Origin of the sequence: Streptomyces sp. NPDC059897, assembly GCF_042730865.1 — a bacterium.
In the GTDB taxonomy this organism is placed as follows: Bacteria; Actinomycetota; Actinomycetes; order Streptomycetales; family Streptomycetaceae; genus Streptomyces.
The window spans coordinates 1-113,628 of the sequence record NZ_JBHWKQ010000006.1; the positions used below are offsets into that span (position 1 = coordinate 1).

The 113,628-nt window shown below is 71.8% G+C and carries 101 protein-coding genes and 2 pseudogenes (1 of these 103 only partly in view); 65 read left to right on the forward strand and 38 right to left on the reverse strand.

All coding sequences use genetic code 11. From position 1 onward, the window contains the following. Positions 1-54: 54 nt before the first annotated feature. Both ACFV9W_RS08955 and ACFV9W_RS08960 read right to left on the reverse strand, forming a co-directional pair. Complete coding sequence (locus tag ACFV9W_RS08955; protein ID WP_385757073.1) at positions 55-2,427, reverse strand: DHA2 family efflux MFS transporter permease subunit; 2,373 nt, start codon at positions 2,425-2,427, stop codon at positions 55-57. Positions 2,428-2,481: 54 nt separating this feature from the next. Then, entirely contained in the window at positions 2,482-3,081 is a 600-nt protein-coding gene (locus tag ACFV9W_RS08960; protein WP_385757075.1) for a TetR/AcrR family transcriptional regulator C-terminal ligand-binding domain-containing protein, read from the reverse strand. Between the two features lie 311 nt (positions 3,082-3,392). On the opposite strand from ACFV9W_RS08960, the gene kdgD reads away from it, so the two are divergent. The 8 genes from kdgD to ACFV9W_RS09000 all read left to right on the forward strand — a co-directional run bounded on the left by kdgD (position 3,393) and on the right by ACFV9W_RS09000 (position 14,573). Continuing rightward, complete coding sequence (gene kdgD, locus ACFV9W_RS08965; protein ID WP_385757078.1) at positions 3,393-4,325, forward strand: 5-dehydro-4-deoxyglucarate dehydratase; 933 nt, start codon at positions 3,393-3,395, stop codon at positions 4,323-4,325. Between the two features lie 95 nt (positions 4,326-4,420). Beyond that, a complete protein-coding gene (gudD, locus tag ACFV9W_RS08970; RefSeq protein ID WP_385757080.1) occupies positions 4,421-5,770 on the forward strand; it encodes a glucarate dehydratase in 1,350 nt (449 codons plus the stop codon). A 120-nt stretch (positions 5,771-5,890) separates the two neighbouring features. Next, a complete protein-coding gene (locus ACFV9W_RS08975) occupies positions 5,891-7,213 on the forward strand; it encodes a gluconate:H+ symporter (protein WP_385757082.1) in 1,323 nt (440 codons plus the stop codon). Between the two features lie 180 nt (positions 7,214-7,393). After that, positions 7,394-8,767, forward strand: a complete 1,374-nt coding sequence (locus ACFV9W_RS08980) for a sodium/glutamate symporter (RefSeq protein ID WP_385757084.1) — start codon at positions 7,394-7,396, stop codon at positions 8,765-8,767. 147 nt (positions 8,768-8,914) lie between these two features. Then, positions 8,915-10,360: an Nramp family divalent metal transporter gene (locus tag ACFV9W_RS08985; protein ID WP_385757086.1), complete on the forward strand. Its 1,446-nt coding sequence runs from the start codon at positions 8,915-8,917 to the stop codon at positions 10,358-10,360. 31 nt (positions 10,361-10,391) lie between these two features. Continuing rightward, on the forward strand, positions 10,392-12,125 hold the full coding sequence (locus ACFV9W_RS08990; protein ID WP_385757088.1) for an IlvD/Edd family dehydratase: 1,734 nt from the start codon (positions 10,392-10,394) through the stop codon (positions 12,123-12,125). Between the two features lie 25 nt (positions 12,126-12,150). Next, entirely contained in the window at positions 12,151-13,050 is a 900-nt protein-coding gene (locus tag ACFV9W_RS08995; protein ID WP_385757090.1) for an LLM class F420-dependent oxidoreductase, read from the forward strand. A 41-nt stretch (positions 13,051-13,091) separates the two neighbouring features. Beyond that, the gene (locus tag ACFV9W_RS09000) at positions 13,092-14,573 is read left to right on the forward strand and encodes an FGGY-family carbohydrate kinase (RefSeq protein WP_385757092.1); all 1,482 of its coding nucleotides are present in this window, start codon (positions 13,092-13,094) and stop codon (positions 14,571-14,573) included. 4 nt (positions 14,574-14,577) lie between these two features. Here the strand turns inward: ACFV9W_RS09000 and ACFV9W_RS09005 are convergent, their stop codons facing one another. Further along, positions 14,578-16,038 carry an APC family permease gene (locus ACFV9W_RS09005; RefSeq protein ID WP_385757094.1) on the reverse strand — a complete coding sequence of 487 codons (1,461 nt, stop codon included), beginning with the start codon at positions 16,036-16,038 and terminating at the stop codon, positions 14,578-14,580. Between the two features lie 195 nt (positions 16,039-16,233). Here ACFV9W_RS09005 and dapE point away from each other — a divergent pair, with 195 nt between their 5' ends. Further along, positions 16,234-17,319, forward strand: a complete 1,086-nt coding sequence (gene dapE, locus ACFV9W_RS09010; RefSeq protein WP_385757096.1) for a succinyl-diaminopimelate desuccinylase — start codon at positions 16,234-16,236, stop codon at positions 17,317-17,319. Here the strand turns inward: dapE and ACFV9W_RS09015 are convergent. Beyond that, positions 17,308-18,885 carry a PucR family transcriptional regulator gene (locus tag ACFV9W_RS09015; protein ID WP_385757098.1) on the reverse strand — a complete coding sequence of 526 codons (1,578 nt, stop codon included), beginning with the start codon at positions 18,883-18,885 and terminating at the stop codon, positions 17,308-17,310. The two genes, dapE and ACFV9W_RS09015, sit on opposite strands and share 12 nt — an antisense overlap. Positions 18,886-19,001: 116 nt before the next feature. Here ACFV9W_RS09015 and ACFV9W_RS09020 point away from each other — a divergent pair, with 116 nt between their 5' ends. The 6 genes from ACFV9W_RS09020 to ACFV9W_RS09045 all read left to right on the forward strand — a co-directional run bounded on the left by ACFV9W_RS09020 (position 19,002) and on the right by ACFV9W_RS09045 (position 25,208). After that, positions 19,002-19,790 carry a chorismate synthase gene (locus ACFV9W_RS09020; RefSeq protein ID WP_385757100.1) on the forward strand — a complete coding sequence of 263 codons (789 nt, stop codon included), beginning with the start codon at positions 19,002-19,004 and terminating at the stop codon, positions 19,788-19,790. Continuing rightward, complete coding sequence (menC, locus tag ACFV9W_RS09025; RefSeq protein WP_385757102.1) at positions 19,787-20,893, forward strand: o-succinylbenzoate synthase; 1,107 nt, start codon at positions 19,787-19,789, stop codon at positions 20,891-20,893. The genes ACFV9W_RS09020 and menC overlap by 4 nt, the downstream gene beginning before the upstream one ends. Before the next feature lie 126 nt (positions 20,894-21,019). Continuing rightward, on the forward strand, positions 21,020-21,667 hold the full coding sequence (locus ACFV9W_RS09030) for a class I SAM-dependent DNA methyltransferase (RefSeq protein WP_385757104.1): 648 nt from the start codon (positions 21,020-21,022) through the stop codon (positions 21,665-21,667). A 174-nt stretch (positions 21,668-21,841) separates the two neighbouring features. Beyond that, a complete protein-coding gene (locus ACFV9W_RS09035; protein ID WP_385757106.1) occupies positions 21,842-22,999 on the forward strand; it encodes an FAD-dependent oxidoreductase in 1,158 nt (385 codons plus the stop codon). Positions 23,000-23,074: 75 nt separating this feature from the next. After that, positions 23,075-23,488 (forward strand): VOC family protein, encoded by a 414-nt coding sequence (locus ACFV9W_RS09040; protein ID WP_385757108.1) that lies wholly within the window; start codon positions 23,075-23,077, stop codon positions 23,486-23,488. Positions 23,489-24,041: 553 nt separating this feature from the next. After that, positions 24,042-25,208 carry a TetR/AcrR family transcriptional regulator gene (locus tag ACFV9W_RS09045; protein ID WP_385757110.1) on the forward strand — a complete coding sequence of 389 codons (1,167 nt, stop codon included), beginning with the start codon at positions 24,042-24,044 and terminating at the stop codon, positions 25,206-25,208. Between the two features lie 35 nt (positions 25,209-25,243). Here ACFV9W_RS09045 and ACFV9W_RS09050 read toward each other — a convergent pair whose 3' ends face one another. Next, on the reverse strand, positions 25,244-26,452 hold the full coding sequence (locus ACFV9W_RS09050; RefSeq protein ID WP_385757112.1) for an oxygenase MpaB family protein: 1,209 nt from the start codon (positions 26,450-26,452) through the stop codon (positions 25,244-25,246). Positions 26,453-26,672: 220 nt separating this feature from the next. On the opposite strand from ACFV9W_RS09050, the gene ACFV9W_RS09055 reads away from it, so the two are divergent. From ACFV9W_RS09055 to ACFV9W_RS09065, 3 genes are read left to right on the forward strand one after another with little or no spacing between them, the layout of a single operon-like run. Then, positions 26,673-28,265 carry a succinic semialdehyde dehydrogenase gene (locus tag ACFV9W_RS09055; RefSeq protein WP_385757114.1) on the forward strand — a complete coding sequence of 531 codons (1,593 nt, stop codon included), beginning with the start codon at positions 26,673-26,675 and terminating at the stop codon, positions 28,263-28,265. Further along, positions 28,262-28,744, forward strand: a complete 483-nt coding sequence (locus tag ACFV9W_RS09060) for a DUF4334 domain-containing protein (protein ID WP_385757116.1) — start codon at positions 28,262-28,264, stop codon at positions 28,742-28,744. Before ACFV9W_RS09055 ends, ACFV9W_RS09060 begins: the two co-directional genes overlap by 4 nt. Positions 28,745-28,760: 16 nt before the next feature. Further along, a complete protein-coding gene (locus ACFV9W_RS09065) occupies positions 28,761-29,807 on the forward strand; it encodes an alcohol dehydrogenase catalytic domain-containing protein (RefSeq protein WP_385757118.1) in 1,047 nt (348 codons plus the stop codon). Between the two features lie 29 nt (positions 29,808-29,836). Here ACFV9W_RS09065 and ACFV9W_RS09070 read toward each other — a convergent pair whose 3' ends face one another. Next, on the reverse strand, positions 29,837-30,913 hold the full coding sequence (locus tag ACFV9W_RS09070) for an Lrp/AsnC family transcriptional regulator (protein WP_385757120.1): 1,077 nt from the start codon (positions 30,911-30,913) through the stop codon (positions 29,837-29,839). A 237-nt stretch (positions 30,914-31,150) separates the two neighbouring features. Here ACFV9W_RS09070 and ACFV9W_RS09075 point away from each other — a divergent pair, with 237 nt between their 5' ends. Together ACFV9W_RS09075 and ACFV9W_RS09080 are read left to right on the forward strand one after the other, a co-directional pair. After that, positions 31,151-32,425 carry an MFS transporter gene (locus ACFV9W_RS09075; RefSeq protein ID WP_385757122.1) on the forward strand — a complete coding sequence of 425 codons (1,275 nt, stop codon included), beginning with the start codon at positions 31,151-31,153 and terminating at the stop codon, positions 32,423-32,425. A 39-nt stretch (positions 32,426-32,464) separates the two neighbouring features. Continuing rightward, entirely contained in the window at positions 32,465-33,778 is a 1,314-nt protein-coding gene (locus ACFV9W_RS09080; protein ID WP_385757125.1) for an amidohydrolase, read from the forward strand. A gap of 21 nt (positions 33,779-33,799) precedes the next feature. Here the strand turns inward: ACFV9W_RS09080 and ACFV9W_RS09085 are convergent, their stop codons facing one another. Further along, a complete protein-coding gene (locus ACFV9W_RS09085) occupies positions 33,800-34,681 on the reverse strand; it encodes an SDR family oxidoreductase (protein WP_385757127.1) in 882 nt (293 codons plus the stop codon). Between the two features lie 63 nt (positions 34,682-34,744). Here ACFV9W_RS09085 and ACFV9W_RS09090 point away from each other — a divergent pair, with 63 nt between their 5' ends. Beyond that, positions 34,745-35,326: a TetR/AcrR family transcriptional regulator gene (locus tag ACFV9W_RS09090; protein WP_385757129.1), complete on the forward strand. Its 582-nt coding sequence runs from the start codon at positions 34,745-34,747 to the stop codon at positions 35,324-35,326. Positions 35,327-35,375: 49 nt separating this feature from the next. Here ACFV9W_RS09090 and ACFV9W_RS09095 read toward each other — a convergent pair whose 3' ends face one another. After that, positions 35,376-35,792 (reverse strand): hypothetical protein, encoded by a 417-nt coding sequence (locus ACFV9W_RS09095; protein ID WP_385757513.1) that lies wholly within the window; start codon positions 35,790-35,792, stop codon positions 35,376-35,378. A 130-nt stretch (positions 35,793-35,922) separates the two neighbouring features. Continuing rightward, positions 35,923-39,069 carry an alpha-N-acetylglucosaminidase TIM-barrel domain-containing protein gene (locus tag ACFV9W_RS09100; protein ID WP_385757131.1) on the reverse strand — a complete coding sequence of 1,049 codons (3,147 nt, stop codon included), beginning with the start codon at positions 39,067-39,069 and terminating at the stop codon, positions 35,923-35,925. A 190-nt stretch (positions 39,070-39,259) separates the two neighbouring features. On the opposite strand from ACFV9W_RS09100, the gene ACFV9W_RS09105 reads away from it, so the two are divergent. Both ACFV9W_RS09105 and ACFV9W_RS09110 read left to right on the forward strand, forming a co-directional pair. After that, the gene (locus tag ACFV9W_RS09105) at positions 39,260-40,354 is read left to right on the forward strand and encodes a diaminopropionate ammonia-lyase (protein ID WP_385757133.1); all 1,095 of its coding nucleotides are present in this window, start codon (positions 39,260-39,262) and stop codon (positions 40,352-40,354) included. 123 nt (positions 40,355-40,477) lie between these two features. Then, positions 40,478-41,308 (forward strand): aldo/keto reductase, encoded by an 831-nt coding sequence (locus ACFV9W_RS09110; protein ID WP_385757135.1) that lies wholly within the window; start codon positions 40,478-40,480, stop codon positions 41,306-41,308. A 24-nt stretch (positions 41,309-41,332) separates the two neighbouring features. On the opposite strand, the gene ACFV9W_RS09115 is transcribed toward ACFV9W_RS09110, so the two are convergent. Both ACFV9W_RS09115 and ACFV9W_RS09120 read right to left on the reverse strand, forming a co-directional pair. Then, a complete protein-coding gene (locus tag ACFV9W_RS09115; RefSeq protein ID WP_385757137.1) occupies positions 41,333-41,941 on the reverse strand; it encodes a histidine phosphatase family protein in 609 nt (202 codons plus the stop codon). Between the two features lie 70 nt (positions 41,942-42,011). Then, entirely contained in the window at positions 42,012-42,707 is a 696-nt protein-coding gene (locus ACFV9W_RS09120) for a type 1 glutamine amidotransferase domain-containing protein (RefSeq protein WP_385757139.1), read from the reverse strand. Positions 42,708-42,811: 104 nt separating this feature from the next. Between ACFV9W_RS09120 and ACFV9W_RS09125 the strand changes: the two genes are divergently transcribed. Next, a complete protein-coding gene (locus ACFV9W_RS09125; RefSeq protein ID WP_385757141.1) occupies positions 42,812-43,558 on the forward strand; it encodes an IclR family transcriptional regulator in 747 nt (248 codons plus the stop codon). A 16-nt stretch (positions 43,559-43,574) separates the two neighbouring features. On the opposite strand, the gene ACFV9W_RS09130 is transcribed toward ACFV9W_RS09125, so the two are convergent. Next, positions 43,575-44,537 carry a zinc-dependent alcohol dehydrogenase family protein gene (locus ACFV9W_RS09130; protein WP_385757142.1) on the reverse strand — a complete coding sequence of 321 codons (963 nt, stop codon included), beginning with the start codon at positions 44,535-44,537 and terminating at the stop codon, positions 43,575-43,577. Between the two features lie 101 nt (positions 44,538-44,638). Here ACFV9W_RS09130 and ACFV9W_RS09135 point away from each other — a divergent pair, with 101 nt between their 5' ends. Continuing rightward, positions 44,639-45,268: a TetR/AcrR family transcriptional regulator gene (locus ACFV9W_RS09135; RefSeq protein ID WP_385757144.1), complete on the forward strand. Its 630-nt coding sequence runs from the start codon at positions 44,639-44,641 to the stop codon at positions 45,266-45,268. 109 nt (positions 45,269-45,377) lie between these two features. Then, entirely contained in the window at positions 45,378-46,175 is a 798-nt protein-coding gene (locus ACFV9W_RS09140) for a hypothetical protein (protein ID WP_385757145.1), read from the forward strand. A gap of 8 nt (positions 46,176-46,183) precedes the next feature. On the opposite strand, the gene ACFV9W_RS09145 is transcribed toward ACFV9W_RS09140, so the two are convergent. Beyond that, on the reverse strand, positions 46,184-46,555 hold the full coding sequence (locus tag ACFV9W_RS09145) for a YybH family protein (protein WP_385757147.1): 372 nt from the start codon (positions 46,553-46,555) through the stop codon (positions 46,184-46,186). Between the two features lie 90 nt (positions 46,556-46,645). Here ACFV9W_RS09145 and ACFV9W_RS09150 point away from each other — a divergent pair, with 90 nt between their 5' ends. Then, on the forward strand, positions 46,646-47,527 hold the full coding sequence (locus tag ACFV9W_RS09150; RefSeq protein WP_385757149.1) for a LysR family transcriptional regulator: 882 nt from the start codon (positions 46,646-46,648) through the stop codon (positions 47,525-47,527). Between the two features lie 12 nt (positions 47,528-47,539). Here the strand turns inward: ACFV9W_RS09150 and ACFV9W_RS09155 are convergent, their stop codons facing one another. Beyond that, the gene (locus tag ACFV9W_RS09155; RefSeq protein ID WP_385757151.1) at positions 47,540-49,246 is read right to left on the reverse strand and encodes an amidohydrolase; all 1,707 of its coding nucleotides are present in this window, start codon (positions 49,244-49,246) and stop codon (positions 47,540-47,542) included. A gap of 218 nt (positions 49,247-49,464) precedes the next feature. Here ACFV9W_RS09155 and ACFV9W_RS09160 point away from each other — a divergent pair, with 218 nt between their 5' ends. Beyond that, positions 49,465-49,902: a YdeI/OmpD-associated family protein gene (locus ACFV9W_RS09160; RefSeq protein ID WP_385757153.1), complete on the forward strand. Its 438-nt coding sequence runs from the start codon at positions 49,465-49,467 to the stop codon at positions 49,900-49,902. A 43-nt stretch (positions 49,903-49,945) separates the two neighbouring features. On the opposite strand, the gene ACFV9W_RS09165 is transcribed toward ACFV9W_RS09160, so the two are convergent. Continuing rightward, positions 49,946-50,965 carry an Lrp/AsnC family transcriptional regulator gene (locus ACFV9W_RS09165; RefSeq protein ID WP_385757155.1) on the reverse strand — a complete coding sequence of 340 codons (1,020 nt, stop codon included), beginning with the start codon at positions 50,963-50,965 and terminating at the stop codon, positions 49,946-49,948. Between the two features lie 104 nt (positions 50,966-51,069). On the opposite strand from ACFV9W_RS09165, the gene ACFV9W_RS09170 reads away from it, so the two are divergent. The 11 genes and pseudogenes from ACFV9W_RS09170 (at position 51,070) to ACFV9W_RS09220 (ending at position 63,303) form a co-directional block, all read left to right on the forward strand. After that, positions 51,070-52,551 (forward strand): MFS transporter, encoded by a 1,482-nt coding sequence (locus ACFV9W_RS09170; RefSeq protein WP_385757157.1) that lies wholly within the window; start codon positions 51,070-51,072, stop codon positions 52,549-52,551. Further along, a complete protein-coding gene (locus ACFV9W_RS09175; RefSeq protein WP_385757159.1) occupies positions 52,548-53,738 on the forward strand; it encodes an amidohydrolase in 1,191 nt (396 codons plus the stop codon). Before ACFV9W_RS09170 ends, ACFV9W_RS09175 begins: the two co-directional genes overlap by 4 nt. Before the next feature lie 498 nt (positions 53,739-54,236). Continuing rightward, a complete protein-coding gene (locus ACFV9W_RS09180) occupies positions 54,237-55,388 on the forward strand; it encodes an LLM class flavin-dependent oxidoreductase (RefSeq protein WP_385757161.1) in 1,152 nt (383 codons plus the stop codon). Beyond that, positions 55,385-55,804 (forward strand): annotated as a pseudogene (locus tag ACFV9W_RS09185) (GNAT family N-acetyltransferase); the annotation flags it as partial. The gene ACFV9W_RS09180 and the pseudogene ACFV9W_RS09185, both read left to right, overlap by 4 nt. A gap of 57 nt (positions 55,805-55,861) precedes the next feature. After that, a complete protein-coding gene (locus tag ACFV9W_RS09190) occupies positions 55,862-56,773 on the forward strand; it encodes an amino acid ABC transporter permease (protein WP_385757515.1) in 912 nt (303 codons plus the stop codon). Continuing rightward, positions 56,770-57,543 carry an amino acid ABC transporter ATP-binding protein gene (locus tag ACFV9W_RS09195; protein WP_385757162.1) on the forward strand — a complete coding sequence of 258 codons (774 nt, stop codon included), beginning with the start codon at positions 56,770-56,772 and terminating at the stop codon, positions 57,541-57,543. Before ACFV9W_RS09190 ends, ACFV9W_RS09195 begins: the two co-directional genes overlap by 4 nt. 41 nt (positions 57,544-57,584) lie before the next feature. Then, the gene (locus tag ACFV9W_RS09200; protein WP_385757163.1) at positions 57,585-58,574 is read left to right on the forward strand and encodes an ABC transporter substrate-binding protein; all 990 of its coding nucleotides are present in this window, start codon (positions 57,585-57,587) and stop codon (positions 58,572-58,574) included. A gap of 46 nt (positions 58,575-58,620) precedes the next feature. Next, on the forward strand, positions 58,621-59,823 hold the full coding sequence (locus ACFV9W_RS09205) for an LLM class flavin-dependent oxidoreductase (protein ID WP_385757164.1): 1,203 nt from the start codon (positions 58,621-58,623) through the stop codon (positions 59,821-59,823). Between the two features lie 16 nt (positions 59,824-59,839). After that, positions 59,840-61,222, forward strand: coding sequence for an NtaA/DmoA family FMN-dependent monooxygenase (locus tag ACFV9W_RS09210; protein WP_385757166.1), 1,383 nt, complete (start codon positions 59,840-59,842; stop codon positions 61,220-61,222). Next, the gene (locus ACFV9W_RS09215) at positions 61,215-62,342 is read left to right on the forward strand and encodes an LLM class flavin-dependent oxidoreductase (RefSeq protein ID WP_385757168.1); all 1,128 of its coding nucleotides are present in this window, start codon (positions 61,215-61,217) and stop codon (positions 62,340-62,342) included. Before ACFV9W_RS09210 ends, ACFV9W_RS09215 begins: the two co-directional genes overlap by 8 nt. 271 nt (positions 62,343-62,613) lie before the next feature. Next, a complete protein-coding gene (locus tag ACFV9W_RS09220; protein ID WP_385757170.1) occupies positions 62,614-63,303 on the forward strand; it encodes a glutathione S-transferase C-terminal domain-containing protein in 690 nt (229 codons plus the stop codon). Here ACFV9W_RS09220 and mltG read toward each other — a convergent pair. Further along, positions 63,282-64,115: an endolytic transglycosylase MltG gene (gene mltG, locus ACFV9W_RS09225; RefSeq protein ID WP_385757171.1), complete on the reverse strand. Its 834-nt coding sequence runs from the start codon at positions 64,113-64,115 to the stop codon at positions 63,282-63,284. The two genes, ACFV9W_RS09220 and mltG, sit on opposite strands and share 22 nt — an antisense overlap. 18 nt (positions 64,116-64,133) lie before the next feature. Then, positions 64,134-65,318, reverse strand: coding sequence for a PucR family transcriptional regulator (locus ACFV9W_RS09230; protein WP_385757173.1), 1,185 nt, complete (start codon positions 65,316-65,318; stop codon positions 64,134-64,136). A 124-nt stretch (positions 65,319-65,442) separates the two neighbouring features. On the opposite strand from ACFV9W_RS09230, the gene ureA reads away from it, so the two are divergent. From ureA to ACFV9W_RS09255, 5 genes are read left to right on the forward strand one after another with little or no spacing between them, the layout of a single operon-like run. Then, positions 65,443-66,045, forward strand: a complete 603-nt coding sequence (gene ureA / locus ACFV9W_RS09235) for an urease subunit gamma (RefSeq protein ID WP_385757175.1) — start codon at positions 65,443-65,445, stop codon at positions 66,043-66,045. After that, positions 66,042-67,727, forward strand: a complete 1,686-nt coding sequence (locus ACFV9W_RS09240) for an urease subunit alpha (RefSeq protein WP_385757177.1) — start codon at positions 66,042-66,044, stop codon at positions 67,725-67,727. Before ureA ends, ACFV9W_RS09240 begins: the two co-directional genes overlap by 4 nt. 14 nt (positions 67,728-67,741) lie before the next feature. Then, entirely contained in the window at positions 67,742-69,460 is a 1,719-nt protein-coding gene (locus tag ACFV9W_RS09245; protein ID WP_385757178.1) for an amidohydrolase, read from the forward strand. Further along, the gene (locus ACFV9W_RS09250; protein WP_385757180.1) at positions 69,457-70,791 is read left to right on the forward strand and encodes an MFS transporter; all 1,335 of its coding nucleotides are present in this window, start codon (positions 69,457-69,459) and stop codon (positions 70,789-70,791) included. Before ACFV9W_RS09245 ends, ACFV9W_RS09250 begins: the two co-directional genes overlap by 4 nt. Further along, complete coding sequence (locus tag ACFV9W_RS09255) at positions 70,788-72,473, forward strand: thiamine pyrophosphate-dependent enzyme (protein WP_385757181.1); 1,686 nt, start codon at positions 70,788-70,790, stop codon at positions 72,471-72,473. The genes ACFV9W_RS09250 and ACFV9W_RS09255 overlap by 4 nt, the downstream gene beginning before the upstream one ends. 12 nt (positions 72,474-72,485) lie before the next feature. Here the strand turns inward: ACFV9W_RS09255 and ACFV9W_RS09260 are convergent, their stop codons facing one another. After that, positions 72,486-72,890: a GNAT family N-acetyltransferase gene (locus ACFV9W_RS09260; RefSeq protein WP_385757183.1), complete on the reverse strand. Its 405-nt coding sequence runs from the start codon at positions 72,888-72,890 to the stop codon at positions 72,486-72,488. Positions 72,891-73,055: 165 nt separating this feature from the next. Between ACFV9W_RS09260 and ACFV9W_RS09265 the strand changes: the two genes are divergently transcribed. The 4 genes and pseudogenes from ACFV9W_RS09265 (at position 73,056) to ACFV9W_RS09280 (ending at position 78,284) form a co-directional block, all read left to right on the forward strand. Then, on the forward strand, positions 73,056-73,613 hold the full coding sequence (locus ACFV9W_RS09265) for a TetR/AcrR family transcriptional regulator (RefSeq protein WP_385757518.1): 558 nt from the start codon (positions 73,056-73,058) through the stop codon (positions 73,611-73,613). Positions 73,614-73,729: 116 nt separating this feature from the next. Further along, positions 73,730-75,937: pseudogene (locus ACFV9W_RS09270) on the forward strand (MMPL family transporter); the annotation flags it as partial. Positions 75,938-76,063: 126 nt separating this feature from the next. After that, positions 76,064-76,876 carry a collagen binding domain-containing protein gene (locus ACFV9W_RS09275; RefSeq protein WP_385757520.1) on the forward strand — a complete coding sequence of 271 codons (813 nt, stop codon included), beginning with the start codon at positions 76,064-76,066 and terminating at the stop codon, positions 76,874-76,876. A 178-nt stretch (positions 76,877-77,054) separates the two neighbouring features. Beyond that, on the forward strand, positions 77,055-78,284 hold the full coding sequence (locus ACFV9W_RS09280; protein WP_385757185.1) for an MFS transporter: 1,230 nt from the start codon (positions 77,055-77,057) through the stop codon (positions 78,282-78,284). A 42-nt stretch (positions 78,285-78,326) separates the two neighbouring features. Here the strand turns inward: ACFV9W_RS09280 and ACFV9W_RS09285 are convergent, their stop codons facing one another. After that, positions 78,327-79,256, reverse strand: coding sequence for an aldo/keto reductase family oxidoreductase (locus tag ACFV9W_RS09285; protein ID WP_385757187.1), 930 nt, complete (start codon positions 79,254-79,256; stop codon positions 78,327-78,329). Between the two features lie 22 nt (positions 79,257-79,278). Beyond that, complete coding sequence (locus tag ACFV9W_RS09290) at positions 79,279-79,788, reverse strand: cupin domain-containing protein (protein WP_385757189.1); 510 nt, start codon at positions 79,786-79,788, stop codon at positions 79,279-79,281. Positions 79,789-79,924: 136 nt separating this feature from the next. On the opposite strand from ACFV9W_RS09290, the gene ACFV9W_RS09295 reads away from it, so the two are divergent. From ACFV9W_RS09295 to ACFV9W_RS09345, 11 genes are all read left to right on the forward strand, one after another. Continuing rightward, entirely contained in the window at positions 79,925-80,365 is a 441-nt protein-coding gene (locus ACFV9W_RS09295) for an RrF2 family transcriptional regulator (RefSeq protein WP_385757191.1), read from the forward strand. Continuing rightward, entirely contained in the window at positions 80,362-81,300 is a 939-nt protein-coding gene (locus ACFV9W_RS09300) for a DsbA family protein (RefSeq protein WP_385757192.1), read from the forward strand. Before ACFV9W_RS09295 ends, ACFV9W_RS09300 begins: the two co-directional genes overlap by 4 nt. A gap of 427 nt (positions 81,301-81,727) precedes the next feature. Next, a complete protein-coding gene (locus tag ACFV9W_RS09305) occupies positions 81,728-83,263 on the forward strand; it encodes an ABC transporter substrate-binding protein (RefSeq protein WP_385757193.1) in 1,536 nt (511 codons plus the stop codon). Positions 83,264-83,268: 5 nt separating this feature from the next. Next, a complete protein-coding gene (locus tag ACFV9W_RS09310) occupies positions 83,269-84,258 on the forward strand; it encodes an ABC transporter permease (protein ID WP_385757195.1) in 990 nt (329 codons plus the stop codon). Between the two features lie 6 nt (positions 84,259-84,264). After that, positions 84,265-85,140: an ABC transporter permease gene (locus tag ACFV9W_RS09315; protein WP_385757197.1), complete on the forward strand. Its 876-nt coding sequence runs from the start codon at positions 84,265-84,267 to the stop codon at positions 85,138-85,140. Beyond that, a complete protein-coding gene (locus tag ACFV9W_RS09320) occupies positions 85,137-86,027 on the forward strand; it encodes an ABC transporter ATP-binding protein (RefSeq protein ID WP_385757199.1) in 891 nt (296 codons plus the stop codon). The genes ACFV9W_RS09315 and ACFV9W_RS09320 overlap by 4 nt, the downstream gene beginning before the upstream one ends. Further along, positions 86,024-86,860, forward strand: a complete 837-nt coding sequence (locus tag ACFV9W_RS09325; protein ID WP_385757200.1) for an ABC transporter ATP-binding protein — start codon at positions 86,024-86,026, stop codon at positions 86,858-86,860. Before ACFV9W_RS09320 ends, ACFV9W_RS09325 begins: the two co-directional genes overlap by 4 nt. A gap of 29 nt (positions 86,861-86,889) precedes the next feature. Continuing rightward, positions 86,890-88,239, forward strand: a complete 1,350-nt coding sequence (locus tag ACFV9W_RS09330) for an LLM class flavin-dependent oxidoreductase (RefSeq protein WP_385757202.1) — start codon at positions 86,890-86,892, stop codon at positions 88,237-88,239. Then, entirely contained in the window at positions 88,236-88,991 is a 756-nt protein-coding gene (locus ACFV9W_RS09335; RefSeq protein WP_385757204.1) for an alpha/beta hydrolase, read from the forward strand. Before ACFV9W_RS09330 ends, ACFV9W_RS09335 begins: the two co-directional genes overlap by 4 nt. 59 nt (positions 88,992-89,050) lie before the next feature. Next, on the forward strand, positions 89,051-89,608 hold the full coding sequence (gene ssuE, locus ACFV9W_RS09340) for an NADPH-dependent FMN reductase (RefSeq protein WP_385757205.1): 558 nt from the start codon (positions 89,051-89,053) through the stop codon (positions 89,606-89,608). Between the two features lie 26 nt (positions 89,609-89,634). After that, positions 89,635-90,450 (forward strand): SAM-dependent methyltransferase, encoded by an 816-nt coding sequence (locus ACFV9W_RS09345; RefSeq protein ID WP_385757206.1) that lies wholly within the window; start codon positions 89,635-89,637, stop codon positions 90,448-90,450. Between the two features lie 9 nt (positions 90,451-90,459). On the opposite strand, the gene ACFV9W_RS09350 is transcribed toward ACFV9W_RS09345, so the two are convergent. The 6 genes from ACFV9W_RS09350 to ACFV9W_RS09375 form a co-directional block, all read right to left on the reverse strand. Beyond that, positions 90,460-91,455, reverse strand: a complete 996-nt coding sequence (locus ACFV9W_RS09350; protein ID WP_385757208.1) for an ABC transporter substrate-binding protein — start codon at positions 91,453-91,455, stop codon at positions 90,460-90,462. Beyond that, on the reverse strand, positions 91,446-92,243 hold the full coding sequence (locus tag ACFV9W_RS09355) for an ABC transporter ATP-binding protein (protein ID WP_385757210.1): 798 nt from the start codon (positions 92,241-92,243) through the stop codon (positions 91,446-91,448). Before ACFV9W_RS09355 ends, ACFV9W_RS09350 begins: the two co-directional genes overlap by 10 nt. 1 nt (position 92,244) lies before the next feature. After that, the gene (locus ACFV9W_RS09360; RefSeq protein ID WP_385757212.1) at positions 92,245-93,294 is read right to left on the reverse strand and encodes a FecCD family ABC transporter permease; all 1,050 of its coding nucleotides are present in this window, start codon (positions 93,292-93,294) and stop codon (positions 92,245-92,247) included. Further along, positions 93,294-94,559 carry an MFS transporter gene (locus ACFV9W_RS09365; protein WP_385757214.1) on the reverse strand — a complete coding sequence of 422 codons (1,266 nt, stop codon included), beginning with the start codon at positions 94,557-94,559 and terminating at the stop codon, positions 93,294-93,296. The genes ACFV9W_RS09360 and ACFV9W_RS09365 overlap by 1 nt, the downstream gene beginning before the upstream one ends. Then, positions 94,556-95,377: a Rossmann-like domain-containing protein gene (locus ACFV9W_RS09370; protein WP_385757215.1), complete on the reverse strand. Its 822-nt coding sequence runs from the start codon at positions 95,375-95,377 to the stop codon at positions 94,556-94,558. Before ACFV9W_RS09370 ends, ACFV9W_RS09365 begins: the two co-directional genes overlap by 4 nt. A 97-nt stretch (positions 95,378-95,474) precedes the next feature. Beyond that, entirely contained in the window at positions 95,475-96,506 is a 1,032-nt protein-coding gene (locus ACFV9W_RS09375) for a pyridoxal-phosphate dependent enzyme (RefSeq protein WP_385757217.1), read from the reverse strand. Between the two features lie 170 nt (positions 96,507-96,676). On the opposite strand from ACFV9W_RS09375, the gene ACFV9W_RS09380 reads away from it, so the two are divergent. Beyond that, positions 96,677-97,636, forward strand: coding sequence for a kinase (locus tag ACFV9W_RS09380; RefSeq protein ID WP_385757523.1), 960 nt, complete (start codon positions 96,677-96,679; stop codon positions 97,634-97,636). A gap of 37 nt (positions 97,637-97,673) precedes the next feature. Here ACFV9W_RS09380 and ACFV9W_RS09385 read toward each other — a convergent pair whose 3' ends face one another. The 4 genes from ACFV9W_RS09385 to ACFV9W_RS09400 are packed head-to-tail and all read right to left on the reverse strand — an operon-like array spanning position 97,674 to position 100,277. Then, positions 97,674-98,513 (reverse strand): ABC transporter permease, encoded by an 840-nt coding sequence (locus tag ACFV9W_RS09385; protein ID WP_385757219.1) that lies wholly within the window; start codon positions 98,511-98,513, stop codon positions 97,674-97,676. Positions 98,514-98,524: 11 nt separating this feature from the next. Further along, positions 98,525-99,448, reverse strand: a complete 924-nt coding sequence (locus tag ACFV9W_RS09390; protein WP_385757220.1) for an ABC transporter ATP-binding protein — start codon at positions 99,446-99,448, stop codon at positions 98,525-98,527. Further along, a complete protein-coding gene (locus tag ACFV9W_RS09395) occupies positions 99,445-99,774 on the reverse strand; it encodes a transcriptional regulator (RefSeq protein ID WP_385757221.1) in 330 nt (109 codons plus the stop codon). The genes ACFV9W_RS09390 and ACFV9W_RS09395 overlap by 4 nt, the downstream gene beginning before the upstream one ends. After that, positions 99,771-100,277, reverse strand: coding sequence for a hypothetical protein (locus ACFV9W_RS09400; protein WP_385757223.1), 507 nt, complete (start codon positions 100,275-100,277; stop codon positions 99,771-99,773). The genes ACFV9W_RS09395 and ACFV9W_RS09400 overlap by 4 nt, the downstream gene beginning before the upstream one ends. Positions 100,278-100,428: 151 nt before the next feature. Here ACFV9W_RS09400 and ACFV9W_RS09405 point away from each other — a divergent pair, with 151 nt between their 5' ends. Genes ACFV9W_RS09405 through ACFV9W_RS09415 form a run of 3 tightly spaced genes read left to right on the forward strand, consistent with a single transcriptional unit; the run spans position 100,429 to position 103,966 of the window. Further along, a complete protein-coding gene (locus ACFV9W_RS09405) occupies positions 100,429-101,001 on the forward strand; it encodes a helix-turn-helix domain-containing protein (protein ID WP_385757224.1) in 573 nt (190 codons plus the stop codon). 29 nt (positions 101,002-101,030) lie between these two features. Further along, positions 101,031-102,470: an NAD(P)/FAD-dependent oxidoreductase gene (locus ACFV9W_RS09410; RefSeq protein WP_385757225.1), complete on the forward strand. Its 1,440-nt coding sequence runs from the start codon at positions 101,031-101,033 to the stop codon at positions 102,468-102,470. Further along, the gene (locus ACFV9W_RS09415) at positions 102,467-103,966 is read left to right on the forward strand and encodes a peptide MFS transporter (protein WP_385757227.1); all 1,500 of its coding nucleotides are present in this window, start codon (positions 102,467-102,469) and stop codon (positions 103,964-103,966) included. Before ACFV9W_RS09410 ends, ACFV9W_RS09415 begins: the two co-directional genes overlap by 4 nt. Positions 103,967-103,982: 16 nt before the next feature. Here the strand turns inward: ACFV9W_RS09415 and ACFV9W_RS09420 are convergent, their stop codons facing one another. The 4 genes from ACFV9W_RS09420 to ACFV9W_RS09435 all read right to left on the reverse strand — a co-directional run bounded on the left by ACFV9W_RS09420 (position 103,983) and on the right by ACFV9W_RS09435 (position 107,574). Beyond that, the gene (locus ACFV9W_RS09420) at positions 103,983-104,723 is read right to left on the reverse strand and encodes a sulfite exporter TauE/SafE family protein (RefSeq protein ID WP_385757228.1); all 741 of its coding nucleotides are present in this window, start codon (positions 104,721-104,723) and stop codon (positions 103,983-103,985) included. Further along, complete coding sequence (locus ACFV9W_RS09425) at positions 104,720-105,085, reverse strand: rhodanese-like domain-containing protein (protein ID WP_385757230.1); 366 nt, start codon at positions 105,083-105,085, stop codon at positions 104,720-104,722. The genes ACFV9W_RS09420 and ACFV9W_RS09425 overlap by 4 nt, the downstream gene beginning before the upstream one ends. Positions 105,086-105,114: 29 nt before the next feature. After that, on the reverse strand, positions 105,115-106,473 hold the full coding sequence (locus ACFV9W_RS09430) for a rhodanese-like domain-containing protein (protein ID WP_385757231.1): 1,359 nt from the start codon (positions 106,471-106,473) through the stop codon (positions 105,115-105,117). A gap of 153 nt (positions 106,474-106,626) precedes the next feature. Beyond that, positions 106,627-107,574, reverse strand: coding sequence for a 2-hydroxyacid dehydrogenase (locus ACFV9W_RS09435; protein WP_385757526.1), 948 nt, complete (start codon positions 107,572-107,574; stop codon positions 106,627-106,629). 204 nt (positions 107,575-107,778) lie between these two features. Here ACFV9W_RS09435 and ACFV9W_RS09440 point away from each other — a divergent pair, with 204 nt between their 5' ends. Together ACFV9W_RS09440 and ACFV9W_RS09445 are read left to right on the forward strand one after the other, a co-directional pair. Then, positions 107,779-109,095: an MFS transporter gene (locus ACFV9W_RS09440; protein WP_385757232.1), complete on the forward strand. Its 1,317-nt coding sequence runs from the start codon at positions 107,779-107,781 to the stop codon at positions 109,093-109,095. A gap of 63 nt (positions 109,096-109,158) precedes the next feature. Continuing rightward, a complete protein-coding gene (locus ACFV9W_RS09445; protein ID WP_385757234.1) occupies positions 109,159-109,911 on the forward strand; it encodes an IclR family transcriptional regulator in 753 nt (250 codons plus the stop codon). A gap of 13 nt (positions 109,912-109,924) precedes the next feature. Here ACFV9W_RS09445 and ACFV9W_RS09450 read toward each other — a convergent pair whose 3' ends face one another. The 4 genes in view from ACFV9W_RS09450 to ACFV9W_RS09465 are tightly spaced (each overlapping or abutting the next) and all read right to left on the reverse strand, a layout consistent with a single transcriptional unit that may run on beyond the window. Next, positions 109,925-110,602, reverse strand: a complete 678-nt coding sequence (locus ACFV9W_RS09450) for an SRPBCC family protein (protein ID WP_385757235.1) — start codon at positions 110,600-110,602, stop codon at positions 109,925-109,927. Then, positions 110,593-111,132: a (2Fe-2S)-binding protein gene (locus ACFV9W_RS09455; RefSeq protein ID WP_385757237.1), complete on the reverse strand. Its 540-nt coding sequence runs from the start codon at positions 111,130-111,132 to the stop codon at positions 110,593-110,595. The genes ACFV9W_RS09450 and ACFV9W_RS09455 overlap by 10 nt, the downstream gene beginning before the upstream one ends. Then, positions 111,129-113,528, reverse strand: coding sequence for a xanthine dehydrogenase family protein molybdopterin-binding subunit (locus ACFV9W_RS09460; protein WP_385757239.1), 2,400 nt, complete (start codon positions 113,526-113,528; stop codon positions 111,129-111,131). Before ACFV9W_RS09460 ends, ACFV9W_RS09455 begins: the two co-directional genes overlap by 4 nt. Beyond that, on the reverse strand, positions 113,525-113,628 hold the end of the coding sequence (locus ACFV9W_RS09465) for an FAD binding domain-containing protein (RefSeq protein WP_385757240.1). Its footprint extends 745 nt past the window's final position; the window shows 104 of its 849 coding nt (coding positions 746-849); its start codon lies beyond the right edge, outside the window; its stop codon occupies positions 113,525-113,527. Before ACFV9W_RS09465 ends, ACFV9W_RS09460 begins: the two co-directional genes overlap by 4 nt.

The window sequence follows — 113,628 nt, forward strand, 5'->3', positions numbered from 1 at the left end:
GGGCAGCGAAGTGCCCCGCCCGCGGCGGTGTGTGCCGTCGACCGGTGGGAGCCGTCAGTCCCCGTGGCCGAGCGCGACGTCGAGGTCGCCCGGGTTGCCGCTGCCCGCCACCGTGACCGGCTTCGACACCGGCGGGTAGCCGCTGGCGATCACCGTGTACGTGGCGCCGGACAGGCCGGCGAAGGCGTACGCGCCGTCGTCGCCGGTGGTGTGCACCGCGACCACGTTGCCAGCCTGGTCGAGGAGGGTGACGCGGGCGTCGTTGACCGGGGCGCCGTCGGTGCCCCGGACCGTGCCGGTCAGGGTCGCGGCGGAGCGCAGCACCGCGTCCTGCCGGGTGGCGGTGCCGCCGGCGACCTGGGCCTGGCCCGCGTACGGCTGGAAGCCCTCCGCGCTGGCGGTGAACGTGTACGCGCCGGGCGGCAGCTGCGGCAGCGAGTAGCCGCCGTCCGTGTCGGTGAGCGCCGAGCCGACGGTCTCGCCGCGCTCGTCGGTCGTGATGACGAGCGCGCCGATCACGGGCGCCGAGTCGGCCTCGGAGCGCACGGTGCCGTAGAGGCCGCCGTCGCCGCTGAGGACGAGGTCGAAGCTGACCGGACCGTCCGCGCGCAGCGCCAGAGTGGCGACCCGCGGGTCACGGCCGGGCGCCGAGCCGACGAGGACGTAGCCCTCGCCGTCGCCGGATGGGGCCGACACCGCGTAGCTGCCGTCGGAAGCCGCGGCGCCGCGCCCGATCTGGGCGCCGCCCCGGTCGATGAGGGTGACGACGGCGCCGGACAGGGGAGCACCCTGCCCGTCGAGGATCCGGCCGTGCACGCCCGGACCCTCCACCGCCGGAGCGGTGGCGACGGGAGTGACGGGCGCGGCTGCGGCCACCGCCTCGCCCGCGGCCTCGACGGTCTCGGCCGCCTCGGACGTGGACTCGACCTTCTGCTGAGAGTGCGCCAGCGGACGGCCCGCGCGGTACAGCAGCACCGAGACGACGAGACCGGCCACGAAGAACCCGGCGGCCCACCAGTACGCGGTCGCGTAGCTGTGCACGGCGGCCTCGGCCTGGGCGGCCTTCGAGGCACCGTGGTCGGCGATGTAGTTCGACGCGGCCGTCGCGGCCATGGTGCTGAACAGCGCGGTACCGATCGAACCGCCGACCTGCTGCATGGTGTTCACGGTCGCGGCGGCGACGCCCTGGTCCTTCGGGTCGACGCCGAGGGTGGCGAGGCTCATCGCGGGCGGCATCACGAGACCGATACCGACACCGATCATGATCAGCGGCGGCAGCACGTGCGAGGCGTAGCTGCTGGTCACGTCGAGCGCGGTGAGCCAGACGAGGCCACCGGCGGTGAGACCCATGCCGACCGGGACGACCGGCTTGGGGCCGAGCTTCGGCACCAGCGCCACGGTGGCGATCTGCGCCGTCACCATCAGCGACAGGATCATCGGCAGGAACGCGACGCCCGTCTCCATCGGGCTCTTGCCGAGGATGAGCTGCAGGTAGTACGTCAGGAACAGGAAGATCCCGAACATGCCGGCGCCGGTGATGAACACGCTCACGTAGGACGCGGCGCGGTTGCGGTCGGCCAGGACGCGCAGCGGCAGCAGCGGGTGCTTGGCCCGCGTCTGCCAGAAGATGAAGAGCGCGAGCAGGACGACACCGGCGGCCAGGAAGACCCAGCACATCCAGTTGCCCCAGCTGTGCGTCTCGGCGTTGGAGAAGCCGAAGACGATGCTGAACAGGCCCGCCGCGACGAGCAGCGTGCCCAGCAGGTCGAGCTTGGGGCGCGGGCCGGGCGCGGGCTTGCGGACGAAGATCACCGCGCCGACGACCGCGACCGCGGCGATGACGAGGTTGACGTAGAGCGTCCAGCGCCAGTCGAGGTGCTCGGTGAGGAAGCCGCCGAGCAGCATGCCGATGGCACCGCCGGAACCGGCGATCGCACCGAAGATGCCGAACGCGCGTGCGCGCTCCTTCGGCTCGGTGAAGGTCGTCGTCAGCAGCGCCATCGCGGTCGGCGCGAGGAGCGCACCGAACACACCTTGCAGGGCGCGGCCCACGACGAGCATGGAGAAGCCGGTGGCGGCACCGGCGAGGGCGGACGAGCCCGCGAACCCTATGAGGCCGATGATCAGCGTCGTCTTGCGCCCGAAGAGGTCGGACAGCTTGCCGCCGAGCAGCAGGAGGCTGCCGAAGGCGAGCGAGTACGCGGTGACGACCCACTGGCGGCCGTCGTCGGAGAAGCCGAGGTCCGCCTGGGCGGACGGCAGGGCGATGTTCACGATGGTGGCGTCGAGCACCACCATCAGCTGGGCGAGGCCGATGACGGCCAGGACCCACCAGCGGTGGGGCACGTGGTGCGCGGCCGGGGCGCCCGGCGGCTGTGCGGACGAGGCCGCGGCCGGACGCTCGCGCGCGTCGAGCGGGGTGGGCATTGCGTGGTCCTTCGAGGTCTGTCGGAGCCGGAGGCCGGGAGGGGCCGGAGGCGGTCAGGCGTGCAGCAGCAAGGGGAGGACGACGGTGTCCACGTAGCGCTGGAGATATTCGGTGTCGGCCGCCCGCCGCTCGAGGAGCGGCCGGGAGAAGACGGAGCCGAGGAACATGTGCGGAAGGAATCCGCAGGCGGGTGCGGAGCGGTCGATCTCGCCGCGCTCCGCGGCCCGCGCCAGGATCGTCTCGAACAGGTCGAGCTCGGGCTGGACGAGCGCCTCGTGCACGGCGTCCGCGAGCTCCGCGTCCTTGCGGATGGCCAGCGAGATGCCGCGGACGAGGTCGAGGTCCTTGCGGGCCTCGCCGATCCGCTCCGCGAGCGCGTGCAGATCGCCCCTCAGGGACCCGGTGTCGAGGTCGTCGAGGGAGAACGGCCGCATCTCGCGCAGTGCCTCGGACACCAGGCGCGGCTTGCTGCCCCACTGCCGGTAGAGCGTGGCCTTGCTGCACCGCGACTGCGCGGCGACGGCGTCGAGCGTCATCGTCTCGTAGCCGACGTCGCGCACGAGGTCGAGGGTGCGTCCGAAGAGCTCGCGCTCCCGCTCGGGGGTGAGCCGGGTGCGCCGCTTTCTGCGCGTGAGGGGTTCGGGCAGCCCCATGGGTTCCTTGCCTGACGGTGGTGCGCGGATCCGCTCGCGGTGTGTCGTGCGCGGATAAGCGAACCGAAACGGTTTCGTACCGTTAGAAGGTACGCCCTCCCATCATCGAAACGCAAACGTTTCGCTCCCTGTGTGTCCCCGGTGAAGATCGCCTGACGATGCTCAACGCGCATCGCAAGATGCGAAATCGGTGTTGGACGTGCATGAGCGGCAGCTCATAGCGTCACGCCAGACCAGTGACGCGGGCCATACGGGAGTTGGCCCGCCTCCGGTATGTCTGTCGCACACCTCAGTTCGGGAGCACCACCGCTATGACCGCCTACACGCCTGCCGACCTCGGCCGACGACTCGGCTCGGGCCTGTTGTCCTTCCCCGTGACCCACTTCCGGGACGCGGACCACCCCTCGTCCTTCGACTTCGACGAGGAGGCCTACCGGGAACACGTCGGCCGCCTCGGGGCGTACGAGGTCGCCGGGCTCTTCGCGGCCGGCGGCACCGGCGAGTTCTTCTCGCTGACCGTCGCCGAGGTCGAGCGTGTCGTCGCCGCCGCCGTGGCCGCCGCGCCCGAGGGCACCCCGATCCTGGCCCCGGCCGGCTACGGCACCGCCACCGCCGTCGAGATGGCCAGGGCGGCCGAGCGCGCGGGAGCCGACGGCATCCTGCTCTTCCCGCCCTACCTCACCGAGGCCCCGCAGGACGGACTCGCCGCACACGTCGAGGCGGTCTGCCGGGCGACGAACCTCGGTGTCATCATCTACAGCCGCGCCAACGCCGTGTACAGCGCCGACACCGTGGCCCGCGTCGCCGAACGCTGCCCGAACCTGATCGGCTACAAGGACGGCGTCGGAGACATCGACGCCATGACCCGCATCTACACCAAGCTCGGCGACCGGCTCACCTACATCGGCGGCCTGCCGACCGCCGAGATGTTCGCCCTGCCGTACCTCGAACTCGGTGTCACCACCTACTCGTCGGCCATCTTCAACTTCGTCCCCGAGTTCGCGCTCTCCTTCTACGCGGACGTCCGCGCCCGCCGCCACGACGAAGTACTGCGCAGGCTCGACGAGTTCGTCCTGCCGTACACCGAGATCCGCAACCGCAAGAGCGGCTACGCGGTCAGCATCGTCAAGGCGGGACTCGCCGCCACCGGCCACCCCGCGGGCCCGGTCCGGCCGCCGCTGACCGACCTCGAACCGGCGGAGCTGGACGCACTCAGCGCCCTGATCAAGGGCATCAGCCTCTGAAGCCTCTGAGCACGCTCATCGCACGACCCATGCACCACCCCCTTCCGTAGGTCCCTCATCCGCCTGCGAGCCGCACGCGAAAGGTGTCACCGTCCATGAGCACCAAGGCCGTTCCCCCCGCCGCCACCCCCGTCGTCGCCTCGATGCGGGTCGTCCCGGTCGCAGGCCAGGACAGCATGCTGCTGAACCTGAGCGGCGCCCATGCCCCGTACTTCACCCGCAACCTGGTGATCCTCACCGACTCCGACGGCCGCACCGGCGTCGGCGAGGTGCCCGGCGGCGAGCCCATCCGCGGCACCCTCGAGGAGGCCGCCGACCTGGTCGTCGGGCAGCCCGTCGGCGACCCGCAGGCGGTGCTGCGCGCGATACGTGAGCGCTTCGGCGACCGGGACGCGGGCGGGCGCGGCGCGCAGACCTTCGACCTGCGGATCACCGTGCACGCGGTCACCGCCGTCGAGGCCGCGCTGCTCGACCTGCTCGGCCAGTACCTGAACGTGCCGGTCGCGGCGCTCCTCGGCGAGGGCGTGCAGCGCACCTCCGTGCCCGTGCTCGGCTATCTCTTCTATGTCGGCGACCGCCGCCGCACCGACCTCCCGTACCGTGACGAGTCCGACGCCAAGGACGCCTGGGAGCGGCTGCGCAGCGAGGAGGCGCTCACCCCCGAGGCGGTCGTCGCGCTCGCCGAGGCGGCCCAGGAGCGGTACGGGTTCCAGGACTTCAAGCTCAAGGGCGGTGTGCTCGACGGGCGCGCCGAGGCCGAGGCCGTCACCGCCCTCGCCGAGCGGTTCCCCGAGGCCCGCATCACCCTCGACCCCAACGGCGGCTGGCTGCTCGACGACGCCATCGACATCGGCCGCTCGCTTCGCGACGTCCTCGCGTACGCCGAGGACCCCTGCGGCGCCGAGGGCGGCTACTCCGGCCGTGAGGTGATGGCCGAGTTCCGCCGCGCCACCGGCCTCAAGACCGCCACCAACATGATCGCCACCGACTGGCGGCAGCTGGGGCACGCCATCAAGGCCGACGCCGTCGACATCCCCCTTGCGGACCCGCACTTCTGGACCATGAACGGTTCGGTGCGCGTCGCCCAGCTTTGCGACGCCTGGGGCCTGACCTGGGGATCGCACTCCAACAACCACTTCGATGTGTCGCTCGCGATGTTCACGCACGTCGCCGCCGCGGCGCCCGGTGACATCACCGCCATCGACACCCACTGGATCTGGCAGGACGGCCAGCGCCTCACCCACGAGCCGCTGCCCATCAAGGGCGGCGCCATCGCGCTTCCGGAACGGCCGGGACTGGGCGTCGAGCTGGACATGGAACAGGTCGAGGCGGCCCACCAGCGCTACCTCTCCCTCGGCCTCGGCAGCCGCGACGACGCCGCCGGCATGCAGTACCTGGTCCCCGGCTGGACCTTCGACGCCAAGCGCCCCGCGCTGGTGCGCTGACCCCCTTCCCCTTCCGACCGCCGTTGCGGCGTCGTGTCCCGCTCGGACGACGCCGCACCGAGCCCTCGCATGCCCTGACTTCCGAACGTGCACCTCCGTCACTTCGAAGGAGAAGTGATCATGCCAATGCTCGTCGTCGCGCTCAGTGTTGTGGCGCTGCTGTTCCTGATGACCAAGGTGAGGCTCAACGGCTTCATCGCCCTGCTGCTCGTCGCGGTCGTCGTCGCGATCGTCCAGGGCATCAGCCTGCCGGAGATCTCCGATGTCCTGGAGACCGGCATCGGTGACCAACTCTCCGGCACCCTGCCGGTGATCGGCCTGGGAGCCATGGTCGGCCGTGTGATGGGCGACGCGGGAGCCGCCCAGCGCATCGCCACCAAGCTGACCAAGGCCTTCGGCGACCGCTGGGTGCAGGTGGCGATGGTCGTCACCGCCATGCTCATCGGTGTCACCATGTTCTACGAGGTGGCTTTCGTCATCATCGTCCCGGTGGCCTTCACCCTGGTCCGTGTCACCCGGCAGAACCTGCTGTGGATCGGCCTGCCGATGTCCATCGCGCTCTCCACGATGCACAGCTTCCTGCCGCCGCACCCCGGCCCGACGGCCGTGGCCGAGATGTTCGACGCCTCCGTCGGCCAGACACTCTTCGTCGGCCTGTTCATCGCCGTCCCGGCCGGCGCCCTCATCGCCCTGGTCTGGCCCCGGCTGCCGTTCGTCCGCCGGATGAACCCCTCGATACCCACCGGCCTCGTCACCGAGCGCGTCTTCGACGAGGACGAGATGCCGGCCCTCGGCTGGTCGCTCGCGGTCGCCCTGCTCCCGGTCGTCCTCATCGCCGGCGCGGCCATCGCCGAGATGTCCCTCGACGACCACGCCCCGGGCATGGGTGTCATCAAGTTCGTCGGTTCCCCCGAGTTCGCGCTGCTGCTGACCCTGCTGCTCGCCATCTACGTCTTCGGGCCGCGCGTCGGCCGCTCCCTGAAGGACATCGCCACCTCCTGCGGCGACGCCGCCAAGTCCATGGCCATGATCATGCTGGTGATCGCGGCGGGCGGCGCGTACAAGAACGTCCTCGTCGAGGGCGGCATCTCGGACTACATCAAGGACACCACCGAGCACTGGTCGATCTCCCCGCTGCTCCTCGCCTGGCTGATCGCGGCGATCCTGCGCATCGCCCTCGGCTCGGCCACGGTCGCGGTGTCCACGGCCGCGGGCATCGTGGCGCCGATGGTGGCCGGCAGCGGTTCGTCCCCGGAGCTGATGGTGCTCGCCGTGTCCTGCGGCTCGATCGCGTTCTCGCACGTCAACGACCCGGGCTTCTGGATGTTCAAGGAGTACTTCAACCTGTCGGTCCTCGACGCGATCAAGGCGCGGACCAGCTATACGACGGTGCTGGCGGTGCTGGGCCTCGGTGGGGTCATGGTGCTCAACGCCGTGATGTAGCACGGCGGTTGACGGCTGCGGGCGGTGTCACTGGAGGTCAGGGGCACCGCCCTCGGGTGTGCGGGGGGTGAGGGGCCACCGGGCACGGGTTTCCCTTTGCTGTTTCTTTACTGATAGAAAGCTCCGGATCACCCGCACGTCACGCACTGACAGAGGTGCCTGCCCCACCCCGGAGTCTCTGTGTCCTACTCACCCTGGTCGCTGCTCAGCGACGCCGGTCTCATAGCCGCGCTGCTCCTCGTCGGCACGCTGCTGCGGGCCCACGTCCGGCTGTTCCAGCGGCTGATGCTGCCGTCCAGTGTCATGGCGGGCTTCCTCGGCCTCGCGCTGGGTCCCGAAGGGGCGGGCCTGCTGCCGTTCTCCGACCAGCTCGGCACCTACGCGTCCGTACTCATCGTCGTCGTGTTCGCCTGCCTCGCCCTCACCGACGGCCTCGGCCTCAAGGGCTTCGGCAAGGCGGCCGGCTCCTTCGGTTCGTACGGTGTCGCCGCGTACGCGCTTCAGGTGGGCATCGGGGTGGTGCTCGGCCTGGTGCTGCTCCAGCCGGTGTGGGACGTGCCCGACGCGTTCGGCGCGCTGCTCTTCGCGGGCTGGGCCGGCGGCTTCGGCACGGCGGCCGCGCTCGGCACGGCCTTCGAGGCGAACGGCTGGGAGGGCGCCAGCTCGCTCGGCTTCACCTCGGCCACCGTGGGCATGCTCGTCGGCGTCGTCGGCGGCATCATCCTGTGCAACTGGGGCGCGCGGCGCGGACACACCAGCAGCGTCGGCCGCTTCGAGACGCTCCCCGAGGAGCTGCGCACCGGCCTCGTGAGCAAGGACGAGGAGCGCCACCCCACGGGCCGTGCCACCACCTCGCCGGCGTCCATCGAACCGCTCGGCTTCCAGATCGCGGTGATCGCGGCGCTCGCCGCCGCCGCGTACGGTGTCTCCGAGTGGATCACCGGGATGTTCCCCTCGCTGATGCTCCCGGTCTTCGCGCTGGCCTTCATCCTCGGCCTCATCCTGCGCGCCGTCGTGGCCCGCACCAAGGCCTGGAACTACGTCGACGGCGAATCGCTCAAGTCGCTCTCGGGCACCGCCACCGACGTCCTCATCACCTGCGGCATCGCCTCCATCGTGCCCAGCTTCGTCGCCGACTTCTGGCTGCCGCTGGCGCTGATGTTCGCCGTCGGCCTCGCCCTCGTGCTCTTCCTGTTCCTGGTCGTCGCGCCGCGCCTCTTCGAGGGCAACTGGTTCGAGAAGGGCCTCGTGACCTGGGGCTGGACGACCGGCGCCGCCGCGACCGCGATCGCCCTGCTGCGCATGGTCGACCCGAAGCTCAAGAGCGGCACGCTGGAGGAGTTCGGCGTCGCGTACATTCCCGTCGCGCCCGTCGAGACGGCCACCGTGACCTTCGTGCCCGTCCTGCTGTCGGCCGGTGCCGCCTGGGCCGTCGGCGGCGCGTGGGCCGCCCTCGGTGTGCTCGCGCTCGTCCTGCCGTGGCTGGCCGGGTGGGCGCCGCGCGGCAAGGCGAAGGCGGGCGCGGCGCAGGCCAAGGAGAACGCCGGAGTCTGAGAAGCACACCGCCACAACGCCCCGGGCCACCAGGCCCGGGGCGTTCTTCGTGCGCACCCTCTGGACGATCTCCGTGAATCATCCGATGATTGCGGGGCCTCGCAAAGCGCTCCACTTCCGCCCCAACGGCCCCCGGAGACGCACCAGATGACCGAGACCGGAAACTCCCCCTCCCCGACGCCCGCCCCCTTCCCCCTGCGCACCAAGCTCCTCCCGCCACCCGCCGTACGGGAACTGCCCGCACCGCCCGCGAAGACCTGGCGCATCATCGGGCCCGGCGTCGTGGCCGCCGGGGTCGGGGTGTCCTCGGGCGAGTTCATCCTCTGGCCCTACATCGCCACACAGGCCGGCCTGGTGTTCCTCTGGGGCGCCGTGGTGGGTGTCGTCACCCAGTGGTTCCTCAACATGGAGATCGAGCGGTACACCCTCGCCACCGGCGAGACCGCCGTGACCGGCTTCAACCGCTACTGGCGGCACTGGGGCCTGGTCATGGTGGTGTTCACCTACGCGGCCAACCTCTGGCCCGGCTGGGCCACCAGCTCGGCGACCATGCTCAGCTACGTCTTCGGCGGGAAACCCGCCTACATCGGCATCGGACTCCTCGTCCTCATCGGCCTGATCCTCACCCTCGCGCCCGTCGTCTACAACGCGCTGGAGAAGCTGCTGGGCGTCAAGATCCTCGTCATCGGCGGCTTCTTCGTCCTCGCCCTGATCCTCGCGGTCACCGCCACCACGGTGGGCGACCTGCCGAAGGCCGTCACCGACGCGACGTTCCCCTCCGAGCTCGGCGTTGCCGTCCTCATGGGCGCCCTCGCCTACGCGGGCGCGGGCGGCGGCCAGAACCTCGTGCAGAGCAACTGGATCCGCGACAAGGGCTTCGGCATGGGCCACTACGTGCCCCGCCTGGTCAGCCCGGTCACCGGCAAGGAGGAGGCCGCGGGCCCCGTCGTCGGCTACGTCTTCGAGCTCAACGAGACGAACATGGCCCGCTGGCGCCGCTGGTGGCGCTTCGCCAACGTCGAGCAGGCCCTCACCTTCGTCCTCGTCACCGTCGTGACGATCGTGATGTCTTCGCTGCTGGCGCACTCGACGCTGTTCGGTACCGGCGGCCTGGAGAACAACGTCGCGTTCATCGAGAAGGAGGGGCAGGTCCTCCAGGAGCGCGTCGGCGACTGGTTCGGCGTCTTCTTCTGGCTGGTCGGCGCGTTCTCCCTGTTCAGCGCCGCCACCGGCATCATCGACTACACCAGCAGGATGGCGGCCGACGTCCTCAAGTCGACCTATCTGCGCGGGAGCCGGGTCAGCGAGTCACGCATGTACGCGCGCCTGGTGTGGGCCGTCGTCGCCATCGGCGCGATCGTGCTGCTCTCCGGCCTCGACCAGCCGCTCGTACTGCTCGTCATCTCGGCGTGCGTGTCGGGGCTGATGATGTTCGTGTACTCGATCCTGCTCCTCGTCATGAACCGCACCGCGCTGCCCAGCCCCCTGAAGGTGCGCGGCATTCGCGTGGCCGCCCTGGTGTGGGCGGTGGTGCTCTTCGGTGTGCTGTCCGTGCTGACGGTGCGGCAGCAGCTCACGGACCTGTTCGGCTGAATACCCCAACGTACGTACAGGAGTGGAATACATGACGGATGGTCACGCGGCCCGGCGCAGCCAGGCCTGGTTCGGTGCCGCAGGACGCGGCGGCATGCTGTACCGGTCGTGGATGCGCAACCAGGGCTTCGGGCCCGAGGTGTTCGACGGGCGGCCGGTCATCGGCATCGCCGTGTCCGCCTCCGAACTCGCCCCCTGCAACGCCCACTTGACCCGTGTCGCCGAGGCGGTGAAGCGCGGGGTGTGGCAGGCCGGCGGCTTCCCGCTGGAATTCCCCACCATGGCCACCGGCGAGACACTGATGCGGCCCACGGCCATGCTGTACCGCAACCTCATGGCCATGGAGGTCGAGGAGCTGATCCGCGCCAACCCGCTCGACGGCGTGGTCCTTCTCTCCGGCTGCGACAAGACGACCCCCGCCATGCTGATGGGCGCCGCGAGTGTCGACCTGCCGGCCGTGATGGTGACCGGCGGGCCGATGCTCAACGGCAAGTTCCAGGGCCGGGACGTCGGTTCGGGCACGGCGGTCTGGCAGATGGAGGCCGAGGTCAAGGCCGGGCGGATGACCGAGGAGGAGTGCTTCTTCGCCGAGGGGTGCATGGCCCGCTCGAACGGCCACTGCATGACCATGGGCACGGCGTCCACCATGGCGTGCATGGCGGAGACCCTCGGCATGCAGCTGCCGGGCTCCGCGACCTGGCCCGCGGTCGACATGCGCCGCTACGAGACCGGGCAGGCGGCGGGCCGCCGCATCGTGGACATGGTGGAGGAGGACCTGCGCCCCTCCCGCATCCTCACCCGCGAGGCCTTCGAGAACGCGATCCGCACGAACGCGGCGATCGGCGGCTCCACCAACGCCATCATCCACCTGACGGCACTCGCGGGCCGGGTCGGCGTCCGCCTCGACACCGAGGACTTCGACCAACTCGCCCGCGACGTACCGACGTTGCTCAACCTCATGCCGTCCGGAAAGTACCTCATGGAGGACTTCTGCTACGCGGGCGGGCTCCCGGCCGTCCACCACGAGCTGGTACGCGCCGGACTCCTGGACGGCGAGCAGCTCACCGTCACCGGGCGCAGCATCGCCGAGAACGTGGCGGACGCGGAGCGCATCGGCGACGAGGTGATCACGGGAGTGGTCGACCCGTTCCAGCCCGCCGGCACCGGGACGGCGGTCCTGCGCGGCAATCTCTGCCCCGACGGCGCGGTCATCAAGCAGTCCGCGGCCTCGCCGCACCTCCTCACACACACCGGCGTCGCCCGCGTCTTCGACTCCCCGGAGGTCTACCACGCGGTGTGCGACGACCCGGACCTGGACGTCGACGAGAACACCGTGCTCGTCATCCGGGGCGCGGGCCCGAAGGGCTACCCCGGCATGCCCGAGGTCTCGAACGTCCCGCTGCCCACCAAGCTCCTGAAGGCCGGCGTCACCGACATGGTGCGTGTCTGCGACGGCCGGATGAGCGGCACGGGATACGGCACGGTCGTCCTCCACGTGGCACCGGAAGCGGCGGTCGGCGGCCCGCTCGCCCTCGTACGCGACGGGGACACCATCACCCTGGACGTCCCGAAGCGCTCGCTGCACCTGGAGGTCGACGAGGCGGAACTGGCACGCCGCCGCGCGGCCTGGCAGGCACCCGAGCTGCGCCACACCAGCGGCTACGCGTGGCTCTACACGCAGCACGTCGAGGGCGCCGACCGGGGCGCCGACTTCGACTTCCTGCGCGGGTGCCGCGGCAGCGCCGTGCCGCGCGACTCGCACTGAGGGAGGTGTGGGTAGCCTCGGAGGCATGGCCAACATCAATTTCAGTTCTCGTGTCGGCGTCTGGTGGACCAGTGACCGGTGGCCGATCAACGACGTCGTCGCCCGAGCCCGTGAGATCGAGAACCTCGGCTATGCCTCGCTGTTCTACGGCGAGGCCGGAGGCAAGGAGACCTTCACGCAGGCCGCCGCCCTGCTCGGCGGCACCGAACGCCTGGTGGTCGGCACCGGCATCGCCAACATCCACGCCCGCAGCGCCCCGGCGAGCGAGGCGGGCGCCCGTACGCTCGGCGCGCTGCACCCGGGCCGGTTCGTGCTCGGCCTCGGCGTCAGCCACGCCCCACTGGTCGAGCACAGCTACGCCGGTTCCTACAGCAAGCCGCTGGCGACCATGCGGGAGTACCTGCGGACCATGGACGCGGTACCGGACGCGGTCGAGCCGGACGGGCAGCGCCCGGCACGGCTCCTCGCCGCCCTGGGCCCGAAGATGATCGACCTGTCCGGCAAGGCCGCCGACGGGGCGCACCCGTACCTGGTGACACCGGAACAGACCGCGTACACCCGCGACCAGTTGGGCCCCGACAAGTGGGTGGTCAGCGAGCAGGGCGTCGCGCTCACCACGGACCGGGAGACCGCCCTGCGGCGTGCGCACCAGCACCTGCACATGTACTCGCAGCTGCCCAACTACCGCAATTCCTGGCTGCGTCAGGGCTTCGACGAGTCCGACGTGGTCGTCGGAGGCTCGGACAAGCTGGCCGAGGCCATGGTGGCCATGGGTGACGCGGAGACGGTCGCCGCGCGCGTACAGGCACACCTGGACGCGGGCGCCGACCAGGTCGTCGTGCAGGTCCTCGGCGACGACCCCTCCGCCGACCCCCTGCCCGCGCTGCGGGAACTCGCCCCGGCCCTCGGCCTGCGGTCCGCCTGAGGGGCGGGGGTCGGTTCCGGTTCCAGAAAGGGAGGCTCCCCATGCCCCAGTCCGCGGTCATCGGCGTCGACATCGGCACGTCCAGCAGCAAGGGCATCCTCGTCGCCCTCGACGGCACCGTCCTGCACACCGCCGTCCGCGAGCACGCCGTCGACCGCCCGGCCCCGGGGCACGTGGAGATGCCGGGGGAAGTGTGGTGGGACGAGTTCGTCTCCCTCGCCCATGAGCTGACGTCGGCGCTCGACACGGATCTCGTCGCCGTCGGCGTCAGCGGCATGGGCCCCTGCGTGCTGCTCGCCGACGCCGCCGACACACCACTGCGGCCCGCCATCCTGTACGGCGTCGACACCCGCCCCGTCGCCCAGATCGAGTGCCTGGAGCGGGAGTTGGGGGCTGACGAGATCACCCGCCGGTGCGGCTCGCGGCTCACATCCCAGGCGGCCGGTGCCAAGGTGGCGTGGGTCGCCGACGAGGAACCGGAACTGTTCGCCCGCGCCCGCCGCCTCTACATGCCCAGTTCGTGGCTGGCCCGCAAGCTCACCGGCGCCTATGTCCTCGACCACCACTCCGCAAGCCAGTGCACCCCGCTCTACGACACCCTGGCCCGCGACTGGTACGCGCCGTGGGCCGAGCGGATCGCGCCCGGCATCGAACTCCCGCCGCTGCGCTGGTCCGGCGAGGCCGCCGGCACCGTCACCGCCGAGGCCGCCCGCGCCACCGGCCTGCCCGAAGGCATCCCGGTCACCACCGGCACCGTCGACGCCTGGGCCGAGGCGCTCAGCGTCGGGGCGCACGGCGTCGGTGACCTGATGCTCATGTACGGCACGACCATGTTCCTCGTGCACACCGTGCCCGACCTGCTGCGCGACCCCGCGCTGTGGAGCACGGTCGGCGCCCTGCCCGACACCCGCAACCTCGCGGGCGGCATGGCCACCTCCGGAGCCGTCACCGGCTGGCTGCGCGACCTGTTCGGCGACGTCGACTACCCCGAACTCCTCGGCCTCGCCGAGAAGTCGGGGCCCGGCGCCAACGGCCTGCTGATGCTGCCGTACTTCGCCGGGGAGCGCACCCCCGTCGACGACCCGCGAGCCCGTGGTGTCATCGCGGGCCTGACCCTCGGCCACACCCGCGGCGACCTGTACCGGGCCGCCCTGGAGGCCACCGCCTTCGGCGTGCGGCACAACATCGAGGCACTGGAGGCGGCCGGGGGAGACATCCGCCGCGTCGTCGCCGTCGGCGGCGGCACGCAGGGGCGGCTGTGGACCCAGATCGTCTCCGACGTCACCGGCCGCACGCAGGAGGTACGGACGACGTCCGTCGGTGCCTCCTACGGGGGCGCGCTGCTGGCCGCACAGCTCGTCACGGACGACGCCCGCATCGACGACTGGAACCCCGTCGCCGAACGCCTCGACCCGCGCCCCGAGGTGACCGCCCGCTACGACGAGCTGTACGCGTTGTACCGCGAGCTCTACCCGGCGTCGGCGGACGTGGCACACGCGCTGGCCGACCTCCAGACCCGCTGACCGGTCAGCTCACCCCCGCCGTCTCCGCCTCCCGCCCGCCGTCCTCCCGCAACGCCGACCTCCGCCGCCCGAACCCCAGGTACAGCGCCGCCGCCAGAACCAGCCATCCCAGGAACAACGTCCAGGTCAAGCCCGGCAGTTGGTACGCCAGGTAGAAGCAGGCGGCGGCGGTGAGGATCGGGATCGCCGGGTAGAGGGGGACGCGGAAGGGGCGGGGTGCGTCGGGGGCGATGCGGCGCAGCACCATCACCGCCGCGGCCACCGCCACGAAGGCGATCAGCGTGCCCATGCTGGTCAGGTCGGCCAGCTCCTGGAGCGGGACGAAGCCGGCGAGGGCCGCGACCGCGACACCCACGATCCACGAGTTGGCCGCGGGGGTGTGCCGCTTGCGGTCCACCCGGCGGAAGACCTGCGGGACCAGGCCGTCCCGCGCCATCGAGAACAGGATGCGGGTCTGCCCGTAGAGGGTGACCAGGACGACGCTGAAGATGGAGACGACCGCGCCGGCGGAGAGGACGAGGGCGGCCGTTCCCGAGCCGGTGACCGATGTGAGGATCGATGCCAGTACCGCCTCACCGGCCGCCTCCTGCCGCGCGAACGCGCCCTCCGGCTGGGCGCCGATGCCGGCGACCGCGACCAGGATGTAGAGGGCCGTCACCACGAAGAGGGTGAGGAGGAGGGCCAGCGGGATGGTGCGGCGCGGGTTGCGGACCTCCTCGCCCGCCGTGGACACCGCGTCGAAACCGACGTACGAGAAGAAGACCGCGGAGGCGGCAGCCGTGATGCCGCCCATGCCGTGCGGGGCGAAGTCGGTGAAGCGGTCGGCCTGGAAGGCGGTCAGTGCCACCACGGCGAACATCACGAGGACGCCCAGCTTCACGCACACCAGGATCGAGTTCACCAGGATGGACTCGCGGGTGCCGCGGGCGAGCAGCGCCGTGCACGCGAGGACCACCACGATGGCCGGGATGTTCACCAGTCCGCCCGCGCCCGGCGGCTGGCTGATCGCGTCGGGCAGCGTGACACCGAAGAGCGCGTCAGACACCTCGTTGAGGTACTGGCCCCAGCTGACCGCGACGGTGGACACCGCCACCCCGTACTCCAGGACCAGACACCAGGCGACGAGGTACGCGATGCCCTCGCCGAGCGAGGCGTACGCGTACGAGTAGGTGCTGCCCGCCACCGGGATCGCCCCGGCCAGCTCCACGTAGCAGAGCGCCGCGAGGGCGGCGACGGTGCCCGCGATCACGAACGACAGCACGACGCCGGGACCGGCCGTGGGCACGCTCGTGCCGAGGACGAAGAAGATGCCGGTGCCGAGCACCGAGCTGATCCCGAGCAGTGTGAGCCGCCCGAGCCCCATGGTGCGTTGCAGGCGGGGGCCGTCCTGCGCCGTGCCCTCGGCATCCGCGACGATGCTGTCCAGAGGTTTGCGGCGGCACAGCTGGGTGGCCACAGGGCCCATGGGTCCTCCTGTACGACGTGTGTCGGTGAGGGTGCGGATCCTTCGGGACCGGCGGGTCCCGCACATTGGCCGATCGGCACAAGTGCGGCGTGGGGTGTTGGCCGACACCACAACCCGCTGCCGGTCCCGCCGCCCGAGCATGGAGGGCGCATCCCCGCGGACACCCCCGCGACGCACACGCGAAGGAGATCAGCCGTGCCCCTCGACCTCGCCGCCGACGTCGTCGCCCTCACCGAGGCACTGGTCGACATGCCCTCCGAGAGCGGCGCCGAGGGGCCGCTCGCAGACGCCGTTGAGGAGGCGCTGCGCGCGCTGCCGGGCCTGGAGGTGGAGCGCGTCGGCAACTCCGTCGTCGCCCGCACCGACCGCGGCCGCCCCGAGCGCGTCGTCCTCGCCGGACACCTCGACACCGTCCCGGAGGCCGGCAACCTCCCGTCGCGCCGCGACGGCGAGCGGCTGTACGGGCTCGGCGCCTGCGACATGAAGGGCGGCGTGGCCGTAGCCCTGAAGCTGGCCGCCGCGGCGTCCAGCGCGCGCGAGTCGCTGAACCGCGACGTCACCTTCGCGTTCTACGAGTGCGAGGAGACCGTCGGCGACCGCAACGGCCTCGCCGTGATCGCCGCACGCAGGCTCCAACTCCTCGACGGTGACCTGGCGTTGCTCCTCGAACCCTCCGACGGCGGCGTGGAGGCGGGCTGTCAGGGTTTCCTCCTCGCCGACATCGTCGTGCCGGGACAGCGGGCACACACCGCGCGCGCCTGGATGGGCAGCAACGCCGCACACCTCGCGGGCGAGGTCCTCACCCGGCTGCACGCGCACGTCCCCGAGCGGATCACGATCGACGGCCTGGAGTACCGCGAGGGCCTCAACGCCGTCGCCGTACGCGCCGGTGTGTCGTCCAACGTCGTGCCCGACGAGTGCGTGGTCACCGTCAACCTCCGCTTCGCGCCCAGCCGTTCGCCCGAGCAGGCGGAGGCGTACCTGCGCGGGCTCTTCCCCGAGTACGAGCTGCGGATCACGGAGGTCGAGCCGGGCGCGCTGCCGGGGCTCGACCGGCCCCTGGCGGCCGACCTGGTCAAGGCCCTGGGTGTCGCACCGCGGCCGAAGCTCGGCTGGACCGACGTGGCACGCTTCGCGTCGCTCGGCGTGCCCGCGCTGAACTGCGGGCCCGGCGACCCCCAACTCGCGCACACGCCAGGGGAGTTCGTGCCGATGCCGGAGGTGCGGGCGTGCGAGGAGCGGCTGCGTGGCTGGCTGCTGTCCCAGGACTCAGCCCCGTAGCCCCGCCAACGTACGCAACTGCACCCACAGCACGAGACGTTCGTCCGGGTCGTCCAGGTCGATGCCGAGCTGCCGCTGCACCTTGCGCAGCCGGTAGCGGCAGGTGTTGGGGTGCACGACGAGGCGCTCCGCCGCGCGGCCGGCGTCGCAGCCCGCGTCCAGCCAGCAGATGAGCGTGCGCGCGTACTCGGTGCCGTGCTCGGCGTCGTGCGCGAGGACCTCCCGCCAGGGTCCGGCCGACTGGTCCCTGCGGTCGGCCAGGAACTCGCCGAGCACCAGCAGCGAGGTCTGCGCCCGCACCTGCCCCGCGTCCGCGACCTCCCCGGCCCCGAGCACCCGCAGCACCAGATCGGCGTCGTCGCGCGACTCCCGGACCCCGGCGACCCCCGGCACCGCGTGCCCGAGCCCGGCCCGCACGGAGAGCCGCAGCGCCTCCTCCGCGCGCCGCACGATGTCCTCCGCGATCCGCAGATGCCGGTCGGCGGCGTGGTCGGCGGCCCCGACCACCGGCAGCAGCGCGTACACCACACCGTCGAGCAGGACACAGGCGTGCTGCCCGTACCGGGTCTGGCACTGGAGGCGTACGAGGTCGAGCAGCCGCAGCGCCGCCTGCCCGCCGTCCTGTGCGGTCGCCGCGCCCGCGAGCGCGAACGCCGCCACCCGCACCGGTGCCTCGGGTGCGAGGCCGAGGCGGTGCGCGGCCGAGGCCGGTTCGATGGAGCCGTCGAGCAGGCGGCGCAGCAGGTCACTGCTGAGGTGCCGGGCCAGCTCGTCGGCGGCCCGCGCCCGCAGCAGCAGCATCGCGGCGGCCGAGGCGCCCTGGCGCAGCGCGTCCTCCGCGTCGGCGGTCAGGCTCCCCGTGTCCACCGCCCATATCGAGCCGAGCAGTTCGCCGCCGGCGCGCACCGTGGTGGCGAGGCGCGGCAGCTCGTCGGCGGTCACCCCGGGCAGTGTCAGCGGGCCCTCGGCGGCGTACAGGAGGCGGTAGTCCTCGTCGTTCTCCGGGCTGCCGGGGACCTGGCGGCCGAGGATGCCCTGCCGCCTGGTCTCGTCGACCGGCTGGCCGGGGACCGTCGAGTACGCGAGGATCTGGCGGCCGAGGTCCTCGATGGCGATCGCCCCGCCGACCGCTGCCGCGACCGCGTTGGCCAGCGCGAACAGATCGCCGGGCAGCGCGTCCTCGCCCAGCGGCGCCGTGCGCGCGCCGTGTGCCCCGACGACGGACGACAGCAGCTGGAACACCTGGTGCCAGGCCGCGTCCCGGTCGGTGCCGAGCAGCGCCGTGCCCGCCGCCTCGGCGTCGGGCGCCGCGCCCGACCCGTCGCCGCGCACCACCACGCCCGCCATCCCGGCTCGCCCCGCGTCGCGCACCACCGGCCCCGCCTCGTCCGCCCGTACGCCGACGGCGAGGAGCAGCGCGCCCGGCGCCCGCTCCGGCAGCGGGGCGTGCGGATCGTGCAGCAGCACCTCGGAGACGGGAACGGTGCGGCCGTGCGGGGCGCTGAGCAGGCGCAGCGTGGAGCCGCCGAGCGCGTCGAGGAGGTTCCCCAGTGTGCAGGTGTCCATGGGTGAACCTTTCGCCGACGGCGTGAGCGAGGGATTGTCCGATCGCAACAGGCTAGACGCCGATGATTGGCCGCCACCACAAGCCCCGCCACGGTGTGCGCGCCGAGACTCGTGACATGAACGATCTGACGACCTCGACCGTCGACGACGTGGCAGGCCTGCGGGCCGTCGCCGACTTCCTCGCCGACGTGTGGCAGATGCCCCGCGACGCGCCGCCCTTCCACACCGATGTGCTGCACAGCGTCGCCCACGCCGGTGGCGCCGTGCACGCGGCCCGGTCGGGCGGCGCCGTGGTCGGCGCCTCGGTCGCGGTGTTCGGACCACCGGCCGAGCGGGACGTGTACTCGCTCGCCGCCGCGGCGGCCGTCTCCGACCGCGGCACGGGCCACGCCGTCAAGCAGGCCCAGCGGGTCTGGGCGCTCGAGCGCGGCGCCCGCACCATGCGCTGGACCTTCGACCCGCTCGTCGCCAGGAACGCCCGCTTCAACCTGGTGAAGCTCGGCGCGGTCGCCAGCGAGTACCAGGTCGACTTCTACGGGCCGATGGACGACGGCATCAACAACGGCGACGAGACCGACCGCCTCACCGCCCTGTGGGACCTGACGGCCGAAGGCCCGAACGCCACCGACCCTGCTGAAGGCCGCGCCGAGGCCGCGGTGACCGCCAAGGCTCCAGACGGCGGACCGCTCGCCGCCCGCGACGCGAGCCGGCTGTGGTGCCGCGTCCCCGAGGACATCGTCGCGCTGCGCGCCAGTGACCCGGACACCGCGCTGCGCTGGCGGCACGCCGTGCGCGACGTCTTCACGGCGGCGTACGCGGAGGGCCTGCGGGCCACCGCGATGTCCCGCGACGGCTGGTACCTGATGACTCACCCCGCTCCCACCGCCCAGGAGGACCAGGCATGAAGATCGAACGCGTAGAGCTGCTGCACATCGCGATTCCGCTGGTCAAGCCGTTCCGCACCTCGTTCGGCAGCGTCGACAGCAAGGACGCCTTCCTGCTGCACGTGATCACCGACGAGGCCGAGGGCTGGTCCGAGTTCGCCGGCGACCCCGACCCGCTGTACTGCTCCGAGTTCATCGCGGGCGCCGAGATCGTCATCCGTGACTTCCTGCTGCCGCGCGTCCAGGCGCTGCCCGAGCCGCGCGCGGCGGCCGCCGGGCGGGCCATGGAACCCGTCAAGGGCAACGAACTGGCGAAGGCGGCCCTGGAGACGGCGCTGCTCGACGCCGAACTGCGCGCCCACAACATGCCGTTGGCCACCTACCTCGGCTCTGCCACCGGGCAGCGGGTGCCCGCCGGTGTCTCCGTCGGCATCAAGAACTCCATTCCGGAACTCCTCGACGACGTCGAGGAATATCTCGCCGAGGGCTATGTCCGCATCAAGCTGAAGATCGAGCCCGGCTGGGACCTGGCGCCGCTGCGCGCCGTGCGCGAGCGCTTCGGCGACGAGCTGCCGCTCCAGGTGGACGCCAACACCGCGTACACCCTCGCCGACGCCGAACACCTGCGGAAACTGGACGAGTTCGGGCTGCTGCTCATCGAGGAACCGCTCACCGAGAACGACCTGCGCGCCCACGCCCGCCTCCAGGAACGCATCAACACCCCGGTCTGCCTCGACGAGTCGATCCACAGCGCGCGGGACGCCGCCACGGCCATCGCCATGGAGGCCTGCCGGATCATCAACGTCAAGCCGGCCCGCGTCGGCGGCTACCTGGAGGCCCGCCGCATCCACGACGTGGCGGTCGCCAACGGTGTGCCGGTGTGGTGCGGCGGCATGCTGGAGACCGGCATCGGCCGCGCCCCCAACCTGGCCCTCGCCGCACTTCCCGGCTTCACCCTGCCCGGAGACACCTCGGCCTCCAGCCGCTACTACGCGGAGGACATCACCGAGCCGTTCGTGCTCGACAAGGACGGCTGCCTCACGGTGCCCTCGGGCCCCGGCATCGGCATCGACCCGCTCCCCGACACCCTGGCCCGCTTCACCACTGCCACCCACCGGCTGTAACCGGCCGTCGACACCCGGGTCGTGTTCGGATCCGGGCTTTCCGGGTAGCGGCGTGACGGCCACCCCTGGGCGGGCCGAAACGGGCCCGCCGGGGGAGTCAACCGTCCGACGACAAGGGAGACTTGGGTGTCACAGAGCCAGGACCGGATCAAGCAGGCGCACGGTCTGGACGGCGTTCCCGACCGCATCGACTCGTACTACGGAGACTGGGCGGCCTCGTACGACGAGGACCTGCGCACCACCGACTACCGGGGCCCGCACGAGCTAGGCGAACTGTTCCGGGCCATGGCCAAAGACCATCCGGGCGCGATCGGCACCGAGTCCGTCGTCCTCGACGCGGGTTGCGGAACGGGCCTGGTCGGCGGCGTGCTCGCGCGCCGAGGTGTCACCGTCATCGACGGCTTCGACCTCAGCGAGAGCATGGTCACCGAGGCCCGCAAGACCGGCGTCTACCGCACGCTCACCGCGGGCGTCGACATGAACCGGGGCCTGGTGGAGTTCGCGGACGACAGCTACGACATGTCTGTCTGCTGCGGGGTCTTCACCTTGGGACATGTGCCGCCGACCGGGGTACAGGGACTGCTGCGTGTCACCAGGCCCGGCGGCCTCGTCCTGCTGAGCACCTTCTCGAAGTACCTCGCGGGTTCGGACTTCGTCGCGTACGTGCAGGGGCAGGCGGACGACGGCGCCCTCAAGGTCGTCGAGCGGCGCCGGGACGTGCCGTACACGGCCGAAGGGCCCGCGGACTACTGGGCGTTCGAGGTGCTGCGCTGACGCAGCGGCCCGCCCGTGGGGCCGCTGTCGGCCGGGTGTCGGCGGCGGTCGGTGGTCTGTAGGTGATCTGTCGTGGGCCGCAGGGACATTGGTGCCTGTCGGCGCCGTGGGACCACGGCGCCGGCCGCGGGCATCGCGGCCCGCGGCCCACGCACGATCCGGAAGGACCCACCCATGACCACGGACAGCTCCACCCATGTCACGATCATCGGCGCCGGTCTCGGCGGCCTCACCCTCGCCCGCGTCCTGCACCTCCACGGCATACCCGCCACCGTCTACGAGGCGGAGTCCTCGCCGACCGCACGCGCGCAGGGCGGGCTGCTCGACATCCACGACTACAACGGTCAGCACGCCGTCCGGGCGGCAGACCTGATGGACGAGTTCCGCGCCATCGTCCTGGAGGGCCACCAGGCCATGCGGGTCCTCGACCCGGACGGCACCCTCCTGTACGAGGAGGACGACGACGGCACGGGCGGCCGCCCCGAGGTCTACCGCGGCGAGCTGCGACAGATCCTGCTCGACTCCCTCCCGGCAGGCACCGTCCGCTGGGGGCACAAGGTCCGCGGCGTCCGCTCCCTCGGCGGAGGCCGCCACGAGGTGACCGTCACCGACGGCTCCACCGTCACCACCGGCCTGCTGGTCGGCGCGGACGGCGCCTGGTCACGGGTCCGGCCGCTGCTCTCCGCCGCCACCCCCGCGTACACCGGCAAGTCCGTCGTCGAGACCTACCTGTACGAGTCCGACACCCTGTATCCGGCCACGGCGAAGGCCGTCGGCGGCGGAATGATGATCTCGCTGAAGCCGGGCCGGGAACTCTTCGCGCACCGGGAGCGGGGCGGCACCCTGCACGCCTACGTGGGTCTCGAGGAGCCGCAGGAGTGGTTCGACACCATCGACCTCAGCGATGCCGCGACCCCCGAGTGGATCGCGGCGGAGTTCACCGACTGGGCGCCCGAGCTCACCGCGCTGATCACCGAGGCCGACGAAGCGCCGACCCTGCGCCACCTGTACGCGCTGCCGACCGGGCACCGCTGGGAGCGGGTCCCGGGCGTCACTCTGCTGGGCGATGCCGCCCACCTCGCGCCCCCGAATGGCGAGGGCGCCAATCTGGCCATGGTCGACGGAGCCGAACTGGCCCGGTCCCTGGCCGCGCACCCCGGCGACGTCGAGGCGGCGCTGGCCTCGTACGAGGAGGCCATGTTCGTCCGCACCGCCGAGACCCACGGGGCCGACGAGGACGGGCACTCGCTGCAGGACCTGATGGCCGAGCTTCACCGTGCGCGGGCGGAGCCGACGCCGAATAATGCGGAAGTCCGTAGTGCCCATGCGTAGTGCCCGAACGCAGCACCCATTTCGTGGCACTCACACGCAGTGCTCATGAGCAGCACCCCGTGAAAGGAATCCGCTGTGGCTTCTCGCCTCAACCCGTACATCGCCTTCGACGGGGACGCCCGCCAGGCCATGGAGTTCTACCAGGGGGTGTTCGGCGGCGAGCTCACGCTGAACACCTTCGGCTCCGCCGGTGGCGGCGGGGCGCCCGCCGGCTTCGCCGACAAGATCATGCACGCCCTCCTGGAGACACCGGCCGGGTTCACGATCATGGGCTCGGACACCCCGCCCGGCATGGACCGCACCGTCGGCACCAACATCTCGGTCAGTGTCAGCGGCGACGACTCAGTGGCCCTGCACGGCTACTGGGACAAGCTGGCCGCCAACGGGACGGTCGTCATGCCCCTGGAGAAGCAGATGTGGGGCGACGAGTTCGGCATGTGCACCGACAGCTTCGGCATCAACTGGATGGTCGACATCAGCGACCAGTAGGCCGCGCGGTGCCCGCCCGGCACGGTCCAGGGGGCGCTGGACCGTGCCGCGCAGTCGAGTGAACCGTGCATCCGTCCCACGGGGCAGATCTTGACCACCTGTTGACCGCCTGGGAGCGGAAGCTTTCCGCAGTGGTGAAGCCCGCTTGGGAGTCGCCCGTGCGCTGCGGCCCTGCGGGTGCCTGGGAGTGGTCGTGCGCGTGGCGTGTCAGCGCGATGACGTTGACCACCAGCAGACACAGCAGCACGACGAGCACCCCCGTGACCAGCCACCGCTGTCCGCGCCGCCACCGGGGGCCGGGCATCGACATCCGGGCCTCCCAGTCCGATCCGTCAGGAGGACCCTAGGCGGCGCATCCCGCGGGAACAGCAGTCCACCGAAAATCATGACCAGGAGTCGACGAGTGAGGTAAGTGCCCGCGCGCACGGAGCAAGTGAGTCAAGTGCCCGCCCGCACGGAGCTTCGCGCACGCCATGGTGCCTGTCCCGGCGTGTGATTGACTGACTCGTATGGCCCCGCATCCGTCTCCGTCCCCGCACCCGTCAGCCCGGTCATGACCACGGAACCGATGCCGGCCACACGTCCCCGCAACCGCAGGCAGCTGATCGTCGAGGCGGCCGGGCGACTCTTCAGCGAGCGCGGCTATCACGCGGCGTCCATGGAGGACATCGCCTCGGGCGTGGGCATCACCGCGGCGGCCCTCTACCGGCACTTCCCGAACAAGTACGCGCTGTTCTCCGAGTGCGCCCACGCCATGGTGGACGGCCTCGTCGCCACGCTCGACGAGCTGCCGCCCGAGGCGGACACGGCCGAGCTGCTCACGGCCCTGATCCGGATCACCGTGAAGCGCCGCGCGGAGGGCGGTGTGTACCGCTGGGAGGCCCGGTACCTCGACCGTGAGGACCGCCGGCTGCTCCGGGGGAAGTTCGCCCGTGTCGTCGGCCGTGTGACCGAGGCGGTACGCAGGGAACACCCCGGAGAGCGCGCCGAGTTGCGGGTCGTGGCGGCCCTCGGCGCGATCGGATCGATCACGATGCACCGCACGTCCATCGCCCAACGCCGGGCCGAGGAACTCCTGTTGACGTGCGCGCTGGGGCTGGTCGCGGCGGACGCCGCCCGGCCGGTCAAGGGGGGCGGGCGGCCCGTCGAACTCCCGGCTCTCCCGGTGGCGCGCTCGCGGCGCGCGGAGATCCTCGCGGCCGCCGTCCCGCTGTTCGCGCGCGACGGATTCGCCAATGTGACGAACGGCCAGATCGCCGAGGCGGTGGGCCTGGCCCCGTCCGCGCTCTACCGCCACTACCCGGGCAAGGTCGACATCCTGGCGGCGGCCTGCCTGCAGGCGGCCGGGTTGCTCGCCCAGGCGGTGGACCGGAACCTGGAGGGGACGGCAGGGCCGCACGAGGCGGTGGCGGCGCTGGCGGCGACGTACGTGGCGTACAGCTTCGAGCACACCGCGCTGACGAGCGTCGCGGAGGCCGAGTTCGGGGGGCTGCCCGCCGAGTCGCAGCGCCCCTTGACGCTGGCGCAGCGCGAGCACATCGCCGTATGGGAACAGCAGTTGCGGCTCGCTCGGCCCGAGCTCGATCCGCGGCAGGCCCGTGTCCTGGTGCACGCCGGGTTCGGTGTCGTCGTCGAGGCCGGGCGGAGCATGCGGTGGCGGGACAGCGCGGAGCACCGGGCCACGGTGGCGGGACTCGTGGTGCGGGCGTTGGGGCTCTGAGCGGTGAGCCCCAACGCCCGCGTGGGGGAGGGGTGTCAGTCCTGCCGGTTGTGCGTCGGAATGGTGATGGGTGTGGTCTGCCCCGACGCCCCCTTGTTCAGGAAGCCCATGGCCAGCGCGCGGACGAACTGGTCGAACATGTAGAACGCGCTGGGCGCGACCGGGTTCAGCCCCTCACGGAAGAGGATGAAGGCCGGCCACACCGTGCGGATCAGGGCCGCCGAGGCGTAGTCGCGCTTGAGCCCCAGCCAGTCGCCGACCTCGTTGCTCAGGACGTAGCGCACGAACTCGTTGAGGAACCCGCGCGTGACACCGAGGTCGATCTGCGCGGTCAACCCCAGCAGATCCTCGGCCAGTTCGATGCCCTCGGTGCTGGGGGCGAGGATCGGCGTGAGCACCTGCGCCGACTGCTTGTCCGCCTCCTCCCAGGACTTCGGGATGTACTCCGTGCGCACCCCGAGCAGGTGCAGGGCGACCTGCCAGCTGTGCAGGAAGGCCTCCTGGTCCTCGGCCGAGAACGGGACCTTCCACTCCAGCAGCTTCCTGCGCACGAACGTGCCGAGGCTGTGGAAGGTGACCAGGATGTCGGCGTTGCTGATCGGGATCTTCTGGTCCGAGACCGCCGACCAGTGCGGTGACTGCGGCAGCATGTGCCGCACCGCGGCGTGCACCAGGCGCGTCTTGTTGGCGGTGACGATGAACTGGCCCTCGGGCTCCAGTCCCTTCAGCTCCGCCAGGTCGTAGCCGAAGGTGAACGTCTTGGCCGCGCGGTCCTGCATGTCGGCGCCGCCCGCCGACCAGTAGACGCTCTTCGCCTCGCGCGGGATGACGGTGCTCATGATCCCGCTGCCGAGCCCGTAGAGCAGGAACAGGTAGGTGTCCTTGCGCCGGTTGAAGTCGGCGGCGCGGGCCAGCTTCTTCGGGTCCGCCCAGGAGGGGAGCTTGTTGACCTCCTGGAGGTAGGCGGTGAGTTCGGCCGGCAGGCCGCTGGGCAGCGGGTCGCTATTGTTCACCCACGGTTCCATCGCCTTGTTCACGGCCGGAACCTGACCGTTGGTGATGATCTTGGCCATCAGCGGGTCGATGGCGTCGTCCCACACGTACTCGGGGTCGGTGCCCGCTCCGGAGCCCGCGATCGAGCCCGTCGGCGACCAGGCCCAGGCGTTGGTGGCGGTACCCGTCGCGCCCACGAGTCCCAGCGCGGCACCGAGCGACAGGATGTTTCTGCGGCTCAGATTTGTCATTGACTTACTCGCTTCCCTGGTTGGCCAGGCGGTTCAACAAGCCCGGATGTGCTGGGTGTTGGGCTCTCCGCCACGCTTCAAATCTTGTTCCAGGATGTGATTTCTGATTAACATAGCGAGGCGCGCAGGCATCGACAAGAGAGTCGGCAAGAGTGCCGACAGGGCATCGAAGTGACCGGTGCGAACCGGAGCACCGGTCCCGTACGAGCGAGGAGCCCGCATGAGCACGGACCAGGCCCGCCCCGCGTGGGTGACCGACGAGTCGATCGCGCGATGGTGCGACGGGGTGCGCCGCGACGCGAAACGCGGCGAAGCCGAGGAGCCCGAGCCGCTGACCGCGGCGGCACCGTTCGACCTGTCGCCGACCGCCGCCGTCCCCACCTGCACCCCTCAGGACGTGGCGCAGGCGGTGGCGGGCGCCCGCGCCGCGCAGGCCGCATGGGCGCGCACACCGGACAGGCGCCGCGCCGACGTCGTACTCGCCTTCCACGACCTGCTGTTGAAGCGGCAGGACCAGGCGCTCGACCTGATCCAGTGGGAGACGGGCAAGGCGCGCTACCACGCGTGGATGGAGGTGGCCCAGGTCGCGACGATCGCCCGGCACTACGCGCGGCGCGCCCGGCACTACCTGGCACCGCGCCGCGTACGGGGAATGATCCCCGGCGCGACGAGGGTCCAGGAGGTGCGGGTGCCGAAGGGCGTCGTCGGCATCGTCTCGCCCTGGAACTACCCCCTCTACCTCGGCGTCGGCGACGTACTGCCGGCCCTCCTCGCCGGCAACGCCGTGGTCTCCAAGGCGGATTCGCAGACCCCGCTGACCCTGCTGTGGACGCGGGCCCTGATGGCGGAGGCCGGACTGCCCGCCGACCTGTGGCAGATCGTGACCGGCCGCGGCTCCGTCGTCGGCACCGCCCTCGTCGAGGCCGCCGACTACGTGTGCTTCACCGGGTCGACCGCCACCGGACGCGCCGTCGGGGAACGCGCCGCCCGCCGCCTGGTGGGCGCATCCCTCGAACTCGGCGGCAAGAACCCGCTGATCGTGCGCGCCGACGCCGACGTGAAGGCAGCCGCGGCGGGCACGGTGACAGCGGCCTTCGCCAACACCGGGCAGATGTGCATCCACATCGAGCGCGTCTACGTACACGAAAAGGTCTACGACACCTTCCGCGACGAACTCGTGCGCGCCACAAGGGCGTTGCGCCTCGGCAGGACCTACGACTACGCGGCCGACCTCGGCTCCCTCACGTCGAAGGCGCAGCTCGAGGCCGTCGAGTCCCACGTCGACGAGGCGGTGGCAAAGGGCGCGACGGTGCTCGCGGGCGGCAAGGCCCACCCCGACATCGGCCCGCTCTTCTACGAACCCACCATCCTCGAAGGTGTCACGCTGGACATGGCCGTGTGCGGCGACGAGACCTTCGGTCCGGTCGTCTCGCTGTATCCGTTTGGGTCGGACGACGAGGCGGTCGACCTCGCCAACCAGGGCAGTTACGGCCTCTCGGCGTCGATCTGGTCGAAGGACACCCGCGAGGCCGCCCGCCTCGCACGCCGGATCCGGTCCGGCTCGGTCAACATCAACGACGGCGCCGCCGCGGCCGCGGGCAGCATCGAGGCGGGCATGGGCGGCATGGGCGACAGCGGACTCGGCAGGCGCCACGGCGCCGAGGGCATCCGCAAGTACACCGAGAGCCAGACGCTCGCCACGCAGCGACTGCTCCCTCTCGGCCCGACGAAACCAGAGGAGAGCTCGGTGACATCCTTCATCCGACGGACGAACGGCCAACTGGCCCTGCTGCGCAGGCTGGGGGTCCGATGAACGGCGTGAGCGAACGGTGGAAGGCACTGCGCGCGGTGGCCGGCCCGGTGGACCCGGCCGAACTCGACGCCCTGTGGGCGGACCTGGAAACGGTCGACGCGTCCTCGCTCCTCGGCCCCTGGCGCGGCTTCGCCTTCCTGACTGGACACCCCATCGAGAAGGTACTGGCGGCCAGCCGCTGGCACGGCAAACGGTTCGACGCCCTCGACGACGCGAAGCCGCTGATCTGCCGCGCCGAGGACGGCGGCCTCTACTCCGACACCAAGGCGGGCCGCGGCGAGGCCAGCCTCTGGAACGTCGAGTTCCGCGGCGAGGTGACCGCCACGATGGTGTACGACGGGATGCCCGTGTTCGACCACTTCAAGCGGGTCGACGACACCACGCTGATGGGCGTGATGAACGGCAAGCCCGGCGTCGTGCTCGTGGACGGCCGGCACTTCTACTTCGGCCTGGAACGCGAAACCCCGGACCGCACATGAAGGCCGCGGTGCTGACATGAAGGCCTCGGTACTGCTCTCGTGCGGCACCGCGCCCAGCGCACTCGTCGACGCCGAACTCGACGATCCGCGCCCGCACGAGGTGCTGGTCCGGATCGAGGCGGTCGGCGTCTGCCACACCGACCTCGCCACCCGGACGGCACTCGGCGACCGCCCGGCGGTGCTCGGCCACGAGGGCTGCGGAGTCGTGGAGCGCCTCGGGTCCGAGGTCGCGGGCCTGGAGGCGGGGGACCGGGTGGTGCTGTCGTTCGCGCACTGCGGTCGCTGCGGCCAGTGCCGGGCCGGTCATCCGGCGTACTGCGACCTCGCGACCACCCTCAACAGCTCGGGGCGCCGGGCGGACGGCACACCCACCATCCGAGTCGACGGTGTCCCGGTGTTCGGCTCCTACTTCGGCCAGTCGTCCTTCGCCACGGCCGCGCTCGTCGACGCCCGGTCCTGCGTGCCGGTCGGCGACGTGCCACCGTGGGTCGCCGCGCCGCTGGGCTGCGGATTCCTGACGGGGGCGGGCGCGGTCCTCAACGTCCTGCGGCCGGGGCCTGGGGACCGACTCCTGGTGGTCGGGGCAGGCGCGGTCGGCAGCGCTGCCGTCCTGACGGCGCTGTCCGAGGACGTGGAGGTCGTGGTGGCGGAACCGGTCGTCGCGCGCCGCGACCTGGCGGCCCGCTTCGGCGCGCTGTCGGTCGCCTCCCTGGACGACCCGCTCCCCTCGGTGACCCACGCCCTCGACACCACCGGCCGCCCGGAGCTGGTGGCCCGCACGCTCTCGCTGCTCCAGCCACGCGGCACGCTGGCCGTGGTCGGCCTCGGCCCCGCGAGAGCCGAGATCGACGTGCGGGACCTGATGCTGCGCGGGCTCCAACTCCGGGGCTGCGTCGAAGGGGACGCGGAACCCGCGCAGCTCGTGCCGGAGCTGATCGGGCGCTACGAGAAGGGGCGGCTGCCGCTGGACGAGCTGGTGACGACGTACGGACTCGGGGAGTTCGACCGGGCGGTGGCGGAGCAGCGGGAGGGGAAGGCGCTCAAGGCGGTGCTGCTGCCGTAGGGCTGAGGGCTGAGGGCTGAGGGCCGGGCTCAGGCGTGGTGGTCCATCGGGACGTGTCCCCGGGCGCGCCCGTCGTCGTCCAGAAGGCGACCCATCCGCTTGGCGGTCAGCAGGGTGACATCACGGCGCAGGATGCGGGCGCCGGGGAGCCGGGAGCCGAGGCGGACCTCGAACCCGGCGGCGTCACTCAGCGAGCGCGCCCACGTCGACACCAGCAGATTCGCCTCCCCGGTCACCGCCATGCACAGCCGAACGCCGGGCAGCGCCGCCACCAGGTGCCCCGCCGCGTCGAGTTCGGCGGAGGGCACGGCGAGGCGGTACGTGCCGATGATCGGGCGGCCCGCCGCCAGGTGGGACACGTCGCAGCGGATCCTGACCTGGCCGGAGGCGAGCATCCGGGCGAGGCGGCGGCGGACCGTCGCCTCGCTCGTGCCGGTGTCCCGGGCGAGATCGCTGTAGGGGCGGCGGGCATCGTGGGACAGGGCCCGGAGCAGTGCACGGTCGGCTTCGCCGTGCTGCGGGGCCGCCGCTTGCGCCGACGCGGCGGACGCCAGGCGGGAGCGCTGCCCCCGGTCGAGCGCGTGCACCTTCCAGTCCGCGCCTTCCCGGTAACTGTGCAGCACCACGGAGAGTTGCACGTCGCGGACCCCCGGCAGCCCGGCGAGCGGGCCGTCCGCGAACCGGGTCATGGCTGCCGTACCGGAGCAGGCCAGGGTGAGGAACAGGGTGCCGTCGCCGCCCGTGGTGCCGCCCCCGGTGGTGCGCTCGACACTGGCCACGCGCGGGTCCGCGCACGCGGCCTCAGCGGCGGCGGCCAGGCTGCCGGGAGCCACGGCCACATCGGCGAAGGCCATGCACAGGCGCTGCCCCCGCGCGTGCCGCTCCCACGTCTCGTACGCGGTGCTCCAGGCGAGGCCCGAGGCGCGCAGCCGGTCCCAACGGCGGGCGGCGGTGGTGGCGTCGATGCCGAGGACCGCGCCGATCCGCGACCAGGGGGCGCGGGGGCTGGTCTGCAGGGCGTCGACGAGCGCCATGTCGGTCTCGTCGAGGTCGTGCATGCCGACCTCGGGGACGTCGTGCGCGGCTGCGGCACGGGTGTCGCACATGTCGGCAGTTGGGCTGCCGGAATCCTGCGCCCCAAGGGGGATGGATTCCGGCATCGGTGCGGGGGCGGGCGGCATGGCGACCATTGTGGGGCCACTCGCACCCGCCCGTGCGGCGGCCCCCGGCACAGGGGCGGACGCCCGCCGCACGGATGTGCGCGCCTGCCCGGACGCGGACCCGTCCCAAGGCCCAGGCGTGCGCGCCCACTCCCCAGTCGCGACACACACCGTGGAGCCGCCGTGAGCGCCACCGACACACCGACCGGCGCGCCTGCCGCGCCACCCGAGCCCGCCGAGGGCCGGGTCCGGCTCGACCGGGCCGCGAAGACGACCGTAGGGCTGCTGTTCCTGGCCTGGATCGTCGACTACATCGACCGGCTCGTCATCAACCTCGCCCTGCCGCACATCGGCACCGAGTTCGGCATCGACCGGACCCAGCAGGGCATGGTCCTGTCCGCGTTCTTCCTCGCGTACGCGGCCTGCCAGATCCCCGGCGGCCTGCTCGCCGACCGGTTCGGGTCCAAGCGGATCCTGCTCTGGGCGATGCTCATCTGGTCCGCGTTCACGGCGCTCACCGGCACCGCCTGGTCGTTCGCCGCGCTCCTCGTGATCCGGGTGCTGTTCGGCGCCGGACAGGGCATCTTCCCCGCCGCCGCGATGAAGGCCGTCGCCGAACGCACCGGACCGCGCGAGCGGATGACGGCGAGCGGCTGGATCTCCTCGTCCAACGCCTTCGGCGCGGTCGTCGCACCGCTGATCGCGGGCCCCGTCATCGCCCTGTGGGGCTGGCGCATGTCGTTCTACGCCGTCGCGGGACTCGGCGTCGCGACCTACATCCTCGTACAGCTGCTGCTGCCCCCGGCACGACCGGCCGCACGGGCGGAGGCCGCCGAGGGCGGCGGGGGCACGCGTGCGCTGCTCGCCACCCCCGCCATGTGGCTGTACGTGGGCATGCTGTTCGGCTACGGCATGCTCGCCTGGGGCCTCAATTCCTGGGTGCCCTCGTATCTGCAGACCGAGCGCGGGCTCTCGCTGGAGAGCTCGGGCCTGCTCACCGCGCTGCCCGCGCTGTTCGGCGGCCTGGCCATGATCCTGAGCGGCTGGTGCGCGGACAAGCTCAAGGGCCGCCCCGCGCTGCTGGTCGCCCCGTCCATGACCGTCGCCGGCGTCTCGGTGCTCGCGATGACGCAGGCCGAGAGCCTCGTCGCGTTCGAGACGCTGCTGTGTCTCGCCTTCGCCGCCTGCACGTTCTGCTTCACGCCGATCTTCGCGGTGCCGCTGCGGACGCTGTCGACCCGGTTGAGCGGCGCCGCCTCCGGAATGATCAACTTCGGCGGCCAGTCCGCGGGCATCCTGGTGCCGATGCTGATGGGATATCTCGCGGACACCTACTCGTTCACCGTCGCCTTCGCCGTCCTCGCCCTCGGGGCGGCGCTCACCGCCGTCCTCGCCCTGCTCACCCCGCAGACCTCCGAGGCCCTGCGCTCCCGGCTCGGTCCCGCCGTCCGGGACTGACCACCGGCCCTCCCCAACTCAGCGAAGGAGCTTCGCCGCATGACCATCGCCACGCCCCCCGCCTGCCCGGTCGACCCCGCCCGGCTCACGCTGCCCGCCGGCACCCCCGCCGACGAGGGGCTGCCCCAACTGCTCCCCGCCCTGGGCGAGCTCTACCGTGACCTGCACGCCCACCCCGAGCTGTCGATGCACGAGACCCGCACCGCCGGGATCATCGTGACCGTGCTGCGCGCCCAGGGCTGGGAGGCCACGGAACATGTCGGCACCACCGGCGTCGTCGGCGTGCTCACCAATGGCGAGGGCCCCACCGTCCTGCTCCGCGCCGACACCGACGGGCTCCCGCTGGCCGAGGACACCGGCCTGCCCTACGCCTCGACCGACACCGCGACGGGCCCCGACGGCCACGAAGTCCCCGTGATGCACGGCTGCGGCCACGACCACCACGTCACCGCGCTGCTCGGCGCGACCGCCCTGTACGCGGCCGACCGCACGTCCTGGCGCGGCACGCTGCTCGCCGTCTTCCAGCCCGGCGAGGAGATCGCGGCGGGCGCCCGCGCCATGGTCGACGACGGCTTCGCGGACCGCTTCCCGCGCCCCGACGTCTGCCTCGGCCAGCACGTCAGCCCGCTGCCCACCGGCACGGTGGCGCTGCGCCCCGGCACGACCATGTCGGCCGCGGACAGCTTCCGCATCCGCCTGTTCGGCTCCGGCGGACACGGTTCCCAGCCCGAGCTGACGGTCGACCCCATCGTCCTCGGCGCACACGTCGTGACCCGACTGCAGACGGTGGTCTCCCGGGAGATCGCCGCCCAGGACGCGGCCGTGGTCACGGTCGGCTCGTTCCGGGCGGGGCACAAGGAGAACATCATCCCGGACAGCGCCGAACTCAAGGTCAACGTCCGTACCTTCGACCCGAAGGTACGCGAACGGGTCCTCGCCGCCATCGAACGCATCGTCCGCGGCGAGGCCGAGACCGCGGGCGCCCCGCGCGAGCCGGAGTTCGAGCCGCTCAACGCATTCCCGCTCACCGTCAACGACGACGAAGCCACCGAGCGCGTCCGCACCGCCCTGCTGTCCGTCTACGGCGAGGAGGGCGTCCAGCACATGGCGCGCCCGCTCTCCGGCAGCGAGGACTTCGGCGTCTTCGGCACGACCCTCGACTGCCCGTCGGTGTTCTGGATGTGGGGCAGCCTCGACCCCAAGCTCTACGAGGGCGAGGACCCGACGCAGCCGCGCCCCGGCATCCCCGGCAACCACTCGCCGCGCTTCGGCCCGCAGGCGGAGCCGGTCATCGAGTACGGGGTGCGCGGGCTGCGCGCGGTCGCCGCGGAGTTCAACGGCCCCACGGCCTGACCGCACGGCCGGCCGGGCGCGTCAGGGCTGGATCTTCTCCAGGTCCTCGAGCAGGCCCGGCCGGGTCGGCTGCCAGCCCAGAGCGGCGCGGGTGTGCGCGCTGCTCGACGGCTGGTCGGTCGCGAAGATCGGCCCGAGCGGGCCGAAGCTCTCCTCCGGGACGGACTCCGAGGGCACCCCCAGACGTCGCCCGATGACCGCCGTGATGTCCCGTACCGCGTCACCCTCGTCGGCGACGGCGTGCCACGCACTGCCGGCGGGGGCCTTCTCCAGGGCGAGCCGGAACAGGACGGCGGCGTCGAGCGCGTGGACGGCGGGCCAGCGCTGCGTGCCGTCGCCCGGATAGCCGGCGACGCCGGTCTGCCGGGCGATCTGGGTGAGCAGCCCGGCGAAGCCGCCGTCGCCCTCGTTGTGCACGGTGCGCGGCAGCCGGACCGCGGAGCTGCGCACGCCGCGCGAGGCGAGACCGAGGGCGCGCTCGACCGACACACTCCGCCCGCCGACGGGCCCGCCGGTGGGCAGCGGGTCCTCCTCGGTGGACGCCCGCCCCGCCGCATGGGGCGTACCCGACACCGTGACGAGCGGCCGGTCGGTGCCGACGAGCGCGGCACCGAGCGCATCGAGCGCCGCGCCCTCCTCGGCGACGGCCCGCGCGAGCGCCTCCGGTGAACTGAAGTCGTTGCTGAAGGCGAGGTGGACGACGCCGTCCGCCTGCTCCGCGCCGGTGCGCAGCACGTCGAGATCGGTAAGGCCGCCACGGACCACGTCCGCGCCGGCGGCCCTGGCCTTCTCGGCGGAGGCGTCGGAGCGGGCGAGGGCGGTGACCGAGTGACCCGCGGCGAGCAGTTCGGCGACGACGGCCGAGCCGATCAGGCCCGTGCCGCCCGTGATGAAGACGCGCATGGCGGACTCCAAGGTACGAGGAATGGGTGATGCGACACGTGTCGCATCACTTAGGATGACCGTATGCCGAGATGGAAGCCGGATGCCCGGCAGCGCCTGGTCGTGGCGGCGCTGAGCCTGTTCGCCGAGCAGGGCTACGACGACACGACGGTGGCCCGGATCGCCGAGCGCGCGGGCCTGACCCGCAGCACGTTCCACCGGTACTTCGCCGACAAGCGGGAGATCCTCACCGCGGGCCAGAAGACCCTCAGCCGCCTACTGGTCGAGGGCATCACCGAAGCCCCCGCCGACGCGACCCCGGTCGCGGCCGTCGCGGCGGGCCTCGAACGTGCCTCGGGCGAGATGACCTCCTTCAACCGCGAGCTGAGCCCGCTGCTGCACGCGGCGATCGAGGCGAACGAGGAACTTCAGGAGCGCAACGCACTGAAGAGCGTCGGCATGGCCGCGGCCATGGTCGAAGCGCTGCGCCTGCGCGCCGTCCCGGAACCCACGGCCCAGGTGGCCGCGGAACTCGGCGTCCTGGCCTTCAAGCTCGGCTTCACCGAATGGGCCGCACCCGCCCGCGACGAGGCCCCCGGTGAACTGGCCCCCCTGGTCCTGGCCGCGTTCGAGGAACTGCGGGCGGCGGCGAAGGGGCTCCGCTAGTCGGCTCCGCCCTCACGAGCCCGGCCCTCACGATGGCTCGGCCCCGCCCTCACGGCCCGGCGATCTCCTGCCGGAGCCGCTGCGTGAAGCGGCGCAGGTGGGCCACCGTCTCGTGGTACTCGGCCCGGCGGGCGTCCGAGCCGGCGGTGGGGCGGATGCCCCAGACCCGGCGGACGAGGGTGTCGGCGAGGCGGACCGTGTCGTCGGCGCACAGCAGGTAGAGCGCAGAACGGGCTTCCTGCAGCCGGTCCGTCAACTCGTTGGCGCCGGGGCCGTCATCGCCCAGGCGGGAATCCTTGAGGTGGTCGATCAGCTGCACCACGGCCGTGTTGAAACTGGCCCCGGCCTTGAGTTTCTGCTCGCGCAGCCACATCCGGTCCTGCCTCCGCGCGGTGAACCACGACCCGAACACGACCCCCAGAAGCCCGATCCCGGCCCCGAGGCCCACCGACAGCATGTTCCCCACGGTCAACTTCCCCCTCCCGACGGCGAATCGAGGCTCAGGCTACAGAGATCGGGGGAGGGGGCCCAGGTGACGAGAGCGGTCAGCGGTCCGGGCGTCCGTCGTCTCAGCTCTGCCCGGCCCGTCGGGTCTGTCAGGCCCGCACCCGCAGCCCGTCGAACTCCGCGATCCCCCGCTCTCCGCTCCCGCCGTTCACCGCGCTCATGAACACACCCACGTCCTGCCCGCCCGCCGCGACCCCCGCAGGGGACGCCGTGCCGACCGTCGTCCACGTCGTGCCGTCCGTACTGAACTCGCCCCTGTACGTGGCGCCTTGGCGGGTCAGGCGCAGGTGTACGGGCGCGCTGGTCGAGCCGCCCGCCGTCGTGACGGAGTCGAGGCGGCCGTTGCCGTCGGTGTCCCAGGACAGCGCGCAACCGTTGGACGGGGTGACCGCGAGGTTCACATATCCCGAACTGCCCTTCGCCGCCAGGTCGTTGCGCACCATCAGGCCCGCGCGCGCCCAGCCGCCCGTACGGTCCTGGGACGTGACCCGGACGGCGGCGGAGGCCCCGTCCGTCAGGGCGCCCGGGCGGTAGATCGCGCCGAACTGGTCCGTCCCGCCCCACAGGTCGGCGCCGCCGCCCTCGATGGCGAACGCCTCGCCGGACCGGCCGAACACCGCGTCGTTGAACGACACCGTCCGGTACGGGTCCTCGACCCCGGTACCGGCGAGCAGCCGGACCGCGTCGACCGCCGCGCCGCGCGCCGTTCCCATGCGGTACGCGGCGTCGGCGCGCACCTGGAGCACGAGCTTGTCCACCGCGCCCCTCAGCGACACCGTGAAGCGCGCGGTGAACTTCCCGCCGGGAGTCACCTCCGCCGCCGTGGCCGGCCCTTCCGCGTGGGCGGTCAGTCCCTCGGGCAGGTCGAGGGAGAGGGTGACATCGCGTGCGGGAGCGAGGCCGTTGCGGTTGGTGAACGTGGCCTCGACGGTGACCGGCTCGTCGGCGGAGACGGCGGCGTGCCTGACGGAGGTGGTCAGTGTGGCCTGGTGCGCGGCGCCCGCGAGAGTGTCGTGGATCCGGCGCGCGAGCCGCTCGATCGACCCCGAGGGGCGCTGCGGATACGTCTCGTGCCCGTGCGCCCACTTGTCGTCCATCGCGAACCAGTCGATCCCGGCGGGCTCCCGCTTCTCCGCGAGTGCCTCCGACAGTTCGGCGAAGTACCTTTGCCAGCGCGGGAGATAGAGGCCGGAGACCAGCCCCGACCACTCCCGGTTCGCGTAGTCGCGCAGCCCCGCGTCACTGCCCTCCCGGTCGCCCCAGGTCGTCAGGATCGACCGGGCGTCGAACTCGAGGCGGTCCTGCTCCGCGCGATCGGCTCCCCAGGCGCGGGCCTCGGCGAGCCACCGGCCCAGCAGATGCTGCTCCGAGGTGGCCAGCGCGTCGTCGAGGAGCCTCATCCAGTCGAGCCACGTCCGCGTGAGCTGCCCGAACAGCGTCGCGTCCCGGACCTCGTACGCCGCCCTGATCTGCGGCAGCAGCACCCGGCTGCGGTTGGCGAGGACCTGCCGGGCGACGTCGAGCAGGTCGTGCCGGTAGGCGGAGCTGTTGCGCAACTCCGCGTCGACGGTGAGGAGTTCGGTCAGGGCGCGGTCGAACGCCGCGGTGTCGTAGCGCTCGGACTGTGGGCTCCACGCGGCTGCCGACTTCACGTTCAGCCCGGGCCTGGCCCCGAAGAGCCCGTCGGGCGGCTCGCTCCAGGAGTCGGTGCGGCGCATCCCGTACGCCGTCCCGCGCAGCACCCGCCAGGCGGCGGTCGCGTGCCGGTCGGCGCCGCCGTAGCGGGCCGCCGCCCACCGCTCGAACCAGTCGTCCAGGTCGACGCTGCCCGCCGTCCACGCGAGATCTCCGAGGAGCGCGAGCGCCGCGGGGTTGTTGTCGGCCCCCTCCGGCATCGCGGCGATCCCGGACAGCCTGCTGCCGTCCTTGTCCCGCCAGCGCGGGTAACTCTCGACCCAGTCCGGGGTGTTGGCGCCGAGCGCGGTGTGCCCGCCGAAGTTCCAGATGCTGCCGTACGCGTACGGGGTGTCGCCCCAGTCGCTCTCCCGGTCGGTCACCGTGGCGTACCGGTCGGACAGGCCGTCGACGATCAGCATCCGGTCGCGGTCGACGGCGTCGAGGATCTCGCGGCGCGGGTTGGTCTGCCAGCCGAGGATCGCCCACACGGCCCCCGGGTGGGCCGTGCGCAGGGCGGTCTCGACGGCGCGCGCGGCCTCGCCGACCGGCACGTCGCCCGGCCGGCCGCCCTCGTGCAGCAGGTCCATCTTGTACATGGAGGTGCCGCCGAGCCGTGCGTCGAGCCGGGAGTAGAACTCGGCGCCCACATCCGCGAAGGCCTCGGTGCGCGGGTCGAGCCAGTCGGGGCGCCGGAACCCGCTCCAGGTGCCCTGCGGGACGACCTTCGCCCCGTCGGCCCGCTCCGGGAAGCCGTCGGGCACGGTGCCGAACCAGCCCGGAAGCACCGGCGTCATGCCCAACTCCCGTACCCGGTCGGCGATTTTGCGTCCCAGGTCGGCGCGCCGCTCAAGGAGGCGGCGGCTGACCGGGCCGCCGAAGCCCGACATGTTCTGCAGCAGCCACCACGGCTGGTGTGCCGGGGCGGGGATCCACGCCAGCAGCTCGGCCTCGGAGTAGCCGAACCGGCGGAACGTGTCGAAGTAGGCGGCTTCCACGCCGGTCGTCACGAGGACTTCGTTGAAGCCGTGCAGCGCGAGCACGTCCAGCTCCCGCTGCCAGGCGTCCCAGTCCCGGTAGGGGCCGGTGTAGCCGTCGTTGGTGTCGTTGAGGGCGAACCGGTGGGAGACGTTCGCGGACGCCGTCACCTCATCGGCAGGGGCGGGCAGCCGGTCCGGGAGGTTCAGCTGCTCGCCGTTCCAGGTGACGGAGGCGTGGGCGACATCGCGCAGATACCGGTGCAGGCCGGCGAGGAGGGTGGCCGGGGTCGTGCCCTCGACGACGATGCGCCCGCGCGTGCCGGAGACCCGGAAGCGGTCGCCCGTACCCGAGCCGCTCGACGGGCGGAAGGTGACCTGGTCGTGGTGGCGGGGGAGCAGCCGTCGAAGCGCCGCGTCGGCGGGCCCGGTGTCGAAGCCCGCACCGCCGCCGGATGCTGCGAAGGTGGGTGCGCCCGGCGCGGGCAGCGCGGCCGTGACACCAAGGACGAGCGCCGTGCTCGACAACAGGCGTCTGCGGCTCAGGCGGGGGCGGTCCGGGTGCTGCGGGGTGGATCCGGTCACGAGGTCAACTCCCGAATGACGGCCGCTCAGGCCTGCTCGATGTCGGTGACGTTCGTGCAAGAGCATGCTTGATTCGCCCCATGTTTGAGCACAAAACAGCAACGTGTCAACGGAAACCACTCGACTGTCGGGCGGTCCGGTCGAAGACATGCGCTGGACCGATCGCGGGAGAGGGCCGCACGCTGATCGTGTGAGCGAGAATCCTGATCTTCCCCGTGTCCCGCTGCCGTGGATCGCCCGGCCCGGCGCCCGTGCCTGGCGCTGTGCGCCCGCACCGGTCGAGGTGCGCGCGTTCCACACCGCGCTGCCCGACTACGCGCCGACGCCGCTGACCGAACTCCCGGAACTGGCCGAGGAGCTGAGGCTCGGACGGGTCCTCGTCAAGGACGAGTCGAGCCGTCTCGGGCTGCCCGCCTTCAAGGCCCTCGGCGCGTCCTGGGCCGTCCACCGCGCACTCGCCGGGGCGCGGGGCCCGGTCACCCTCGTGACCGCCACCGACGGCAACCACGGCCTGGCCGTCGCCCGCACGGCCAGACTGCTCGGGCACCGCGCCCACGTACTCGTACCGCGGGGCGTGCGCCCGGGCGCCGTGGCGGCCATCGCCTCGGAGGGCGCGCAGGTCACCGAGGTGCCCGGGACGTACGACGAGGCGGTGCGCCGCGCTGCGGAGGTGGCCGAGGAGCCCGGCGCGGTCCTCGTCCAGGACACCGCGTGGCCCGGCTACGAACGGATTCCGGGGTGGATCGTCGAGGGGTACTCCACGCTCTGCGCCGAGGTGGACGAGCAACTGGGTGCGCGGGAACCGGACCTCGTCGTCGTACCCGTGGGCGTCGGATCGCTGGCCCAGGCCGTCGTGACCCACTACCGCAGCCGGCCCTCGGGACACGCGCCCGCGCTGCTCTCCGTGGAGCCGGAGGCCGCGGCCTGCGTCCTGGAGAGCCTCACCCGCGGCGAAGCCACCAGCATCCGCACCGGCGACACCGACATGGCCGGGCTCAACTGCGGCACACCCTCCACGCTCGCCTGGCCCCACCTGGACGCGGGCCTCGACGCGGCGGTCGCCGTCCGGGACACCGACAGCGCCCGCGCGGCCACCCGCCTCGCGGAGCTCGGGGTCCGCGCGGGCCCCTGCGGCGCCGCGCCCCTCGCCGGACTGCGCGCGGCCCTCACGGGACCGGGCGCTGACGAACGGCGCACGGCGCTGGGGCTCGGCCCCGCATCGGTCGTCGTCCTGCTGAGCACCGAAGGCGGCGACGCGCGACCGGAACCGGCCGACCCCTCGTGAACCGCCCGCGCCGAGGAGACGTACGTTGCAAGGGACGGGCGTGCGCCTCCGAGGAGCCTCCAGGGACGTACGCACGTCGTGCGACACACCGGACTTGAGTCACCACGTAAGGACACACGAGTCATGAGCAGCTCTCCCGAGGTCACCCTCAACAACGGCGTCACCATGCCGCAGCTCGGCTTCGGCGTCTTCCAGGTCCCCGACGACGAGGCGCACGCCGCGGTCACGAGCGCCCTGGAGGCCGGCTACCGCAGCATCGACACGGCGGCGCTGTACGAGAACGAGAAGGGCACCGGCCGCGCCATCGCCGACTCCGGCCTGGCCCGCGAGGACGTCTTCGTCACCACCAAGCTGTGGAACACCGAGCAGGGCCGGGACACCGCGCTGCGCGCCTTCGACGCCTCCCTCGACCGGCTCGGCATGGACTACGTCGACCTGTACCTGATCCACTGGCCGGTGCCTTCGCGCGACAAGTACGTCGAGACGTGGCAGGCGTTCGAGGAGATCCTCGCCGACGGCCGGGCCCGCGCCATCGGTGTCTCCAACTTCCTGCCCGAGCACCTCGACCGGCTCGCCGCCGAGACCTCCGTCGTCCCGGCGCTCAACCAGATCGAGCTGCACCCGCGCCTGCAGCAGAGCGAGCTGCGCGCGTACGACGCCAAGCACGGCATCGCGACGGAGGCCTGGTCGCCGCTGGGCCGCGGCAACGGCGTCCTGGACGACGAGATCGTCCTCGCGCTCGCCCGCAAGCACGACCGCAGCCCCGCGCAGATCGTGCTGCGCTGGCACCTGCAGCTCGGCAACGTCGTCATCCCGAAGTCGGTGACCCCGTCCCGCATCCGCGAGAACATCGCCGTCTTCGACTTCGAGCTGGCGGCGGACGACATGGCGGCGCTCGCCGGCCTGGAGACCGGCGAGCGCGTGGGTCCTGACCCGGCCGTCCTCGGGTCCTGAGGGGGCCGGGCCCGGACGGGCGGCTCACTGACCGAGCGGCCGGCCCTCCCACAGGTCGAGCTCCCAGCCCTGCTCCGGCGAGCCGGTGAGGGTGACGATGCCCGTGTTGGGCAGCGGGCGGGCGGCGACGAAGGCGACGTCGACGTTGCCCGCCCGCGCGGCCGTCCACGTGCGGATCACGGCGCCGTGGCTGACCATCGCCACGGTGTCCGCGCCCGTCCCGGCCGCTTCGGAGACCACCGCGTCGAAGCGGCCGAGTGTCTCCTCGCCCGTCTCGCCGCCGGGCATCCGGATCGAGGTGTCACCGGAGGACCAGGAGAACGCGGTGTTGAGGTACTTCTGGGCGGACTCGTCGTCGCCGCGCATCTCCAGGTCCCCGGCCGCGATCTCCCGGATCCCGTCCCGGATCACGACGTCGAGGCCCGTCGACCGGGACAGGGGCGCGGCGGTGAGCTGCGTACGGATGAGGGTGGAGGCGTACAGGGCGTCGATCCGCTCGTCGGCCAGCGTCCGCGGCAGCGCCGCCGCCTGCTCGAGGCCCAGCGGGGTCAGGCCGGGGCCCGGCGCCGCGGAGTCCAGCAGACGCTTCAGGTTGGACGGGGTCTGGCCGTGGCGTATGAGCAGCAGACGCATGCGGGGGGAACCTCCACGAGACGAACGGAACGCTTGCGTCCACTGTGTCATCCGTGGAGAAATTCGGTGGTCAGGGCAGCTTTTTCAGCAGCTCGGCCGCGAGCGGGGCGGCGGAGGCCGGGTTCTGCCCGGTGACCAGATTGCGGTCGACGACCACGTGCGGCGCCCACGGCTCTCCGACCTGGACATTCACCCCGGCCTCCGTGAGCCGGTCCTGGAGCAGCCAGCGCGCCTTGTCGGCGAAGCCGGCCTGGGCCTCCTCGACGTTGGTGAACGCGGCGACGTCGTACCCCGCGAACGCGTTGCCGCCGTCGGCCTTCGTCGCGGCCAGCATCGCTGCGGGCGCGTGACAGACCACGCCGAGCGGCTTGCCGGACTCCAGGGCGCTGGCGAGCAGGGCGCCGGACGCGGCATCGGAGGACAGGTCCTCCATGGGGCCGTGGCCACCGGGGTAGAAGACGGCCGCGTAGTCGTCCAGGTCCACCTCCTCCAGCTTCACGGGGGAGCGCAGCTCGGTGTTCGAGGACACGGCGGCGGCCATCCGGGCGGCGTTCTCCTGCCCGTCGTTGAACTCGGGCGCGAGGCTGCCCGCGTCGACGGTGGGGACGACGCCACCCGGCGTCGCCACGACGATCTCGTGCCCCGACGCCTTGAAGGCGTCGTACGGGGCGATGGCCTCCTCGGCCCAGAAGCCCGTGGGGTGGAGGGTGCCGTCGGCCAGGGTCCAGTGGTCGGCGCCGGTCATCACGAAAAGGATCTTCGACATGGGGATGCTCATTTCCGCGGGAAACGTCGGTCCGGTGATGTCTTGACGTCTACGAAGGTAGGGCCGGGGGCCGCCGACGACCAACGGTGGGCTACCGTGCCCGCGTGGCAGAGCGGATCCAGTCGGTGGAGCGGGCGGCGCTCGTCCTTCGGCTGCTCGCGTCCGGGCCCCGGCCGTTCGGGGTGCCGGAACTGGCCCGCGCGATGGGGCTGCCCAAGGAGTCCCTGCACGGCATCCTCGGCACGCTGGCCGCGGCGGGCCTGGTGGAACGGGACCCGGCCACCGGCAAGTACCGGATCGGCGCCTCACTGCTCCACCTGAGCAACGGCGACCTCGACACGAACGAACTGCGCGCCCGCTCCCTGCACAGCGCCGACACCCTCGCCGCGCGCAGCGGAGAGGCGGTCTGGATCGCCACCCCGCACGAAGGCGGGGCCCTCGTCGTCCACCATGTCTTCCGCCCCGACGACAGCGCCCAAGTCCTGCGCATGGGAACCCACTTGCCGCTGCACGCCTCGGCCGTCGGCAAGACCCTGCTGGCCTTCGACCACGACCTGGACGTCCCCGAGAAACTCCCGGCCTTCACCGACCGCAGCCTCACCGAACGTGCCGCGCTGGCCGCCGAGTTGTACGAGATACGCCGCCGGGGCTGGGCCGCCGCCGTCGACGAGCACGTGGACGGCAGGGCCGCGATCGGCGCCCCGCTCCGCGACGCCTCGGGCCGGACGGTCGGCGCCATCAGCATCGCGGGCCCCACCCACCGCCTGACCGAGGCGGGCCGCGCACGGGCGGACCTCGCGGCCCAGGTCACGGACGCGGCGGGGGAGATCGGCAGAGCGCTGGCACGCTGAGCCGGCCGCGCGGCCCCTACGGCACGAGCACGATCCGGCCGAACGCCTCACCGGACGCCATCAACTGGTGCGCCCGCACGGCCTCGTCCAGGGGGAGCACGGCATGCACCACCGGATCCAGGGCGAGCTCTCCCGCGAACAGCTCGGTGCGTACGGCGCGTTGGGCGGCCTCGGGAACGGTGTCGGCGCTGAAGGTGGCGAACGACATCGACTTCCGGAACGCCGCCGTCATGTGCGCGGCGAGGTCGGCGGGCGGCGGCCCCGCGACCATGCCGATCGCCACCAGGCGGCCGTTGGGGTTGAGGAGATCGAGGAACGCGGGCATGTCGGGGCCGGCGATGATGTCGATGACGACGTCGTAGCCTTCGGGGGTGTCGCCCTCGGTGGGGGTGCCGGTGCGGTCCAGTACGTGGGTGGCGCCCAGTTTGCGCAGGCGCTCGCCGCGCTCGGCCGACGACGTCGTGACCGCCACGGCGCTCGCCCCGCCGCGCGCCGCGAGCTGCACCGTCGGGATCCCGAGGCTGCCGGCCGCGCCGCGCACCAGCACGGAATCGCCGGGGGCGAAGTGGGCGTGGCGCAGGGCGAAGTGGGCGACCACCCCGGAGGTGCCGAGCGTCACGGCGTCGGCGGCGGACAGCTCCGCGGGCAGCGGGAGCACGGCGTCTACGGGGGCGATCGCCTGCTCGACGTAGCCGCCGCCCATGCCGGTGAACGCCCATACGCGCCGGCCCACCCACGAGGCGTCCACACCGGCGCCGACGGCGGTCACGGCGCCCGCCACCTCGCTGCCCGGCACATGGCCCTCCTCGAACAGTGCGTACGCGGCGAGGGCGCCGCTGCGGATCAGGGCGTCGACCCCGCCGACACCGATCGCCTCGGTGGCGATCAGCACTTGCCCGGCGGCGGGGACCGGGGTCGGGAGGTCGACGACCGCCATGCCCTCGGGGCGTCCGAATTCTCGGATCGCGATGGCCTTCAAGGTGACTCCTCAGGTGTCTCGGGTGCCCCGGTGTGTCGGTCTCGGGGTGGGGCTTTCGGACGTTAACGGACGCCCCCGTCCGTTTGAGTAAAGTGAGAGAGGTGACCGAACGTTTGCCTCACACGCTGCGATCCGACGCCCTCGACAACCGCGAACGCATCCTCGACGCGGCCCGCGCCGTGTTCGCCGCCGACGGCCTGAACGTGCCGATGCGCGAGATCGCCCGCCGCGCCGGGGTCGGCCCCGCCACCCTCTACCGCCGCTTCCCGACCAAGCAGGACCTGGTCACGGAGGCCTTCGCGGAGGAGATGCGGGTGTGCCGCAGGCTCGTCGACGAAGGACTCGCCGACCCGGATCCCTGGCACGGCTTCTGCCACGTGATCGAGGAGACCTGCGAGATGCACGCCCGCGACCGCGGCTTCACCGAGGCCTTCATGTCGGCCTTCCCCAAGGCCGTGGACTTCGCCGAGAACCGCGCGTACACGCTGAACGCCATCGCCGAGATCGCCCGCCGCGCCAAGGACACCGGCCGGCTGCGCCCCGACTTCGTGCTGGACGACCTGATCCTGATGCTCATGGCCAACCGGGGCATCCAGGCCGGTTCGACCCCGGCCCGCGTGGCGGCCTCCCGCCGCTTCGCCGCTTTCGTGATCCAGGCCTTCGAGGCATCCCCGGCCGAACGCGGGGAACTGCCGCCGGTGGCGCGGTTGGCTCCCTTGCTGGCGGTGTAGGCGAAAGTTCCCCGCCCCGTCTTACAACCTTCAAACGATCTTGGCGGTCATGTGTGCGAGAACCCCGCGTCGTGTCCGGCCCGGGGGCTCGGTACCGAAAGAGGTTCACATGCGTTCCGTAGCCGTCCGCCGTGCTGTCCTGGCCGCGGCCGCCGCCATCTGCACCCTTGTGGTCACCGCCTGCGGCGCCGGGCAGAAGGGCGGCGCGCAGGAGGATGCGAAGGGGAGCGCCTCGCCGGCCCCCGTGAAGGCGCTCACGGCTGCCCAGTTGGAGCAGCGCGTACTCGTCCAGGGGGACGTGAACGGGCAGAAGATCACCGAGCCGGGCAAGAAGGAGATCTTCGAGCCCGGCAGCGTCTCCGTCGGCAAGGCGGCGTGCGCCCCCGTGGGACAGGTACTTTCCTCGCTGCCCGCTGCCGAACCCGAGGCGAGCGTGCAGCGACTCGCCGTGCACGAGTCCGCGAAGGCCAAGAAGGGCATGCCGTCGCTGGACGAGCTCGCGAACATGACCGAGAAGGAGGCCAAGGAGGCGACGATCGACTCGCTCGACGTCACCAAGACCACGGCCTCCCTCTGGTCCTACGAGGGGGACGGCGCGCAGCGCGCCCTCGACGCGCTGCGGGCGGCCGGAAAGAAGTGCGCGGCGGGCTTCTCCATGACCTCGGACGGCGAGAAGCAGCAGGTCACGCGGGTGGAGAGCGAGAAGCTCGCGGCCGGTGACGACGCCGTCGCCTGGACCGTCGGGACGAAGCAGGACGGCACACCGGCCGACACCAAGGTCGCCGTCGTCCGCGTCGGTGGCACGCTCGCCGGGTTCTCTTCGTTCAACATCGCGGCGGTCACGCGCGGCGAGGCCTACGAGCAGCCGACCGACGTCATCGAGAAGCAGACGGCCAAGCTGGGCTGACCGTCCGATCAGCCCGCCGGCGGCGCGAACTCCGGCTGGTCCAGGAAGCGCAGCCAGCTGCCGTCCGGCTGGCGGCGGACGACCTGGGCGCGGGCGCCGGTGCCGTCCCTCGGCGGTGTCGACGTCAGGGCGATGTCGCCGTTGACCAGCGTCGGCAGCGGCTGCTCCGGTTCGAAGCGGGGGCGGTTCGCGAGCACCTTCTCCCAGAGGGCGCGGATCGCCTCCCGGCCGACCGTCTCCTGCCCCGGCGGGTAGGCCAGGACCGCGTCCTCCTCGTAGAGCGCGGCGACACCGGCCGCGTCGCCCGCGTTGGAGCGCTCGACGAACAGGCGGGTGATGTCCTCGGGGCGCATGGCCTTCTCGTACGCGGACTCCGGCATGGGTTCCTCCTCCGTGGTGTGGTTCCAGCGTCGCCGCACCCCGGCCAGAAGTCCAACAGCTGGTTCTGCTGGGAACTAGAATCTGTACTCATGGACCTTAGGCAGCTCGAATACTTCGTCGCCGTCGCCGAAGAGCGGAACTTCACGCGCGCCGCCGAGCGCGTGCACATCAGCCAGTCCGGCGTCAGCGCGCAGATCCGGCAACTGGAGCGGGAACTCGGGGCGGAGCTGTTCGACCGCTCGTCCCGCACCGTCACGCTCACCGTCGCGGGCAAGGCCGCGCTCGAACACGCCCGTGCCACCCTCGCCGCGGCCGGGACGATCGGCCAAGCGGTGGCCGAGGTGTCCGAACTGATCAGGGGCAGGCTCACCGTCGGTATGGTCATCGGCTGCACCATCACCCCACTGTTCGACGCACTCGCCGCGTTCCACGGGGCGCACCCCGGCGTCGAACTCGCACTCCTCGAGGACGGCTCCGACCGGCTCGTCGAGGGGGTGCGCGCGGGCGACATCGACCTGGCGCTCATCGGCGCCGCGCACTCCACCCCCGACGGTCTCGACTCCCTCACGATCATCGACGAACGGCTCGTCGTCGCCGTCCCGGCCGGACACCCGCTGGCGGAACAACGGAGCGTGGAGCTCCGGGATCTGACGGCCCATCCGCTCGTCTGCATGCCGCCCGGAACCGGCCTGCGCACCGTCTTCGACGACGCCTGCGCCGCGCAGGGCCTGCACCCCGCCATCGCGCTGGAGGCGAGCGCGGCGGACTCCATCGCCGCACTCGCCGACCGCGGCCTCGGCGTCGGCGTCCTGAGCGAGTCGATGGCCGCCGGTTACGGCGACCGGCTCACCGCCCTCGCCATCGACGACGTCGACACACCGGCGCTGCTCGCCCTGGTCTGGAAGCGGGCGCACAACCCGGCCTTGCGTGAACTGTTGGGGCAGGCGCGGCGGGCATTCGCCCCGGCGTGACCCCGCCGCGCGTCACAGCTCGCCGTACTCGCCGACCCGCTTGCCCGCGACCCACGTCTGCAGCACCTTCGTCTGCCACACCGCCCGGCCCGACGGCAGATCGAACGGGTCGGTGTCCGTGAGAACGAAGTCGCCCCACTTGCCCGGCTCCAGGGTGCCCAGGACATGCTCCTGGTGGGCGGCGTGGGCGGGCTCCAGCGTGAACGAACGCAGCGCCTCCACCGGCGTCATGGCCTGCTCCGGGTGCCAGCCACCGGCCGGCTTGCCGTCCCGGTCGGTGCGGGTGACGGCCGCGTGCAGACCGTCGAAGGGATTCTCGGACGACACGGGGAAGTCCGAGCCGGACGGCAGATGTGTGCCCTGCTCGATCAACGTGCGCCAGGCGTACGCGCCCTTGATCCGCTCGGTCCCGATCCGGTCCTCGGCCATGTTCATGTCGTCGGTCGCGTGCACCGGCTGCATCGAGGCGATGATGCCGAGCCTGCGCAGCCGCGGGATGTCCTCGGGCGACAGCACCTGTACGTGCTCGATACGGTGCCGCATCCCGGCGTCACCGACCCGCCGGAACGTCTGCTCGTACGCGTCCAGGACGACGCGGTTGCCACGGTCGCCGATCGCGTGCACCGCCGACTGGTAGCCGCCGCGCACCACTTGCTCGACGCGGCGCTGCAGCTCCTCCGGCTCCACCTGGAGCAGCCCACTGGTGTCCGGATCGTCGGCGTACGGAGCGAGGAGCGCGGCGCCGTGGCTCCCGAGCGCGCCGTCGATGTACTGCTTGACGGTCCGGATGCGGACCATGTCGTCGGCGTAGGAGTCGGTGCGGGCGTCCGCGCCGATGTCGGTGAACGCCTTGTAGGACAGGAAGGCGTTCACGCGGACCGTCAGCGCGCCCTCGTCCGCGAGCTGCCGCAGTACGACGACGCCGCTCGCGTCCGTGCCCGCCTCGGACACGGACGTCATGCCGACGCTGCCGAGCTGCTTCTGCGCGGCGAGCGCACGCGCGCGTACGTCGTCGAGCGTGGGCTCGGGCAGCTTGTCCTCCACCAGCGACTGCGCCGCGTCGATGAGGACCCCGGTCGGATTGCCGGCGCCGTCGCGCACGATCCGCCCGCCGTCGGGGTCGGGGGTGTCCGCGGTGACACCCACGGCCTTCAGCGCCGCCGTGTTGGCGACGCCCGCGTGCCCGTCCACCCGGCCGAGCCACACCGGCCGGTCGTCGACCACCGCGTCGAGGTCGGCCGCGTTGGGCAGCCGCCCGAGCCCCCACACGACCTCGTTCCAGCCCCGGCCGAGGATCCACGCGTCGTCCGGGTGCGCGGTGTCGTACGCGGCGAGCCGGTCCATCGCCTCCTTCAGGGAACGCGTCCCGACGAGGTTCAGCTCGACGGCGAGGGCGCCGAGCCCCCACAAGTGCCCGTGCGCGTCGTGCAGTCCGGGCAGCAGCACACGGCCGCGGCCGTCGAGGCGGCGGATGCCCTTGGGGGCAGCGCCGACGTCGAGCGCGGCGACCCGCCCCTCGGGTGTGAGCAGCATCCGGGAGAATCTGCGCAGCTTGCCGCGCGAGAGCGTGTAGCCACGTACGTTGTCGACGAGCAGGGGACCCCGGCTCGCCGCCCGCGCCGACCGGGAAGCGGCGGACGCCGACCCGGCGAACGTGCCGGACACGGCCACCGCGGCGGCCCCCGCGCCCGCCAGCTGCAGGAACTGCGCGCGGCTCATGCGCGGCGTACGGGGCGTGGGACAGCAGGACTCACACATTCGACGTCTCCCTACAACAAGGTTTGCGGCCGGGGGAGTTGGCCGCAAGATGATCGAATCGAATCACTGACCGAAGCTAAGCAGTCACTGCCGGGTGGTCAAGATCCCCTACGCTCCCGATTGGACGGCCTTGTGACACGGCCCTGGTGACACGTCCCTCGCGAGAACAGGAGCAGCACATGAAGTTCCGGACCTACGTCGAACCCCCGGAGCCGATGCACGGCCTGGAGGTGCCCGCGGAGCTCGTGGACGGACTCGGCGGCGGCAAGCGGCCACCGGTGGTCATCACGGTCAACGGACACACCTGGCGCAGCCGCGTCGCCATCATGCGCGGCCGCTGTCTGCTCGGCCTGAGCAAGGCGAACCGGGAGGCCGCGGGCGTCGAGACCGGGGAGGAGGTCGAGGTCGACCTCCAACTCGACACCGAGCCGCGCACGGTGACCGAACCCGAGGACTTCGCCCGCGCCCTCGACGCGGACCCGGCCGCCCGCGCCGCCTACGACCGCCTGTCCCACGGCCGCAAACGGCAGCACGTCCTCGCCATCGAAGCCGCCAAGAAGCCCGAGACCCGGGCACGCCGCATCGAGAAGGCACTGGAATCGCTGCGGACGCCGTAAGGGGACCGTCCGGCCTCTCGGTCCCGGGCGGTGTCGCCGGGTGTCACCAGGGCCGGATCGGACGCACCCCGACGCGCCTGCCGTCCTCGTCCAGCAGATGCCCCATGCGCTTGACCGTGCGCAGGCCGACGATGCGGTCGGTGAAATCCAGGGTCGGCAGGCGCGCACCCAAGGCGGTCTCGCGGCGCTGGACGTCGCCGAGGTCGCGCACCCACAGCGTGGCGAAGATGTTCGCCGGGCCGGTGACCGCGGCGACGAGACGGCACTCCGGCAGAGCGGCGAGAGCGCGGTGGACGGCGGGGATGTCACGGGCCGGGACGCGGCCGAGCAGTGAGACCGGGAGCGGCCGTCCCGCGAGCGCGTCCGCCATGTCGCAGCGCAGGGTGAGGACGCCCGAGTCGGTGAGCCGGTGCAGGCGGCGGCGGACGGTGGCGGGGCTGGTACCGGTGTGTTCAGCGAGCGCCGCGAGGCCGAGGCGGCCGTCGCCGACCAGGGCGTCGAGCAGCCCCCGGTCCACCGTGTCGAGCTCGACGGTCGCGGCGGGCTCGGGCGGTCGCTCGCCCACCCGGCCCAGGACGCTGAGCTGGGCGGGGTCCAGCGAACGGAGCCGCCAGCGACTGCCCTCCACGTAGAGGGACGTGGCGAAGAGGCAGTCGACGGCGACGACGCCGGGCAGCGGTTCGAGGTGTGTCGTCACGAACCGCGTGAGGGCGGGCAGGTCGGGGGCGAGGACGTCGATGAGCAGGTCGGCGCTGCCGGGCCCGGTGAGCTCGATGGTGACGGCCTCGGCCCGCTCGCACAGCTCCTCGGCGATCCGCGCACGGGTGCCAGGCCGGCACCTCACCAGGACGAACGCCGTGCAGCGTGTGCGCGAGAACTCCCGCCCAGGCGCCGCGTACACCCAGGCGAGTCCCTCTTCGGTCAGCCGCTCCCAGCGGCGGGCGAGGGTGCTCGCGGTGACACCGAGCGGCGGGGCGAGTTCGGCCCAGGAGGCGCGGGGACGCAGCTGGAGGGCGTTGACGAGTGCCAGATCCAGTTCGCTCACGGCGACCGTTTCTCGCATGGGGCAGCCCCTCCCTGCTCGTTTCCGACGATTCCGCGGGCCGGTACGACCGCAGCCCGCACAGTAGCCACCGCATTCGATTCCTGCCAGAAGGGACGTCCTCGATGGGCGCAGACGTGGGCACAGGTGGATCGGCGGTCGGTACCGGCCGCGGCATGCTCGGCGCGATGGCGGTGGTCGTCGTGTTCAGCGGCGTCGTCCAGGGCTATCTCACCCCGCTGCTCCCGGAGCTGGGCCAGCAGCTCGGCATCGGGGGAGTGGCCCAGAACAACCTCTATCTGCTGTCGCAGTGCGCGTTCGCCGTGCTCACACCACTGCTCTCGCGCCTCGGCGACCTGTACGGCCACCGCCGGCTGCTGCGGGTGGCACTCACGATGGTCGCGGCCGGTTCGCTGCTGATGGCGCTGTGGCCGACGGTGGTGACACTCGCGGTGGGCATGGTCCTGCAGGGCGCGGTGGTCGGCTTCTTCCCGCTGCTCGCCGGAATTCTGCGCTCCCGCGCCCCCGAACGCGGCCGCACGGGGATGTCGCTCCTCGTCGGCGCCCTGCTGATCGCGATCGGCGTGGGCGGCCTCGTGGCCGGCGCCCTCAGCGAGCGGCACGCCGAGGCCGGGCTGTGGGCGGCGGTGCCGGTGGCCGTGCTCGCCCTGGCCGCCGGACTCGTACTGCCGGACAGCGACGGGGAGTTCGGCGGCCGGTTCCACTACGGGGCGGCGGCCCTGCTGACCGTCGGGCTCGTGGCCCTGGTCCTGGTGCTCGCGCAGGGCGGCACCTGGGGGTGGACCTCGGCCCGCTCCCTGGGCACGGGCGCCCTCGCGGTGGCGGTGTTCGTCGCCTGGGTGACGGTCGAGCGCCGCGCGGCCCACCCGCTGGTGAGCGTCCGGATGCTGAGCGACCGGCGGCTCGCGGCGGTCAGCGCGAACACCTTCTGCGCCGCTTTCGGATGCATCGGCTTCCTCGGCGCCAACGCCCTGTTCCTCGGCGCCGACCCGGCTGCCGTCGGCTACGGCATGGGCCTCGGCCCGCAGGCCATCGCGACGGTGTCCCTGGCCATGGTCGTCCTGGGCTTCGTCGGCTCCACGGCCACACCGCGCCTCGCCCGCCGGATCGGCGACCGCGCCGTCCTGGCCACCGGCGGAGCCCTCATCGGGCTCGGCTTCCTCGGCATGATCCTCTTCCACGCCACGCTCCCGCAGTACGTCGCCTCGGCACTGGTCGTCGGCCTCGCCACCGGCGTCTTCGAATCGATCACGCGGACCCTGTCGGCGGAGATCGTGCCCGAGCGGCAGACCGCGCTGGCCGTGGGCATCAACGAACTCGCGCTGTCGCTGGGCGCGGCGATCGGCGCCGCCGTGATCGGCGCGCTGTTCTCGGCACACCAAATCGGCGGCGGAGGCGGCCACATCGCCCTGTCCGGTTACGTGTGGGGCTGGGGCACCTGCGCGGCGGTCGCGCTCATCGGCGGGGCGCTCGCGCTGTTGTACGGGGGTGGTGGCACGGCCCCCGACACCGCGGCACCCGACACCACGGAGCCCGCCACCGCGGAACCCGCCATCTCCACCGAAGCGAAGGGGAGCCTCGCATGACGACGACATCGCATTCCGTTTCCGTGCACGACGAGGTGACCCGCGCGGTCCACGCGTGGCGCGAGCGGCTCGTCGCGCTCAGCCACAGCCTGCACGCCGAACCCGAGACCGCCCTCCAGGAGCACCGCTCGGCCGCGAAGATCGCCGAGCTGCTCGGCGCGGCCGGTTTCACGGTCACCCGCCCCCTCGACTCGCTGCCCACCGCGCTCGACGCGACGTACGGCAGCGGCGAGCTGGTACTGGCCTTCTGCGCCGAGTACGACGCGCTGCCCGGCATCGGCCACGCCTGCGGGCACAACGTGAACGGCGCGGCGGCGGTCGGCGCGGCGCTCGGCCTCGCGGCCGTCGCCGACCGGCTCGGTGTCACCGTGCGGCTGATCGGCACGCCCGCCGAGGAGGACATCGGCGGGAAGGTGCTGCTCATCGACGCGGGCATCTTTGACTCCGTCGCCGCGGCGCTGATGGCGCACGCCGCCCAGGAGGACACCGTCGGCGCCTCCTCCCTCGCGATCGGCGCCTGGGACATCACCTACCGGGGCCGCCCGGCCCACGCGGCCCTCGCGCCGTGGGAGGGGGTCAACGCGCTCGACGCGCTGACCGTCGCCCAGACCGCGATCGGCGTGCTGCGCCAGCAACTGCCACCGGGCTCCCTCGTCCACGGCATCGTCACCGACGGGGGCCGGGCCCCGAACGTCATCCCCGACACCGCCTGCGCCCGCTACGAGGTGCGCGCCCCCACCGTCGAACAGCTCACGGCGGTCCAGCGCCGGGTCCGCGCCTGCTTCGAGGCGGGCGCCCTCGCCACCGGCGCCGAGCTCGAACTCGTCCCGCACGGCCGGGACTTCGCGGATCTGCGCCAGGACCCGTTCCTGACCGAGGCCTACGTGGCCGCCGCCCGCTCCCTCGGCCGCGATCCGCAGTCCCGGCACGGCGACACCACCGCGTCCACCGACATGGGCAACGTCTCCCGCCTCCTGCCCTCGATCCACCCCACCATCGGCTACGACACCGCGGGCGCGAGCCAGCACACCGTCGAGTTCGCGGCGCACGGCACCACCCCCGGCGCGGACCGCGCCGTCATCGACGCGGCGGCGGCGCTCGCCCTGGCCGCGGCGGCAGCGGCGACGGACGAGGAGCAGCGGAGCCGCCTCCTCGCCGGTGTCGAGCGGCGCAGGACCCAGCGGTAGCCGGACGCCGCCCCGCCCGGGCGGCGCAGAACCCCGCGCGGTAGACCGACGCCGCCCCGCCCCAGCGGGGCGGCGTACACGCGCCCGACACACTGCCGCAACACACGCCCCCCGAAAGGCACTTGAGTGCCGTCCGGCATACGAGCGCGGCTTGACGAAACGGCCCCGCGGACGGCTCAATTGGTCCATGACTGCCCAGCACTTGGTCTCGCGCGACCACATCGACTTCGGTCGGGTGTGGTCCGCGGCGTGTTGCGCCTGAAGCGGCAGCGGGCCCTCTGACCGGCCCATCTCTTTCTCGGTGACTCCCTCGGTGCCCCCTTCGCGGGCCGGGTTCTGACACCTCGCGCGCGCTGCCGCCGCGCCCCCTTCCACGACGCCCCGCGGCGTCGCATTCCTAGCGACACGTCCCTGTGACGCGTCGTCATCTCCGCCTGCGCGCACGGCCGTTCCGGCGTGCCCGCAGGCGGATTTCGCCGCCTCCGAAAGGCCCACCCCATGCCCGTGGAATTCCTCGGCATCGCCGCAACCAACGATGGCTCCGAGACCACCGCCCGTTCCGGCGCCGCCTTCGACAAGGAGTACACACTCCGGCTCGCCCGCGCCCATGAGGACCACGACTGGGACCGGGTGCTGTTCGCCTACGGCTCCGGATCGCCCGACCCGGCACCGGCCGCCGCCTACATCGCGAGCCACCTCGACCGCCTCCAGATCCTCCTCGCGCACCGGCCGAACGTCTCGTACCCCACCTTCGCCGCCAAGACCTTCGCCACCCTCGACCAGATCAGCGGGGGCCGGCTCACCGTCCACTTCATCACCGGCGGCAACGACCACGAACAGGGCCGCGAGGGCGACACCCTCACCAAGGACGAGCGCTACAGCCGCACCCGCGAGTACATCCGGCTCGTCAAGAAGATCTGGACGACCCACGAGCCCTTCGACCACGAGGGCGAGCACTACCGTTTCCACGACTTCGTCAGCGATGTCTTCCCCGTCCAGCAGCCCCGCCCGGGTGTCTCGTTCGGAGGCTCCTCGCCCGCCGCGTACGCCGCCGGGGGTGCGGAGGCCGACATCTACTGCCTGTGGGGCGAGCCGCTGGCGAAGACCGCCGAGCAGATCGAGACCGTGAAGGCCGCCGCGAAGGCCGCGGGCCGCACCGACGTCCCGCGCATCCAGGTCGCCTTCCGCCCGATCATCGCGCCGACCGAGGAACTGGCCTGGGAGAAGGCCCACCGCACGGTCGGCGCCATCAAGGCCCGCAAGGAGCGGGGCGAGCGCATCGGCAAGCGCCACCACGGGCAGTCCGAGCCCCAAGCTGCGTCTCCTCAGAACGTCGGCTCACAGCGCCTCATCGCCATCGCCGAGGCCGGCGAGCGCTACGACCGTGCCCTGTGGACCCCGACCGCCGCCGCGACCGGCGGTGCGGGCAACTCCAACGCCCTCGTCGGCACCCCGGAGACCGTCGCCCAGGCCCTGCTCGACTATTACGACCTCGGCGTCGACATTCTCTCCGCGCGCGGCTACGACCTCCTGGACGACGCCGTCGACTTCGGCCGGTACGTGATCCCGATCGTGCGCGAGGAGGTCGCCAAGCGCGACGCCGAGCGCGCGGCCCACGGGGCCGGGGCACCCGCGGCGGTGGGCGCATGACCTCCCTCGCCCAACCACCGGCGCCGTCAGAGGACTTGACGGTCGTTCACGTACCCGTCTCCGACCCGCGGGTCGAACCCCTGCTGCGCGAGCTCGGCGACGAGTACTCGACCCGCTACGGCAAGGACGCCCACGCCGAGATCGCCCGCTACCCCGACGAGGAGTTCACCCCTGCCCACGGTGGGCTGTTGCTCCTCGTCCTCGAGAACGGCGAACCCGTCGCGGGCGGCGCCTTCCGCCGCTACGACGCCGACACCGCCGAACTGAAGCGGATCTGGACCCACTCTGCCCATCGTCGGCGCGGGCTCGCCCGCCGCGTCGTCGACGAGTTGGAACGCGAGGCGGGCGAGCGCGGCTACCGACGCGTCTACCTGACCACGGGCCCGCGCCAGCCCGAGGCCCGCGGCCTGTACCTGACCACCGGCTACACCCCGCTCTTCGACACCGAGGCCGACCCCGAGTCCATCGGCCCGCTGCCGTTCGAGAAACACCTCACTGGCGCCGCGTCCACCGCCCCGGACAACCCGGCATCGCTCAAAGTGGTCCCGATCCGCCACTACGCCCGCTGGGTCGCGGCCGCCGCCGTGCTCGTCCTGGTCGCCCAGTTCGCGCACGGCCTGCTGACCAACCCCGTCTGGGAATGGAACGTCTTCCGCGACTACGTCCTGTCCGAGACGATCGTGCAGGCCGTCTGGGTGACGCTCCAACTCACGGCCTACGCCACGGTGTTGGGGTTCCTGCTCGGTACCGTGCTGGCCTTCATGCGGCTCTCGCAGAGCCCGGTGCTACAAACTGTGGCCTGGACGTACATCTGGATCTTCCGGTCCATCCCGATGATCGTCCAGCTCGTCTTCTGGTTCAATCTCAGCGCGCTCTACAAGGAGTTGGGCCTCGGCATCCCCTTCGGCCCGGTGTTCTGGTCCGTCGACAGCAACAGCCTCATCGGCACCATCGGGGCCGCCGTCATCGGCCTCACCCTGCACCAGGCCGCGTACGCCGCGGAGATCGTCCGCGGGGGTGTCATCTCCGTCGACCGCGGCCAGCTTGAGGCCGCCGCCGCGCTCGGCATCCCGCGACTCCGGCAGGTCCGCCGGATCGTGCTGCCGCAGGCCATGCGAGCCATCCTGCCCACCGCGGGCAACGAGATCATCGGCCTGCTCAAGGGCACATCGGTGGTCTACGTGATGTCCATCGGCGAGCTCTTCTACCAGGCCCAGGTCATCTACGGCCGCAACGGCCGGGTCATCCCGCTGCTCCTCGTCGCCACCGCCTGGTACGTGGTCCTGACCTCGCTCCTGTCCATCGCCCAGCACTACGTGGAACGCCGCTACGCCCGGGGCTCCGCCGCCCCCAAGACACTCCGAGCCCTGGGAGCCCGACGATGAGCAAGCTGAGCAAGCCGATGGTGGACATCCAGGACGTCCACAAGAGTTTCGGCCCGCTGGAGGTGCTGCGCGGCGTCGACCTGCGCGTGCACGCCGGAGAGGTCACCGTGATCCTCGGCCCGTCCGGCTCGGGGAAGTCCACGCTGCTGCGCACCATCAACCACCTGGAGAAGGTGAACAGCGGCTGGATCAGCATCGACGGCGAACTCATCGGCTACCGCCGCTCCGGCAACAAGCTGCACGAGCTGCGGGAGAAGGACGTCCTGAAGCAGCGCACCCACATCGGGTTCGTCTTCCAGGACTTCAACCTCTTCCCGCACCTCACCGTCCTCGACAACCTGATCGAGGCCCCCGTCTCCGCCCTCGGCCGCCCACGCAAGGACGCCGAGGCCACCGCCCGGAAACTGCTCGAACGCGTCGGCCTCGGCGACCGGGCCGACGCCTACCCGCGCCAGCTCTCCGGCGGCCAGCAGCAGCGCGTCGCCATCGCCCGCGCGCTCGCCCTCGAACCCAAGGTGCTGCTCTTCGACGAGCCCACATCGGCGCTCGACCCGGAACTCGTTGGCGAGGTCCTCGATGTCATCAAGGACCTGGCCAGCACCGGCACCACGATGATCGTCGTCACCCACGAGATCGGCTTCGCCCGCGAGGTCGCCGACACCGTGGTGTTCATGGACGGCGGTGTCGTCGTGGAGCAGGGCACACCCGCGGCCGTCCTCGACGCCCCGCAGCAGGAACGCACCCGCGCCTTCCTCTCCAAGGTCCTGTGACCGGCCGTCCCCACCCCGCTTCGTACGCAAGGAGAACCACCGTGTCCACCACCCTCGCCCGCCGCCGGACGACCGCCGCGGCCGCGCTCTCGCTCGCCACCGCCCTCCTCCTCACCGCCTGCAGCAACCCCACCGACGGCGGCACCACCGAGGTCGCGGACGGCTCGGGCGCCAAGGCGAAGATCAACCTCAGCCCCGAGCAGCACCGTGTCACCACCGGCAAGGTCGACTCGATAGCCGACGAGGTGCCCGAGCGAATCCGCAAGAGAGGAACCCTCGAGGTCATCGGCTCCTCCAGCTCCGCCGCGCCGCTCGGCTTCCACGCCACCGACAACAAGACCGTCATCGGCGTCGAGCCCGACCTCGCCCACCTCGTCGCCGACGTCCTCGGCCTCAAGGTCCGCCGCACCACCGCCTCCTGGGAGAACATCTTCGTCGGCCTCGACAGCGGCAAGTACGACGTGGGCCTGAGCAACATCACGGTCACCGAGGACCGCAAGGAGAAGTACGACTTCGCCACCTACCGCAAGGACAACCTCGGCTTCGAGGCCAAGAAGGGCAGCGGCCTGAAGGTCACCGGGCCCAAGGACGTGGCGGGCAGGACGGTCGCCGTGAGCAGCGGAACCAACCAGGAGAAGCTGCTCATCGAGTGGAGCAAGGTGAACGTGAAGGCGGGCCGCAAGCCCGTCGACATCAAGTACTACCAGAGCGACAGCGACACCTACCTCGCCCTCCAGTCCGGCCGCATCGACATCTACCTCGGCCCCAACCCGACCGCCGCCTACCACGCGGCCAGCACCGGAAAGACCGAGGTCGTCGGCACGTACTCCGGCGCGGGCGCGAAGCTCCAGGGCCTCATCGCCGCCACCACGAAGAAGGACAGCGGGCTCGTGAAGCCGCTCGCCGCCGCGCTCGACCACGTCATCGACAACGGCAGCTACGCGAAGGTCCTCAAGCGCTGGGGCCTGTCCGACGAGGCCGTCACCAAGTCGACGATCAACCCGCCCGGACTGCCCAAGACCGGCAAGTAGCCACGGCCGTCACCGTCCCTGCCGGCTCTTCCAGAAAGGCACCTCCGTGTCTCCATCGCCTGCTCCCTCCCTGCACCTCGCGGTCGCCCTCGACGGCACCGGGTGGCACCCCGCCTCCTGGCGCGAGCCCGTGTCCCGGCCGCGCGAGCTGTTCACCGCCGCGTACTGGGCCGAACTCGTCGCCGAGGCCGAACACGGCCTGCTCGACTTCGTCACCATCGAGGACGGGCTCGGCCCGCAGTCGAGCCACTTCCTCGAACCGGACGAGCGCACCGACCAGGTCCGCGGCCGCCTCGACGCCGTACTCATCGCCTCGCGCGTCGCCCCGCTGACCCGGCACATCGGCCTGGTCCCCACGGCCGTGGTGACACACACCGAGCCGTTCCACCTCTCCAAGGCCATCGCCACCCTCGACTACGTCAGCGAGGGCCGCGCCGGAGTCCGCGTCCAGGTCACCGCCCGCCCGAACGAGGCCGCCCACTTCGGCCGCCGCACCATCGACCCCATCGACGCCTACGACAGCCCGGACGCGGCCGAGTTGGTGACCGAACTCTTCGACGAGGCCGCCGACCACATGGAGGTCGTGCGGCGGCTCTGGGACAGCTGGGAGGACGGCGCGGAGATCCGGGACGCCGCGACGGGCCGCTTCATCGACCGCGACAAGCTGCACTACATCGACTTCCAGGGCAGCCGCTTCAGCGTCCGCGGCCCCTCCATCACACCCCGCCCGCCACAGGGCCAGCCGCTCGTCACCGCCCTCGCCCATGACACCGTCCCGTACCGCCTGGTGGGCCGTGCCACCGACGTCGGATACGTCACCCCGCACGACGCCGAGCAGGCCCGCGCCATCGTGGACCGGATCCGCGCCGAACAGGCCACGGCCGGACGGGCTGACGAACCCTTGCACGTCTTCGGCGACCTCGTGGTGTTCCTCGACGAGGACCCCGCCGACGCGACGGCCCGCCGGGACCGGCTCGACGCCCTCGACGGAGCGCCGTACGAGAGTGACGCTCCGGTCTTCGTGGGCACGCCCGCCCAACTGGCGGATCTGCTACAGGAGTTGCAGACCGCCGGGCTCACCGGCTTCCGGCTGCGGCCCGCCGTCGTGGGACACGACCTCCCGGCCATCACCCGGGGCCTCGTCCCCGAACTCCAGCGCCGCGGCCTCTTCCGCCGCGCGTACGAGGCCGACACCCTGCGCGGACTCCTCGGCCTCGACCGCCCCGCCAACCGCTACGCCGCCGCGTGAGCCGGAGGGAACTCCCATGACCAAGCCACTGAAGCAGATCCACCTGGCCGCGCATTTCCCCGGCGTCAACAACACCACCGTGTGGAGTGACCCGCGGGTCGGCAGCCACATCGAGTTCAGCTCCTTCGCCCACTTCGCGCGCACCGCCGAACGCGCCAAGTTCGACTTCCTGTTCCTCGCCGAGGGGCTGCGACTGCGCGAACAGGGCGGCGAGATCTACGACTTGGACGTCGTCGGCCGCCCCGACACCTTCACCGTCCTCGCCGCGCTCGCCGCCGTCACCGAACGCATCGGGCTCACCGGCACCATCAACTCCACGTTCAACGAGCCCTACGAGGTGGCCCGCCAGTTCGCGAGCCTCGACCACCTCTCCGGCGGCCGCTCCGCCTGGAACGTCGTCACCTCCTGGGACGCCTTCACCGGCGAGAACTTCCGGCGCGGCGGCTTCCTCCCGCAGCGCGAACGCTACTCGCGCGCCCGGGAGTTCCTCGCCACCGCGAACGAACTCTTCGACTCCTGGCACGGCGACGAGATCCTCGCCGACCAGGACACCGGCACCTTCCTGCGGGACGCCAAGGCCGGTTCCTTCGCGCACACCGGGGCACACTTCGACATCCACGGCCGGTTCAACGTCCCGCGCTCCCCGCAGGGCCGCCCCGTCGTCTTCCAGGCCGGCGACTCCGACGAGGGCCGCGAGTTCGCCGCCGCCGAGGCCGACGCCATCTTCAGCCGGCACGGCACCCTGGAGGCGGGCCGCGACTTCTACGCGGACGTGAAGTCCCGCCTCGCCAAGTACCGCCGTGATGCAGACCAGTTGCTCATCCTGCCCGCCGCCACCTTCGCGCTCGCCGACACCGACGCGGAGGCCGAGGAACTCGCCCGCGAGGTGCGCCGCCACCAGGTCAGCGGGGCCACCGCCCTCAAGCACCTGGAATTCGTCTGGAACCGCGACCTGTCCGCGTACGACCCGGATGGGCCGCTGCCCGACATCGACCCCGACATCGGCGACACCCACATCGCCGAGGGCCGCGCCCAGGTCCGCATGTACCGCGACCCCCTCGCCACCGCCCGCGAGTGGCGCGAACTCGCCGCCGCCAACAAGTGGTCCATCCGCGACCTCGTCATCCACACCGGCAACCGGCAGAACTTCGTCGGCTCCCCGGCCACCATCGCCAAGACCATCAACGAGTACGTCCAGGCCGACGCCGCCGACGGCTTCATCCTCGTCCCGCACATCACCCCGGGCGGCCTCGACGAGTTCGCCGACAAGGTGGTCCCGCTCCTCCAGGAACAGGGCGTGTTCCGCACGGAGTACAAGGGCACGACCCTGCGCGACCACCTCGGCCTCGCCCACCCCGACGACGCCCCCGCGACCACCGAGGAGTTCTCCCGTGTCTGACATCCCCCTCGCCGTCCTCGACCTGGTCCCGGTCCCGTCCGGCGCCACCGCCGCCGACGCCCTGCGCAACTCCATCGACCTCGCCCAGCACGCCGAGCGGTTCGGCTACGCCCGGTACTGGTTCGCCGAGCACCACCTCAACCCGGGTGTCGCAGGCACCTCGCCCGCCGTCGTCCTCGCCCTGACCGCCTCCGCCACCGACACCATCCGGCTCGGCTCCGGCGCCGTACAGCTCGGCCACCGCACCGCGCTGTCCACGGTGGAGGAGTTCGGCCTCCTCGACGCCCTGCACCCTGGCCGCATCGACCTCGGCCTCGGCCGGTCCGGCGGCCGCCCGCCCACGCAGACGACGGCGCCCAAGCCGACCGCGACCCCCGTCGTCGAGGGCGCCGCCCCCAACGGCCTCGTCATCCCGCCCCGCTTCTCCTTCGAGCACCTCCTCGGCTCGCCCCGCGTCGCGCTGCAACGCAAACTGCTCCAGCAGCCGGGCGCACAGGCGCAGGACTACGCCGAGCAGATCGACGACATCCTCGCCCTGTTCGCCGGCGCCTACATATCGCCCGACGGCGTCGAGGCACACGTCGTACCGGGAGAGGGTGCCGACGTCGACGTATGGATCCTCGGCAGCAGCGGCGGCGAGAGCGCCGAAGCGGCGGGCGCGCGCGGACTGCCGTTCGCCGCGAACTACCACGTCAGCCCCGCCACGGTCCTGGAAGCGGTGGAGGGCTACCGGTCCTTCTTCCGGCCCTCCGACACCCTCGACAAGCCGTACGTCAGCGTCTCAGCGGACGTCGTCGTCGCCGAGGACGACGCCACCGCCCGCGAACTCGCCACCGGCTACGCCCCGTGGGTGCGCAGCATCCGCAACGCCGAGGGAGCCATCGACTTCCCGACGCCGGAGGAAGCCCGCAAGTACGAATGGAGCGAGGCCGACCGGGCGCTCGTGCAGGACCGGCTCGACACCCAGTTCGTCGGCTCACCGACCACCGTGGCCCGCCGCCTCGCCCAGCTCCAGGAAGCCACCGGCGCCGACGAACTGCTCATCACGACCATCACCCACGACCACACCGACCGGGTCCGCTCCTACGAGCTGCTGGCCGAGGAGTGGAAGCGCTCTTGACGCGGAGTCCCCACGGCCACACACTCCTCTAAGGGAATCCTAGTGAAACGGTAGGGAATGATGGACGGTGCGGCGCGCGACCCCGGCAGCCCGGCTGTCCGCGCCGCCGTCCGGGCCCTGCCCCGGCTCACGTCCCGCCGGCACATCGACCTCGCGCGAGTGTGCAGCGCGGCGAGTTCTCCCCTGGACGGCGGCCAAGTCGCCGCCCGCGCCTGACACTTCCGTACGCCCACCCCCGTACGCCCGTGCTCGAGCACCCCCTGGGAGACGCATGTCCGCCACAGCGCCCACCGTCGTGCCGTCCTTCCGGAGCCGCATCGGCTGCGACGCGCGCAGCGGCTACTACGCCGCGCCGCACCGCTTCCGGCTCCACCTGTCGCCCGCCTGCCCGCACTGTCTGCAGATCGCCGTCACCCACAGCCTGCTCGGCCTCGACGACACCCTCCCGGTCACCCTGCTGCCCGCCGACCCCGACGCACCCGGCGGCGGACACCGGTCGCTGGTCCCGCTGTACGAGGCGACGTCGCACCAGCATCCTGGCCCCGCGCTGGCGCCGGTGCTCAGCGACGACTGGACCGGACGGATCGTCAGCACGCACACCGGTGACATCCTGCACGACCTGGCCCGGCACTTCGGCGGCCACGGCCCCGACCTCCTCCCGCGCGGAGCGGAGGACTCGGTCGAGGCGGTGGGCCGATTGTGCGAGCGCGGCATCGGCACCTCCGCGCACGCCACGCTGGTGCGGGCGCTCGACGTCCTGGAGCGGCGGCTCTGCGGTCGCGAGCACATCCTCGGCGGCGAACTCACCCTCGCCGACGTCCGGTTGTGGGCCACCTTGGTGCAATTGGACGCCACCACCCCGATCACCGGCCGCCCCCGGCTCGCCGCGTACCTGCGGCGCCTCTCCGAGCACCCCGCGTTCGCGCCCCACCTCGCGCGCTACTCCTTCGCGCTCGCCTGACGCGAGTTGAACTCCTCGACGTTCTTCTTCTGCTCCTCGTAGCTGTCGGTGAACCGGGTGTCCCCGGGGCCGACCGTCACGAAGTACAGCCAGTCACCCTTGGGTGGCGCGATCGCCGCGTCGATGGCGTCCTCACCCGGATTCCCGATGGGCGTGGGCGGCAGCCCCTTGTGCTCGTACGTGTTGTACGGGCTGTCGGTCCTGGTGTCCGCGTGGCTGGTGTCGAGGGTCGAGCGGTTCAGGGCGTAGTTGATGGTGGAGTCCATCTGGAGCGGCATGCCCTGGTCGAGCCGGTTGTAGATGACCCGGGCGACCTTCCCCATGTCCTCGTGGGTGTCGGCCTCCGCCTGCACGATGCTGGCGATGATCACCGTCTCGTAGACGGAGACACCATTGGCGTCGGCGCCCTTGGTGATGTGGTCGGCCTTCAGCCGCTGGTCCGCGGTGTTGGTCATGTACGAGAGGAGGGACGCCGGGGTGGTGTCCTCGTCCACGGGATATGTGGCCGGGAACAGGTAGCCCTCAGGGTTGCCGTCCGCGTCGCCCGGCAGTGTGAGGCGCGCCTTCGACGCGGCCTTCTTCGTGGTCCCGCCGTCGACGGCCAGCGCCTTGTCCACGGCCTCGTACACCTGGCTCGCGCGGTACCCCTCGGGGATCACGAGCTTCTCGGACCTTCCGGGTTCCTTCCCGCCGAACACCATCACCAGCGGCACGACCACGGCCGCGACGACGGCGAGGGCCACGACGGCCAGCACGATCAGCCTGCCGCGGCGGCCGAGTCGGCGCTTCGTCTCTGTCTCATCCTCAGGCACAGGTGAACGCTAACCCGTTCACCTCACCCGCAACGCCACCGCCAGCAACGCCGCGTCCGCCGGCCGCCGCAGATCGCGCCCGGTCAGCTCGTGGAACCGGTTGAAGCGGTGCTGCACCGTGTTGCGGTGGCAGTACAGCGCGTCGGCCGTGTCCGCGATGGAGCCCGAGCCCGCCAAATGGACCCGCACGGTGTGCAGCAGCCGGTCCGCCTCGCCCCGCGTGACACCGGGCCCGTGCAGCGCGCCCAGCACATCGGCCGCCAGATCGCGGCCGAAGTCACCGGCGCGGTGCGCCAGCACATCGAGCCAGCTGTCCTCCAGGAGCCGCGGCGAGCGCGTGTCCGCGGGCAGCACCTGCGCCGTCGCCACCGCGAGCACCGTGGCCCGTGGCACGGCGGCGAGCCCGACCGCCTGAGGGGCCACCCCGCACGGCGAGTCGTGCAACTGGTCCAGGATGTACGGGCGGCTGATCCGGCCGCTGAGCTGCACCACCAGGACCGCGTCCCCGCCGACCATCTGCTGCTGCACCGCCGCCCCCGCCCCGCGCAGCGCGAGGCCCGCCCGGTGCAGCCCTGGCCCGGCCGCCGCGGACGACGCCGCGCACAGGAACCGGCCGTCGTCCGCGAGCCCCAGGGCGCGGCCCGCGTCCCGTACGACGGTCGGGTTGCGGCCCTCGGTCTCCAGGAGCCGGGCGAACCACATGCGCCGCTCGTCCTCCTCGCGGCGCCCCATCTCCAGGACCGTGCGCTGGTACGCCGTCATGATCCCGGTGACATGCCGCTCGACCGCCTCCCACACGTGGTACGCCGAGCCCGCCAGATCGGCCATGTCCTCGGGCCGCGCCCGGTTCACCAGCGCCTGCCACACCACCCGGAAGTCGAGGCGTGCCGCCTCCAGGAGCGCGTCGAGCGGGACGCCCTGCCGGGCGCGGTCCTCGCCCACCCGCCGCGAGACGTCCGCGATGTGCGGCGGCACCGGGAGCCGCGCCACCGTGCGCAGCAGCAGTTCGAAGGCCTGCCAGGCCGAATCGCGGAACTGGATGTCCGGCACCTGGGTCTCGTACGAGGTGCGCACCGGGCCGACCATCTCCAGCCAGTCGCCGATCAGGCCGTCCACATTGTCCAGGCACTGCCCGGCGAGTTCGGCGATGCGCGGCGAGGTCGGGGGCAGCCCGGGGCGGCCCGGGCCTTCGGAATTGTGCATGTGACCAATTCTCGGTGGCACGGGGGTGATGTTTCAACGTTGGTTCGGTGGCCGGAGCCGAGGATCCTGGTGCGATCCCTGGGCGAAGCGTCCGGGGCCCGCCGACCAGGAGGGCCATCCGACCGTGCACTTGACCCCTCGTGAACAGGAACGGCTCCAGCTGTTCACCGTCGCCGAACTCGCGCGCCGCCGCCGCGCACGCGGACGCCGGCTCAACGCCCCCGAGGCGATCGCCCTGATCTGCGACGAGATCCTGGAGGCCGCCTGGGACGGGCTGAGTCTCGACGAGGTGATCGAGACGGCGGAGCGGGTGCTCACCGTCGACGACGTGCTGGACGGCGTCGCCGACATCGTGACGACCGTGCAGGTGGAGGCGCTGTTCCCGAGCGGCACGTCGCTCGTCGCCGTCGACCGGCCGATCGGCCCCGCCAGTGCCCAGGGGCCGGGCGCCGTACGTACCGCGGACGCACCACCCGTCGAGATCAACGTGGGCCGCCCGCGCACCACCCTCACCCTCCGCAACACCGGCGACCGCGTCGTCTACATCTCCTCGCACTACCCGCTGCACGAGGCCAACCAGGCGCTGGAACTCGACCGGGAGAGGGCCCGCGGGCTGCGGCTCGACATCGCCGCCGGTACCGCCCTCGCCTTCGAACCCGGCGAGCGGCGGGAAGTCGTCGTCATCCCCGCCGACCACAAGGCCCGTACGACCCAGGAGCGCGCATGACCAGCGTCGACCGCCGCACGTACCACGCCCTGTACGGGCCCACGACCGGCGACCGGATCCGGCTCGGCGACACCTGTCTGTGGGTGGAGGTCGAGGCCGACGACGGCACCCCGGGCGACGAACTGCTCGGCGGCTGCGGCAAGACGGTCCGCGACGGCCTGCTCGCCTCGCCGCGCTCGGACCGCGATTCCGCCCTCGACATGGTGGTCGCGGGTGTCGTCCTGATGGACCCGGTGCTCGGTGTGCGCAAGACCGACATCGGCATCAAGGACGGCCGGATCGTCTCCGTCGGGAGCGTCGGCAACCCGGATGTGATGGACGTCGAGTACGCCATCGACTCGCACACCTCCGTCGTGCCGGGGGAGGGGCTGATCGCGACGCCCGGCGTCGTCGACAGTCACGTTCACCTGTCCTCGCCCGAGGTCGCGCCCGCCGCGCTGTCCGCCGGAGTCACCACGCTGGTTGGCATGGGCCTCGGCGGTGTGTGGGAGATCGGCTGCAACCCGACCCACAACCTGCACACGCTGATGAGCTCCTGGCAGGGCACCCCGCTCAACATCGCCTTCCTGGCCCGCGGTTCGTCCAGCTCACGGGCGCTGCTCGACGAGATCACCCTCGCCGGGGCCGGCGGCTTCAAGATCCACGAGGACTTCGGGGCGACCCCGCGCATCATCGACACCTGCCTCGACACCGCCGAACAGGCCGACCTGCCGGTCGCGCTCCACACCGACTCCATGAACGAGTCGGGCTACCTGCGCGACACCCTCGGCGCCACCCGCGGGCGTACCGTGCACGCGTACCACGTGGAGGGCGGCGGCGGTCACCCCGACCTCCTGGAGATCCTCTCCGAGCCGAACATCCTGCCCTCGTCGACGACACCCACCGTGCCGTACACCCCGAACACGGTGGGCGAGCTGTTCCCGATGACGATGACGGTGCACCGGCAGAACCACGCCTCCGCGAGCGACGTCGCCATCTCCAAGGGCCGGATCCGCGAGCACGCCATCGCCGCCGAGAACGCCCTGCACGACCTCGGCGCGATCTCCATCGTCAACTCCGACTCCATGGGCATGGGGCGGATCGCCGAGACGGTGCGCAGGACGTGGCAGCTCGCCCACGTCCAGGCGCTCGCGAACGGCGGCGGGGGAGTGGAACGCCCCGACAACACAAGGGTGTTGCGCTACCTGGCGAAGATCACCCTCAATCCGGCGCTCGCGCACGGCCTCTCCCACGAGGTGGGCACCGTGCAGGCGGGACGGATGGCGGACCTGGTGCTGTGGGACCCCAAGTGGTTCGGCAGCAAGCCCGAGCTGGTCATCAAGTCCGGGTTCGTGGCCTGGGGGAATACGGGATCCGGATCCGGGTCGACCCGGCTCACCCAACCCCGCGCCTACAAGCCCTACTTCGGATCGCTCGGTGCCGCGCCCGCACGGCTCGCCAAGGTCTTCGTCGCCGAGGCTGCGCTCACCGACCGCGCCGCACGGGCCGCGCTGCCGAGCGGACTCACGTACGCCCCGATCCGCGACAGCCGCAGCCTGACCCGCGCCGACATGCTGCACAACACGGCGACACCGCGGGTCGTGGTGCCGCGCGAACCGGCGCCCGTCCTCGTCGACGGGGTCGAGACCGGGACCCCGCCCGCGACCGAGGTACCGCTCGCGCAACTGCACCACTTCGCCTGAGGGGGCCGGCCCATATGCAGCTCGATCTGCTCGTCCGCAACGCCCGCATCCGCACCCTCGACCCGGAACGGCCCACCGCCTCAACCGTCGGCGTACTCAACGGAGTTGTCGTCGGGCTCGACGAGGACGTGGCCGGACTCGGCGCGCGCCAGGTGCTCGACGCGGGCGGCGCCACCGTCGTCCCCGGCTTCAACGACGCGCACTGCCACACCGCCTGGTTCGGCCTCAACCTCACGCAGCTCGACGTCTCCACAGCCCGCTCCGTCGACGACGTGTACACCGCCGTGGCCACGCACGCCAAGGGCCTCGCCCCGGACGCGTGGGTGCTGGGCGCCGGGCTCGACCACAACAACCTCGGCGGTGTCTGGCCGCACCGCGACGCCCTCGACCGCGCGGCGGGCGGCCGGCCCGTCTGGATCAAGCACACCTCCGGGCACGCCTGCGTCGTCAACACGCCCGTCCTGTACGCGGCGGGAGCCCTGGAGGACGGCTTCGAGGACCCGGACGGCGGCGTCGTCTCCCGCGACGAACACGGCCGCCCCGACGGCCTGTTGGAGGAGACCGCCCAGAGCCTCGCGCAGCGCCAGGTGCTGCCCTACCCGGTGGAGACCGTCGCCGACGCCGTCGACGCGGCGACCCGGCACTACCTCACCGAAGGTGTCACCAGCTTCACCGAGGCCGGGATCGGCGGCGGCTGGATCGGCCAGACACCGGTCGAGCTGGCCGCCTACCAACTCGCCCGCGAGAGCGGCCGGTTGCACACCCGCGCCCAGTTGATGGCCGCCTCCGACGTGCTGCACCCGCTGACCGCGCACACCGACGACGACATCACGCTCGGCCTCGACCTCGGCATGCGCACCGGCTTCGGCGACGACATGCTCTCCCTCGGCCCGGTCAAGATCTTCCTCGACGGCTCGCTGCTCGGTCGTACGGCGGCCGTCACGGAGCCCTTCTGCGGCTGCCCCCACAACGAAGACCGGCCCACCGGCTACTTCCAGGGCGACGCCGGCTCCATGACCGACCTCGTCGTCGCCGCGCACCGCTCCGGCTGGACGGTCGCCGCGCACGCCATCGGCGACCGCGCCGTCGACCTGGCCCTCGACGCCTTCGCCCGCGCCCACAAGGAACGGCCGCGCCCCGGCGTCCGGCACCGCGTCGAGCACGCCGGGATCGTCCGCCCCGAGCAGCTCGCCCGGTTCGCCGAACTCGGCGTCGTGCCCGTCCCGCAGCACAACTTCCTGCACACCTTCGGCGACGCCATGGCCGCCGCACTGGGCCCCGAGCGCACCTCGTGGTCGTACCGCATGCGCTCCTTCCTCGACCTCGGGCTGCCCGTCCCCGGTAGCTCCGACCGGCCCGTGGCACCGGGCGCGCCGCTGCCCGCGATCCAGTCGATGGTCGTGCGCCTCACCGAAACAAAGGCCCCGTACGGTCCCGACGAGGGTGTTCCGGCCCTCGCCGCGCTGCGCGCCTGGACCGAGGGCTCGGCCCACGCCACCGGCTTCGGAGGACGCAAGGGACGGCTCGCCCCCGGCTATCTGGCCGACCTCACCGTCCTGGACGGCGACCCCGTCCGCACGGACCCCGACCGCATCGGCGCGATCGGCGTCCTCGCCACCGTCGTGGGCGGCGACCCCGCCCACGACCCGCACCACCTCACCCGCACCCCCGCACGCCACGGTCCCCCTTCCGCTCCGGCCGCCCAGGCCGCCCCTCCCCAGGAGACCCCGTGAGCACCACAGCGAAGCCCCCGCTCAAGGACGTCAGAAGGCTGTTGTTCGGCGCGTTCAGCGGCACCGCCCTGGAGTGGTACGACTACTTCCTCTACGGCACCGCCGCCGCGCTCGTCTTCAACAAGCTGTTCTTCACCGACCTCAGCGCGGCCGCCGGCACCCTCGCCTCCTTCGGCACCTTCGCCGTCGGCTTCGTCGCCCGGCCCATCGGCGCCGCGGTCTTCGGCCACATCGGCGACCGCTACGGGCGCAAGGTGTCCCTCATCATCACTGTCGTCATGATGGGCGCCACCACCGGCTGCATCGGCCTGCTGCCCTCGTACGACACCATCGGCATCTGGGCGCCGGCCCTGCTCACCGTCCTGCGCTTCGTGCAGGGCATCTCCGTCGGCGGCGAGTGGTCCGGGGCGATGCTGCTCACCCTGGAACACACCCCGAAGGAGAAGCACGGCAGCTACTCCTCCGTTCCTCAACTCGGCTCGCCCGTCGGCACGTTGATGTCCAGTGGCGCCTTCGCCCTCGTCGGCATGCTGCCCGACGACGCCTTCTACTCGTGGGGCTGGCGGCTGCCGTTCCTCGCCGCGTTCCCGCTCCTCGGCTTCGCGCTCTACCTGCGCGTACGCATCGAGGAGTCCCCGGTCTTCCGTGCCATGCAGGAGGACGCCGAGCGGAACGGGCCGCCGCCCGCGCCGCTCGTCGAGGCGTTCCGCCGCACCTGGGGCCGCATGATCGTCGGGATCGGGGCCGCGCTCCTCGGCGTCGGCGGCTTCTTCCTCATGACGACGTTCATCATCAGCTACGGCACCGGTGAACTCGGCATCGACAAACAGACCATGCTCAACGCCACCGTGGTCGGCGCCGTCGTCGAGATCGCGGTCATCATCGCCGGCGGCCGCCTCGCCGACCGCATCGGCTCGTGGAAGGTGTGCGCCATCGGCGCCGCCGTCACGATGGTCGCCGCGTTCCCCGCCTTCTGGCTCGTCGACACGAAGCAGACCCCGCTGGTGTACCTCGGCGTCGCGCTCGGCATCGGCGCGCTGTCGATCCCGTATGGCCCGATCGGCGCGGTCGTCGCCTCGCTCTTCCCCGAGGAGTTCCGCTACAGCGCTGTCGCCATGTCGTACAACCTCGCCGGGGTCCTCGGCGGCTTCGTCCCGCTCATCGCGGCCTCGGTCACCGGTGCGGCGGGCGGCGCCTCCTGGGGCGCCGCGCTGCTCCTCGTCGGCGTGGCCGCCTGCACCGTCGCCGGGTCCATTGCGGCCGGCACGGTGCTGCGCAGGCACGGCTCCCTTCCCTCCAGCGACACACTGAACGCAAAGGTTCCCGCATGACCCCGCACCGCCTTGCCCGCACCGGCGGCCAGGTCCTCGTCGACCAGCTCCGGGCCCACGACGTCGACACCGTCTACGGCGTGCCCGGCGAGAGCTACCTCGCCGTCCTCGACGCCCTGCACGACTCACCGGTCCGCATGGTGGTGTGCCGCCACGAAGGCGGCGCCGGCTACATGGCCGAGGCCTCCGGAAAGCTCACTGGGCGCCCCGGAGTGTGCTTCACGACCCGGGGGCCTGGCGCCACCAACGCGCTGGTCGCCCTGCACACCGCCCACCAGGACGCCACCCCGCTCGTCTTGTTCATCGGACTCGTGCCGCGCGGCCACACCGACCGGCACGCGTTCCAGGAGTTCGACCTGCGCGGCACGTTCGGCACCAACGCCAAGCTCGTCGAGACCATCGACGACGCGGCCCGCATCCCCGAGTACGTGGCCCGCGCCTTCGCCGTCGCGGGCAGCGGGCGGCCGGGGCCCGTGGTCCTCGGGCTGCCGGAGGACATGCTGACGGATGTCGTCGAGGTCGCCGACGCCAGGCCGCTGCCGGTGCCGCAGGGTAGCGTGTCGGCCGAGGAACTGGCCGCCCTGGAAGGCCTGTTGACCGGTGCCGAGCAGCCTCTGGTGCTGCTCGGCGGCAGCCGCTGGACGGACCGGGCACGCGCCGACGTACGCGCCTGGGCCGAGGCCTGGTCGCTGCCCGTCGCCGTGGACTTCCGCTGCCAGGACCTGCTGGACAACGAGGCCGAGGTCTACGTCGGCAACCTCGGCTACGGCCGGGCCAGGGCGCTGGCCGAGCGGGTACGCGAAGCGGACCTGCTGGTGAGCGTCGGCGCGGCGCCGGGAGACGTCACGACGGACGGCTACCGGTCACTGCCCACCGTCGGCGACGACACGGCGGGCCCGCGCCTGGTGCAGGTGCTCCCCGAGGCGCAGCCACCCGGCGTCGTGCACCGCGCCGAACTCACCCTGCTCGCCGCCCCCGAGGCCTTCGCCGCCGGGATACGCACCCTGCGCCCCGCCGCGCCCGTGCCCTGGGCGGAGCGCACCAAGGAGGCGCGGGCCGCGCACCTGGCAGCCCGCACACCGGAGCCGGACGGTGACCCGCTCGACCTCGGGGAGGTCTTCGCCCACCTCGACACCCGGCTCCCGGAAGACACCATCGTCACGTTCGGCGCGGGCAACCACGCCATCTGGGCGCAGCGCTTCCTCACGTACCGCGACGGGATGCGCCAACTCGGCCCGCGCAACGGCTCGATGGGCTACGGCGTGCCCGCCGCGGTGTCGGCCGCCATCGCTCACCCGGACCGCCGCGTCGTCTCCGTCGCGGGTGACGGGTGCTTCCTGATGAACGGGCAGGAGCTCGCCACCGCCGTTGCGGAGGGCGCGGCCCCCCTGATCCTGGTCCTGGACAACTCCCAGTACGGCACGATCCGCGCGCACCAGGAGCGGGAGTACCCGGGCCGGGTCAGCGGCACGGCCCTCGGCAACCCGGACTTCGCCGTCTACGCCCAGGCCTTCGGCGCCCATGGCGAAACGGTCACGACGACCGAGGAATTCGCCCCGGCCCTGGACCGCGCGCTGACCTGCGGCCGCGCGGCGATCATCCAGCTCAAGGTGACGGAGGGCCGGCTGTCTCCCGGCGTCACCGTCACCTCACTGCGCGAGAGGGGACGCACCAAGAGCTGAGCCTCACGAGCCTTACGGACGCAGCTGGATCAGGCCCGCCTCGGTGGGCCTGAATCCGCATGCCTCGAAGTAGAAGTCGCGGAGCCCGGGCTCGAAGTCGACATGGAGCCATTCGCAGCCCGACTCCCGCGCCCGGGACGCCGCGAGGCGCACGACCGCCGTGCCGATGCCGCGACGCTGGTGTGTGCCCCGGGTCTTGGTGTCGACCAGGAAGGCGTGGTCGCCGCCGTCCCACGCCACGTTCACGAAGCCGACGAGCAGCCCGTCCGCGTCGCGGGCCGTGACCCAGCCGAGACTGTACTTCTGGATCTTGGTCCACCAGCCGGCGACGTCATTGCCGCCGTGGGACCGGACGAGGCCGACCATCTCCTCGTCGGAGACCGGATCGCGCCATGCGCATTCGAACGATTCGCTCATGAGGCTTCACCTTCGCACACGGCGTGACCCGGGCCACGTACGAAACGGTTTCGTTTCATTGTGGTGGCGGGTTAGTCTGCCGTCGTACGAAACCGTTTCGTTCGGCACGGCCGTGAGGGGGAGCAGCGCGTGAGTGGGACCGGCACCGCCGTGCGGCGCAGACGCATGACGGCGGAGCGCGAGGCGGAGTTGTACGACGCCGTGCTCGGGCTGCTGCGTGAAGTCGGTTACGACGCGCTGACCATGGACGCCGTCGCGGCCCGCACCCGGTCCAGCAAGGCCACGCTCTACCGCCAGTGGGGCGGCAAGGCCGCGCTCGTCGTCAGGGCGATGCGGCACCACAAGCCGGTCGACATCGCCGAGATCGACACCGGCACCCTGCGCGGTGACCTCCACACGCTCGCCCACCGGCACGACGACTGCTCCGTCGCGGAGTCGACCGCCTTGATGCGGGGACTCGCGATGGCGATGCACAGTGACCCGGATCTGCTGCGCGCGTTCCGGGAGTTGCTGATCGAACCGGAGCTGGAGGAGCTGGACCAGGTCCTTCAGAGAGCCGTCGCCCGGGGCGAGATCCGCCAGGACAACCCGGCGATGGACTACACGCTGCACATGATGGTCGGCGCGATGGCGACCCGCGGTGTGATCGACGAACTGCCGCCCACCCAGGAGTACCTCATCTCATACATCGACGCAGTGGTTCTCCCCGCCCTCTGCGCCTGATTCCCCCCACCACCACATCTCGCACTTCCCCCCTCCACCTGACGCCACCGCTCACCGTCGTCGGGCCGAAGTCCCCTGCCCAGCACCAATTACGACCTGACCGGGAGTACGCCCTCGTGGCTCGATTCCTCTACAAAATGGGCCGATTCGCCTTCAGGCGACGGTACTTCGTCGCCGCCTTCTGGGTGGTGGTCCTCGCCGCGGTGGGCGTGGGCGCCTCCCAGGCACCGACGGCCACCTCCTCCTCCTTCTCGATCCCCGGCACCGAGGCCCAGAAGGCCTTCGACCTGCTGGAGGACCGGTTCCCCGGCGCCAGCGCCGACGGCGCCACCGCGCGCGTCGTGTTCAAGGCGCCGGACGGGGAGAAGATCACCTCCGCCGCCAACCAGAACGTCGTGCGCGACACCGTCAAGGAACTCGGCGGCGGCTCCGAGGTCCAGAGCGCGACCGATCCGTTCAAGTCCAAGTCGGTCAGCCGTGACGGCACCATCGCGTACGCACAGGTGTCGTACAAGGTCTCCGGCATGGAGCTGGAGGAGTCCTCGCGCGACGCGCTGAAGGACACGGCGCAGGACGCCCGTGACTCGGGCCTCACCGTCGAGGTCGGCGGCGACGCGCTGCAGGCCGTGCCCGAGACCGGCTCGACCGAGGTCATCGGCGTCGTGGTCGCCGCCGTCGTCCTCGTGATCACCCTCGGTTCGTTGATCGCCGCGGGACTGCCGCTGATCTCCGCGCTGTTCGGCGTCGGCATCGGCGTCTCCGCCATCACCGCGCTCGCCAAGCCGCTCGACCTGGACTCGACGACGTCGACGCTCGCGATGATGATCGGCCTCGCCGTCGGCATCGACTACGCGCTGTTCATCGTGTCCCGGTACCGAGCCGAACTGGCCGAGGGCCGCGAGCGCGAGGAAGCCGCCGGACGGGCCGCCGGTACCGCCGGGTCCGCCGTCGTCTTCGCCGGACTGACCGTCGTCATCGCCCTCGTCGGCCTCGCCGTCGTGAACATCCCGATGCTGACGAAGATGGGCTTCGCCGCCGCCGGGACCGTCGTCGTCGCGGTACTCGTCGCGCTGACCCTGATCCCCGCCCTGCTCGGCATCGCCCGGCGCCGCGTGCGCCCCGCCGGCGCCAAGAGCAAGCGTAAGGAACGCAAGGCGGAGAACAAGGCCCAGGAGCAGAGCCACCACACCCACGGGGAGCACGCCGAGCCCAAGGCCGCACTCGGCACCCGCTGGGCCCGCCTCGTCGTCAAGCACCCGGTCGCCGTGCTGCTGCTCGGTGTGCTCGCCCTGGGCGCCGCCGCCGTACCGGCCACGTCCCTCGAACTCGGCCTGCCCGACGACGGTGCGCAGCCCACCGACACCACGCAGCGCAAGGCGTACGACCTGCTCTCCGAGGGCTTCGGCCCCGGCTTCAACGGGCCGCTGATGGTCGTCGTCGACGCCAAGGACAGCGACGACCCGAAGTCCGCGGTCGCCGATGTCACCAAGACCGTCAAGGGGCTCGACGACGTCGCCGTGGTGACCCCGCCGACGTTCAACAAGTCCGGTGACACCGCGATGCTCAGCGTCGTCCCGAAGTCGAAGCCGACCTCGCTGGACACCGAGGACCTGGTCCAGAACATCCGCGACGCGGGCGACGGCATCAAGGCCGACTCGGGCGCCGAGCTGATGGTCACCGGCACCACCGCGATGAACATCGACGTGTCGCAGAAGCTCAACGACGCGCTGCTTCCCTACCTCGCGCTCGTCGTCGGCCTCGCCTTCCTGCTCCTCATCGTCGTCTTCCGCTCGATCCTGGTGCCGCTGAAGGCCGCGCTCGGCTTCCTGCTCTCCGTCCTCGCCGCGCTCGGCGCCGTCGTCGCCGTCTTCCAGTGGGGCTGGCTCGCCGACCTCATGGGCGTCGAGGAGACCGGGCCCGTGATGTCGATGATGCCGATCTTCATGGTGGGTGTCGTCTTCGGCCTCGCGATGGACTACGAGGTCTTCCTCGTGACGCGGATGCGTGAGGCGTACGTCCACGGGGAGACGGCCAAGGAGGCGATCGTCACCGGATTCCGGTACAGCGCCCGCGTGGTCACGGCGGCCGCGGTCATCATGATGGCCGTGTTCGCGGGCTTCATCGGCTCGACCGAATCCATGATCAAGATGATCGGTTTCGGGCTCGCCGTCGCCGTCTTCTTCGACGCGTTCATCGTGCGCATGGCGATCGTCCCGGCCGTCCTCGCGCTCATCGGGCGCGGCGCCTGGTGGCTGCCCAAGTGGCTCGACCGCGCGCTGCCCAACGTCGACGTCGAGGGCGAGGGCCTGCGCGAACTCGACGAGGCCCGCGCGGCCCGGCCCGCCGACGAGGTGCCCGAGGGCGCCGTCCCGCACCCGGCCGAACCGGAGCGCGAACTCGTCACGGCCTCGGTCGGCGCGCAGGGCGAAGCCCAGCCGCGCAAGCACCTCGTGACCGCGTCCACCGCGGAGGCCGACGGAGCCCGCTCGTTCACCCCGAACGGCAACGGCATCCTCGGCACCGTCCGCACCGGTGGCGGCGAGGTCGTGGCGCGCGCCGCGATCACGCTGATCTCGACGGGCGGCCGGCAGATCAGCCGCTCCGTCACCGACTCCGGCGGCTCCTACAGCCTCGACGTACCCGGCGCGGGCACCTACGTGCTGATCGTCGCGGCCGACGGACACCAGCCGCAGGCCTCGACGGTCACCGTGGACGGGGAACTCCTCTCGCACGACATCCTGCTCACCGGCACCGGCGGACTCGCGGGCCTGGTACGCGAGTCCGGCGGCCGCCCGGTGCCCGAGGCGCTGGTCGTCGTGACCGATGTCCGCGGCGAGGTCGTGGCCACCGCGCGCACCGGACTGCAGGGCGACTTCGCCTGCGGCGGCCTGGTGAACGGCATGTTCACGCTCGCCGTCAACGCGCCCGGCTTCCGGCCCACGGCGCAGCAGGTGGAGACCGGCGCGCAGGGCGTCACCCGGGTCGAGCTGGTCCTCGGGGTCGGCAAGCGGGTGCAGGGCGTGGTGCGCGCGGGCACGGAGGACGGCCCGTTGGCCGACGCCCGGGTCACCCTGGTCGACGCGGCGGGCAATGTGATCGCCACGACGACGACCGGCGCGGACGGCGCGTACGCCTTCACCGACCTCGACGCGGGCGACTACTCGGTCATCGCCACGGGGTACCCGCCGGCCGCGCAGACGCTGCGGGTGGGCGACGCGGAGCCGGGTGACCTCGACATCAGGCTGGCGCACCCGGAGGCGTAACCGCCACCCGACGCCGCCCTGGGGCGGCACCCGCCATGGCCGGCGGGTGCCGCCCCTACTGATGCGCGATACAGCAGTACGGGCCCGCCGCCTCCCCGGATGTGGGAGCGTGGTGATGATCCTTTTCCCGATCTCCCCGCAAGTTCTCGATCTCCCCGCACGAGAGAGCACGTTACCGATGGACCTGGACACCCGCCGCAGGCGGACGGCACTGTTCCTCTTCTTCCTCATACCCGGCCTGTCGATGTCGTCCTGGGTGACGCGCACCCCCGACGTACGGGATCAACTGGGCGCGTCCACCGCGCAGATGGGCCTCATCCTCTTCGGGCTCTCGGTCGGCTCGATGATCGGCATCCTGAGCTCCGGCACACTCGTCGCCCGGTTCGGCTCCCGGCCCGTCATGGGCGTGGCCACGGTGGTGATCACCTTCAGCATGGCGGTCATCGGCCTCGGCGCGATGGCGTCCTCCGCGCCCCTCGTCACCGCGGGGCTGCTCCTCTTCGGCGCCGGAATGGGCGGGGGAGAGGTCGCCATCAACATCGACGGCGCGGAGGTGGAACGGCTCACCGCGCGCACCATCCTGCCGACGCTGCACGGCTTCTTCAGCCTGGGCACGGTCGTGGGAGCGGCGGTCGGCATCCTGTGCACGGCCGTCGACTTCCCCGTGCAGTGGCACCTGATCGCCGTCGCCGTCGTCACCACCGCGATGTTCGGCTACGCGATCCGGGCCATCCCAAACGGCGTGGGCAAGGTCTCGGCCGGTTCGAAGGCGGATGGCGCGGCACCGGGCTCGTCGAAGGCGAAGGTGTGGCGGGACCGCCAGCTCCTGCTGCTCGGCGGCATCATCCTCGCCATGGCGCTCGCCGAGGGCGCCGCGAACGACTGGCTGCCGCTGCTCATGGTCGACGGCCACGACATGGACCCCGCGCTCGGCTCCGCCGTCTACACCGGCTTCGCCGCCGCCATGACCATCGGCCGGTTCGTGGGCGGTTACTTCATCGGGCGACTCGGCCGCAAGCCGGTCGTGCGGGCGAGCGCCGTGTCGGCGACGCTCGGCATCGCCCTGGTCGTCTTCTCCGACTCCGCCGTCGTCGCCAGCGCGGCCGTGCTGTTCTGGGGGCTCGGTGCCTCGCTCGGCTTCCCCGTCGCGCTCTCGGCGGCCGGCGACTCGGGCGAGAACCCGGCGGCGCGGGTGAGCCTGGTGGCGATGCTCGGCTACATCGCGTTCCTCGTCGGGCCGCCCTGCCTCGGCTTCCTCGGCGACCACTACGGGCTGCGGACGGCCATGGTGGTCGTCCTCGCGTTCACCACGGTGGCCGTCTTCCTCGCTCCGGCGGTCGGGTCGCGCTCGTCCGCGACGGTGGCCTCGCAGAGCGACGGTGAGCGCTCGCGGCAGCACTGCGATTGAGTAGGTGGGTCCCGCCTGTTCAGGCGGGGCCCGGTGCGGCGGCTACGGCAGGGTGTGCCCGGCCGCGGTGAACAGCCGGTACCACTCCTCGCGGGTCAGCGGGATGTCCGAGCCCGCCGCGGACTCGGCGACGCGTCCCGGGTTGGTGGTGCCGAGCACGACCTGCATGTCGGCCGGGTGCCGGGTGATCCAGGCGACCGCGATGCCGGTCGGTGTCACGTCGTACTTCGCGGCCAGTTCGTCGAGCGCGGTGTTGAGCTCCGCGTAGTTCTCGCGGTCGCCGACGAAGACACCGTCGAAGAAGCCCTTCTGGAACGGCGACCACGCCTGCAGGGTCATCTTGTTGAGCCGCGAGTAGTCCAGCAGCCCGTTGTCGCGGCTCACCGACTGGTCGAGGCCCGCCATGTTCGCGGCGATCCCCGAGGCGATCAACGGGGCGTGCGTGATGCTCAGTTGGACCTGGTTGGCGACCAGCGGCTGGTTCACCACCGACTTCAGCAGCTCGACCTGTCCCGGCGTGTGGTTGGAGACACCGAAGTTCACGACCTTGCCCGCCGCGTGCAGCTCGTCGAAGGCCGCCGCCACCTCCTCCGGCTCGACGAGGGTGTCGGGGCGGTGCAGCAGGAGCATGTCGAGGTAGTCGGTGCGCAGCGCCGCCAGTGACTCGTCGACGGTGGCCAGGATGTGCTCACGCGAGAAGTCGAAGAAGCCGGGCCTGATGCCGACCTTGCTCTGGATGACGATCGACTCGCGCTCCGCGGCGCTCAGCGTGACCGCCTGCCCGAAGCGCTCCTCGCAGGCGTGCCGCGTCGGCCCGTAGATGTCGGCGTGGTCGAAGCTGTTGATCCCGGCGTCACGGGCGCTGTCGTAGAGACTGCGGACGGCCTTGTCGTCGAGCTCCGCGATGCGCATCAGGCCCAGGACGACGTTGGAGGACGGCGCCTTGGCACCGGGGAAAGAGATCGATTTCATGGGGCCATCCTCGCAGAGCCGGTCAGGACGCGTCGGGATCCGAAAGGGCGTACAGCTTCGGCAGGTTGACCACGATGGCCTCCTGCGTACTGCGGGCGATGACGACCACGGCCTCGTCGGACGGGTCCGGGTTCTCCTCGCGGTGCGGCACGTAGGGCGGGACGAAGATGTAGTCACCGGGGGAGGTGCGCAGCCTGACCTCCTCCTCGCCGGAGCCCGAGTCGTCGAGGAACACGAACTCCGGGTGCCCGCTCACCACGTAGATCGCGGTCTCGGACTCGCCGTGGTGGTGGTCGGAGGACGCGGTCGAGGGGGCGACATGCGTCTGCCCCATCCACAGCTTCTCCGACCCCACCGTGTTCCCGCTGACGGCGGCGAAGCGCCGCATGCCGCCGCTCTGCGCGGTGTCGCCGTCCAGGGCGTCGGCGCGGATGTGGTGCAGCCGCGAACGCAGGGGAGCGGAAGGGGAGTTCGGGGCGTCGGGGAGGTGGGGGTGGAAGCCCTCACCGGGCGTGGTCAACGGCTCGCTCATGAGGGGACGCTAGAGCGGCTCCGAAAAAGATGTCAAGAGGTGTCCATTGCCTCCCACCTGCGGCAATGTTCCCGCAATGTTCGGCCCGACGGGGCGCGGACCTTGCCTCACGGCGCTCTTCGGGCATCATGTGGCCATGCATATCTCCGCGAAGGCGGACTACGCCACGCGCGCGCTCCTCGAGCTCGCCCGCACCCCCGAACAGCCGCTCACCTGCGAGGCCATCGCCGACGCCCAGGGGATTCCGTTCCGGTTCCTGAAGTCGGTGGTGGGCGAGCTGCGCAAGGCCGGGCTCGTACGCAGCCAGCGCGGATGTGTGGGCGGCTACTGGCTCGGTGTGCCGGCCGACGCCATCACGCTGCTCGATGTCACCCGCGCCGTCGACGGCGAACTGATCACCCTGCGCGGCGAACCACTCTCCGGTCTCGGCTACACCGGAGCCGCCCGACGGCTGCCGGAGGTGTGGCGAAGGATCGAGGCGGACGCCGCCGCCGTGCTCGGCGGTGTGACCGTGGCGGCGCTCCTGGCGGAGGCGGAGGCCGAGGCGGTGTCGGTGGCTTCGCAGGAGGTCGCGTGAGCGGCGCCCCGGTGACCGGAACACTCGAAGTCGTCGAGTACACCGACCCGTTGTGCCCCTGGGCCTGGGGCTCCGAGCCGACCTTCCGAAGGCTGCGGCAGGCGCTGGCCGGGCGGGCCCGATGGCGCCGCGTGTACTGCATCCTCTTCGACGAGGACGATGACCCGGCGCCCGACCCGGCGGCGGAGACCGCCTGGTACGCGCGGTACGTCGAGGAGATCGGTGCGCACACCCGGGCCCCGTACGCCGCTCGCCTGAGCCGGGTCGCGGCGAGTTCCTGGCCGTCGTCCCTGGTGGCCAAGGCGGCCGAGGCCCAGGGGGAGGAGCCGGCCGCGCGGGCGCTGCGCCGCCTGCGCGAGACGGTCTTCGTCCTGGGTGAGCCCGCCGACACGCTCGACCTCGCCCTGGCCGCCGTACGCGACGTCCCCGGACTCGACGCAGGCCGCCTGTACGGTGACGCCTCATCAGAAGCCGTACGGGAGAAGGTTCTTGCCGACCGTGCCGAGGCCCGGCGCCCCGTTCCCGAGGTGCTCGCGCCGCCGCCCGGCGACTCGCCGCACCCCGGCGCGGCCAAGGAGACGGACGGCGGGACGGGCCTGCGGTACGCGCTGCCGACGGTCCTCGTGCGCGGGGAGGCGGGGCACCGGGTGGTGCCGGGGTGGCGCCCGTACGACGAGTATCTCGCGGCGGTGCGGGAGTTGAGCCCCGGCCTGGTGGCCGCACCGACCGAGCCGCTGCCCGCTGCCGAGGCGCTGTGCCGCCACCGCACCCTGACCGAACCCGAGCGCAGGGCTCTGGCGAGCGGCCCCTGGCCGCCCCCGGCGGCGGTCCGCGCGGACACGGCGAACGGCCCGCTGTGGCTGTGCCCGAGCGAGGCCGCGGCGCATCCTGCGACGCGTTCCCGCGGCAAGTCCAGTTCCCTGGGACCGCGTTGACCAGCGACATCGAGTCGTCCCGCGTAATGAGACACCAATTGGTGTCCATTGACAGCCGGGGACCGGGCGGGTCAGGATGTGCAGCATGCTGACGACGCACCCCGGCGTGGTGTGCCGCTACGTGGACCTGCGGCGCACGTGCAGCGCACTCTGTCGCTGACACTGTCCCCCTCCGTGTAGCTCCCCGCGCGCCTGAACCCTCTCCCCGGTCTTCCCCGGGAACTCAGGACGCCTCGGACGCTCTTTCCTGACGGCCGGCTCTTCCAGCCCCTCGCCCGTCATGCCTCCTTCACCGCGTTCCGCCCCGCCCACCGGTGTGCCCATGCGCACGCCGCGGGGTGGCTGCGCGTGCCTTGTCCTTCGCTCCTTCGCGCTGCCCTCGAAGCGCGGGAGCCGTCGCAGAGAGACACTCATGTCCGGACGCCCCATGCCCAGAACGCGCCGACGCACCCTGAAGGCCGCCGCCCCGGCCGCCGGGTCCGCCCTCCTCCTCGTCTGCGCCCTCACCGGCTGCGGCGGCGACAACGCCTCGGCGGCCGGCGGGGGTGCCACCCTGAAGTGGACCTCCACCTACTTCCCGACCCACTGGGACCCGGTGGTCGGCGGCAGCGGCGCCCAGTTCCGCGAACTCTCCATGGTCTACGCCTCGTTGACCCGCACCGACGAGAAGGGGCACGCGGTCCCCGACCTCGCCAAGAGCTGGGACTACAACAAGCGCGGCGACCGGATCACCTTCCATCTGCGCCCGGGGCAGAAGTTCAGCGACGGCGAACCCGTCGACGGCGTCGCCGTCAAGGCGGCCATCGAGCGCGCCAAGAAGCAGAAGAACTCCGCTCTCTTCGGAGATCTCACGTCGATCGAATCGGTGCGCGCGAAGGGGCTCGACGCGATTGTCGACCTCAAGCAAGTCGACTACCAGATACCGCAGTTGCTGGGGCAGCGCGTCCTTCAGATCGCCAGCCCCAAGGCGGCGAAGTCGCCCGCGAAGCTCGACCAGCGGCCCGTCGGCGCCGGACCGTTCACCGTCACCCAGCTCATCCCCGGCACCAAGGCCGTCCTGAAGAAGAACCCGAACTACTGGGACGCCAAGAACATCCACATCGACCAGGTCGAACTGACCTCGGCGCCCGACGCCTCAACCGTCGTGTCCGGACTGCAGACCGGCGTCTACAACTTCGCCGACATCGAACCCAGCCAGGCAGACGCCGCCAAGAAGGCCGGACTCGACGTCTTCGTACAGCCCGGCTTCAACGCCTCCAACCTCAGCCTGAACGTCAACAAGAAGCCGTTCGACAACGACAAGGTCGTCGACGCGGTCCGCCACGCCATCGACCGCAAGGAGTTCGTCGACAAGCTGACCTTCGGCTACGGAGAGGCGACCGACCAGCCGTTCCCCAAGGGATACACGGCCTACGACCCGAAGTCGGCGAACGCCTACCCCTACGACCCGGCGAAGTCGAAGAAGCTGCTCGCCCAGGCCGGATACAAGGCGGGTGACATCAAGCTCGACCTCGTCATCCCGGAGGAACAGCCCGAGGCCGAGATCGTCCAGTCGCAGCTCGCCAAGGTCGGCATCAAGGTCGACATCAGGATCGACAAGAACTGGGCGACACCGTTCTTCGCCAAGGACCTGACCTTCTCCCTGTACTCGACGACCGGACGCGACTCCGCCGCGCAGACCCTCACCGCGCACTTCGGCCCCGACGGACCGCTCAACCTCAGCACCCCCTACGAGCCGAAGGGCTTCGAGGACGCCATCGCGAAGGTCCGCGAGACCCGCATCGACGACCCCGACTACCCGAAGGTCCTCCGGGCCGCGACCCGCGCGGGGCTCGACAGCAGGGCGCTGGTCTTCACGTACTCCCAGCCGAACCTCATCGCCAAGAGCAAGACGGTCTCCGACCTCCCGAAGAACCCGGCCCACATCGACTGGACCGGCGTCACCATCAAGCCCGGGGCGTGAGCGGCATGCCCCGCACGAAGAACAGAACCGCGCACGTCCTCGGCCGTGTCCTCGCCACCCTCGGACGCTCCGTCGCGATCTTCGTCCCGGTCTTCGTGGTGGCGACGTTCGTGACGTTCGCCCTGCGCTCGATGAGCGGACTCAGCCCGGCCCGCATCCAGTTGGGGGAGAAGGCGACCCCTGAGGCCATCGCCCGCGTCGAGGCCCAATGGGGACTCGACCGGCCCTTCCTCGCCCAGTACGGCGACTGGTTCAACGGTGTCCTGCACGGCCAGTTGGGCACCAGCTGGACCAACGGCTCCGACATCTCCACCCTCATCGGCACCGGCCTCGGCGTGAGCCTGTCCGTGGCGGGCGCCGCCCTCGTCATCGGCGTGGTGCTCGGCTTCGTCCTCGGCACGGTGGCCGCGCTGCGCCGCACCACCTGGATCGACCGGGCGGTCACCGGCTTCGTCACCGTGATCTCGGTGATGCCCGCGTTCGTCGTCGGCATCGTCCTGGTCACCGTGTTCGCCGTCGGACTCGGCTGGTTCCCGTCCGCCGGATACGCGCCGCTCGCGCAGGGCTTCGGACCGTGGTCGCTGCACATCCTGCTGCCCGCCCTCGCGCTCAGCTGCGACGTCGTCGCCGACGTGGCACGCCAGCTGCGGACGAGTCTGATCGCCGCGTCCCGCGAGAACTACGTCACCGGGGCCGTGGTCCGCGGCCTGAGCCCACGCCGCATCTTCCTCGGGCACGTCCTGCGCAACGCACTCGGCCCGACGCTCGCCACCCTCGGCCTCAAGTTCCCCGCCCTCGTGGGTGCCTCCGTCGTCACCGAATGGATCTTCGGCCTGCAGGGCTTCGGCCGATTCGCCAACGACGCCGCGCAGGCCGGCGACGTACCCGCCGTACAGGGAGTGCTCGTGGTGTCGATCGTCCTCGTCGTCGGCTTCAACCTGATCGTCAACCTGGTCCTGGCGCGTGTCACGCCGGCTGCCCAGCGGGGGGTGTGACCGACCATGACCCGTCGCATCCTCGCCCTCACCACGGGGCGCGTCGCCGTCATCGTCCTCGCCGTCGTCGCCCTGCTCGCGCTCCTCGGCCCGCTGCTCGCCCCGCAGGCCCCTCTCGCCACGAGCGGTGACACCCTCGCCGCCGCCTCGTGGGAACACTGGCTCGGCACCGACTACCTCGGCCGCGACGTGCTCAGCCGGCTCCTCGACGGATCCCGCGTCAGCGTCCTCGGCTCGCTCGAAGTCGCCCTGACAGCACTGGTCGTGGGGTCGATCCCGGGGATCCTGTCGGTGTACCTCGGCCGGGTCTTCGAGTGGCTGACACTGCGCCTCGCCGACACCCTCGTCGCGCTGCCGTTCCTGCTGTTCGCGGTCGCGGTGATCGCGCTGCTCGGCAACGGCATCACCCAGGCGATGCTCGTGACCGGCGCCCTGGTGTCACCGCTGTTCTACCGGGTGTCCCGCGCCGCCACATTGGCGGTGGCCCGGTCCCCGTACGTGGAAGCCGCGTTGATCTCCGGGGCGTCGATCGGCTGGATCGTCCGACGCCACGTGTGGGCGAAGGTGCTGCCGCCGCTCGCGGTCGCCCTCGCGCAGACCGTCGGTACCGGCTTCGTGATCGTGTCGAGCCTGACGTTCCTGGGTATCGGCGTCCAGCCGCCCGAACCCACCTGGGGCGGGCTGCTCGCCTCCGACCTCGGCTACCTCGGCCAGCAGCCCTGGGCCCCGCTCCCGCCCGCCCTCCTCATCATGGCGACGGTGTGGGCCGCGAACCTCCTCGCCGACGCGATCCGCGACGTGTCCGGCACGGCCGGCCGTGCCCCCGCCGGCGCCGGCAGGAACCGCCTCGACGAGACCGCCCCCGCCGGAGGTACGACATGACCACAGCAGCCACCGACCTCGCCCGCGACCAGAGGCTGGACGACGGCCTCCGGGCCGCCCCCGTGCTCTCCCTGCGGGACGTGCGGATCGCCGACACGGCCACCGACCGGGAGATCGTGCACGGCGTCGACTTCGACCTCGCGCCCGGCACGACGATCGGCATCGTCGGCGAGTCCGGCAGCGGAAAGACCCTCACCTGCCGCTCCGCGCTCGGCATCCTGCCGCAGCACTTCGAGATCACCGGCGGCCACGTCGCACTCGACGGCACCGACACCGCCACCCTGACCCCGAAACAGTGGACCCGGCTGCGCGGCAGCACCATCGCCGCCGTCTTCCAGGACCCGGCCTCCTACCTCAACCCCTCGATCCGTGTCGGCGCACAGCTCGCCGAGGTGCTCCGCGTGAAAAAGGGCCTCAAGAGGCGCGAGGCACGGGACCGGGCGATCGAGCTGCTCCGCACCGTGCATCTGCGCGACCCGGAACTCAGCTACGACCAGTACCCGCACGAGCTGTCCGGCGGCATGCTGCAACGCGTCCTGATCGCCACCGCGATCGCCGCGGACCCCCGCATTCTCATCGCCGACGAGGCCACGACGGCACTCGACGTCACGGTCCAGGCCGAGATCCTCGACCTCCTGGCGGACCTGCGCGACCGCACGGGCCTGGCGCTCGTCGTCGTCTCCCACGACCTCGCCGTGGTGGCCCAACTGTGCGACGAGGTGCTGGTCATGAAGGAGGGCACTGTCGTCGAACAGGGCACCACCAGTCAGGTGCTGCACGCACCGCGCCACGAATACACCCGGCTGCTCGTCGCCGAGCACGAGCTGTACGGCCTCGAAAGGTTCCGCACCGGGACCTCGACGGCCTCGGCCAAGGAGGACGCGTGAGCGACAACACCCCGCGTTCCGTGCTGGAGATCGACGCGCTCGACGTCCACTACGGCCCCCGACGGCGCCGCCGTCAGGCCCTGCACGGCGTCTCGCTCACCGTCGCCCCCGGCGAGACACTCGGCCTCATCGGCGAGACCGGCTCCGGCAAGTCCACCCTCGCCCGCGCGGTCCTCGGCCTCGTCCCCGCCACATCCGGCACGATCACCGTCGGGGGAGCGGACGTCACCGCGCACCGCCGCCGCCAATGGCGCGACCTGCGCCGCCGAGGCGTGATCCAGTACGTCTTCCAGGACCCGCTGCGCAGCCTCGACCCGGACCTCACCATCCAGGAGTCCCTGAGCGAGCCGCTGCGCGTCGGCGGTGTGCCGCGCGCCGAGGCGGCCGAGCGGATCCGCGAGTATCTCGAACGGGTCCGGCTGAGCGAGGAGTTGCTCGGCCGCCTGCCCGGTGAACTCTCCGGCGGTCAGCGCCAACGCGTCGCCGTGGCACGGGCATTGGTGACCCGCCCACGCCTCGTCATTCTCGACGAACCCGTCAGCGCCCTCGACTCCGCCAACCGCGTCCAGATCCTGGAGATCCTCAAGGAACTGCGCGCGGACGGCACGGCGGTGGTGTTCATCTCCCACGACCTCGGCTCTGTCGCCGGCGTCGCCGACCGGATCGCCGTCCTGTACCGGGGCGAACTCGTCGAGACCGGAGCGACGGACACCGTCGTCAACGACCCCCAGCACCCGTACACGCGACTCCTGCTCGGCTCCGCACCCACCCTGCACGGCGCCCCCGCCGACCGGGCCGAACGCGAGGCGCTGCGCGCCCTGCTGCCCGCCTGAGCCACCCGCCCTCACAGAAGGACCCACCCATGCCCCGCAAGAAGATCCACCTCGCGCTGCATCCCTACGGAGTCGGCGGCCCCGGCCAGCACGGCCTGTGGAAGGACCCGCGCGTCGCCGTCAACGCCAGCATCGACATCAACTACTACATACGACAGGCCAAGGCCGCCGAACACGCCCTGTTCGACGCCCTGTTCATCGTCGACAGCCAGTTCATCAACGCCACCTACCCCTCCCACTACCTCAACCGGCTCGAACCCCTCACCCTGCTCTCCGCCGTGGCCACGCACACCCGCCACCTCGGCCTCGTGGGCACGGCCAGTTCGACATACAACTCGCCGTTCAACCTGGCCCGCCGCTTCGCCTCCCTCGACCACATCAGCGGCGGCCGGGCGGGCTGGAACGTCGTCACCAGCTTCGACACCGGAACCTCCCGCAACTACGGGTTCGAGGAGCACCTCGACTACGCCACCCGCTACGGCAGGGCCCTGGAGTTCGTCGAGGTCGCGCGCGGCCTGTGGGACTCGTACGAGGACGACGCGTTCCCCGCCGACGTCGAGCGCAATGTGTTCCTCGACCCGGCCAAGCTGCACGAACTGAACCACGTGGGCGAGCACTTCAGGGTCGCGGGCCCGCTCAATCTCTCGCGCTCCCCGCAGGGCCAGCCCGTCATCTTCCAGGCCGGGGTCTCCGAGGAGGGCCGCGACCTCGCCGCCCGCGTCGCCGAGGGCATCTACGCGCCCGGCGGCTCCCTCCAGCAGGCCCAGGAGTACTACGCCGACATCAAGCGCCGCACCGCCGCCCACGGCCGAGACCCCGAACACATCAAGATCTTCATCCACGGTGGCCCGGTCGTCGCCGCCACCGACGAGGCCGCCCGCCGCCGCGAGCGCGAGATCTTCGAGGAGGACAACGACTTCGACCGCCACCTCGCCCTGCTCGGCCGCTCCTTCGGCGCCTACGACTTCAGCGTCCACGACCTCGACGCACCCTTCCCCGACGTCGCCCACCTCGCCGAGAAGGGCGGCAGGACCGGGGCGACGAAAATCATCGAGCGGGCGCGGGCCGAGAACCTCACGCTGCGTCAAGTCGCCCAGTCCCTCGCCGAGTTCCGCCGCTCGCCGTTCGTCGGAGCGCCGGAGACGGTCGCCGACCGGATCGAGGAGTGGTTCGACGCCGGCACCTTCGACGGCATCAACCTGGCCTTCCGTACCGAGGACGAACTCGCCCTCTTCGTGGACGGCGTCGTACCGATCCTCCAGAAGCGGGACCTGTTCCGCACGGCGTACGAGGCCGACACCCTGCGCGGCCACCTCGGCCTGCCGATCCCGGCCAACCGCCACACCACCGACGACGCCGCCTTGGGAGCCCTGCGATGACCAGCCAGTACACCGAATTCCCCGCCCCGGAGGGCCTCCTCACCCGCGGCACCGTCCTCGTGGTCCCCGGACGCGGCGAGACACGCGCCGTGTACGAGCGGTTCGGCAGGCGGCTCGCCGCGGACGCCTACCGCGTACGGGTCGTGGACACCCCGGACCTGAGCGGCGACGACCTCGACGCCGCCCTCGAGACCCTGGTGAAGCGGCTCGGGGAGGCTGCCGACGGCGCGGCGGCGGCTCCGCTCGTCCTGGTGGGCGCGGACAGCGGCGCCGCGGTGGTCGCCGCCCTCGTCGCCGACCCGGCGCGGGCGCACCGGTTGGGGGTCGACGGTGTCGTGCTCGCGGGACTGCCGGGCCGCGCGGCCGCCGCCACCGAGGCATGGGACGAGGAACTCGACGTCCGCACGTCGTGCCCCACCCACCGTGGTGTGCTCACCGACGACACCCGCGTACGCCGCGGAGCGCTGAACACACCCGTTCCGGAACCGGTGTTGGAGCTGGCCCACGACAGCGCGGCGGACCTCCCGCAGCTGCTTCTCGTCGGCGACGCCGACCCGCTCGCGGACCGCGAGGCCCTCGCGCTGACGGCGCAGAAGCTCGCCTCGGCCCGCCTGGCCGTCGTCCACGGCGCTCACCACGACGTGCTCAACGACAAGCAGCACCGCTCGGTGGCCGCGGAGGTCGTGACGTTCCTCGAAGCACTCCGCGAAGGCCTGACCCCCGCGGTCACGGTCGTGTCGAGCGCATGGTGAACGCCGCCGCCCGTTAGCCGCATCCTTCGGTCTCTCCCTCCCTCACGAAAGGTCCCACCATGGCCACCATCCTTTCCGTCTCTGGCAGCCCCTCCGCCACCTCCCGCACCGCCCGGCTCTTGGAGCATCTCGACGAACGGCTGCGCGGCCAGGGACACGAGGTGACCTCGCTGCAGGTGCGCACCCTGCCCGCGGACGCGCTGCTGGGTGCCCAGTTCGGGCACCCGGCCGTCGTCGACGCCATCTCCCGCTTCGAGCGCGCCGACGGCATCGTCATCGGCACGCCCGTCTACAAGGCCGCCTACTCGGGCCTGTTGAAGTCGCTCCTCGACCTGCTGCCGCAGTACGCGCTCGCCGGAAAGACCGTGCTGCCCCTGGCCACGGGCGGCAGCACGGCCCACGTCCTGGCCCTCGACTACGCCCTGCGCCCCGTCCTGAACTCGATGGGCCCGCACCACATCCTCCCCGGCTGGTTCACCCTCGACCGGGACGTCACGGTCGGAGAGCACGGGGAACTGTCCGTCGCGCAGCCGTCCGCCGAGGCGCTCGCGGAGGTCACGGACCGGTTCTCCGCGGCGCTCGGTGGACGTACGGTGGCGCTGGCACAAGCAGGGTGATCAACACATGCTGGGAGACACATCTCGTGACCGACACCGCGCAGCCCGACAACCCGCGCACCCGAATCGACACCAGTAGGCCGCACACCGCCCGGATCTGGAACTACTGGCTGGGCGGCAAGGACTTCTACCCCGTCGACGAGGCCGCGGGTGAGCAGATCCGCACGCTCCACCCGGGGATCGCCGACTACGCCCGTGCGGACCGCGCGTTCCTCGGCCGGGCCGTCGAGTACCTCACCAAGGACGTCGGCATACGCCAGTTCCTCGACATCGGCACCGGGCTGCCCACCGTCGACAACACCCACGAGGTCGCCCAGCGCATCGCCCTGGACGCCAGGGTCGTCTACGTCGACAACGACCCGATCGTCCTGCGTCACGCCCAGGCCCTGCTGAACAGCACACCGGAGGGCCGCACGGAATACCTGGACGCCGACCTGCGGGACGTCGACCAGATCCTCGAACAGGCCGCCAAGACGCTCGACTTGAGCCGACCGGTCGGGCTGATGCTGCTCGGTGTCGTCATCTTCGTCGCCGACGAGGAGGACCCGTACGGATTCGTGCGGCGCCTCCTCGACGCGCTCCCCGCGGGCAGCCACCTGGTGCTGTCGCACACCATCACCAGTCCTGCGATGCCGGACGTGGACGAGGCGGTGGCTTTCTGGAACGAGAACGGCACACCACGGCTGAACCAGCGCACCCCGGAGCAGATCACCCGGTTCTTCGACGGTCTCGAACTGCTGGAGCCGGGTGTCGTCTCCTGTACGCGCTGGCGTCCAGGGGCGGACGGCCCCGCCGAGCCCGCGGAGGTCGCGATGTTCGGCGGGGTCGGGCGAAAGGCCTGACAGTCGGGGTCAGTTGGGCAGGTCGCGCAGGTACTTGCCGAACTTCTCCAGGCCGTCGATGTTGCGGGGGCCGGAGATCCCCTCGTTGTAGTCGAGGACGAAGAACCGGTCGTTCTTGACGGCGGGCAGCCCTCGCGTGTGCGGGGAGCGCTTCAGGAAGTCGATCTTCTCCTTGGCGGGCTTGTCGCCGTAGTCGAGGATCATGATGACCTCCGGCCGGGCCTCGGCGACGGACTCCCAGTTCACCTCGGTCCAGCGTTCGTCGAGGCCGGAGAAGATGTTCTTTCCTCCGGCCTTGGCGATGATCTCGTCGGGCGGTACCTGATTGCCGGCCGTGAACGGCTTGTCGGTGCCGGAGTCGTAGAGGAACACCGGTACGTCCTTGCCCTGCGGTGCCTTCTCGGTGACGGCCGCCTCGCGCTTCTTGAGTCCGGCGACGACCTTGTCGGCCTTCTCCTCCACGTGGAAGATCTCGCCGAGGCGTTCGAGGTCCGTGTACAGCGCCTCGAACGGGGCGGTTCTTTCCGGGTACTTGGGGTAGTTGAAGCAGCTCTCGGTGTGCATGAAGCTCTGGATGTGGAGCTTGTCGAGGATCTCCGGGGTGATGCCCCGGTCGTCGGCGAAGCCGGAGCCCCAGCCGGCGACCACGAAGTCCGACTTGGCGTCCACGACGATCTCCTTGTTGAGGAGGTCGTCACTGAGCATCCTGACCTTCTTGTACTCCGAGGCCCACGGCGACTCGCTGACCGGCGGGTTGGCCGGAGGCATCACATAGCCGTGGACGTGGTCGGTCAGGCCGAGCGCGAACAGCTTGTCGGCGCTGCCCGCCTCGTAGGCGACGGCGCGCTGCGGAACGGTGTACTCGACCTTCTGCCCGCAGCGGTTGACGGTGGACTTCCGTGCCGCCTTGGTGTCGTCGGAGGCGACGTCGGCGCCGCACGCGGTGGTGACGAGCGCGGTGGCGGCGAGGGCGCAGCCGAGGCGGGTGTGTCGGGTCACGGGCATGGCTGGGGGCTTCCTTCTGGGGCCGGTGTCAGGGTGTAGAGCAGTTGCGGGTCGCCGGTCAGGGGGTGCGGCACGACGCTGGCGCCGACGCCGAAGACGTCCCCGACGAGCTCCGGTGTGAGCACGTCCTTCGGAGTGCCGGAGGTGACCAGGCGCCCCTGGCTCAGGACGCCGAGGCGGTCGCAGGCCGCCGCGGCCAGGTTGAGGTCGTGCAGGACGACGAGGACGGTCAGGCCGGCGCCGCGCAGCAGGGAGAGCAGTTCGACCTGGTGGCGGATGTCCAGATGGTTCGTCGGCTCGTCGAGGACGAGGATCTCCGGATCCTGGACGAGGGCGCGGGCCACGAGGACGCGCTGCCGCTCCCCGCCGGACAGGGTGAGGACGCCGCGCCGGGCGAGGTGGCCGATGCCGAGCCGGTCCATGGTCCGCTCGCACAACTCGCGTTCACGCGCGCTGAGTTGCTGATTGCCCTTCAGGTGCGGGGTCCGGCCCAGGGCGACGACCTCGGAGACCGTGAAGTCGAGGTCCACGGTGCCGTCCTGGGTGAGCGCGGCTACGGCGCGGGCTCCGGCCCGCATCGTGAGCAGGCTCAGGTCGTCGCCGCCGACGCGGACCGTGCCCGCGGTGGGCCGCAGCGCGCGGTACACGCAGCGCAGGGCGGTGGACTTGCCGCTGCCGTTCGGACCGACCAGGCCCACGACCCGGCCGTCGGGGACGTGCAGGGACAGCTCGCGCACCAGGGTGGCGCCGTCGGTGACGACGGTCAGGCCGTCGAGCTCCAGATCCATCTCAACGCCCTCCGAACATATAGGACTTGCGGCGCATCAGCGTGATGAAGACGGGCACCCCGATGAGCGCGGTGATGACACCGAGCGGCAGCTCGCGCGGGGCGACCAGGGTGCGCGACGCCAGGTCGACCCAGACCATGAACACCGCCCCCGCGAGCGGGGCCACGGCGAGCACGAGCCGGTGCGAGGCACCCACGGCCATCCGCACCAGATGCGGCATGACCAGACCGACGAAGCTGATGGCACCGCTGACCGCCACCAGCACGCCCGTCACCAGCGAGACCAGGAGCAGCAGCGCCTTGCGGTGCCGGTCCGGGCCGATCCCGAGGCTCCCTGCGGTCTCGTCGCCGAGCGCGAGCACATCGAGGGTGCGGCTGCTGCGGTGCAGGACGAGCGCGCCCAGCAGGACCGCCGCGGCGACGACGGGCAGCACACCCCACGTCGCGGCGCCGAAGCTGCCCATCGTCCAGTAGAGGACGGTCGACGTGGCCTCGCTGTCCGGGGTCAGGTAGACGATGACGCTCATCACCGCCTGGAAGCCGAGCGCCATCGCGACACCGGTCAGCACGAGCCGCAGCGGCGACAGCACGCCCCGCCGTGCCGCGGCCGCGTACACCAGGACCGACGCGGCCACGGCCCCGAGGAAGGCGCCCGCCGACATCGCGTAGATGCCGAGCGCGGCGAGCGCGCCGCTGACCTTGACGGCGACCGCGCCCACGGACGCCCCCGAGGAGACACCGAGGACGAACGGGTCGGCGAGCGCGTTGCGCACCAGCGCCTGGATGGCCACACCCACGGCGCTGAGACCGGCGCCGACGAGCGCCGCGAGCAGCACACGCGGCGTGCGGATCTGCCAGATGATCTGGTACGTGCTCTCCTCCGCGGCCCCGATCCGCCCGCCGCTCAGCGCGGCCCACAGATAGCGCGCCGTCTCGCCCGGTGTCACCGTCGCCGGGCCGAGCCCGATGGCGACGACGACGGACACGGCGAGCGCCGCGAACAGGGCCGCGCAGAGGAGGAACAGGCCGCCACGGGAATCGAGTCGACGCATCACGCCTCGTCCTGAACGGGGCCCCGCCGCAGCACGAGCCACGCCGCGGCGAGCGCGACGGCGAGCAGCACCCCGAACGCGGCGGCGATCCCCGGATACCCGGCCACCGCGAGCCCCGCCCCGCCGAGGGCGGCACCGGCGAACACACCGAGGCTCTGCCCCGCGGAGTTGAGGCTGAGCGCGGTGCCGCGCAAGGAACCGCAGCGCCGCACCAGCAGGCTGACGGCGCAGGCCGCGACCACCGCGTGCGCGGCGGCGTGCAGCGCCGTGAGCGCCAGGGCGAGCGGCAGCCAGTGCGTGAACCAGAACCCGACGGCGCTGACCAGCGCGACCGCCACACCGAGGGCCAGGAGCCGCTCGGTCGCGACGCGGGAGCGCTCCGCGTTGGTGACCCGCCCGGTGAGCAGGTTGCTGACGAAGAACGAGGCACCGCTCAGCGTCCACACCAGGGAGAACAGCTCGGGGTGCAGGTCGAAACGGTCGTCGTAGTACGCCGCCAAGTAAGCGAGATAGCCCATGAAGACGGAGGTGCGCAGCACCGACACCAGGAGCAGCGGCACCGCGCCGGGGACGGCGGCGAGCAGCCTGAACGAGGCGAAGTAGCCGGGCCGCCGCACCTCGGCGTCCTGCGTGGCCCGCGCCGAACCGTCCGCCCGGCCGCGTACCAGCAGCGCGCCGGCGAGCAGCACGGAGAGGCAGGCGACGGCGACGAGGTCGCCCTGCCAGCCCCACAGCATCGCGGGCAGCGCGATGAGCGGGGCGGCGAGCATGGCCGTCATCGACGTGGTGGCGGAGACGAGCGTGGCGGCCCGCCCCGCGGCCCTGCCGTCGCCGAACCGGTCGGCGGCGGCAGCGGCGAGCGCCGGGTTGAGGACGGCGGTGGCGGCCCCTGTCAGCAGACAGAAGGTGGCCACCAGCAGGAAGTCCCCGCTCGCACCGAGGGCCGCGGCGACACCGAGCAGACCCAGCCCCGCGGCCGCCGCCCGGGCCCTCGGCACCCGGTCGATCAGCGGGGCCAGGGCCATGCCCACGGCGAGCGCGGCGACCCCGCCGAGCCCGCGAAGCCCGCCCACGGTGGCGACGTCCCGGCCGGTCCCGTCGGCGATGGGCACCAGGTACGTACTGAAGACGGTGAAGGGCAGCAGGCCGACCGCGGAGGCGAGCAGCAGCGGCCACAGCGCCCGCGTCATGGCCAGATCGCCGGGAACCGGGTCGTTCGGTGAATCGTCGTGCGTGGAAGGTGAGTTGGTGGTGTCGGCGCTCACGTGGCGGCCCCGGCGCGGTACCGGTACATCGGGGTCTCGTCGGCACTGAACTGCGAGAAGGTGAACGGCTCCGCGTTCAGCGCGGTGACACCGGAGCCGAGGAACGCGCGGGCCACGGCGCTGCCGCTCTGCGCGTACATCACCAGCGGGACGCCCTGGTCGCGGCAGTGCCCGAGGATGAGGTCGAAGGTGCCGTTGCTAAGTGTCATGCCGGTGGCGACGACCGCGTCGGCCTTCTCCAGGACCTCGGTCATGTCGTCGGTGACGGGGTCGCCCCACTGTGTGGTCTGCAGGTTGAGGTCGCAGGGCAGGCACTCGCCGCCGCGCTCGCGGATCGCGGCGACCAGCGGATTGACGACGCCGATCAGGGCCACCTTCGCGCCCGGTTCGATGTCGAGGAGGCCGGCGATGGCCGCGTCGCGCGCCTGCGCTCTGAGCTCGGGCGTCCCTGCCGGCAGTACGACAGTCTCGGCTCGCGCCTCACGGTGCGGCGCGGTCAGTGCGAGATACGCGTCGAGCGCGGCGATCCGCACCGGGGCCGACTCGCTCCGCAGGAGGGTGTCGAGGGAGTGGCCGGAGGCCTTCTCGCAGAAGTTCGGGGTCAGTTCGCCGGCCTCGAAGGAGCACGCGCCGAAGGCGGCGCCGGCCCGCAGCAGCAGGTAGTGGTTGTGGTAGGTCACGGGCCCACCGGCGAGGCGGGTCGTGTGGTAGAGCCAGAAGGCGCTGGTGACGTTCGTGCCCTTCGGATCGGGGCCCAGGGCCCCGGCCAGTACGGCATCGGTCAGTTCGGCCACCGTGTGCGGCGCCTGGTGAGACATGTCGGTTCTCTCTTGTGGGTTCCGGTGGGTTCCGGTGGGGTCCGGTGGTTCCGGTGATTCCGGTGGGTGTTCGGAAGGTGTTTCGGCGGCAGAGGTGTCAGGTGGCCGCGGAGCCCGCGTCGCGCGGGTCGGCGGTCGCCGGGACCCGGGGCCAGGACATCGCCGACCACGGCAGGCTCAGCTCGTCGAGCGACCCGATCTCGCGCGGCGCGAGCTCGCTCAGGGGGCGGGCCCGGTGGTGCTGGGCGTAGGCGCTCTCCACATACCGGTGACCGGTGTCGGCCGCGATGAAGACATGGTGTGCGTCCCGGTCGTGCAGGTCACGCTCCCAGCGGGCGGCCAAGTAGGCGGCGCCCGCGGAGAGTCCGGCGAAGATCCCGCTGCTCCGCAGCAGGTCGACGGCGCCGGACAGGGCGGAGTCGAAGTCGATCCAGTGGACGCGGTCGTAGAGCGCGTGCCGGACGTTGCGGAACTCGATGGCGCTGCCGATCCCGGCGATGATCATGTCCGGATCCGAGACGTGCTCCGAGCCGAACGTGACACTGCCGAAGGGCTGCACGCCCACCAGGCGCACCTCGCGCCCGGTCTCCCGCAGATAGGTGGCCAGGGCGCCCGTGGACGCCCCGGATCCGACGCCGCCGGTCAACGCCACGGGACCGGCGGGCAGTTCCTTGTCGAGCTTCGCGGCCACGTCACGGTAGCCGTAGTAGTGGATCTCGTCGTGGTACTGGCGCATCCAGTGGAACGAGGGGTTGGCGTCGAGGATCTCCCCGACGCGGCGCACGCGCAGCTCCTGGTCGAGACGGAGGTTCTGCGAGGGCCGTACCTGTTCGAGGGTCGCGCCCAGGATCTCCAACTGGACGCGCAGCGTGCGGTCCACGGTCGTCGAACCGACGATGTGACACTTCAGCCCGTAGCGGTGACAGGCGAGGGCGAGCGCATGGGCGTAGATGCCGCTGGAGCTGTCGATGAGGGTGTCGCCCGGTGTGATCGTCCCCTGCTCGAGGAGGTGGCGCACCGCGCCGAGCGCCGAATAGATCTTCATCGACTCGAAGCGCAGACACGCGAAGTCCCGCTCCAGCCCGATGAGATGGGGCTCCTTGACCGCTTCAGCTATGTGTTCGTCCACATTGAACCCTTCCCCTGGCTCTGCTTCGACAGGGGAGAGAGAAGCATTAAACGAAAACGATTGTCAATTGCGATAGTGTGTTGTCCGTGAATCCAGGGGAGAGGATCCGTGTGAAGTCGATCGATGAAGCAGGGGAGCGGTCACACGCGGCGGAGCGGTCACCGCTCTCCGTGCTGCCGGGAGCGGTGGGGGCCGGGACCGCGTTCGGGACGTTCGGGGAGCTCTTGCAGGGGCAACTGCCCGAAGCCGACGGCGACTTCCTCGTGACGCTCCCGGTGGCCCGCTGGACCCGGGTCGTCTTCCGCCCGGACCCGCGGCTGGCGGAACCGCAGGTCCGGCCGGCGCACAAGACGAAGGCGTTGCGGCTGGTGCGGATGATCTGCGCGGACGCGGGACGGCCCGCGGGCGGGCAGCTCACCGTCCGCAGTGCGATCCCCGAGGGCAAGGGCCTGGCCAGCTCGTCGGCCGACCTTGTGGCCACGGCGCGGGCGGTGGGCCGGGCGCTCGGTGTGCCGATGCCACCGCGCCGGATCGAGCGCTACCTCGCCCGCATCGAACCCACCGACGGTGTGCTGTACCCCGCGATCGTCGCCTACCACCACCGAACGGTGCGGCTGCGCGCCACGCTGGGGTCGTTGCCGCGGATGGCCGTGGTGGGTGTCGACGAGGGCGGCGTCGTCGACACCGTCGACTTCAACCGTGCCCCGAAACCGTTCACCGCCGCGGACCGGGGCGCGTACGCGGGGCTGCTCGACCGGCTCACCACGGCGGTGCGGCAGGGGGACCTGGACACGGTCGGTGACATCGCGACCCGCAGCGCGCTCCGCAATCAGGCGGTGAGCCCCAAGCGGTGGCTGGAGCCGATGCGCGACATCTGCCGCGACGTGGGCGGCCTCGGCGTCGTGGTCGGCCACAGCGGCACGACGCTGGGCATCCTGCTCGACGCCCGGGACCCGGCCTGCCCGCACCGCACGACGGCGGCGTCCCGTGCCTGCGCGGAACTGGCCGGCGCCGCGACGCTCTACCGGACGCTGAGCTTCTGCCGCGACGGGCGCACCGGACCTCCGGCCACCGTGGCACGCACCAGGTGGCCGGAGCCCAGCGAGTCCGTCACGGCCCTGTCCGGGTAGGCCCGGCCCGGGCAGGGCCTGTCGTTGTGTCCAGGCCCTAGCTCTGGAGCGCGGCCTTCCTGTTCCGCTCCGACAGCCGGGAGCCCGATTCGCGGCGGGCGGCGCGGCGCAGCAGGGGGACCGCGAGGAGGAAGCCGAGGACGGCCCAGGCGGTCAGGACCAGGGCGACCATGGGGAGTTCCCAGGAACCGGCGGGCTCGGCGGCTCGTGCCGCGTCCGGCAGCAGGGCCGAACGCAGGCCCTGCGCCATCCACTTGAGCGGGAACACCGATGCCACCTGTTGCACGGGCACGGGCAGCACGGTGAGCGGGAACACCGCTCCGGAGGTGATCAGCAGGCCCATCACCGGCAGCATGATCAGCGCCAGCGCCTCGCGCGGGTTCGGCAGCACCGCGCCGATGGCCGCGCCGAGCGGCACGACGGCCAGCAGCCCGAGCGTCGTGACCCACGCCAGCGTCAGCCAGCCGGCCGGCCCTTGCGGCACGGGGCCGTCGGCCAGCAGCGCGGCGGACGCCAGGAGCAGCACCAGCATGGCGACCGAAACGGCCACGATCAGCAGGCACTTGGCGACCAGGTACGCCGGAATCCCTCCTGGCGTGGCACGCAGCCGCAGCAGGGCGCCTTCTTCCCGCTCCGTCACGAGGATCTGCGGGAGCGTGACCAGGCCGACCTGGAAGAGGAGGTACGCGGCGAAGCCCGCCACCACCAGGTGAGACATCGGTGTGTCGGTGCCCGGCACGTCGCTGCTGATGTAGGCGGCGACGAGCAGCGCGACGACCACGTTGGTCACGTGGCCGGACAGCTCCTTGCCGTTGCGTGTCAGGTGCCGCAGCTCGATGCCGCCGCGCTGGATCCCGGCACGCCAGCTGTTCGTCATGGACGGATTCCTCATGCGGCCCGTGCCTCCTCGTCCCCGTCCGGCTCCGCGTCGATGTCCGTGCCGTCGGCCGCCAGGTTCACCATGTGCAGATACGTGTCCTCCAGTGTCGGCCGCCGGACCTCCAGGTCGGCGATGGGGCCCGGTGCGTGCCGGTGCAGATCCCAGACGAGTTGGGAGGGGTCCGCCGTGCGCTCCCGGTGTGGTGTGCCGTCGTCGGAGGTCCAGCGGACCTCGGCGCGCGCGGCCGCCCGCCGGGCCAGTTCCGCGGGTGTGCCGCAGGCCCGGATCCGGCCGCCGACCAGCATGGCGATCCGGTCGGCGAGCCGCTCGGCCTCCGCCAGATCGTGGGTGGTGAGCAGGACGGTGACTCCCTCGTCGCGGGCCAGGCGCTCGACCAGAGCGTGGAACTCGTACCGCGCCTCCGGGTCGAAACCGGTCGTCGGCTCGTCGAGGAAGAGGAGTTCGGGGCGGCCGACGATGCCGAGCGCCACGTCGAGGCGCCGGCGCTGGCCGCCGGACAGCCGGGACACCTGCCGGTCGGCCTGCTCGGTGAGGCCGACCAGGGCCAGAAGCTCGGCCGGGTCGCGCGGGTCCGGGTAGTACGTGGCGAAGTGCCGCAGCAGCTCGCCGACCCGCCAGCGTCCGTGGTCGCGCCAGGACTGCAGGACGAGCCCGATGCGGGCGCGCCACGCGTCGTCGCCGTGTTCCGGGTCCGTGCCGAGCACGCTCACGTCTCCCGCGGAACGGCGCCGGAAGCCCTCCAGGACCTCCACCGTGGTCGTCTTCCCCGCGCCGTTGGGGCCGAGCAGCGCGAAGACCTCGCCGCGCCGGATGTCCAGGTCCACGCCGTGCAGCACGTCGATGTCGCCGTACGTCATGGTGATGTCGCGGGCGTGGACGACGGCGCGTCCGGATGTGTGCTCTGTCGTCATCGCCGCGCCCCCGAGGACGTGGTGACCGCCGAACCGGCGCCCTCGACGATCGCCCGGAGCGCCGCGACATGGCCCTCGAAGGCGCCGCGCCCGCGGTCGGTCAGCCGCACCCTGGTGCGCCGGTTGCGGCCGCCGCCCTCCTTGCGGAGCTCCAGGTAGCCCGCCTCCTCAAGGGTGTGCAGCTGCTTGGAGAGCGCGGAGTCACTGAGCGAGAGGCTGTCGCGGACGAAGGAGAACTCCGCCCACTCCGTCGCGGCGAGCAGCGAGACCACCGAAAGGCGGGTGGCGGGATGGATCAGCTCGTCGAAGCCCGCGGGAACGCTCATCGGCCCGCCCCCATGTCCGTCGCCCGCGCCTCGTGAACCCGCGCGGACCTGGCGGCCCAGCGGCTCGCCGGCCCCACGAAGAGCACGAACACCGCCGCCGAGACGGTGGCCTGGATCAGGCTGCCGGTCAGCGGCTCCAGGGAATCGACCAGGCGGCCGGAGACCAGGACCGTCGCGCCGGTCACCACGGCGCCCGCCACGAGCGTGGCGAACATCCGTGAGGTGCAGCGGGTGTGGTGCAGACGCACCCGGCTGCGCCGCTGATGGCGCACGGCGAGTCCGCCCAGCACCACGACGTACGCCGCCATGACCAGGCCCACGCCCCACCCGGGCAGCTCCAGGCCCAGCCCTGCCAGGAACAACCACATGATCACGGCCGTGCCCCAGGGGCTGCCCGAGCCGGCCGCCGCCGACCGCTCCACCTCGTCGTACACCCGCTCCTGCGGCACACGGATGCGCTGCAGATCTCTCCACGCCTGTTCGGCGTCCACCGGTGTGCTCACGTGTCTCGCCCTCCCGTCCACGCTCCACTTTCCCAGGTGGAAAGTTACCTGCGACTTTCCTGGTGGGCAAGTAAACGGCCACTCAGTAAAGAAAAAATTGATGGCAGCACAACCTATTGTTGTCCCGGCAAGGGCTTGTTAGGTTCCGGCCATGGCGAACGATCACTCCGGCCCTCCGGCCGCGGTCGGCGCACGGCTGCGCCGTCGGCGGAAGGCCCTGCACCTCACCTTGAAGGAAGTGGCCGAGCGGACGGGCCTCACCGAGGGGTACCTCTCGCAGGTCGAGCGCGATCAGGCGAACGCGAGCGTGCGCACGCTTCAACGGCTGTGCGAGGTACTGAAACTGACGGTGGGTGACCTGTTCGACCAGGCCGGCAGCGCGGCCGGGCCCGTGCTGCGGTTCCATGACACCCATGGGATGGCGTTCGGCGAGGGTGCCACGAAGATCAAGCTCACCCCCGGGGTCTTCGACCACCTCGAAGTCCTCCTCGGTCACTTCACGGCCGGTGGCTCCACGGGCGTCGAGCCCTATACGCACGGGAGTTCCGAGGAGCTGTTGCTCGTCCTGACCGGCGAGGTGGACGTGTGGGTGCGCGGCCAGCACCACCGGCTCTCCGCCCTCGACTCCATCCACTACCGCAGCAGTGACCCCCACCGCGTCGCCGAGGCCTCGGGCACGGACGAGGCCAGGGTCCTGTGGGCGATGGCGCCTCCCACTTACTGAGCGCCCGAACGCGTACGAAGGAGTCACCCATGAAACCCGCGACCGGCTACCGCAACGGCGAGATATCGCACTGGATGAAGGCGTCCCGTGCCGCAGGTGCCCCGCCTGAGCACGACCGGCAACTGCCCGGGGAGACACAGGACTTCGTCATCGTCGGCGGTGGTCTCACCGGCCTCTGGGCTGCGTACCACGCCGCACTGGAACACCCCGCCGCGATGATCACCGTCCTGGAGGCCGAAGAGGTCGGCTACGGCGCCTCAGGCCGCAACGGCGGCTGGCTGTCCCCGCTCATCCCCGGCAACCGCGCCGTCTACGCGAAGGCCGCACGCAAGAGGGGCCAGGACGGCGCCGCCGCCGTCGCCGCGTTCCAGCGCGCGATGGACGGAGCCGTCGACGACGTCCTCCGCGTCCTCGACGAGGAGGGCATCAAGGCGGACCAGCACCGCGGCGGACACCTGCGCGTCGCCACCACCCCCGCCGCGATGAAGCGCCTCGAACTCACCCACGCCGCCGACCTGGCGAACGGCTACCGCGCCGACGACCTCGAACTCCTCGACGCCGACGCCGTCAAGCGCCGCATCGCCATCGGCCCCGCGCTCGGCGGACTGCACACCCGCACCACGGCACGTGTCGACCCGGCCAAGCTCGTCCACGGCCTCGCCGACGTCGTGCGGGCCAAGGGCGTACGCATCCTGGAGCACACCCGCGCCACCCGCATCGCGCCCGGCGCCGTCACCACCCCGCGCGGCACCGTCCGCGCCACCACGATCCTGACCTGCCTCGAAGCGTATTCGGGGCAGGTCGACAGCGACGTCCCCGCGCTCGGCGCCCGCGAGGTCATCCCGGTCAACTCCTCCATGATCGTGACCAATCGGCTCCCCGATGATGTGTGGGAACGCATCGGCTGGGAGGGGCGGGAGTGCCTGGGCGACGCCGCCCACACCTTCGTCTACGCCCAGCGCACCGAGGACGGCCGCATCGCCATCGGCGGCCGCGGCACGCCCTATGCGTTCAACTCCGGCACGCCCGGCGAGGGCCGCGTGGACGCTCGTACCGTGCGCACCTTGAGTGAGCGCGTCCAACTCTTCTTCCCCGACGTGCGGTTCACCGTCGACCATGCCTGGCGCGGCGCGATCGGCGTCACCCGCGACTGGTGTGCCGGAGTCACCTTCGACCCGGCCACCCGCATCGGTGTCGTCTGCGGCTTCGCCGGACACGGCGTCACGGCCACCCAGCTCGCCGCCCGCACCCTCCTGGACCGCGCCGAAGGACGGGACACCGACCTCACACGGCTGCCGTGGAACGACCACGACTCGGGCCGCTGGGAACCCGAACCGCTGCGCTGGATCGGCGTCCACGCGATGTACCGGCTGTTCGGCGTCGCCGACCGCTGGGAGGAGAAGCGGCACTCCCACAGCACCTCGCTCATCGCCCGCGTCGGTTCGAGATTGGCAGGACTCAGCGAATGACCGGAACGCCCCTCCCAGACACGGCAGTTGACAAAAACGCCCACCAGGAACCGGGCGACACACCCGCCCTGCGGCGCGGCCTGTGGAGCATGGCCTTCACCGAGCTGTGGGAACGCTATTCCTTCTACGGCCTCCAGGGCATCCTCTCCTTCTACCTGCTGTACAAGGTGGCCGACGGCGGCCTCGCCCTCGATCCGGCGGTCGCCTCCGGCATCGTCGGCGCGTACGGCGGCGCCGTGTACCTGTCGCAGATCCTCGGGTCCTGGCTGGGGGACCGGCTCGTCAGCCCGCGGAACATGGTGCTGTACGGCGCCGTGGTCATCACCGCCGGACACGTGGTGCTCGCGTTCGCCCCGGGCCTCACCGGGCTCGCGGGCGGACTGGTGTGCATCGTGCTCGGCACCGGTGCGCTGAAGACGAACATCACGTCGATCGTGGGCTTCGTCCTCGACCAGCACCCCGACGAACGCTACCGCGACGCCGGATTCACGTACTTCTACATGGCCATCAACATCGGTGCGGTGGTCGGCCCGCTCACCACGGGCCTCGCGCAGAACGAGCTCGGCTTCCACTACGGCTTCGGGCTCGCGGCCATCGGGATGGCCGGCGCCCTCGTCCAGTACCTCGTGTCGATGAAGCACCTGCCCGCGCGGGCCCATACCGTCAACAACCCGCTCCCGGCGGGCCGTCGGCCGCTGGCCGCGCTCGTGGCGGTCGGCTTCCTCGCGGTGGTCGGCGGCGCGGTCGGCGCCGGGCTGCTGCGCGCGGAGAACCTGTCCACGGTGGTGACCGTCGCCGCGCTCGTCGCCGCCGCGGTCTACTTCCTGACCATGACCACCTCGAAGGCGGTCAGCCGCGACGAGCGTCGCCGCGTTCTCGGCTACCTCCCGCTCTTCCTTGCCTCCGGGATCTACTTCGGCTTCCTCTTCCAGAAGTTCACGGCGATCTCGATCCTCATCACGGAACGCATCGACCTGCACATCGGCGGCTGGACCTTCCCCGTCGCCTGGATCACCACCGTCAGCCCGCTCGCGGCGGTGCTCATCACGCCGCTCATCGCACGGCTGTGGACCCGGCTCGGGGACCGGCAGCCCGGACCGGTCACCAAGGTCGCCATCGGGCTGACCCAGATCGGCTGCGCCTACCTGTTCCTGCTGGTGCTGTCCGAGGCCACCGGCAACGCGGAGATCCCGCTGCTCCTCATCCTCGTGTTCATGGCGGCGGCCGGCTCCTCGGAGGTCTTCGTCGGGCCCATCGGCCTCTCCCTCGCCACCCGGATCGGACCGGCGACCTTCCGCTCCCAGATGGTCGGCCTCAACTTCCTCACCCTCGCCCTGGGTTCGTCGCTCGCGGGCCTGCTCGGCCAGCTGTTCACGGCGATCGACAACGCCTCGTACTTCACCGTCACAGCCGTGTGCGGCATCGGGATCGGCCTCGCGCTGATCGCCGGCCGCAAGCCGCTGGGACGGCTGCTGAACGCGGGTCTGGCGGGCTGAGCGAAGTGGCGGCTGGTCACACCAACGCGTCGACGAGCATGAACGCCGCCACCGCCAACAGGACGAAGGCGAAGACGCGTTGCAGTGTGTTCCCGGTGACACGGGCGGCGAGTCGCTTGCCGTCCCAGGCGCCGAGGACCGCCGCCCCCGCGAACGGGGCGATGATCTCCCAGCGCAGGTCACCGCTGCCGGTGCGGGCCGCGAGGGCGGCGAGCGAGTTGACGACGATGACCAGCAGGCTGGTGCCGACCGCCTGCCGCATCCTCAGGCCGAGCACACCGACGAGCGCCGGTACGGCCAGGAAGCCGCCGCCCACCCCGAGGAACCCGGTCACCGCCCCGAGCCCGGCCCCGGCGCCCGCCGCCCGCACCGGCCGGACACCACCCGCCGTGCCCCCGGTGGCGGGCCGGAGCATCCGCAGCGCCGCGAGCGCCGCGACGACGGAGAACGCGAGGGTGAGCGCGGCCTCGGGGACATGCGCCGAGGCGAGACCGGTCGCGTAGGCGGGTACGATCCCGGCCGCCGCGAAGAGGGCTCCGGTGCGCCAGGCGACGTTCCCGTCGCGGGCGTGCGCGTACAGGGCGGTCGCGGAGGTGGCCGTGACGATGATCAGGCTCGCGGTGGTGGCGGCGGCCGGTGAGAAGTCGAGCAGATAGAGCAGGGCGGGCACGGCCAGCACACTCCCGCCGCCACCCAGCGCGCCCAGCGCCACGCCGATGACGGCGCCCGCGGCGAGCGCGAGTACGAGCGTGCTCACGCGATCGTGACACCGTTCCCGCGCGCGTCGACGACGGGGTGTCCGGCGGCGGCCCAGGCGCTCATGCCGCCCTCGACGTCCACCGCGTCGGCGCCGCGCCGGGCGAGCAGGCCCACCGCCCGCTGGGAACGGTGACCGCTGCGACATATCACCACCAGTGGCAGGCCCTGCGCGGCCGGGGGCAGTGGGGTGCCGGCGGCCAGCGCGGTGAGCGGGGCGTGCACCGCGCCGGGTGCGTGCCCGGCCTGCCACTCGGCGTCCTCGCGCACGTCGAGCAGGACGGCCTCGGGCCGAGTCCCGGCTGTACGTGTGCGTGCTTCCTCGACGGACAGGCGCTGCCTGCCCTTGCGGGAACGGAACATGGTGCTGTGGGTCCTTCCTGTCGCGCCGGTCAGCCGGTGACGACGGGCAGGCCCGCTGCCGCCGCCTGGTCGAAGCCGTCGTCGACGGCCACGACCAGGCGGCCGTTGGCGTCGAGGAAGGAAGCGGCGATGGCCGCGCGCATGCCACCCGCGCAGTGCACCCACACGGCCCGCTCGGGGACCTCCGCTACGCGGCTGTGCACCTCGTGGATCGGGATGTGCACGGAGCCCTCGATCCAGCCGCCCGCACGCTCGCTGTCCCGGCGGACGTCGAGGACGGTGAGCGCGGAGCGGTCCTGCTCGGCGAGGTCGGCGAAGGTCGCACGGGGGAAGGCGGCCGGGCGCTCGCCCGCGCGCAGCCAGTCGGCGACCTCGCCGGTGGCCGCGGCGGCGGGCCGGTCGATGCCGACGCGCACCAACTCGCGCTGTGCATCAGCCAGTTGCTCGGCCGACTCGGCGAGCAGGGTGACGGGCTTGCCCCACGGGATCATCCAGGCGAGGTACGTGGCGAGGCCGCCGTCGGCGGCGAAGTTCAGCGAGCCCGCCACGTGCCCCTCCGCGAAGGCGATGCGGCCCCGCAGGTCGACGACCCACTCACCGGCCGCGAGCCGCGAGGCGATCTGCTCCGGGTCGGCCGGCTCGGGCGGGGTGAGGTCGACGGGGGCCGGGCCCTCGGCGTTGGCCGGGCTCATGTGCGCGTAGTAGGCGGGCACGTCGTCGAGGTCGGCCAGGAGCTGGGCGACGAAGGTGTCGACGTCGGTGGTCAGCGCCGCGTTGGCCGTCCGCTCGTGACCGACGGTCGTGGTGTCGCCGTCGGCCTGGGCCGAGGAGCAGAAGCTGCCGAAGCCATGTGTGGGCAGCACCGCCGTAGCGTCGGGCAGCGCGTCGGCCAGGCGCTGCGCGGAGGCGTGCTGGGCCCGCGCCAGTTCCTCGGTGAGCCGGGGATCGACCAGGTCGGGCCGGCCGACGGTGCCGATCAGCAGCGAGCCGCCGGTGAACGCGGCGACCGGGGTGCCCGCGTCACCGAGGACGTACGAGGTGTGGTGCGGGGTGTGGCCGGGGGTGGCCACGGCGGACAGGGTCAGGCCGGTGTCGATGTCGACGGTGTCACCGTCCGTGACGGGAATCCGGGCGAAGGTGACGCGCGCGCCGGCCGGGACCAGGTACGCGGCGCCGGTCGTGCGCGCCAGCTCCAGGCCGCCGGTCACGTAGTCGTTGTGCAGGTGTGTCTCCACGACGTGGGAGATGCGCACGCCGCGGCGGGCGGCCGCCGCGATGACCTGGTCGATGTCCCGGGGCGGGTCGACCGCGACGGCTGTGGTGGCGCCGCCGGCCAGGTAGCTGCGGTTGCCGAGGCCCGGAAGCTCGATGGTGTCGATGAAGAACACGGCGTACTGCTCCTTCCGTACGAAGAGACCGGAGGGTTACCCCCGGGGGTATGTAATCCACCGTACAGGATTACCCCGGGGGGTATGTGTGAGTGTGTGCGGAGCCACTCCGTGTCGAGGGGATGGGGAGACGTGAGGGCGGGGCGTCCCCGGCTACTCCATCGCGTTGACCAGGGGCTCACCGCTCGCCCACCGGCGTACCTGCTCCACGATCAGGCGCTCGGCGCGCGGCCGGAACGTCGCCGAGCCGCCGCCCACGTGCGGGGTGATGAGCACGCCGGGCAGGGTGCGCAGCGGATGGTCGGCGGGCAGGGGCTCCGGGGATGTGACATCAAGGGCCGCGCGGAGCCGTCCGGTGCGGGCCTCGGCGAGGAGTGCGTCGGGGTCGAGAGTGCGGCCGCGGCCGATGTTGACCACGAGCGCGTCGTCCGGGAGCGCGGCGAGTTCGGCCGCGCCGAACAGGCCCACCGTGGACGGGTTCTCGGGCAGCACGAGCACCGCGATGTCGACCTGCGGCAGCAGCTCCGGCAGGTCCGTGACCGCGTGGACACCACTGTCCGGCCGGGCGCGGCGGGCCACACGCACAACGGTGGCCTCGCATGCCAGCAGCCGCTGCTCGAGCGCCTCGCCGATGGACCCGTAGCCCACGATCGCCACCCGCGAGTCCGCGAGGGAGCGCGTGAAGTGCGGCTCCCAGCGACCCCCGTCCTGATCGCGCACCCAGCGCGGCAGGTCGCGCTGCGCGGCGAGGGTCAGGGCGAGGGCGTGCTCGGCGGCGCTCGCGTCGTGCAGCCCGCGACCGTTGTGCAGCGCCACCCCCTCGGGCAGCATCGGCCGCAGCTTCTCCACGCCCGCGCTCAACGACTGCACGGCGCGCAGCCCCGGGAGGTCGGGAAGCAGCTTCGTGGCCTCGGGCGTCGCGTACGGCATCACCCAGAAACCGATCCGGGCGAGCTGCTCGGTGTCGAGGTCGACCGGAGACACCCCGTCCCACACATGGACGCGGTCACCGTCCGGCCAGGGGCCGTGCACGCGGTCGAGTCCGGGCCAGGGCACCAGCACGTCCGGCGCCTCGGGAAGCGGGTCGATGTGGGGGGACATGCGGGCGGAGTCATGGTTGGGCACAGCTGCACCTTTCCTGGCGGCATTGTCCGAAGCGCGGCAAATCGCGGCTGCGGCAAGGCTGTTGACCTGGAGACGTCCCGACCCTAACGTCTTTCCGTCCCACAGAACACTTTCCACCCCACGGAAAAGTGGCTCGGAAAACCCCACGGAAAACCCCCACGGAAACAGGAGGTGTGACGGATGACAGCGACGTCGTCCCGCGCCGCACGCGGCAGTGGATTCTGGTCGTCGACGCGGACCAGGCACATGATCCCGATCGCGTTCGTCACGTACTCGCTGGCGTATCTGGACCGGTCGAACTACTCGATCGGCTCGGCCGGCGGCATGGCCGAGGACCTCAACATGTCCAGCAGTATGGACGCGCTGGTCGCCGCCTCCTTCTTCCTGGGCTACTTCTTCTTCCAGATTCCCGGCACCATCTACGCCGAGCGCCGCAGTGCCCGCCGCCTCGTCGCGTACTCGACCATCGCCTGGGGGCTGCTCGCCGCCGTCCAGGGGCTGCTGCACAGCCCGGCCATGCTGGTCGCCGTCCGCTTCCTGCTAGGCGTGGTCGAGGGCGCGGTCATGCCTTCGATGGTGATGCTGCTCGGCCGCTGGTTCACGCAGCGCGAGCGCGGGCGCGCCAACACCTTTCTGATCCTGGGCAATCCGGTCACCGTGATGTGGCTCTCCGCCGTCTCCGGGCTGATCATCGAGGCCACCAGCTGGCGCGAGATGTTCATCATCGAGGGCCTGCCGGCCGTGCTGTGGGGACTGCTCTGCCTCAAGATGATCAAGGATCATCCCGCGGAGGCGAAGTGGCTGCCCGCGAACGAACGGGCCGAGCTGGACGCGGAGTTGGCCAAGGAGCCGACCGTCGCCGTCGCCCGCACCGCCGAATACCGCAAGGTGCTCTCCTCGCGCCCCGTGCTCATCCTGGCCGCCCAGTACTTCTGCTGGTCGATCGGCGTGTACGGGTTCGTGTTCTGGCTGCCCTCGATCATCAAGGAGGCCTCGGGCCAGGGCATCGGCGCCACAGGGCTGCTCTCCGCGGTCCCGTACGTCTTCGCCTCGATCGCGATGCTCGTCAACTCCCAGCTCTCCGACCGCAGCGGAAAGCGCCGCTTGGCGATCTGGCCCTGGCTGGTGGTCGCCGCCGTCACGCTGTACGGCTCCTACCTCGCGCACTCCTCGTTCGCGATGTCCTTCGTGCTCCTGATCGTCGCCGGCCTGTGCCTGTACGCGCCCTACGGGCCGTACTTCGCGCTCGTCGCCGACCAGGCACCCAAGAACGTCTCCGGCGCGGCCGTCGCCCTCGTCAACTCCTTCGGCGCGCTCGGCTCGTTCGTCGGCACGTACCTCGTCGGCTGGATCCGCGGCAGCTCCATGGGTGACATGGGCGCCTTCGCCGTCATGGCGATCGGCACACTCGTCTCGGCCGCGCTGATGGCCTTCGTACGGCGGCCCAAGGCGCTCGACCAAGCGGCTGCCAAGGTCGGCGAGACGCACGCCGCGTAAGCTTCGGCAGCGACCTGGCAACCGGCTCGGCGACGAAACCACAGGTGGGGGAGGGCGTGAACAATGGCCGATGACATGCTCGGCCGCGGGCTCAGGCTGCTGACCACGCTCTCCCGGCACCCCGACGGGCTCGGCGTCAGCGCCGCCGCGCGGGCCGCGGAGCTGCCGGTGAGCAGCGCCCACCGGCTCCTCGCCCGGATGACCGAGGAGGGCTTCGTCGTCCACGATCCCAGCGCGCGCACCTATGCGCTCGGGCTGCGCGCCCTGGAACTGGCGCACGGCTTCCATCGCACACCGGCCGGGTTCAACCATCTCCTGGGCCCCATGCGGCAGTTGGCCGAGCGCACGGGCCTGGTCGTCATCGCGGGCATCCTCGACGGCGACCAGGTCCTCCTCGTCCGCTCCGTGCAGGGCAGCCAGCACCTGCAACTGCGCAGCGACGAGGGCACCCGCAACCCCTGGCACGCCACCTCGATGGGCAAGGCCCTCGTCGCGGCCCGCCCAGAGGCCGACCGGGAGCGGCTGCTTGCGGGCCCGCTGCCGCGCAGCGCGCCCAACACACTCAGCGACCCGGACGAGCTGCGGGCCGAACTGGACCGCGTCCGGGGGCTCGGCTGGGCGGACGCCGAGGAGGAGAACGAGCGGGGGGTCCGCTCCATCGCCGTGTGCGTCCCCGCCACCGACCCGGACGGCGGGCCGCCCCAGCTCGCCCTCTCCCTCGGCGCCGCCGTCGTCCTCACGGGCCGCGAGGAACTCCACGCCATGGTGCCGCTGCTCCAGACGGCGGCGCGGGAGGCGGCGGCGTACGGCAGGTGACCGTACGCGCGTGTCAGCCCTGGCGGCGCAGCTCCTTCAGCTGGGCCGACTGGGCGCGCAGCTTGCCGAACAGCCAGCCCTGGACGAGCCCGACGGCGAGACCGGCGGCGACCGGGCCGTACTTGGCCAGGAGCGGCCCCGCGACGAGCGACAGGCCGTCGAGTTCGGCCGGGGCGGGCGCGGGTGCGGTGGCCGAGGCCTTGGGCTGTGTGGCCGCCGCGACGGGGGCCGCGCCTGTCGCAGGCCCCGGATCCAGCAACAGGTTCCCGAGGTTCTGCGCGAACTGCTGAAGGATCCGGTCCGAGACCGTCGCGATCGCGCCCTTGCCGAACTGGGCCAGCTTCCCGCGGATCAGCAGATCGGTGCTGAGTTCGAGCCGCGCGCCCGCAGGGTCCTCGCCGATGTCCAGGACGACCTCGGCCTCCGCGTCGCCGTTGCCGTGGGTGTCGGCGCCGCTGGCGTGCACGCGCAGGCGGCGCTTCTCGGCGTCGACCTCCAGGAACCGCACGGTCCCCGCGTACGCCGCGCTGATCGGGCCCACCTTGACCTTGACGGCGCCGCGCCAGGCGTCGCCGTCCCTGCCCTCAATGGCCGCGCCCGGCATGCAGGACGCCACCTTCTCCACGTCGCTGACGAGCGCGAACACCGCGTCCGGAGCGGCGCCTACGACGACGGTGTTGGTCAGCTGCATGCTGTCTCCTCGTTCGCGGTGCAGGTCTTGGCGCAGCCGGCGCGGCGGGCCGTGGCGCAGGAGTCGATGGCCTCGACGATGGTCTGGTAGCCGGTGCAGCGGCACAGGTTGGCGGCCACGACCTCCCGGATCTCGTCCTTGGTCGCGTCCGGACGCTCGGCGAGGAACCCGTCCGCGAGCATCAGGAATCCGGGTGTGCAGAAGCCGCACTGCAGGCCGTGGTGCTCGGTGAACGACCGTTGCAGATCGCTGAGTTCGCCGCTCGCCGGGTCCGCGAGGGACTCGACGGTTCGGATCCGGGCGCCCTCGGCCTGCGCGGCGAACATCAGGCAGGCGCGTGCGGGCCGCTCGTCGACCAGGATCGTGCAGGCGCCGCAGATGCCGTGCTCGCAGCCGACGTGGGTGCCGGTCAGGCGCAGATCGTGGCGGAGCACGTCGACGAGGGTGCGGCGCGGCTCGGTGATCACCTCGTGCTCCTCGCCGTTGACGTTCAGCGTGAGCAGCAGCAGGTTGTCCGGCGTGGTGGTCATGAGGAGGGCTCCAAGTTCGAGGGCTCCAGGTTCAGGGCGCGGTGCACGGTCTCCGGCGTCACGGGGGTGTGATCCAGTTCCACGCCGGTGGGGCGCAGCGCGTCGTTGACGGCGTTGAGGACCGCGGCGGGCGCGCCGATGGTGCCGCCCTCGCCGGCACCCTTGGCACCGGTCTCGTTGAACGTGCACGGCGTTTCGAGGTGGTGGATGAGAACGTCGGGGATCTCGTGGGCGGTCGGCACCTTGTAGTCCATGAAGCTGGTCGCCGAGGGCTCGCCCTGCGCGTCGTACGTCACCTGCTCGAAGAGCGCGCCCGCGATGCCCTGGGCGATGCCGCCCCGGCACTGCCCCTCCACGACCTGCGGGTTGATGGCGACGCCGCAGTCCTCCACGCACACGTACCGCAGGATCTCGACCTGCCCGGTGCCCTGGTGGAGTTCGACGACGACGGCGTGGGTGGCGTTGGAGAAGGTGCCGTCGTTGAACACGTCGAAAGTGGCGGTGGCGCTCAGCCCCGGCTCGATGTCACGGGGGAGGAGGTGGGCGCGCAGGTACGCGATGTCGGCGAGTTCCTCGTACGTGAGCACGCTGCCGTCCGCGCGCCGCACACCGCCGCGCGTCAGTGCCACCTCGCCCGGGTCGGTGTCCCAGAGCGCCGCCGCGATCCGCCGCAGCTTCTCGCCGAGCTTGGCCGCGGCGAGCCGCACCGCGCTGCCGCCGATGGTGACGGAGCGGCTGGCGAACGTGCCGTAGCCGTACGTGATGCGGTCGGTGTCGCCCTGATGCAGCTTCACCTTGCCGAGTTCCAGGCCGAGTTCGTCCGCCGCGATCTGCGCGAGCGTCGTCTCGTGGCTCTGTCCGTGGCTCATCGTGCCGCTGGTGACGGTGATGGCTCCGCTGGTGTCCATCCGGACCTCGGAGATGTCGAAGCCGGGGACGACCTGCATCTTGCGCTGGGCGAAGGCCGTGGACCCGTATCCGGTGCGCTCGCTGAAGCAGGAGTACCCGATGCCGAGGAACCGGCCCTCGGCCGCGGCGGCGGCCTGCTTCTCGTACCAGCCCTCGTCCTTGACGAGCCGCTCGCACAGGTTCAGCGACTCCAGGTAGGACCCTGGGTCGTACGTGATGTTGTTGACGCCCGTGTACGGGAACTCGGTGATGACATTGCGGCGGCGCAGCTCGACCGCGTCCAGGCCCAACTCCCGTGCCGCTCGCTCGAAGAGACGCTCCATCACCATCACGTACTGGGGACGGCTCACTCCCCGGTACGGGGCGGTGGGCGCCTTGTTGGTGGTGACCGCCCGGCCGCGCACCCGGTAGGCGGGCACCTTGTACACGCCGGGCATCTCCGCCGACGCCATCAGTGGCTCGATGCCGGCGGTGAACGGGTAGCAGGAGTACGCGCCCATGTCGCACACCACGTCCGCGTCGAGCCCCAGGATGTGTCCGTCCGCGTCGAAGGCGGCCCGTACCTCGTAGTGCTGCTCGCGGGCGAGGAACGACGCGGACAGCGCGTCCTTGCGGTCCTCGATCCACTTGACGGGGCGGCGCAGCCGCAGCGCGGCGGCAGCGGCGGCGATCTCCTCGCGGCCCACGACGCACTTCTGGCCGAAGCCGCCGCCCATGTCGGGCACCACGACCCGCACCGCCCGCTCGTCCAGGCGCAGGCAGCGGGAGGCCACCGTCCGGACCTGGTGCGGGACCTGGGTGCAGGTGTTGAGGACGAGCTGCTCCTCCCGGTCGTCCCAGTGGGCGACCGCGCCCCGCGTCTCCAGCGGGAGGGCGTTCTGCCGGCCGGTCCGTGACTCGACCCGCACGACGCAGTCCGCGGTGTCGAAGACCTCGTCGATACCGTCCGTGGCGAACAGCGACACATCGACGAGGGTGTTGCGCGCGGCCTCCTCGTGGACGAGCGGGGCACCGGGGGCCAGGGCCTCGTCCTCGCAGGTCACGGGCGGCAGCGTCGTGTAACGCACCTTGGCGGCCTCCAGGCCGTCCTCGGCGGCGTACGCGTCCCGTGCCACCACGATGGCGACGGGCTCGCCGACGTAGCGCACCCGGTCGCGGGCGAGCACCGGCATGGCGGTGGGCACGAACTCCGAACGGGGGCGGCCGAGTTCGGCGGTGATGTCCGTGAGGTCGAGGTCCTCGGCGGTGAACGCCGCGACCACCCCGGGCACCTCGCGTACCGCCGTCAGGTCGACGGCGGCGATCTCGCCGTGCGCGACCGTGCTGCGCACGAACTGGGCGTGCAGCATGCCGGGCAGCGCGATGTCGTCGACGAACCGGCCGCGCCCGGACAGCAGCCGCGGGTCCTCGCGGCGTGCCACCGACCGGCCGGTCAACTGCCCCTTGGTGTCTGCCGAGTGTGTCATCGTCTCATCCGGGTGTGTCATCGGCTCATCGCCTCCTCACAGGCACGCAGGACCAGCGTGCGGACGAGCTGCTTGCGGTAGTGCGTGCTGCCCGAGGCGTCCGACGGTGGCTCGACGGCCG

Coding starts and splice junctions, on each gene's coding strand:
- ACFV9W_RS08985 (WP_385757086.1), top strand. CDS start 8,915: ATGACCGAGACCGGAAACTCCCCCTCCCCGACGCCCGCCCCCTTCCCC.
- ACFV9W_RS09285 (WP_385757187.1), bottom strand. CDS start 79,256: ATGAAATCGATCTCTTTCCCCGGTGCCAAGGCGCCGTCCTCCAACGTC.
- ACFV9W_RS08955 (WP_385757073.1), bottom strand. CDS start 2,427: ATGCCCACCCCGCTCGACGCGCGCGAGCGTCCGGCCGCGGCCTCGTCC.
- ACFV9W_RS09140 (WP_385757145.1), top strand. CDS start 45,378: ATGCGTTCCGTAGCCGTCCGCCGTGCTGTCCTGGCCGCGGCCGCCGCC.
- ACFV9W_RS09080 (WP_385757125.1), top strand. CDS start 32,465: ATGACCATCGCCACGCCCCCCGCCTGCCCGGTCGACCCCGCCCGGCTC.
- ACFV9W_RS09315 (WP_385757197.1), top strand. CDS start 84,265: ATGACCCGTCGCATCCTCGCCCTCACCACGGGGCGCGTCGCCGTCATC.
- ACFV9W_RS09090 (WP_385757129.1), top strand. CDS start 34,745: ATGCCGAGATGGAAGCCGGATGCCCGGCAGCGCCTGGTCGTGGCGGCG.
- ACFV9W_RS09355 (WP_385757210.1), bottom strand. CDS start 92,243: ATGGATCTGGAGCTCGACGGCCTGACCGTCGTCACCGACGGCGCCACC.
- ACFV9W_RS09145 (WP_385757147.1), bottom strand. CDS start 46,555: ATGCCGGAGTCCGCGTACGAGAAGGCCATGCGCCCCGAGGACATCACC.
- ACFV9W_RS08990 (WP_385757088.1), top strand. CDS start 10,392: ATGACGGATGGTCACGCGGCCCGGCGCAGCCAGGCCTGGTTCGGTGCC.
- ACFV9W_RS09445 (WP_385757234.1), top strand. CDS start 109,159: ATGGCCGATGACATGCTCGGCCGCGGGCTCAGGCTGCTGACCACGCTC.
- ACFV9W_RS09160 (WP_385757153.1), top strand. CDS start 49,465: ATGAAGTTCCGGACCTACGTCGAACCCCCGGAGCCGATGCACGGCCTG.
- ACFV9W_RS09350 (WP_385757208.1), bottom strand. CDS start 91,455: ATGCCCGTGACCCGACACACCCGCCTCGGCTGCGCCCTCGCCGCCACC.
- ACFV9W_RS09070 (WP_385757120.1), bottom strand. CDS start 30,913: ATGTGCGACACCCGTGCCGCAGCCGCGCACGACGTCCCCGAGGTCGGC.
- ACFV9W_RS09385 (WP_385757219.1), bottom strand. CDS start 98,513: ATGACGAACAGCTGGCGTGCCGGGATCCAGCGCGGCGGCATCGAGCTG.
- ACFV9W_RS09335 (WP_385757204.1), top strand. CDS start 88,236: ATGACCAGCCAGTACACCGAATTCCCCGCCCCGGAGGGCCTCCTCACC.
- ACFV9W_RS09115 (WP_385757137.1), bottom strand. CDS start 41,941: ATGCGTCTGCTGCTCATACGCCACGGCCAGACCCCGTCCAACCTGAAG.
- ssuE (WP_385757205.1), top strand. CDS start 89,051: ATGGCCACCATCCTTTCCGTCTCTGGCAGCCCCTCCGCCACCTCCCGC.
- ACFV9W_RS09000 (WP_385757092.1), top strand. CDS start 13,092: ATGCCCCAGTCCGCGGTCATCGGCGTCGACATCGGCACGTCCAGCAGC.
- ACFV9W_RS09280 (WP_385757185.1), top strand. CDS start 77,055: ATGGACCTGGACACCCGCCGCAGGCGGACGGCACTGTTCCTCTTCTTC.
- ACFV9W_RS09165 (WP_385757155.1), bottom strand. CDS start 50,965: ATGCGAGAAACGGTCGCCGTGAGCGAACTGGATCTGGCACTCGTCAAC.
- ACFV9W_RS09260 (WP_385757183.1), bottom strand. CDS start 72,890: ATGAGCGAATCGTTCGAATGCGCATGGCGCGATCCGGTCTCCGACGAG.
- ACFV9W_RS09410 (WP_385757225.1), top strand. CDS start 101,031: ATGAAACCCGCGACCGGCTACCGCAACGGCGAGATATCGCACTGGATG.
- ACFV9W_RS09395 (WP_385757221.1), bottom strand. CDS start 99,774: ATGAGCGTTCCCGCGGGCTTCGACGAGCTGATCCATCCCGCCACCCGC.
- ACFV9W_RS09255 (WP_385757181.1), top strand. CDS start 70,788: ATGACCCCGCACCGCCTTGCCCGCACCGGCGGCCAGGTCCTCGTCGAC.
- ACFV9W_RS09210 (WP_385757166.1), top strand. CDS start 59,840: ATGACCAAGCCACTGAAGCAGATCCACCTGGCCGCGCATTTCCCCGGC.
- ACFV9W_RS09020 (WP_385757100.1), top strand. CDS start 19,002: ATGAACGATCTGACGACCTCGACCGTCGACGACGTGGCAGGCCTGCGG.
- ACFV9W_RS09045 (WP_385757110.1), top strand. CDS start 24,042: ATGACCACGGAACCGATGCCGGCCACACGTCCCCGCAACCGCAGGCAG.
- ACFV9W_RS09435 (WP_385757526.1), bottom strand. CDS start 107,574: ATGTCCCCCCACATCGACCCGCTTCCCGAGGCGCCGGACGTGCTGGTG.
- ACFV9W_RS09320 (WP_385757199.1), top strand. CDS start 85,137: ATGACCACAGCAGCCACCGACCTCGCCCGCGACCAGAGGCTGGACGAC.
- ACFV9W_RS09360 (WP_385757212.1), bottom strand. CDS start 93,294: ATGCGTCGACTCGATTCCCGTGGCGGCCTGTTCCTCCTCTGCGCGGCC.
- ACFV9W_RS09370 (WP_385757215.1), bottom strand. CDS start 95,377: ATGTCTCACCAGGCGCCGCACACGGTGGCCGAACTGACCGATGCCGTA.
- ACFV9W_RS09170 (WP_385757157.1), top strand. CDS start 51,070: ATGGGCGCAGACGTGGGCACAGGTGGATCGGCGGTCGGTACCGGCCGC.
- ACFV9W_RS09220 (WP_385757170.1), top strand. CDS start 62,614: ATGTCCGCCACAGCGCCCACCGTCGTGCCGTCCTTCCGGAGCCGCATC.
- gudD (WP_385757080.1), top strand. CDS start 4,421: ATGAGCACCAAGGCCGTTCCCCCCGCCGCCACCCCCGTCGTCGCCTCG.
- ACFV9W_RS09060 (WP_385757116.1), top strand. CDS start 28,262: ATGAACGGCGTGAGCGAACGGTGGAAGGCACTGCGCGCGGTGGCCGGC.
- ACFV9W_RS08995 (WP_385757090.1), top strand. CDS start 12,151: ATGGCCAACATCAATTTCAGTTCTCGTGTCGGCGTCTGGTGGACCAGT.
- ACFV9W_RS09245 (WP_385757178.1), top strand. CDS start 67,742: ATGCAGCTCGATCTGCTCGTCCGCAACGCCCGCATCCGCACCCTCGAC.
- ACFV9W_RS09150 (WP_385757149.1), top strand. CDS start 46,646: ATGGACCTTAGGCAGCTCGAATACTTCGTCGCCGTCGCCGAAGAGCGG.
- ACFV9W_RS09405 (WP_385757224.1), top strand. CDS start 100,429: ATGGCGAACGATCACTCCGGCCCTCCGGCCGCGGTCGGCGCACGGCTG.
- ACFV9W_RS09015 (WP_385757098.1), bottom strand. CDS start 18,885: ATGGACACCTGCACACTGGGGAACCTCCTCGACGCGCTCGGCGGCTCC.
- ACFV9W_RS09055 (WP_385757114.1), top strand. CDS start 26,673: ATGAGCACGGACCAGGCCCGCCCCGCGTGGGTGACCGACGAGTCGATC.
- ACFV9W_RS09035 (WP_385757106.1), top strand. CDS start 21,842: ATGACCACGGACAGCTCCACCCATGTCACGATCATCGGCGCCGGTCTC.
- ACFV9W_RS09120 (WP_385757139.1), bottom strand. CDS start 42,707: ATGTCGAAGATCCTTTTCGTGATGACCGGCGCCGACCACTGGACCCTG.
- ACFV9W_RS09455 (WP_385757237.1), bottom strand. CDS start 111,132: ATGACCACCACGCCGGACAACCTGCTGCTGCTCACGCTGAACGTCAAC.
- ACFV9W_RS09265 (WP_385757518.1), top strand. CDS start 73,056: ATGACGGCGGAGCGCGAGGCGGAGTTGTACGACGCCGTGCTCGGGCTG.
- ACFV9W_RS09290 (WP_385757189.1), bottom strand. CDS start 79,788: ATGAGCGAGCCGTTGACCACGCCCGGTGAGGGCTTCCACCCCCACCTC.
- ACFV9W_RS09310 (WP_385757195.1), top strand. CDS start 83,269: ATGCCCCGCACGAAGAACAGAACCGCGCACGTCCTCGGCCGTGTCCTC.
- ACFV9W_RS08975 (WP_385757082.1), top strand. CDS start 5,891: ATGCCAATGCTCGTCGTCGCGCTCAGTGTTGTGGCGCTGCTGTTCCTG.
- ACFV9W_RS09065 (WP_385757118.1), top strand. CDS start 28,761: ATGAAGGCCTCGGTACTGCTCTCGTGCGGCACCGCGCCCAGCGCACTC.
- menC (WP_385757102.1), top strand. CDS start 19,787: ATGAAGATCGAACGCGTAGAGCTGCTGCACATCGCGATTCCGCTGGTC.
- ACFV9W_RS09440 (WP_385757232.1), top strand. CDS start 107,779: ATGACAGCGACGTCGTCCCGCGCCGCACGCGGCAGTGGATTCTGGTCG.
- ACFV9W_RS09425 (WP_385757230.1), bottom strand. CDS start 105,085: ATGTTCCGTTCCCGCAAGGGCAGGCAGCGCCTGTCCGTCGAGGAAGCA.
- ACFV9W_RS09180 (WP_385757161.1), top strand. CDS start 54,237: ATGCCCGTGGAATTCCTCGGCATCGCCGCAACCAACGATGGCTCCGAG.
- kdgD (WP_385757078.1), top strand. CDS start 3,393: ATGACCGCCTACACGCCTGCCGACCTCGGCCGACGACTCGGCTCGGGC.
- ACFV9W_RS09415 (WP_385757227.1), top strand. CDS start 102,467: ATGACCGGAACGCCCCTCCCAGACACGGCAGTTGACAAAAACGCCCAC.
- ACFV9W_RS09005 (WP_385757094.1), bottom strand. CDS start 16,038: ATGGGCCCTGTGGCCACCCAGCTGTGCCGCCGCAAACCTCTGGACAGC.
- ACFV9W_RS09110 (WP_385757135.1), top strand. CDS start 40,478: ATGAGCAGCTCTCCCGAGGTCACCCTCAACAACGGCGTCACCATGCCG.
- ACFV9W_RS09460 (WP_385757239.1), bottom strand. CDS start 113,528: ATGACACACCCGGATGAGACGATGACACACTCGGCAGACACCAAGGGG.
- ACFV9W_RS09295 (WP_385757191.1), top strand. CDS start 79,925: ATGCATATCTCCGCGAAGGCGGACTACGCCACGCGCGCGCTCCTCGAG.
- ACFV9W_RS08960 (WP_385757075.1), bottom strand. CDS start 3,081: ATGGGGCTGCCCGAACCCCTCACGCGCAGAAAGCGGCGCACCCGGCTC.
- ACFV9W_RS09195 (WP_385757162.1), top strand. CDS start 56,770: ATGAGCAAGCTGAGCAAGCCGATGGTGGACATCCAGGACGTCCACAAG.
- ACFV9W_RS09240 (WP_385757177.1), top strand. CDS start 66,042: ATGACCAGCGTCGACCGCCGCACGTACCACGCCCTGTACGGGCCCACG.
- ACFV9W_RS09330 (WP_385757202.1), top strand. CDS start 86,890: ATGCCCCGCAAGAAGATCCACCTCGCGCTGCATCCCTACGGAGTCGGC.
- ACFV9W_RS09305 (WP_385757193.1), top strand. CDS start 81,728: ATGCCCAGAACGCGCCGACGCACCCTGAAGGCCGCCGCCCCGGCCGCC.
- ACFV9W_RS09175 (WP_385757159.1), top strand. CDS start 52,548: ATGACGACGACATCGCATTCCGTTTCCGTGCACGACGAGGTGACCCGC.
- ACFV9W_RS09050 (WP_385757112.1), bottom strand. CDS start 26,452: ATGACAAATCTGAGCCGCAGAAACATCCTGTCGCTCGGTGCCGCGCTG.
- ACFV9W_RS09390 (WP_385757220.1), bottom strand. CDS start 99,448: ATGACGACAGAGCACACATCCGGACGCGCCGTCGTCCACGCCCGCGAC.
- ACFV9W_RS09085 (WP_385757127.1), bottom strand. CDS start 34,681: ATGCGCGTCTTCATCACGGGCGGCACGGGCCTGATCGGCTCGGCCGTC.
- ACFV9W_RS09155 (WP_385757151.1), bottom strand. CDS start 49,246: ATGAGCCGCGCGCAGTTCCTGCAGCTGGCGGGCGCGGGGGCCGCCGCG.
- ACFV9W_RS09230 (WP_385757173.1), bottom strand. CDS start 65,318: ATGCACAATTCCGAAGGCCCGGGCCGCCCCGGGCTGCCCCCGACCTCG.
- ACFV9W_RS09450 (WP_385757235.1), bottom strand. CDS start 110,602: ATGCAGCTGACCAACACCGTCGTCGTAGGCGCCGCTCCGGACGCGGTG.